The 115343-nt window shown below is 37.4% G+C and carries 95 protein-coding genes, 3 tRNA genes and 2 pseudogenes (1 of these 100 running past the window's edge); 29 read left to right on the plus strand and 71 right to left on the minus strand.

Translation table 11 applies throughout. The features are described 5' to 3' along the window. The 3 genes and pseudogenes from ACFINO_RS01240 to ACFINO_RS01250 all read right to left on the minus strand — a co-directional run. Positions 1-76: pseudogene (locus ACFINO_RS01240) on the minus strand (elongation factor Tu); the annotation flags it as partial. 182 nt (positions 77-258) lie between these two features. Further along, positions 259-332: transfer RNA gene (locus ACFINO_RS01245), tRNA-Gly, on the minus strand. 31 nt (positions 333-363) lie between these two features. Further along, positions 364-447, minus strand: a tRNA-Tyr gene (locus ACFINO_RS01250). Between the two features lie 205 nt (positions 448-652). Between ACFINO_RS01250 and ACFINO_RS01255 the strand changes: the two genes are divergently transcribed. Continuing rightward, on the plus strand, positions 653-1483 hold the full coding sequence (locus tag ACFINO_RS01255; protein WP_375654881.1) for a TrmH family RNA methyltransferase: 831 nt from the start codon (positions 653-655) through the stop codon (positions 1481-1483). On the opposite strand, the gene ACFINO_RS01260 is transcribed toward ACFINO_RS01255, so the two are convergent. From ACFINO_RS01260 to ACFINO_RS01285, 6 genes are all read right to left on the minus strand, one after another. After that, entirely contained in the window at positions 1480-2211 is a 732-nt protein-coding gene (locus ACFINO_RS01260) for a rhomboid family intramembrane serine protease (protein ID WP_375654883.1), read from the minus strand. The two genes, ACFINO_RS01255 and ACFINO_RS01260, sit on opposite strands and share 4 nt — an antisense overlap. Positions 2212-3094: 883 nt before the next feature. Continuing rightward, on the minus strand, positions 3095-3520 hold the full coding sequence (locus tag ACFINO_RS01265) for a DUF2155 domain-containing protein (protein WP_375633117.1): 426 nt from the start codon (positions 3518-3520) through the stop codon (positions 3095-3097). Between the two features lie 89 nt (positions 3521-3609). Next, positions 3610-4008, minus strand: coding sequence for an NADH:ubiquinone oxidoreductase subunit NDUFA12 (locus tag ACFINO_RS01270; RefSeq protein WP_375633064.1), 399 nt, complete (start codon positions 4006-4008; stop codon positions 3610-3612). 181 nt (positions 4009-4189) lie between these two features. Next, entirely contained in the window at positions 4190-5689 is a 1500-nt protein-coding gene (gatB, locus tag ACFINO_RS01275; protein WP_375633066.1) for an Asp-tRNA(Asn)/Glu-tRNA(Gln) amidotransferase subunit GatB, read from the minus strand. Between the two features lie 130 nt (positions 5690-5819). Then, complete coding sequence (gene tig / locus ACFINO_RS01280; RefSeq protein ID WP_375636304.1) at positions 5820-7247, minus strand: trigger factor; 1428 nt, start codon at positions 7245-7247, stop codon at positions 5820-5822. A gap of 135 nt (positions 7248-7382) precedes the next feature. Next, positions 7383-7465 (minus strand) — tRNA-Leu (locus ACFINO_RS01285). Between the two features lie 135 nt (positions 7466-7600). On the opposite strand from ACFINO_RS01285, the gene trmFO reads away from it, so the two are divergent. Continuing rightward, positions 7601-9013: a methylenetetrahydrofolate--tRNA-(uracil(54)-C(5))-methyltransferase (FADH(2)-oxidizing) TrmFO gene (gene trmFO, locus ACFINO_RS01290; protein ID WP_375654885.1), complete on the plus strand. Its 1413-nt coding sequence runs from the start codon at positions 7601-7603 to the stop codon at positions 9011-9013. Between the two features lie 1057 nt (positions 9014-10070). Here trmFO and ACFINO_RS01295 read toward each other — a convergent pair. From ACFINO_RS01295 to ACFINO_RS01330, 8 genes are all read right to left on the minus strand, one after another. Then, complete coding sequence (locus tag ACFINO_RS01295) at positions 10071-10349, minus strand: HU family DNA-binding protein (RefSeq protein WP_375617702.1); 279 nt, start codon at positions 10347-10349, stop codon at positions 10071-10073. 229 nt (positions 10350-10578) lie between these two features. Beyond that, on the minus strand, positions 10579-13005 hold the full coding sequence (lon, locus tag ACFINO_RS01300) for an endopeptidase La (protein ID WP_375654887.1): 2427 nt from the start codon (positions 13003-13005) through the stop codon (positions 10579-10581). Positions 13006-13188: 183 nt separating this feature from the next. Then, positions 13189-14463, minus strand: a complete 1275-nt coding sequence (gene clpX / locus ACFINO_RS01305; RefSeq protein ID WP_375654889.1) for an ATP-dependent Clp protease ATP-binding subunit ClpX — start codon at positions 14461-14463, stop codon at positions 13189-13191. A 183-nt stretch (positions 14464-14646) separates the two neighbouring features. Continuing rightward, positions 14647-15279 carry an ATP-dependent Clp endopeptidase proteolytic subunit ClpP gene (clpP, locus tag ACFINO_RS01310; RefSeq protein ID WP_375611281.1) on the minus strand — a complete coding sequence of 211 codons (633 nt, stop codon included), beginning with the start codon at positions 15277-15279 and terminating at the stop codon, positions 14647-14649. A 147-nt stretch (positions 15280-15426) separates the two neighbouring features. Next, on the minus strand, positions 15427-16236 hold the full coding sequence (locus tag ACFINO_RS01315) for a hypothetical protein (RefSeq protein WP_375654891.1): 810 nt from the start codon (positions 16234-16236) through the stop codon (positions 15427-15429). Positions 16237-16246: 10 nt separating this feature from the next. Then, the gene (trkA, locus tag ACFINO_RS01320) at positions 16247-17623 is read right to left on the minus strand and encodes a Trk system potassium transporter TrkA (RefSeq protein ID WP_375611279.1); all 1377 of its coding nucleotides are present in this window, start codon (positions 17621-17623) and stop codon (positions 16247-16249) included. Between the two features lie 4 nt (positions 17624-17627). Further along, positions 17628-18986 carry a sigma-54-dependent transcriptional regulator gene (locus ACFINO_RS01325; RefSeq protein WP_375654893.1) on the minus strand — a complete coding sequence of 453 codons (1359 nt, stop codon included), beginning with the start codon at positions 18984-18986 and terminating at the stop codon, positions 17628-17630. A gap of 1 nt (position 18987) precedes the next feature. Then, positions 18988-21255: an ATP-binding protein gene (locus ACFINO_RS01330; RefSeq protein WP_375631782.1), complete on the minus strand. Its 2268-nt coding sequence runs from the start codon at positions 21253-21255 to the stop codon at positions 18988-18990. A gap of 173 nt (positions 21256-21428) precedes the next feature. Between ACFINO_RS01330 and rirA the strand changes: the two genes are divergently transcribed. The 3 genes from rirA to ACFINO_RS01345 are packed head-to-tail and all read left to right on the plus strand — an operon-like array spanning position 21429 to position 23570. Beyond that, on the plus strand, positions 21429-21872 hold the full coding sequence (rirA, locus tag ACFINO_RS01335) for an iron-responsive transcriptional regulator RirA (protein ID WP_375654895.1): 444 nt from the start codon (positions 21429-21431) through the stop codon (positions 21870-21872). Further along, positions 21853-23085: a bifunctional 2-C-methyl-D-erythritol 4-phosphate cytidylyltransferase/2-C-methyl-D-erythritol 2,4-cyclodiphosphate synthase gene (locus ACFINO_RS01340; RefSeq protein ID WP_375654897.1), complete on the plus strand. Its 1233-nt coding sequence runs from the start codon at positions 21853-21855 to the stop codon at positions 23083-23085. The genes rirA and ACFINO_RS01340 overlap by 20 nt, the downstream gene beginning before the upstream one ends. Beyond that, positions 23082-23570, plus strand: coding sequence for a CinA family protein (locus ACFINO_RS01345; RefSeq protein WP_375654899.1), 489 nt, complete (start codon positions 23082-23084; stop codon positions 23568-23570). Before ACFINO_RS01340 ends, ACFINO_RS01345 begins: the two co-directional genes overlap by 4 nt. A gap of 600 nt (positions 23571-24170) precedes the next feature. On the opposite strand, the gene ACFINO_RS01350 is transcribed toward ACFINO_RS01345, so the two are convergent. The 13 genes from ACFINO_RS01350 to tpiA all read right to left on the minus strand — a co-directional run bounded on the left by ACFINO_RS01350 (position 24171) and on the right by tpiA (position 38098). Continuing rightward, on the minus strand, positions 24171-24632 hold the full coding sequence (locus ACFINO_RS01350; protein ID WP_273791149.1) for a type II toxin-antitoxin system RatA family toxin: 462 nt from the start codon (positions 24630-24632) through the stop codon (positions 24171-24173). A 2-nt stretch (positions 24633-24634) separates the two neighbouring features. Beyond that, a complete protein-coding gene (gene lipA, locus ACFINO_RS01355) occupies positions 24635-25597 on the minus strand; it encodes a lipoyl synthase (RefSeq protein ID WP_375611273.1) in 963 nt (320 codons plus the stop codon). Between the two features lie 67 nt (positions 25598-25664). After that, positions 25665-27125: a dihydrolipoyl dehydrogenase gene (gene lpdA, locus ACFINO_RS01360; protein ID WP_375654901.1), complete on the minus strand. Its 1461-nt coding sequence runs from the start codon at positions 27123-27125 to the stop codon at positions 25665-25667. A 221-nt stretch (positions 27126-27346) separates the two neighbouring features. Beyond that, positions 27347-28690, minus strand: a complete 1344-nt coding sequence (locus ACFINO_RS01365) for a pyruvate dehydrogenase complex dihydrolipoamide acetyltransferase (RefSeq protein ID WP_375654903.1) — start codon at positions 28688-28690, stop codon at positions 27347-27349. Positions 28691-28704: 14 nt separating this feature from the next. Further along, entirely contained in the window at positions 28705-30072 is a 1368-nt protein-coding gene (locus ACFINO_RS01370; protein WP_375654905.1) for a pyruvate dehydrogenase complex E1 component subunit beta, read from the minus strand. 16 nt (positions 30073-30088) lie between these two features. After that, positions 30089-31129: a pyruvate dehydrogenase (acetyl-transferring) E1 component subunit alpha gene (gene pdhA / locus ACFINO_RS01375; RefSeq protein WP_375654907.1), complete on the minus strand. Its 1041-nt coding sequence runs from the start codon at positions 31127-31129 to the stop codon at positions 30089-30091. Positions 31130-31264: 135 nt separating this feature from the next. Next, positions 31265-31576 carry a septum formation initiator family protein gene (locus ACFINO_RS01380; RefSeq protein ID WP_375617692.1) on the minus strand — a complete coding sequence of 104 codons (312 nt, stop codon included), beginning with the start codon at positions 31574-31576 and terminating at the stop codon, positions 31265-31267. 726 nt (positions 31577-32302) lie between these two features. Then, a complete protein-coding gene (locus tag ACFINO_RS01385) occupies positions 32303-32710 on the minus strand; it encodes a TM2 domain-containing protein (protein ID WP_375617690.1) in 408 nt (135 codons plus the stop codon). A 112-nt stretch (positions 32711-32822) separates the two neighbouring features. Next, complete coding sequence (eno, locus tag ACFINO_RS01390; RefSeq protein ID WP_375654909.1) at positions 32823-34094, minus strand: phosphopyruvate hydratase; 1272 nt, start codon at positions 34092-34094, stop codon at positions 32823-32825. A 71-nt stretch (positions 34095-34165) separates the two neighbouring features. Then, positions 34166-35002, minus strand: a complete 837-nt coding sequence (gene kdsA / locus ACFINO_RS01395; RefSeq protein ID WP_375633087.1) for a 3-deoxy-8-phosphooctulonate synthase — start codon at positions 35000-35002, stop codon at positions 34166-34168. Between the two features lie 36 nt (positions 35003-35038). Next, on the minus strand, positions 35039-36667 hold the full coding sequence (locus ACFINO_RS01400; RefSeq protein ID WP_375633089.1) for a CTP synthase: 1629 nt from the start codon (positions 36665-36667) through the stop codon (positions 35039-35041). A 130-nt stretch (positions 36668-36797) separates the two neighbouring features. After that, entirely contained in the window at positions 36798-37250 is a 453-nt protein-coding gene (secG, locus tag ACFINO_RS01405) for a preprotein translocase subunit SecG (RefSeq protein ID WP_375611263.1), read from the minus strand. 83 nt (positions 37251-37333) lie between these two features. Beyond that, positions 37334-38098 (minus strand): triose-phosphate isomerase, encoded by a 765-nt coding sequence (gene tpiA / locus ACFINO_RS01410; protein WP_375620758.1) that lies wholly within the window; start codon positions 38096-38098, stop codon positions 37334-37336. Between the two features lie 154 nt (positions 38099-38252). On the opposite strand from tpiA, the gene ACFINO_RS01415 reads away from it, so the two are divergent. Further along, entirely contained in the window at positions 38253-40142 is a 1890-nt protein-coding gene (locus tag ACFINO_RS01415; protein WP_375654911.1) for a peptidyl-prolyl cis-trans isomerase, read from the plus strand. A gap of 829 nt (positions 40143-40971) precedes the next feature. On the opposite strand, the gene ACFINO_RS01420 is transcribed toward ACFINO_RS01415, so the two are convergent. The 9 genes from ACFINO_RS01420 to tatA form a co-directional block, all read right to left on the minus strand. Beyond that, positions 40972-41832, minus strand: a complete 861-nt coding sequence (locus ACFINO_RS01420; RefSeq protein ID WP_375654913.1) for a phytoene/squalene synthase family protein — start codon at positions 41830-41832, stop codon at positions 40972-40974. Between the two features lie 877 nt (positions 41833-42709). Then, positions 42710-43096 (minus strand): Mth938-like domain-containing protein, encoded by a 387-nt coding sequence (locus ACFINO_RS01425; protein WP_375617683.1) that lies wholly within the window; start codon positions 43094-43096, stop codon positions 42710-42712. 461 nt (positions 43097-43557) lie between these two features. Further along, the gene (yajC, locus tag ACFINO_RS01430; protein ID WP_375633099.1) at positions 43558-44010 is read right to left on the minus strand and encodes a preprotein translocase subunit YajC; all 453 of its coding nucleotides are present in this window, start codon (positions 44008-44010) and stop codon (positions 43558-43560) included. Positions 44011-44693: 683 nt separating this feature from the next. Continuing rightward, positions 44694-45875 carry a peptidoglycan DD-metalloendopeptidase family protein gene (locus ACFINO_RS01435; protein ID WP_375654915.1) on the minus strand — a complete coding sequence of 394 codons (1182 nt, stop codon included), beginning with the start codon at positions 45873-45875 and terminating at the stop codon, positions 44694-44696. Positions 45876-46030: 155 nt separating this feature from the next. Continuing rightward, complete coding sequence (locus ACFINO_RS01440; protein ID WP_375654981.1) at positions 46031-46690, minus strand: protein-L-isoaspartate(D-aspartate) O-methyltransferase; 660 nt, start codon at positions 46688-46690, stop codon at positions 46031-46033. A gap of 133 nt (positions 46691-46823) precedes the next feature. Then, positions 46824-48101 carry a serine--tRNA ligase gene (serS, locus tag ACFINO_RS01445; RefSeq protein WP_375633105.1) on the minus strand — a complete coding sequence of 426 codons (1278 nt, stop codon included), beginning with the start codon at positions 48099-48101 and terminating at the stop codon, positions 46824-46826. 61 nt (positions 48102-48162) lie between these two features. After that, complete coding sequence (tatC, locus tag ACFINO_RS01450; protein WP_375634095.1) at positions 48163-48945, minus strand: twin-arginine translocase subunit TatC; 783 nt, start codon at positions 48943-48945, stop codon at positions 48163-48165. After that, complete coding sequence (locus ACFINO_RS01455; protein WP_375633109.1) at positions 48926-49381, minus strand: twin-arginine translocase subunit TatB; 456 nt, start codon at positions 49379-49381, stop codon at positions 48926-48928. The genes tatC and ACFINO_RS01455 overlap by 20 nt, the downstream gene beginning before the upstream one ends. Before the next feature lie 55 nt (positions 49382-49436). Continuing rightward, positions 49437-49739 carry a twin-arginine translocase TatA/TatE family subunit gene (tatA, locus tag ACFINO_RS01460; protein WP_375612915.1) on the minus strand — a complete coding sequence of 101 codons (303 nt, stop codon included), beginning with the start codon at positions 49737-49739 and terminating at the stop codon, positions 49437-49439. Between the two features lie 1642 nt (positions 49740-51381). Between tatA and ACFINO_RS01465 the strand changes: the two genes are divergently transcribed. The 3 genes from ACFINO_RS01465 to pgsA all read left to right on the plus strand — a co-directional run bounded on the left by ACFINO_RS01465 (position 51382) and on the right by pgsA (position 55264). After that, positions 51382-52245, plus strand: a complete 864-nt coding sequence (locus tag ACFINO_RS01465) for a 23S rRNA (adenine(2030)-N(6))-methyltransferase RlmJ (protein ID WP_375654917.1) — start codon at positions 51382-51384, stop codon at positions 52243-52245. A gap of 385 nt (positions 52246-52630) precedes the next feature. After that, a complete protein-coding gene (gene uvrC, locus ACFINO_RS01470) occupies positions 52631-54610 on the plus strand; it encodes an excinuclease ABC subunit UvrC (protein WP_375654919.1) in 1980 nt (659 codons plus the stop codon). A 72-nt stretch (positions 54611-54682) separates the two neighbouring features. Beyond that, on the plus strand, positions 54683-55264 hold the full coding sequence (gene pgsA, locus ACFINO_RS01475) for a CDP-diacylglycerol--glycerol-3-phosphate 3-phosphatidyltransferase (protein WP_273723320.1): 582 nt from the start codon (positions 54683-54685) through the stop codon (positions 55262-55264). A gap of 335 nt (positions 55265-55599) precedes the next feature. Here pgsA and ndk read toward each other — a convergent pair whose 3' ends face one another. From ndk to bafA (ACFINO_RS01500), 5 genes and pseudogenes are all read right to left on the minus strand, one after another. Beyond that, a complete protein-coding gene (gene ndk / locus ACFINO_RS01480) occupies positions 55600-56022 on the minus strand; it encodes a nucleoside-diphosphate kinase (protein ID WP_375633115.1) in 423 nt (140 codons plus the stop codon). Between the two features lie 268 nt (positions 56023-56290). Continuing rightward, complete coding sequence (gene bafA / locus ACFINO_RS01485) at positions 56291-58852, minus strand: BafA family autotransporter (protein WP_375654921.1); 2562 nt, start codon at positions 58850-58852, stop codon at positions 56291-56293. A gap of 269 nt (positions 58853-59121) precedes the next feature. Then, positions 59122-59372: pseudogene (locus ACFINO_RS01490) on the minus strand (integrase arm-type DNA-binding domain-containing protein); the annotation flags it as partial. Positions 59373-59686: 314 nt separating this feature from the next. Then, positions 59687-62251: a BafA family autotransporter gene (gene bafA / locus ACFINO_RS01495; RefSeq protein WP_375634103.1), complete on the minus strand. Its 2565-nt coding sequence runs from the start codon at positions 62249-62251 to the stop codon at positions 59687-59689. 360 nt (positions 62252-62611) lie between these two features. Beyond that, a complete protein-coding gene (bafA, locus tag ACFINO_RS01500; protein WP_375654923.1) occupies positions 62612-68092 on the minus strand; it encodes a BafA family autotransporter in 5481 nt (1826 codons plus the stop codon). Positions 68093-68665: 573 nt separating this feature from the next. On the opposite strand from bafA (ACFINO_RS01500), the gene ACFINO_RS01505 reads away from it, so the two are divergent. Then, the gene (locus ACFINO_RS01505) at positions 68666-69955 is read left to right on the plus strand and encodes an MFS transporter (RefSeq protein WP_375617669.1); all 1290 of its coding nucleotides are present in this window, start codon (positions 68666-68668) and stop codon (positions 69953-69955) included. Here ACFINO_RS01505 and ACFINO_RS01510 read toward each other — a convergent pair. Genes ACFINO_RS01510 through ACFINO_RS01520 form a run of 3 tightly spaced genes read right to left on the minus strand, consistent with a single transcriptional unit; the run spans position 69952 to position 70830 of the window. Continuing rightward, positions 69952-70215: a hypothetical protein gene (locus ACFINO_RS01510; RefSeq protein WP_375617714.1), complete on the minus strand. Its 264-nt coding sequence runs from the start codon at positions 70213-70215 to the stop codon at positions 69952-69954. The genes ACFINO_RS01505 and ACFINO_RS01510 overlap by 4 nt on opposite strands. Next, positions 70205-70384 (minus strand): hypothetical protein, encoded by a 180-nt coding sequence (locus tag ACFINO_RS01515; RefSeq protein WP_375617668.1) that lies wholly within the window; start codon positions 70382-70384, stop codon positions 70205-70207. The genes ACFINO_RS01510 and ACFINO_RS01515 overlap by 11 nt, the downstream gene beginning before the upstream one ends. Beyond that, a complete protein-coding gene (locus tag ACFINO_RS01520; RefSeq protein WP_375617667.1) occupies positions 70384-70830 on the minus strand; it encodes a DNA polymerase III subunit chi in 447 nt (148 codons plus the stop codon). The genes ACFINO_RS01515 and ACFINO_RS01520 overlap by 1 nt, the downstream gene beginning before the upstream one ends. A 405-nt stretch (positions 70831-71235) precedes the next feature. On the opposite strand from ACFINO_RS01520, the gene lptF reads away from it, so the two are divergent. From lptF to rsmA, 6 genes are all read left to right on the plus strand, one after another. Beyond that, on the plus strand, positions 71236-72426 hold the full coding sequence (lptF, locus tag ACFINO_RS01525) for an LPS export ABC transporter permease LptF (RefSeq protein WP_375654925.1): 1191 nt from the start codon (positions 71236-71238) through the stop codon (positions 72424-72426). Further along, a complete protein-coding gene (lptG, locus tag ACFINO_RS01530) occupies positions 72423-73514 on the plus strand; it encodes an LPS export ABC transporter permease LptG (RefSeq protein ID WP_375654927.1) in 1092 nt (363 codons plus the stop codon). The genes lptF and lptG overlap by 4 nt, the downstream gene beginning before the upstream one ends. After that, entirely contained in the window at positions 73515-75875 is a 2361-nt protein-coding gene (locus ACFINO_RS01535) for an LPS-assembly protein LptD (RefSeq protein ID WP_375654929.1), read from the plus strand. Between the two features lie 109 nt (positions 75876-75984). Further along, positions 75985-76941, plus strand: coding sequence for a SurA N-terminal domain-containing protein (locus ACFINO_RS01540; protein ID WP_375654931.1), 957 nt, complete (start codon positions 75985-75987; stop codon positions 76939-76941). Further along, positions 76941-77954: a 4-hydroxythreonine-4-phosphate dehydrogenase PdxA gene (gene pdxA / locus ACFINO_RS01545; RefSeq protein ID WP_375654934.1), complete on the plus strand. Its 1014-nt coding sequence runs from the start codon at positions 76941-76943 to the stop codon at positions 77952-77954. Before ACFINO_RS01540 ends, pdxA begins: the two co-directional genes overlap by 1 nt. Continuing rightward, positions 77945-78775 (plus strand): 16S rRNA (adenine(1518)-N(6)/adenine(1519)-N(6))-dimethyltransferase RsmA, encoded by an 831-nt coding sequence (rsmA, locus tag ACFINO_RS01550; protein WP_375634121.1) that lies wholly within the window; start codon positions 77945-77947, stop codon positions 78773-78775. The genes pdxA and rsmA overlap by 10 nt, the downstream gene beginning before the upstream one ends. 29 nt (positions 78776-78804) lie before the next feature. On the opposite strand, the gene gmk is transcribed toward rsmA, so the two are convergent. The 7 genes from gmk to ACFINO_RS01585 all read right to left on the minus strand — a co-directional run bounded on the left by gmk (position 78805) and on the right by ACFINO_RS01585 (position 85221). Then, positions 78805-79482 (minus strand): guanylate kinase, encoded by a 678-nt coding sequence (gene gmk / locus ACFINO_RS01555; RefSeq protein WP_375634333.1) that lies wholly within the window; start codon positions 79480-79482, stop codon positions 78805-78807. Between the two features lie 306 nt (positions 79483-79788). Further along, entirely contained in the window at positions 79789-80898 is a 1110-nt protein-coding gene (gene mltG, locus ACFINO_RS01560) for an endolytic transglycosylase MltG (protein ID WP_375654936.1), read from the minus strand. Positions 80899-80994: 96 nt separating this feature from the next. Then, entirely contained in the window at positions 80995-82257 is a 1263-nt protein-coding gene (gene fabF, locus ACFINO_RS01565; protein WP_375654938.1) for a beta-ketoacyl-ACP synthase II, read from the minus strand. Positions 82258-82358: 101 nt separating this feature from the next. Beyond that, positions 82359-82595 carry an acyl carrier protein gene (locus tag ACFINO_RS01570; protein WP_004860281.1) on the minus strand — a complete coding sequence of 79 codons (237 nt, stop codon included), beginning with the start codon at positions 82593-82595 and terminating at the stop codon, positions 82359-82361. A 260-nt stretch (positions 82596-82855) separates the two neighbouring features. Further along, entirely contained in the window at positions 82856-83593 is a 738-nt protein-coding gene (gene fabG / locus ACFINO_RS01575; RefSeq protein WP_375617657.1) for a 3-oxoacyl-[acyl-carrier-protein] reductase, read from the minus strand. Between the two features lie 18 nt (positions 83594-83611). Then, positions 83612-84556, minus strand: a complete 945-nt coding sequence (gene fabD, locus ACFINO_RS01580; RefSeq protein ID WP_375612933.1) for an ACP S-malonyltransferase — start codon at positions 84554-84556, stop codon at positions 83612-83614. 77 nt (positions 84557-84633) lie between these two features. Continuing rightward, on the minus strand, positions 84634-85221 hold the full coding sequence (locus ACFINO_RS01585; protein ID WP_375634327.1) for an undecaprenyl-diphosphatase: 588 nt from the start codon (positions 85219-85221) through the stop codon (positions 84634-84636). Between the two features lie 334 nt (positions 85222-85555). Here ACFINO_RS01585 and rpsF point away from each other — a divergent pair, with 334 nt between their 5' ends. The 9 genes from rpsF (at position 85556) to ACFINO_RS01630 (ending at position 94477) form a co-directional block, all read left to right on the plus strand. Next, entirely contained in the window at positions 85556-85963 is a 408-nt protein-coding gene (gene rpsF, locus ACFINO_RS01590; RefSeq protein WP_375612935.1) for a 30S ribosomal protein S6, read from the plus strand. Beyond that, positions 85963-86211, plus strand: coding sequence for a 30S ribosomal protein S18 (rpsR, locus tag ACFINO_RS01595; RefSeq protein WP_012754957.1), 249 nt, complete (start codon positions 85963-85965; stop codon positions 86209-86211). The genes rpsF and rpsR overlap by 1 nt, the downstream gene beginning before the upstream one ends. A 149-nt stretch (positions 86212-86360) precedes the next feature. Then, positions 86361-87341 (plus strand): hypothetical protein, encoded by a 981-nt coding sequence (locus tag ACFINO_RS01600; protein WP_375636275.1) that lies wholly within the window; start codon positions 86361-86363, stop codon positions 87339-87341. 25 nt (positions 87342-87366) lie between these two features. Continuing rightward, positions 87367-87963 carry a 50S ribosomal protein L9 gene (gene rplI / locus ACFINO_RS01605; RefSeq protein ID WP_375636273.1) on the plus strand — a complete coding sequence of 199 codons (597 nt, stop codon included), beginning with the start codon at positions 87367-87369 and terminating at the stop codon, positions 87961-87963. A 594-nt stretch (positions 87964-88557) separates the two neighbouring features. Further along, on the plus strand, positions 88558-90048 hold the full coding sequence (locus tag ACFINO_RS01610; protein WP_375617652.1) for a replicative DNA helicase: 1491 nt from the start codon (positions 88558-88560) through the stop codon (positions 90046-90048). A gap of 6 nt (positions 90049-90054) precedes the next feature. After that, the gene (radA, locus tag ACFINO_RS01615) at positions 90055-91431 is read left to right on the plus strand and encodes a DNA repair protein RadA (protein ID WP_375654940.1); all 1377 of its coding nucleotides are present in this window, start codon (positions 90055-90057) and stop codon (positions 91429-91431) included. A 142-nt stretch (positions 91432-91573) separates the two neighbouring features. After that, entirely contained in the window at positions 91574-92149 is a 576-nt protein-coding gene (locus ACFINO_RS01620) for a CvpA family protein (RefSeq protein ID WP_375634135.1), read from the plus strand. Between the two features lie 82 nt (positions 92150-92231). Next, positions 92232-93725 (plus strand): amidophosphoribosyltransferase, encoded by a 1494-nt coding sequence (gene purF, locus ACFINO_RS01625; RefSeq protein ID WP_375654941.1) that lies wholly within the window; start codon positions 92232-92234, stop codon positions 93723-93725. Between the two features lie 2 nt (positions 93726-93727). Further along, on the plus strand, positions 93728-94477 hold the full coding sequence (locus ACFINO_RS01630) for an SDR family NAD(P)-dependent oxidoreductase (protein ID WP_375620812.1): 750 nt from the start codon (positions 93728-93730) through the stop codon (positions 94475-94477). Between the two features lie 70 nt (positions 94478-94547). Here ACFINO_RS01630 and pssA read toward each other — a convergent pair whose 3' ends face one another. From pssA to cysS, 5 genes are all read right to left on the minus strand, one after another. After that, complete coding sequence (gene pssA, locus ACFINO_RS01635; RefSeq protein WP_375634140.1) at positions 94548-95387, minus strand: CDP-diacylglycerol--serine O-phosphatidyltransferase; 840 nt, start codon at positions 95385-95387, stop codon at positions 94548-94550. A gap of 8 nt (positions 95388-95395) precedes the next feature. Continuing rightward, positions 95396-96094, minus strand: coding sequence for a phosphatidylserine decarboxylase (locus ACFINO_RS01640; RefSeq protein WP_375634142.1), 699 nt, complete (start codon positions 96092-96094; stop codon positions 95396-95398). A 117-nt stretch (positions 96095-96211) separates the two neighbouring features. After that, the gene (locus ACFINO_RS01645) at positions 96212-98095 is read right to left on the minus strand and encodes an ABCB family ABC transporter ATP-binding protein/permease (RefSeq protein ID WP_375634144.1); all 1884 of its coding nucleotides are present in this window, start codon (positions 98093-98095) and stop codon (positions 96212-96214) included. A gap of 117 nt (positions 98096-98212) precedes the next feature. Then, positions 98213-98884, minus strand: coding sequence for a DUF421 domain-containing protein (locus tag ACFINO_RS01650; RefSeq protein WP_375634302.1), 672 nt, complete (start codon positions 98882-98884; stop codon positions 98213-98215). A 39-nt stretch (positions 98885-98923) separates the two neighbouring features. Further along, positions 98924-100432, minus strand: coding sequence for a cysteine--tRNA ligase (gene cysS, locus ACFINO_RS01655; protein ID WP_375654942.1), 1509 nt, complete (start codon positions 100430-100432; stop codon positions 98924-98926). 499 nt (positions 100433-100931) lie between these two features. On the opposite strand from cysS, the gene ACFINO_RS01660 reads away from it, so the two are divergent. Further along, on the plus strand, positions 100932-101300 hold the full coding sequence (locus tag ACFINO_RS01660) for a TIGR02301 family protein (protein ID WP_375612942.1): 369 nt from the start codon (positions 100932-100934) through the stop codon (positions 101298-101300). 416 nt (positions 101301-101716) lie between these two features. Here the strand turns inward: ACFINO_RS01660 and ACFINO_RS01665 are convergent, their stop codons facing one another. Next, complete coding sequence (locus ACFINO_RS01665; protein ID WP_375654943.1) at positions 101717-103045, minus strand: dihydroorotase; 1329 nt, start codon at positions 103043-103045, stop codon at positions 101717-101719. A 64-nt stretch (positions 103046-103109) separates the two neighbouring features. On the opposite strand from ACFINO_RS01665, the gene ACFINO_RS01670 reads away from it, so the two are divergent. Beyond that, positions 103110-103982, plus strand: a complete 873-nt coding sequence (locus ACFINO_RS01670) for a YgfZ/GcvT domain-containing protein (protein WP_375634152.1) — start codon at positions 103110-103112, stop codon at positions 103980-103982. Next, entirely contained in the window at positions 103975-104592 is a 618-nt protein-coding gene (locus tag ACFINO_RS01675; protein ID WP_375654944.1) for a YfbR-like 5'-deoxynucleotidase, read from the plus strand. Before ACFINO_RS01670 ends, ACFINO_RS01675 begins: the two co-directional genes overlap by 8 nt. Before the next feature lie 593 nt (positions 104593-105185). Here ACFINO_RS01675 and panB read toward each other — a convergent pair. The 11 genes from panB to rpoZ form a co-directional block, all read right to left on the minus strand. Continuing rightward, a complete protein-coding gene (panB, locus tag ACFINO_RS01680; protein ID WP_375634156.1) occupies positions 105186-106001 on the minus strand; it encodes a 3-methyl-2-oxobutanoate hydroxymethyltransferase in 816 nt (271 codons plus the stop codon). After that, positions 105998-106858 (minus strand): pantoate--beta-alanine ligase, encoded by an 861-nt coding sequence (gene panC / locus ACFINO_RS01685; RefSeq protein ID WP_375654945.1) that lies wholly within the window; start codon positions 106856-106858, stop codon positions 105998-106000. Before panC ends, panB begins: the two co-directional genes overlap by 4 nt. A 23-nt stretch (positions 106859-106881) precedes the next feature. Beyond that, entirely contained in the window at positions 106882-107628 is a 747-nt protein-coding gene (gene recO / locus ACFINO_RS01690; protein WP_375617640.1) for a DNA repair protein RecO, read from the minus strand. A 25-nt stretch (positions 107629-107653) separates the two neighbouring features. After that, positions 107654-108559, minus strand: coding sequence for a GTPase Era (era, locus tag ACFINO_RS01695; protein WP_012754937.1), 906 nt, complete (start codon positions 108557-108559; stop codon positions 107654-107656). Next, entirely contained in the window at positions 108552-109259 is a 708-nt protein-coding gene (gene rnc / locus ACFINO_RS01700; RefSeq protein WP_375634160.1) for a ribonuclease III, read from the minus strand. Before rnc ends, era begins: the two co-directional genes overlap by 8 nt. After that, positions 109240-110052: a signal peptidase I gene (lepB, locus tag ACFINO_RS01705; RefSeq protein ID WP_375640607.1), complete on the minus strand. Its 813-nt coding sequence runs from the start codon at positions 110050-110052 to the stop codon at positions 109240-109242. The genes rnc and lepB overlap by 20 nt, the downstream gene beginning before the upstream one ends. 79 nt (positions 110053-110131) lie before the next feature. Then, a complete protein-coding gene (gene acpS, locus ACFINO_RS01710; RefSeq protein ID WP_375654946.1) occupies positions 110132-110533 on the minus strand; it encodes a holo-ACP synthase in 402 nt (133 codons plus the stop codon). A gap of 37 nt (positions 110534-110570) precedes the next feature. Further along, positions 110571-111143: a DUF2062 domain-containing protein gene (locus ACFINO_RS01715; protein ID WP_375617637.1), complete on the minus strand. Its 573-nt coding sequence runs from the start codon at positions 111141-111143 to the stop codon at positions 110571-110573. Between the two features lie 92 nt (positions 111144-111235). Beyond that, a complete protein-coding gene (pyrE, locus tag ACFINO_RS01720; protein WP_375654982.1) occupies positions 111236-111814 on the minus strand; it encodes an orotate phosphoribosyltransferase in 579 nt (192 codons plus the stop codon). 16 nt (positions 111815-111830) lie between these two features. Next, complete coding sequence (locus ACFINO_RS01725; RefSeq protein ID WP_375654947.1) at positions 111831-114056, minus strand: RelA/SpoT family protein; 2226 nt, start codon at positions 114054-114056, stop codon at positions 111831-111833. Between the two features lie 128 nt (positions 114057-114184). Continuing rightward, a complete protein-coding gene (rpoZ, locus tag ACFINO_RS01730) occupies positions 114185-114583 on the minus strand; it encodes a DNA-directed RNA polymerase subunit omega (protein ID WP_375617635.1) in 399 nt (132 codons plus the stop codon). Between the two features lie 564 nt (positions 114584-115147). Here rpoZ and ACFINO_RS01735 point away from each other — a divergent pair. Then, positions 115148-115343: the 5' portion of a uracil-DNA glycosylase gene (locus ACFINO_RS01735; protein ID WP_375654983.1), read on the plus strand. The gene runs 473 nt beyond the window's last position; only the first 196 of its 669 coding nucleotides appear in the window; it begins with the start codon at positions 115148-115150; its stop codon lies beyond the right edge, outside the window.

The following is a 115343-nucleotide window of genomic DNA, read 5'->3' on the forward strand; positions in this document are numbered from 1 at the left end:
TCTTCCCATGATCAACGTGACCAATCGTACCAATATTAACATGCGGTTTTGTTCGTTCAAACTTGCTCTTCGCCATTGCTATTAATCTCTTGTTTTATTCCCTAATTTTTATTAGCACCTAGGGACAGTTCTGCAAAACTTAAGTCTGACCAGACTGTAAACAGCCCAATCACCACAACTCTTAGACGGAAAACCCCACCAAATCTATAAATGGAATATCCTCCATCATACCTATTTGCCCAATCATCAACAACCATTTGGAGCGGGTAGCGGGAATCGAACCCGCATATTCAGCTTGGAAGGCTGCTGCTCTACCATTGAGCTATACCCGCATGACCCACGTACTAACTCTCCTTCGATGAATGGTGGAGGGGGTTGGATTCGAACCAACGTAGCATACGCAACGGATTTACAGTCCGCCCCCTTTAACCACTCGGGCACCCCTCCATTACACCGATAAAGTCGCGCAATGAGACATCACGACAACCATCTTGAATACCCATTCAATTCAATCTGATTGCGAAGTGGTTATGACGATTACTATTGTATCTGTCAACAGAATAAATACAATTCTGTACAAATTTCCTGCTCATAATTTTAAATTATAGATTTTTTCTCTCTATTTTTCTTATTAACACGTTATAAAGAAGCTATGAAAGAAAAAACATCACAAAATTCTCATTATGCTCGTTTGCGTCGCCGATATCGCGATACAAAAGGCTCTCCTTCTCGATCTTTTACACACCCAAAGAAGAAAGCTGCTTCTTTACAGCAAGAGATCATCCATCTTTATGGCATTCATTCTGTTCAGGCTGCTTTAGAAAACCCAAAAAGAATTTTAAAATGTCTTTACGTTACACAAAATGCCTTAAAACGATTAAATATATCCGAATCAGATTATCCTTGCTCTGTTACATTATGCACCCCCAAATATCTTGATTCGCTTGTTGGAAATGAGGCTGTTCATCAAGGTATTGTTTTGGAAACTCTCCCCCTCAAACCATGCAAACTGTCGGAACTAACCAATACTGATCTGGTCATTGTCATGGATCAAATTACCGATCCACATAATGTTGGTGCTATTATGCGCTCTGCAGTTGCATTGAAAGCTAAAGCACTTATTACAACTTGCCGTCACTCTCCCAACGAAAGCGGTGTTCTTGCGAAAGCGGCATCTGGAGCTCTGGAAATGATTCATTATATTACCGTACGAAACCTTGCTGAAGCTCTTCAAGAACTTCATCAAACAGGTTTTACAAGCTTTGGTCTCGATTCAGAAGGTGACCAACCTCTAGAAACAGCATTAACAGGGAATAAAATTGCTCTTGTTTTAGGAGCAGAAGGTAAAGGTTTACGTAAAAAAACACGCGAAACCGTTTGCGCTTTAACACGCCTTGACATGCCTGGAAATATTAAATCATTAAATGTTTCAAATGCAGCAACAATAGCTCTTTATGTGGCACATCAATATCTTAGATTCTAGTTTTTAATTTTTTGTGAAAAATCAAAAAAACCAACCAACAAAAAACCCGCAAAAAACCCGCCAATATGAGCTTCCCATGCTATTGAGATGCCATTTTCTTCAAACAAAATAGAAGAAATACCTATGATCAAATCAGTCGTCAGCCATACACTCATATAAACAAGAACCCCCTTAGAACACAGAGCTTTTTTGACAGATAATAAAGATCCCAAAAGTTTTTCGTTCTGCACATTGACAGCTAGATTACCACGAGGAAAACCGTAACGTGCAATAGCCCCCATCATTCCAGATACGGCACCTGACGCCCCAATAAGTGATATGGTACTTTCTTGATGAAATGTAAAATAAGTCAAAACAGAAATAACTGCCGTTAACACCCAAAAAATTAAAAAACGTAAAACACCAAAATGCCTTGCTAAAGGAGAGCCGAAAACCAAAAGCCAAACCATATTAAGAGCAACATGTTTAAAACTACTATGCATAAATGAATAACTCACCATGGTATAACAAAATGCTACAGGATCCCTCTTAAACAATGCTGGTATAAATGAAAAAAACTCAAGGCTTTCAACATAAACCTGATGAGAAAAAAAATACTGAGAAATGCAATAAAGACAAAAACAAAATGCTATCAAAACAACTATAATAAATGGAACATTCAATAAGGGTTCTTTAGGTTGTTTCGGCAATCGGGAAACATCATTATGTTGGTGACTAGAAACTTTCATTGTATGAAATCTCGTATTTTTTAGAAAATGGGTTATTCTTTATACAAAATAAATATACCATTCCCAGTGATGCAGAATCTTCTCAACGCCTCTTCGAAGCCCTTTTTTAAATTTTCAATAGCTCTACATGAAAACACGTGTATTTTATACAAAAGATTTTAAAAAGCATGGATATCAAGAATATGATTTACAAACTTAGTGGTATCCTGCTTACTTAAATGTGAAGTTACCATGCAATATACAAGAACTTACGAATAGACAAACTCACTTATGAGGTGGTGTATAATAAAAATATATAAACATTATTTTCTTACTAGAAATATATTGATTATTGCATTTTTTAACCAAGCTATACTTCGATTGATAAACTTTAAAGAATCTTAAATCTCAATTTTTCCATTAATATGTCCTGCATTGCTTCTACGCTTTGAACGAAAAACGACATCTCTATGAGAAAAAATACCAATACAGCGTTCTCTAGATATACTAATTGGTGTTTCATGATGAATTACTTACTTGATAGTCTGTTTCCTTCATACATGCAAAAGCGTCAGTTCATCTCTTTAACAAATATAAACAAGCCTTTCATTTCAACCTTTAACAGATATAATTCAAGAACTGTCTCTTATGAAACACTGAAAAAATATGTTGATTCTAATGATGCATCTTTGAATTTAAACAGTTCATGACAGAATTTTTTATTCCTTTCTTAGACAGTCTTATTGATACATTCGCCACTTGTAACGTGCAAGAGAATAGTCCGGATTAATTCAATATAAAAAATTTAAATGAGGCAATCATAGGAATTTGAACCTTCCTATTAAGTTGCAAAATGATAAAGGACCATTATAAACCAATGAATTATAAATAGATAACACACTAATTATTGAAGAGGACGATCTTGAGAATTCTGTTTGCAATCCTTTAACCACACATCATAAATAGGATGCTCAACAGCGTTCAAACCAGGACTATCTGCAAACATCCATCCTGTAAAAATACGCCGTATTTTTTTATCTAATGTTACTTCATTGACTTCAATAAAACCAGTTGTACGCGTGGGTTCATCTTTAGAGCTCGTATAACACGCACGTGGTGTTACCTGTAATGCGCCGTACTGATAAATTTTACCAAGAGTAACTTCAAAACGTGTGGTCCGTCCCGTGATTTTGTCAAGACCTGCAAAAACAGCAATTCCATTGCTAATACGCTCAGCCCGCACCCCATTATTTAAGGATAAAAACACTAAAATTCCCATAAAAAAAATATATATAAAATGCCTCACCCCTAACAATAAAAAAAATCTCATCATATCAAAATCAATCGCACCTTAAAAAATAATTCTTTTCATAACATAGAGTCAAATAAGACAAAAATACACACGCACATTAAAACATGTTATTTTTTAGGTGACCACGCATCATAATCTTCATGCACACAAGAACGCTCTCCATTGGAGGTGATAGCCCCCTTTGGTCGATAGCTCTCACTTGTTCCTGTCATATTTGCAACATGAGGCTTTTCCCATTCATAAGGATGATAATCCTCTTGTGTTGGTGGACACTCACAGCGATGATGAATCCAGCCGTGCCAACCTGGTGGAATAGTAGAGGCCTCAGAATAGTCTTTATAGATAACCCAACGGTGCGGATAACCATCCTTATGAAGTCCTCCTTCATAATATATATTTCCAAATTGATCTTCCCCTATCCGCTTACCTTTGCGCCATGTGAAAAAACGCGTACCAATGGTATTGCCATTCCACCATGTGAAGATTTGCTTAAAAAAACGAGCCATCTGCTATTCCATTCATTTAGTGCGTTCATGAAATTAATCGTTGGAATAAAATTATTAACGATTGAAATTAGCGAAAAAGTTACTAGTAAATTCAACTACAATTCCAATTGATAGGTTAATGTGCTATCCTTTAATTTCAAGAAGATATCATATGTATGGCTTCTTCTCCACCCCATAAAATTTAATCTATGCCAAGTTTCATCTTAACCAATTCATTAACAGCTTGGGGATTTGCCTTACCACCTGTTGCTTTCATTACCTGTCCAACAAACCAACCAGCTAAAGCAGGTTTGTGCTTTGCTTGCGCAACTTTATCAGAATTATTGGCAACGATCTCATCAACAGCTCTTTCAATAGCCTTTGTATCCGTTACCTGCTTCATATTTCGTTCTTCTACAATTTGGCGTGCATCTCCCCCCTCATTCCAAATAATCTCAAAAAGATCTTTGGCAATTTTTCCAGAAATAACTCCTTCTTTTATAAGATCAATAATGCTTCCCAATTGATTTGGCGATACTGGTGACTCTTCAATCTCACGATTATCTTTATTTAAAGCCCCTAAAAGGTCGTTAATCACCCAATTGGCAACTATTTTTCCATCACGCCCACGCGCTACTTCTTCAAAATAATCAGCAATAGCCTTTTCTGTCACAAGAATGGAAGCATCATACACTGTCAATCCCATTTCCTTAACAAAACGTGCTTTTATAGCGTCAGGCAACTCTGGTAAGTCTGCTGCCAAAGCATCCACAAATGCTTGATCAAATTCTAACGGTAAAAGATCAGGATCAGGAAAATAACGATAGTCATGCGCTTCTTCCTTTGAGCGCATAGAGCGCGTTTCACCTTTAGCGGCATCAAAAAGCCGAGTCTCTTGATCTATGACGCCTCCATCTTCTAAAATTGCAATCTGACGACGCGCTTCATATTCAATTGCTTGACCAATAAAGCGAATAGAATTAACGTTTTTAATTTCACAGCGCGTTCCAAAATCTTCACCAGGACGACGAACAGATACATTGACATCTGCACGCATAGAACCTTCATCCATATTGCCATCGCAAGTGCCCAAATAACGAACAATCGTACGCAATTTTGTCATATAGGCTTTGGCTTCATCTGATGAGCGCATATCAGGCTTGGAAACAATTTCCATAAGAGCAACACCAGAACGATTCAGATCTACAAAAGACATTGTTGGATGTTGATCGTGCATCGATTTTCCAGCATCCTGTTCAAGATGCAACCTCTCAATTCCCACTTCAATATCCTCAAATTGTCCATTCGAATCTGGACCAACAGATATAATAATCTTTCCCTCTCCTACAATGGGATAGCGAAATTGAGAAATCTGATACCCCTGCGGTAAATCTGGATAAAAATAGTTTTTGCGATCAAAAACAGATTTTAAATTAATATGCGCCTTTAATCCTAACCCCATTCGAACCGCTTGACGAACACATTCTTGATTAAGAACAGGCAACATACCTGGCATGGCTGCATCAATAAGTGATACATGATTGTTCGGCTCTGCACCAAATTTGGTTGATGCTCCTGAAAAAAGTTTCGAATTTGATATGATTTGCGCATGAACTTCCATGCCAATGATGACTTCCCAATCACCTGTAACTCCAGAAATAAAACGCTTAGAATCAGGAGTACGCGTATCAATGATGCTCATTGCCAATCCACTACCAATTTTTTAAAATTCACTCATGGCTTATCTAAAACCATTCTCTCAGTGCAATCCTAGGATATAAATCTTACAACACAAGCCCGATTTTATCGGGCTTGTGTTGTTTGCATAAACATTAAGCTTTTTTAGGAGCCTTTTTCTTAGCTGTTTTTTTCTCTGTAGACGTTTCTTTCACTGCAGACTTTTTCTTTGCCGGCTTTTCTTCAAGGACATCTGATTCGTCATATTCTTTCATCAACTCTTCAACCGTCACTTCTTTATCTGTGACTTTTATCTGTGCTAATAAATGATCAATAACCTTTTCTTCAAAAATCGGAGCACGTAGATTTTCAACAGCTTCCGGAGTCTTACGGAAAAAATCCATAATCTCTTTCTCTTGTCCAGGATACTGTCGAACCTGATCAAAAACGGCTGCTTTTAGCTCATCTTCACTAACTTTAACACCAACCTTCATTCCAATTTCAGAAAGCACCAAACCAAGACGAACACGACGCTGCGCAAGGACACGATATTCCTCCCGTGCCTTTTCTTCTGTAATACCTTCATCTTCAAAACTGCGCCCAGCCTTTTTCAAATCATCATTAACCTGAGCCCATATATTGTTAAACTCAACCTCTAAAAGTTCTTCAGGAATCTCAAAATTATAATCAGCATCTAAAGCATCAAGAATTTGACGCTTAACTTTTTGACGTGTCACTGAACCATATTGGCTTTCAATCTGCCCACGAACGACCTCACGTAAGCGATCTAGAGACTCTAAACCAACTTTTTGCGCTGCTTCATCATCAATTTTTAATTCATCTGGTTTAAAGACAGCTTTGACAGTAATGTCAAACTCTGCTTCCCGTCCCGCCAAATGTGCCGCACTGTAATTATCAGGAAATTTAACAAAAATCGTTTTTACATCCCCAGCTTTCACACCAACCAATTGCTCTTCAAAACCAGGAATAAATTGTTTTGACCCAAGAATCAGTTGTGCATCACTATCTGCCCCGCCTTCAAATGGAATGCCTTCAAGCTTACCTTGATAATCTATAGTAATACGATCACCTTCTTCAGAATTCCCCTCTTTTAGGGAATAATTACGCGTAGAAGAAAGGACGCGATTGACTTGATCATCAATATCCTGTTCAGGAATAGTTGCAATTTCACGGATAACCTTAATATGTTCAAAATCTTTAATGTCAATTTTTGGTAAAACTTCATACTTTAAACTAAAAGTAAAATCAGCCTTGCCATCTAGAATTTTTTCATCTTCATCTATATCTATTTTTGGCTGCATCGCTGTACGTTCATTGCGGTCTGCTAAAATAGAACGGGGTGCATCACTGAGTATCTCATTGAGAATCTCAGCCATAAAGGATTTACCATACATTTTTCGCAAATGCCCACTAGGCACTTTACCGGGACGAAAACCATTAAGCTTGATTTTTCCCTTGGTATCATCCAATCGTTCATTCAACTTTTCTTCTAAATCTTTCGCTGGAACCACGATCTTAATTTCGCGCTTCAGTCCTTCATTAAGCGTCTCGGTAACCTGCATTAAACACCTTCATTTTTCTAAGGAGAGGGATCAACCCACTCTAATAATCATTACATTCTAACACTTCGAGTGTTACATTTACCATGAAGCGGAATTTCAGACACGTAGAAATCCGTAGCACTTAAGGGATTGCTTTGGTGCGGATGGAGGGACTCGAACCCCCACGGTCTCCCGCCAGAACCTAAATCTGGTGCGTCTACCAATTTCGCCACATCCGCTCAAACTTACAAGCTAATAACCTTATACAAGCGGCGTTTCTATACCATTAATTACAGAAAAAAAGCAAACAAATATATTAAAAAAAAACAAAATCTATGCTTTTCATACATAACTGCTTACGCTAAAAGTCAATTATGTTAAAGACATTTGATATCCCAATTCATATCATCGGTGGCGGTCTTGCGGGGTGTGAAGCAAGCTGGCAAATCGCTCAGTCAGGAATTTCTGTTGTTTTGCATGAAATGCGACCCGAAAAAAAATCAGATGCCCATAAAACCGATAAATTGGCAGAACTGGTTTGTTCAAATTCGTTTCGTTGCGATGATTCATTAACCAATGCCGTAGGGCTTTTACATGCTGAAATGCGATTAGCAAAATCGTTAATTATGAAAGCTGCTGATGCCAACAAAGTTCCCGCAGGTAGTGCTCTTGCTGTTGACCGTGATGGATTTTCAAAAACCGTTACGACAGCACTTGAAAATCACCCTCTTATAACAATCAAACGTGAAGAAGTTCAAGAAATTCCTAAAGCTTGGAAACATGTTGTCATTGCAACAGGCCCCCTTACATCGCCTGCACTTGCTCAAAAATTACAAGCAATAACCGGTATAAAAGCTCTTTCTTTTTTTGATGCAATTGCGCCTATTATCCATACCGACAGTATTGATATCAACATTTGTTGGTATCAGTCTCGCTATGATAAAATTGGTCCTGAGGGAACAGGAAAAGATTATCTTAATTGTCCCCTCAACAAAGAACAATATGAAACATTCGTTGAAGCGTTAAAAAATGCTGAAAAAACAGAGTTTCGTGACTTTGAAAAAACACCCTATTTTGATGGATGCCTCCCCATTGAAATTATGGCTGAGCGCGGACTTGAAACGTTAAGACATGGTCCTATGAAACCTATGGGCTTAACTAATGCCCATAACCCTACAGTTAAACCCTATGCTGTCGTTCAATTACGCCAAGATAATAAACTTGGAACGCTTTATAATATGGTCGGCTTTCAGACAAAATTAAAATATGGTGAACAAATTCGCATTTTTAGAATGATTCCCGGTCTTGAAAAAGCAGAGTTTGCGCGTCTTGGTGGTCTTCACCGCAATACCTACCTCAACTCGCCAATTATTCTTGATCAAACCCTTCGTTTAAAACAAAAAAAACAACTACGCTTTGCAGGGCAAATTACCGGATGTGAAGGTTATGTAGAATCAGCGGCAATAGGGCTTCTTGCTGGACGTTTTGCTGCTGCCGAATATCATCATATTTCCCCTTGCCTACCCCCACAAACTACAGCATTCGGAGCCCTTTTGAATCATATTACAGGGGGGCACATCATAGATGAAAAAGCAGAAACACAATCTTTTCAGCCAATGAATATCAATTTCGGACTCTTTCCGCCTATTGCTTCTATTAAACATTCAGAAAAACGCTTACCAAGTAAAGAAAAAAAATTAGTAAAAAAACAAGCCATAACAGCGAGAGCTCTCAATGATTGTACTCAGTGGTTAGCAAATAAAGAATCAAAGAGCTCCTATTTATAAAAAACACACGATTCGCCTCTCTCCTACTGAATAGATCTTTATGACTCTCGTGAAAAAATCATTCTAAAGCCTTTTAAAGACTGTCTCCCCCAATCAATAAATACTACCCTACGTTTCATCATTTATTCAATTATGTAGATGCTATAAAATAACTTTTGGCTATAAAAAACTTTACCGCTATCAACAATTTAATATGATTTAATGACTAAAAACAAAATAATTATATAAATATATTATGAATAATCAAAATAAATAAATGGAAAATACACAAGTAATACTGTACTATCTTTATTAATAGTTTTTATATTACGTAATGTATATTATTTTATAAGAGTAATTTTTCTGTTTTTAACTTCCTCCCTAAAAATTTGTGATGTTCTCTCATTTTAACTCTTGTATGATGAAGGAAAAATACTTGCTTGCATATCACAAGTGAAATAAAGATATGGAAAAAATATTTGTAGGATAGAGCTGGAGCTATCTCTCCCCTCTCAAATGCCAAGAAAAATCCCAATATTAAAAACCAAATCTGAATATCATAAGATTCTTTCATTTCAGACTCTCTAATAAATCAATAAAAATTATCCTCTTGGTGCGTCACAAGAAAGGTTGGCGTATAAGAGTAAAAGAATAAAACTATCCCTTATGCACTCGTCTCAGATATCTGGGGCTAGTCGCAACATTATAGGAACTGAGAAAAATAGATAGCACGGTGGCACGAACATGCGCTTTTATTAAGCGTAAATGGTGATATATAATAACTTTTATAGACTTTACAGAGTTTTCCGCCTCATATTATTTACGGATCTTGTTTTGAAATAAATACCGTAACACTTCAGCGTAACAAAAGTTAATATTACATTTTATAAGTCATACCCGCGCTCAATTAATACAGTGCAATATTTTATTGAAAAGACTAAAAACAATATATTTCCAGCAATACATGAAAATAAAAAGCATCGCAAGGATCTCAAAGTTTTATGTGAAAAACAAGCATAACACATGTGTTAAAAAAACCCGTTTATAAATAAATCGGGTTTTTTTAATGTAGCTTAAATTATTTTTTATTAACTGCTTCTTTAAGGCTTTTTCCTGCAGAAAATTTGGGTACAGAACGTGCTGGAATATCGATTTCAGCACCAGTTGAAGGATTACGCCCCTTTGTTGCAGCACGATGAGAAACTTCAAAAGTGCCAAAACCTGGAAGACGAACATCTCCCCCTGAAGCCAAAGCTTCTGTTACAGAAGCCATAAAAGCATCAACAACAACACCAGCTTGCGCTTTCGAAACACCTGCCTTTTCAGCAACGGAGCTAACGAATTCACTTTTATTCATAAAATATTTCCTTTCCCTATATTACCTGAACATGACTTAATCATGTTATTGGTCAGTTTATTGAAAAGTACAGCAAACAGAAGTCTTATTTTTATCCAAAACATTGTTTTTTTAGCAATAATCACAGTTATTCACGGAATTTTTCACTTTTTCCAACAAAAAACAGAATAATAACCTCAACAACACCTTCTACCACCTAAAAAATGCCGTTATAAATGAGATAAGTGAATCAGTGCGCAATCTGTATTCCTTCACTATCACTGCTCTCTGACCGGATTGGCACAGCTCCTGTAGAGGGTTCTTTCCATTCAATAGTGTCTGGAAAACTAACCAAAGCGTGTTTCAAAACTTCACTCACATGATTTACTGGAATAATTTCCATATTATTTTTGACATCATCAGGAATATCAACCAAATCTTTTGCATTTTCTTCAGGAATAAGTACTTTTTTTATCCCTCCTCGAAGAGCTGCTAAGAGTTTTTCTTTTAATCCACCAATGGGTAAAACGCGTCCACGTAAAGTAATTTCACCAGTCATTGCAATATCTTTATGCACAGCTACTCCTGTAAGGACCGAAACAATTGCTGTCACCATTGCAATCCCAGCCGATGGGCCATCTTTTGGTGTCGCACCCTCTGGAACATGAACATGGATATCGCGTTTTTCAAAAAGTGGAGGTTCAATACCAAAATCAACAGCACGAGAACGTACATAAGATGCTGCCGCTGAAATGGACTCTTTCATAATATCACGTAAATTTCCAGTTACAGTCATCTTCCCTTTGCCGGGCATCATAACTCCTTCAATGGTCAATAACTCTCCACCGACTTCTGTCCACGCAAGACCTGTTACAACACCAATTTGATTTTCTCCTTCAATCTGATTGTAATGATAACGTTTAACACCCAAGAAATCATGAATATTACTTTCTGTAACTTTTACAGATTTTTGATGTGTTTTGAGAATTTTTGTAACGGATTTGCGGGAAATTTTCATGAGTTCACGTTCAAGGTTACGAACGCCTGCCTCACGTGTATAAAACTGAATAATTGACCTTAGTGCTCCATCAGAAATACTGAGTTCTTTTTTAGATAAACAGTGATCTTTTAGTGCCTTTGGTAAAAGATGCTGTTTAACAATTTCCATTTTCTCACATTCAGTATAACCAGCGATACGAATAATTTCCATACGATCCATTAACGGACCTGGAATATTAAGTGTATTGGCAGTTGTGATAAACATGACATCAGAAAGATCATATTCAACTTCCAAATAGTGATCAATGAATGTACCATTTTGTTCAGGATCAAGAACTTCTAATAAAGCGGATGAAGGATCGCCACGAAAATCTTGTCCCATTTTATCAATTTCATCAAGCAAGAAAAGCGGATTAGATTTTTTTGCTTTTTTCATAGACTGGATAATTTTTCCAGGCATCGAGCCAATATATGTTCGACGATGTCCACGAATTTCTGCTTCATCTCGGACACCTCCCAATGAGATACGAACATACTCACGTCCCGTTGCCTTTGCAATAGAGCGCGCTAATGATGTTTTCCCTACACCTGGAGGACCTAACAAACAAATAATGGGACCTTTTATCTTTGACGCGCGACTTTGTACGGCCAAATATTCAATAATTCGCTCCTTAACTTTTTCAAGACCAAAATGTTCATTATTCATGACCTTTTCAGCAAAATCTAAATTGTTTTTAATCTTAGATTTTTTACCCCAAGGCATTGCTAATAACCAATCAAGATAGTTACGTACAACTGTCGCTTCTGCAGACATAGGAGACATATTCCGTAATTTTCTCAATTCTGCTCCAGCTTTCTCCTGTGCTTCCTTGGATAGTTTTGTATTCTTGATACGTTCTTCTAATTCAGAGAGTTCATCTCGGCTATCATCACCTGCTCCTAACTCTTTTTGAATAGCCTTCATCTGCTCATTGAGATAATATTCTCGTTGGTTTTTTTCCATTTGCCGTTTAACATGCGAACGAATACGTTTTTCAACCTGCAAAACAGAAATTTCTCCTTCCATGAAGGACAAAACACGTTCAAGACGGGACCGCACAGGTAAGAGCTCTAATATTTCCTGTTTTTCTGCAAGTTTAATCATCAAATGAGAAGCAATCGTATCGGCAAGCTTAGAAGGATTATCAAGCTGGCCAATCGCATTCACAACTTCAGGAGAGATTTTTTTATTAAGCTTTACATAGTTTTCAAAATAAGCAATCACTGATCTTGAAAGAGCTTCAATCTCAACATCACTCTCTCTAGGTTCTTCTGTAACAGTTGCAAAAGCCTGATGATAACCTTCACTTAAAGCAAATTGACTAATTTTTGCACGTGCAGTTCCTTCGACCAAAACCTTTACAGTACCATCAGGAAGCTTTAAAAGTTGAAGAATATTAGCAAATGTACCAATATGATAAATATCCTCTGATTTTGGATCGTCATCAGAAGCATTTTTTTGTGTCACCAATAGTATTTGCTTATCAACCGCCATCGTTTCTTCAAGAGCACGAATTGATTTTTCGCGGCCCACAAAAAGTGGAACAATCATATGGGGGAAGACAACAATATCACGAAGAGGTAAAACAGCATAAACCCCATCTCTTACTTCATCTGTCTTTTCATCAATATATTGCATAACTCTCCTTTCTGGAGCCTATGAGCTATCTACAACAATTAGCCCACCTTTAGAAAATCTCAGCTCTTCACTGTACATGAAGTGGTAATTACTCATACATAAATCAAGCATTATAATGATATTATTAGAAACACCTATCAAATACCGTTCATTACCACCTTTTATATTGTGCATCGCACAATGTCATGCTGATACATTTTCTTTATCTTCTGCACGTTCTGAGTAAATATAAAGAGGACGCGCTTTACCATCAACGACATCACTCGAAATAACCACTTTTTGAACGCCTTCAAGAGCCGGTAGCTCAAACATCGTCTCAAGAAGGATCTTCTCCATAATAGAACGTAAACCACGAGCACCAGTTTTACGTTCAATTGCTTTCTTTGCAATAACACGTAAAGCATCTTCATGAAATGCTAACTCGACATTCTCCATTTCAAAAAGACGCTGATATTGCTTTACTAACGCATTTTTAGGTTGGGATAAAATTTGCATGAGGGCGTTAACATCTAAATCCTCTAAGGTAGCGACTATAGGAAGGCGCCCAATAAATTCTGGTATTAAACCAAATTTAATAAGATCTTCAGGCTCTAAATCACGAAAAATTTCACCGACACAACGCTCATCCGGAGCCTTAACAATCGCAGAAAAACCAATAGAAGTTTTTTCACCACGCCCTGAAATAATCCGTTCTAAACCTGCAAAAGCTCCCCCACAAATGAATAAGATGTTTGTAGTGTCAACCTGAAGAAACTCTTGTTGCGGATGCTTACGTCCACCTTGAGGAGGAACAGAAGCAACCGTTCCTTCCATAATTTTTAATAACGCTTGCTGAACTCCTTCCCCCGAAACATCTCTTGTAATAGAAGGATTGTCTGCTTTACGGGAAATCTTATCAACCTCATCAATATAAACAATACCACGCTGCGCACGTTCAACATTATAATCTGCTGCTTGAAGAAGCTTCAAAATAATATTTTCAACATCTTCTCCCACATAACCCGCTTCAGTCAAAGTGGTCGCATCCGCCATCGTAAAAGGCACATCAATAATACGTGCTAATGTTTGTGCAAGATAAGTTTTACCACAACCCGTTGGACCAACAAGAAGAATATTTGATTTAGCCAACTCAATATCATTGCTTTTAGACTGATGCGCCAACCGTTTATAATGATTATGAACAGCAACAGAAAGAACACGCTTTGCATGCTGCTGACCAATAACATAGTCATCAAGAACTGTTATAATTTCCTGTGGCGTAGGAACACCATCACGCACCTTAACCCCAGAAGACTTATTTTCTTCCCGAATAATATCCATGCAAAGCTCTACACATTCATCACAGATAAATACAGTAGGCCCCGCAATGAGCTTACGCACCTCATGCTGACTCTTGCCGCAGAACGAGCAATAGAGAGTATTTTTTGATTCGTTCCCGCTATTGCTAATTTTGCTCATTTTTCTTTCCTTTCACCACAATATATGAACACTTTGCCTTTTCAAAGGAAGCCTTTCATCATGAAAACTAAAAGACATATAGAAAACCATGCATGTCTCAATACTTTTAGGTGTTTCTCTTATTTTGCGATATTTTTTATAAAACTCTTTGATTTAAAGTAGCTGTTTTTTCTATAAAAATTCTTAATCTTTTTCTTCTTTTTCAGTTTCTGCACGGTATTGTATAACATCATCAACTAAGCCAAACGCTTTGGCTTCTTCTGCTGTCATAAAATGATCGCGATCGAGAGTTCTCTCTATAACCTCATAATCTTGACTCGTATGTTGAACATAAATTTCATTTAAACGCCGTTTCATCTTTATAATATCTTGCGCATGTCGCTCAATATCTGAAGCTTGACCTTGAAAACCACCAGATGGTTGATGCACCATAATACGTGCGTTTGGCAATGTAAAACGATGACCTTTTGCTCCAGCCGTTAATAATAAAGACCCCATAGATGCCGCTTGCCCCATGCAAAGCGTAGAAACAGGAGGGCGAATAAACTGCATAGTATCATAAATAGCCATACCAGATGTTACGACACCACCTGGAGAATTAATATAAAGACTAATTTCTTTTTTAGGATTTTCCGCTTCCAAGAAAAGCAATTGTGCACAAACAAGCATTGCCATACCATCTTCAACAGGACCATTAATAAAAATAATCCGCTCCTTTAAAAGACGGGAAAAAATATCATAGGCCCGCTCACCACGATTGGTTTGTTCAATAACCATAGGAACAAGGCTTAATGCTGTTTTCATTGGATCACTCATATTTTTACTTTCCGTTCATATAACAACCGCTCTTTACACATTCAATGTTTTTATCCATATGTTAACATTACTCTCTTGTGCAAGCTACAATCAAGAGATTGTATAAGATAGATTAAAATCTCAATAGTTAAAATAGCAATAATAACTCTACCTAAACAAATGATGAACATCCAGAATGCGAGATACCGCCCAATGGTAAAAACTTCCTTCCTGAGGTCTTTTCGTAGTCTTTGTCTTTCTGTGAATATGAAAGCCTATCAAGCGTGAATCTGTAAGCGGCTTTACACCAAAAGCTGGTTCAAAAATACGTTCAGTTTTTCGCCCAGTCCAATAATAAAAAGTTTCCTTTTCCTTTGCTTCATGAAAAAAACCATATCGTTTTGCTAATCGTGAAATACCATCATTGCCAAATATTGTAACGCCAAGATTTCCCGGTAAAATCGGCATTTTTTTCCTCTTTAACCAGAACGGTCTCCAAACACGACGCTTAAACCCAAGCCAATGAGGAATAATTTCTGTGCCAGCCCAATAATCCTCAAATATTTTTATAATAGGGTTATTGGGCGGAAAATAAAGTGCAGAAACGCCTACTCTTGTATTATTTTCTCTTGCCAACCAAACCTTATCCGCATCTGGATGAAATTGTTTAACAAGGTAAACATCTGTATCTAACCAAACACCTTGTTGATATTTCATCAGCATAACACGAAAAAAATCCGAGAACTGAACAATTGTACACCCTAGTTTATCATCAGAAAAATCGGGATCAAGGCGATAAATTGCTGAGCGTGGTAAAATTGATTCGGCTTCATGCAGCTCAACACCAGCAGGGAGATTATCTATTTTTTTATCATAACTAAAAAGCTTAACGCGCTGTCCAGTTTTAACCATTGAGGACAAACAAAGCCTATCCACCAATCTTAATTGTCCACTATACCAAAAAGTACAAATATCCATAGATAATATATCAAAAATATTCTAAACTTACGCGAAAGAGTTGTTCAACATCACGAACCCTATCAGCAAGAGCAAAAATCACTATTCTATCACCAGACAAAATGCGCGTATCTGCCGAAAGCTGTATTATTGTCTTATTGCGATAAATTGCACCAATTCTCAAACCATCTGATAAATTGAGCTCTGATAATGACTTACCAACCAATGAAGATGTTTGCATCACTTCAGCTTCAATAATTTCTGCTCGGCCATTAAAAACTGAATGAACAGAACGAATACGCCCACGGCGCATTTGTTGCAAAATTCTCGATATTGTAACACTATGGGGATTAAGATATGCATCCACACCAACAGCACGACTAAATTCTTGATAGGCAACATTATTAATCAATACCATATTGGCTTTGCAGCCCAATCTTTTAGCAATAATAGCGCTTAAGAGATTAACCTGATCTTGATTGGTCAATGTAATCATTAAATCGGACTGATCAATTCCCGCATCTTGAAGAATCACTGGATCTAACACGTTACCGTATAAAACTGTTGTTTTTTCAAGCTGATCAGCAATTGTGAGGGCTCTTTCTCTATGCGCTTCTATAATCTTCAATTTTAATTTATGGAAACGCTTTTCAATAGCCTGTGCAACATAAAGGCCAATGTGACCACCCCCTGCAATAATCATGCGGTGGGCATCTTGTTCTTTATGACCAAAAAGCCCAACAGCACGACGCATCTGTTCACGAGAAACAACAAGATAGGTTATATCACCAACGCGTAATTGCGTTTCTGAATGTGCAACCAATAATTCCGCGCCACGTTTAATAGCAGTAACCGTCGTATGAAGATCTGGAAAAAGCTCTGTTAATTGACGCAAAGGTGTATTAATAACTGGACAATCTTCCATGCATTCCAAAGCTAGTGCCACAATATCATCATTACAAAAATAAAGAACATCTATTGCACCAGGTAAAGCAATACGGCGCAAAACCATTTCCCCAACTTCAACTTCTGGCGAAATAACCACATCAATGGGAATATTCTCTCTGGAAAAAAGCGTCTTATAACGTGGTTCTAAATAAGATTGTGAGCGAATACGAGCAATTTTTGTGGGCACATTAAATAATGAATGTGCTACTTGGCAAGCTACCATATTAACTTCATCAAACAAAGTGACAGCAATCAACATATCAGCTTTGTCTGCATCTGCAGCCAAAAGAACTTCAGGCCGTGAACCGTGACCAACAAAACCTCTCACATCCAATGTATCGCGAATCTTTTCAATTAATCTCGTTTCAATATCAATAACAGTAACATCGTGATTTTCAGCAGCAAGACGCTCTGCTATCCCATAACCAACCTGTCCTGCTCCACAAATAATAATACGCATCGCTTTAAGAAACTCCAAGCGCTTTAAGTTTACGGTGCAAAGCTGAACGCTCCATGCCTATAAATTCAGCAGTACGTGATATATTTCCACCCAAACGCCCAATCTGCGCCACTAAATATCTCTTTTCAAATAATTCTCGAGCTTCACGTAACGGCAAATCCATTATACTTTCATCTGAATCCATTTGAAGACGTGGCAAAGAATCACTTACTTCACTGGGAAGAAAGTCCGCTGTTATAGGACCATCACCATCCCGCACAAGAATAAGAAGACGCTCAATATTATTACGTAATTGCCGCACATTACCCGGCCAAGCGTGCGTTTGCAAAATAGCAATCACATCATCACTGATTGCACGCGGTTTAATCCCAACCTGCTGTGATATTGTTTTTACAAAATGATGTACAAGTTCTGGAATATCTTCACGACGCGCTGAAAGGGGCGGAACAACAATAGGAACAACGGAAAGACGGTGAAAAAGATCCTCCCTAAAGCGCCCATCAGAAATGAGGTTTTCAAGATTTTGCGCTGTCGAAGAAATGATACGGACATCCACCTTAACACGTTTTGTGCCGCCAATTCTCTCAAATGTTTGTCCCGTTAAAACTCGAAGAATCTTTCCTTGAGTCTCACGCGGCATGTCAGCAATTTCATCAAGATATAAGATACCGCCATGAGCTTCCTCTAAGGCACCGATTTTACGCTCTCTTCCCTCCATTTCGCTGCCAAACAGCTCTATTTCCATTCTTTCTGGAGTAATCGTTGCAGCATTTATTGTAACAAATGGCCCATTCGAACGCGTTGAGAGCGCATGAATAGTTCGTGCAACAGTCTCTTTTCCTGCCCCTGAAGGACCTGTTATCATGATGCGACTATTGGTTGGTGCTACTTTTTCTATGATTTGACGCAAATTTTTTATAACTGTCGATTTTCCGAGCAACTCTAATGTCTCGTTCGAACGCTTTCGCAATTCTAAAAGCTCACGTTTTAAATTTGAATTTTCAAGTGTTCTCTCTGCAACCAATACAAGTCTATCAGCTTTAAAAGGTTTTTCAATGAAATCATATGCCCCTCGCTTTATAGCGGAAACAGCCGTCTCAATATTACCATGACCAGAGATCATAACGACCGGAAGAGTCGGATATTGTGTTTTAATTTCATCAAGCAGTGCTAAACCATCGAGACGACTACCCTGTAGCCAAATATCCAAAAAAATGAGCTTTGGAATACGCTCACTAATTTGAGCCAATGCTTCATCAGAGTTACAAGCAACACGCGTTTCATAACCTTCATCATCTAAAATACCAGCAACAAGCTCACGAATATCTGCTTCATCATCAACAATCAAGATATCTGATACCATACTATTCCCCTATCTTATGATTTATGGCTTGTATAATATTACCCTGCTTACCCCCATCCGCTGGAAATATCAAACGGATCATCGCACCACGACCTTCATAAAAACTCTCCGGTGCATCATGAAGCTCCATGAAACCACCGTGATCTTCAATAACTTTGCGCACAATAGCTAACCCCAGCCCTGTTCCTTTTTCCCGCGTTGTTATATAGGGTTCTAATAACTTTTGTCTTTGCTCTTTAGGAAGTCCTTTCCCGTTATCAACAACATCCACAACCACCCATTCTTCCTGACGATAAGAACGGATAAGAATATGACCGTGAATATTTTCCTCTCGCATAACTGAATCTATGGATTCGCTCGCGTTTTTGATAACATTGCAAAAAGCCTGTACAATGAGACGGTTATCAAATGCACCCATAAGTGGTAGAGTTCCTAAATCTTGCTCAAAATGAATATCATGTCGCGTCACTTCTATCAAGAAACATGCTTCGCGCAACAATTCTCGTATATCTAAAATATGCATTTTGGGTTTGGGCATACGTGCAAAAGAGGAAAACTCATCAACCATACGCCCAATATCTCCAACCTGCCGAATAATTGTGTCAATACACCGCTCAAAGACCTCTCTATCTTGTGTAATAGCTTTGTTATAACGTTTACGAATGCGTTCAGCGGATAATTGAATAGGTGTAAGAGGATTTTTAATTTCGTGTGCAATACGCCGCGCAATATCCGCCCACGCCGCTGTACGTTGCGCTGCAACAAGGTCTGTAATATCATCAATTGTTAGAACCCAAGATTGTCCCTGTCCATCATCCTCCTCCATCGTAACTTGGACATTACAGACACGCTCTTTTCCTGCAACATTTAAAGTGACCTGCTCACGATGGTTTTTACGATCCAATGAACGCACAAACTGAAAAACCTGCCAAATTTCAGCGCTTAAAGATAAAAGACTTTTTCCAACAACGTGCTCAGAGCGAATATCAAACATCGCTTCAATAGACCGATTGATAATGGTGATATCACCATTATCATCTATACCTGCTACTCCCGCTGTTACACCCGATAATACAGCTTCAGAAAAACGCCGTCTTTCATCAATTTGATCACGCACTGCAATCAATTCATTACGCCGACTTTTCAATTCACTGACCATGTAATTAAAAGTTTTGGATAATTGCCCAATATCTCCATCTTTTGCTCGTACTGGCACGAAAATTTCCATATTTCCAGAAGCAACATCATCGGCAGCACTAATGAGAAGACGAATAGGACGTACTAAGCGATCAGCAACAGCAATAGCAGCCCAAATGGCTGATAAGAATAAACTAAAAAAAAGACACAAATAAAGCATACCAAATGCAATCTGTGTCAGCAGGCGATTTTCATTTAAATCACGATAACGATCTGTATTAACTTCTGTCAAACGCAAAGCAGATAAAACACCTTTATCAACGTCACGCACCAAATATAAAAATGTGTTTGGAATATTGGTAAATTTTAAAATAATACCAAAATAATCATGAACGCCTGGTTGAAAAGAAAAAGGTCTCGCACTGGTTGCACGTTCAATAAGATGAGAAGGAGGAATTGGCAGTTTATCTTCATCACCAAGAGCACTCGATACAAAAATAGCTCCACTAGAACTTAACAAAAATGCACCACGCAAATTGCGTCCTAGAGCATGACGCGTCAATTGCATCCTATATTCAGCTGGATTACGTTCTAAGAGTTTTTTGTTATCAAGTGCAAATGCCATCGCGTAGGATAAATTTTTTAAATTTTGAAGCATTTCATCTGCATAAGCATTTGCTAAATCAATAGAAGAGCCCACAATTTGCCGCGTTGTTGTATCAAACCATCGATCAAGTCCCAAATTTAGTGCTGGACCCGATACAAGAGCTACAGCAACAGCTGGCATTGTCGCAACAAGTGCAAACAATGAAATAAGGCGCACATGAAGACGCGATCCTGCACGCCTTGAACGCCAAGCACGAATGATCGGTATCATCTCATAAAAAACGATGACAATAAGCCCTAAAACCCAAAAACTATTAATTCCTATAAGAATAAGGGTTACTGTTCTACTGGGAACAACAGGAGTTAATCCAATAAGAATAATAAATGAAACAGAGGCCGTAAGTAAAGCCAATACAATAATTGTAATCCCTAAAAAAATATATACCTTACTTAAACGATACAACTCATCGTTATAAGTATTTTTATCTATGTCTTGAAGATTCGTCACAGATGTTATATTCGTCATGAGCTTACATACCCTTATCCCATTATTCTCATATAACCTTTTGTAGCAAAAATTGACAATACTAATACTACATTTAAAATAGGGCAAATATAGTCAACGAGAAAAAACTTCTACATTTTGCAAAATATCTTTAAAATAGACTGTGTTCGACGATACTTTACGAAGGAAATGAGATGCGATTAACAAAACAAACAAATTATGCTCTTCGAATGCTCATGTATTGTGCAGATAATCAGGGAACTCTCAGTCGTGTTCCAGAAATTGCTAAAGCATATGCCGTTTCAGAGCTTTTTTTATTTAAAATCCTTCAGCTGCTTGTTCAAGCAGGTTTTATACAAACAGTGCGTGGACGCAATGGTGGAGTTAGATTGGCTAAACCCGCAGCAGAGATTTCAGTCGCGGATGTTGTGAAAGTAACAGAAGACAACTTTTCCCTCACAGAATGTTTCGATACTGCAGAACCAACTTGCCCCTTGTTTGATTTTTGTGGTTTAAATACCGCACTTCAAAAAGCATTAAATGCTTTTTTTGAGGTGTTATCCGTGATATCCCTTGCTGATCTACAACAACCATCCTTTCAAAATCATTTTAAAATTAATGACAAAAAAGCAAACTAAGATTATAACAAGGAGATTAAGTATTTCTATTGCAGCAATGATATTAGCCGCTGGACGGGGTGAAAGAGCAGGATCTCCCCATAAAATTCCAAAACAATATCGGCTTCTAGGACAAAAGCCAATTATTTATCATACCGTGCATTGTTTTTTGCAGCATCCAGCTATCACAACAATTATTCTTGTTATTCATCCAGAAGATCGTCAAATCTGTGAACAAGCTATTGACGATTTTAAAGAGCGCCTTATTATCGTTGAAGGAGGCAATACACGTCAAATCTCTACCTTATATGGACTTCAGGCACTCAAAAAATTTGACCCCCAATATGTGCATATTCATGATGGTGCACGCCCTTTTATCGAAAACAAGCTTCTTAATAACATTCACAACACTATCACGCCTCAAGAAGGTGTTCTTCCTGTTCTGCCCATCTCTGATACCCTTAAACGTATAAATAATCAGCATGTTTTAGAAACAATTCCCCGTACCCATCTTTATAGTGCACAAACTCCACAGTGTTTTCCCTTTGAACATATCTTAGTGGCCCATAAAAAAGCAAAACAAGCTTGCAAACAAGAATTCACTGACGATTCTGCAATTGCCGAATGGTTTGGAATTCCTATGCGTACCGTTCCTGGAGATCCTAACAACATAAAAATTACATGGCATGAAGATTTTAATACTGCACATTTATATCTCCAAAAGAAAATGCAAATATTTCCTGATATTCGCACCGGCAATGGTTATGATGTTCACTCTTTTGAGGATGGTGATTTTCTTATATTATGTGGTATAAAAATCCCTTTTCATAAAAAATTAAATGGACACTCCGATGCGGATGTTGCTCTTCATGCATTAACAGATGCCCTTCTTGCAACTCAAGGTGCTGGAGATATCGGTACACATTTTCCTCCCTCTGATCCTCAATGGAAAAATGTATCATCAGAAATTTTTCTCCGTCATGCTCTTGATATTATAAAACAAGCAGGTGGTCGTATCGCCAATGTTGATATCACAATTATCGCTGAAAATCCTAAAATTGGTCCCTATCGTCATGCCATGACAGAAAACCTTATGACAATACTTGCAATGACACCTGATCGAATCTCTATCAAAGCAACAACAAATGAACGGCTTGGATTTATTGGTCGTGGTGAGGGAATTGCTGCTCTTGCAACAGCGAGCGTCCTTTATTCAGGAGAAATTCCCCAATGACATATCTTTGTGAAAAACAAGCACATGAAGTCCTTAATACCTTTCGCCAAAAAGGTTTGCTGTTAACAACTGTAGAGTCTTGTACAGGAGGACTCATTGCTGCAAGCCTCACAAATATTGCAGGATCGTCAGATGTTCTCGATTGTGGATTTGTTGTTTATTCAAATGAATCTAAAACACGCCTTGTTGGCGTTTGTGCTGAACTTATAAAAACCTATGGTGCCGTTTCAAAAGAAGTTTCTCTTGCAATGGCTGAGGGTGGATTAAAACATTCACAAGCTGACATTGCAGTTTCTGTAACAGGAATTGCTGGTCCAGGAGGTGCAAGTCTTGATAAACCTGTAGGACTTGTGCATTGCGCAGTAGCTTATAAAAACCACTCCCCCCTGCACAAAGAAATGCACTTTGCTCATCTTAATCGCAATGCTATCCGCCATGCAACTGTTGAAAATGCTTTTAAAATGATTCTGGAATTGCTTCACTGAATTCCCCATACTAATTTTAAAATTCTTTATTCCCCATCGAGTCTATAATCGTCAACATCTTGAAAAATTTTTATTGTATCACAACTTGAAAATGAACGATCTGAATAGCGTAAAGTTATCTCACTTCAGTCCTGTGTAGGTTGAATTAATCAAATTTATTCACTTACACGCCACAAGAGAAAAAACTGTATAAATAAAATGATTAAAGAAAGAGACACTTGTACTTCTCTCAAGTGCTAAGAGCTGGCGCGCAACATCTTGAGAGATGGCAAATAAATGATGCAGGAGGACTTCTTCATAAGTGTACAGATGTAGATTTTATATACTTTTACGAGAATATATACTATTTATTATGAGCACTATTATGAAATGGGTATGACGCAAGCATGTTCTATTTGGGCGCTCTGTTTAACGGATGTGAATCTATTAAAAAAGAGTGAAACAAAAGCATGAAGCTGTGCATCATCTTCATCATTTAAAATGATGTTCCTTCAATATGCTTTTGAAAGCTGAATTTAAAACAAATAGTAAAGATGGAAACCGGTTTTCACCTTCACGCTGTTATAAGCAATACGTATTGTTAAAAAATAACAGAATAGACTATGTTACCGTAGAGCCATAAATCTGATGCGCACGCTTCTCAAAAGCCTCGGTAAATTTACGAAACGCAATATCAAACATTGAGCCCATCACTAATCCAAGCGTTTTACTTTTAAATTCATAATCAATAAAAAACTCTACATTACATGCATTGGTATTTTCAATATCATGAAAGGCCCAACGATTTTCAAGATATTTGAATGGACCATCAATATATTTAACTTCTATAAGACTTTTTTCCGGCTGAAGAAATACTTGAGTCGTAAAAGTTTCACGAATAATCTTATAGCCAACGGTCATATCCGCAAGAAGCAATATTTTTTTTCCATATTCTTTTCGAGAACGTATTATTAAAGACTCACACATTGGTAAAAATTCAGGATAACGCTCAATATCTGAAACCAGATCAAACATTTCACTGGCACTATGGGTGATCTGCCGATGTATTGTAAAAATCGGCATAATTATCTCTGTAAGGAAAATTTTTCATCACGCGCTTTTTGCAAAATGGCAAAATCATCTCCAGCATGATGAGATGAACGCGTTAGAGGATTGGAGGCCATATGTAAAAATCCTTTTACTTTACCAATCTTGGCAAAAGACTCAAATTCTTCAGGAGGCACAAAACGAACAACTGGATGATGTTTTCGTGTAGGCTGCAAATATTGTCCAATTGTCATAAAGTCAACATCAGCAGCGCGCAAATCATCCATCAATTGCAAAACTTCATTTCGCTCCTCCCCAAGGCCAACCATAATTCCCGATTTTGTAAAAATTGTTGGATCAAGTTCTTTAACACGTTGTAATAAACGAATTGAATGAAAATAACGTGCCCCTGGACGGACCTTCAAATATTTAGAAGGAACTGTTTCTAAGTTATGATTAAAAACATCAGGCTTAGCAGCAACAACAACTTCTAAAGCGCCATCCTTATGACGAAAATCAGGTGTAAGAACTTCAATTGTTGTTTTAGGAGTTTTTTGACGAATCGCATAAATAACTTTTGCAAAATGCTCAGCACCACCATCAGCAAGATCATCACGATCAACAGATGTAATGACAACATGTTTTAATTCCATCCGTGCAACAGCATCAGCGACACGTTCTGGCTCATTATCATCAACGGCAAGTGGAATACCTGTTGCAACGTTACAAAAAGCACAAGCACGCGTACATATTTCACCTAAAATCATAAAGCTAGCATGCCTCTGGCTCCAACATTCGCCAATATTAGGACAACCAGCTTCTTCACATACAGTCACTAACTTATGCGTACGTACAATACCATGTGTTTCCTTATAAATTGGTGATGTTGGCGCTTTTACACGAATCCAATCTGGCTTTTTTTGAACGCTTGTATCAGGACGATGTGCCTTTTCAGGATGACGCAATCGTCTATTTGCAACTCTATCAACAACCGTAACCATTTAAGCCTTTGCCTTATAAATACGAAGTAACAATCAAAAATATAAAATTTTTCATACAATCCAGTCATCAAGCGTTTAAAACTTGACCATAAGCATCTAATACACTTTCTTTCATCATTTCCGATAAGGTCGGATGTGGAAAGATAGTATGCATTAATTCTTCTTCTGTTGTTTCAAGATTCATAGCAATAACAAAACCCTGTATCAATTCTGTTACCTCAGCCCCTACCATATGGGCCCCGAGAAGCTGTCCTGTTTTTTTATCAAAAATCGTTTTTACTAACCCCTGATCTTCACCCAAAGCAATCGCCTTACCATTCGCAGCAAAAGAATAACGACCAATACGTATATCATAACCTGCTTCTTTTGCTGCCGCTTCTGAAAGCCCTACAGAGGCAACCTGTGGTGTACAATATGTACACCCTGGAATTTTTCTTTTATCAAGTGGATGAGCGCTTTTCAAACCTGCAAGATGCTCAATACATATCACACCTTCTTCTTCTGCTTTATGGGCCAACATAGGAGGGCCTGCTACATCACCAATAGCATAAATACCTTCCACCCCCGTCCAACTCCATTCATCAGTTACAATGCAGCCGCGATCGGTTTTTATTCCCAAAGCTTCTAAACCAAGATTCTCAATATTACCTTGCACCCCAACAGCGGAAATCAACCGGTCAACAGTCATTGACTCTATTTTACCTTGAACATCAATATGTACACTTACAGAATCGGAAGATTTTTCAACCTTTGTTACTTTTGCTTGACGAAGAATGCGTAAACCTTTTTTCTCTAACTGTTTACGAGCAAACGTTGAAATTTCAATATCTTCAGCAGGCATGATATGGGGCATCATTTCAACAACAGTTACTGTCGCCCCCATATCATGATAAAAAGAAGCAAATTCAATGCCAATAGCCCCAGACCCTATAACCAAAAGCGATTTTGGCATTGCTGGCGGTATCATAGCTTCAAAATAAGTCCAAATGAGTTTTCCATCTGGCTCAATACCAGGAAGGACACGAGGACGTGCGCCCGTTGCAATAATGATATGCTTTGCTTGATAAGTTCCCTCCCCTAACGTCCCTTTAGGGACTGGATTTTGCGGTTGCATAATCGGTTTGGAGGATGAAGAAACCATAATTTCCGCAGGAAGGCTTCCCTTTGCTTCTTTAGTAAGCTTTGCTTCACCCCAGATAATATCAATTTTGTTTTTTTTCATTAAAAAACCAACACCAGCATTTAAACGTGCTGAAACACCGCGTGAACGTGCCACAACATCTTTGATGTTTGCCTCAATTGAACCATTAATTTTTAGTCCATAATTTTTCGCATGTTCAGCAAAATGTTTCATTTCCGCTGAACGTAGAAGGGACTTTGTGGGAATACATCCCCAATTTAAACAGATTCCTCCCAAATGTTCACGTTCAACAATCGCAGTCTTAAAGCCACATTGTGCTGCACGAATTGCGGTTACATATCCGCCTGGACCTGATCCAATCACAATTACATCATAAAGATTTGCCACAGTAATTCCTCCATGGATATATATAAAATGGATATGCATTTTTTGAACTTAAGACTGAAAATGAACATAACAGAATTATCTTATGTCTTTTGCTTTAAACTTCACGCAAATGCTTTATCCAAACCAGAAATAGCAATAACATTGCTCTTTAAACTCTTTAAATTTGTTTCTATTCTCTTAACACGCTTTCTCACAATTTACGTGAAGAACTGTTAAACAGTTCAAACCAACATTGCTAATGGATTTTCAATCATCTTCTTAAAAGTCCGCGCAAGCTCTGCTGCTAAAGCACCATCGACAGCACGATGATCCGCAGAAAGCGTAACTGATATAACTGTCGCAACAACTAATGCACCATTTTTAACAACGGCGCGTTGCTCCCCTGCACCAATCGCAAAAATCGTCGCATGCGGTGGATTAAGAATAGCCGAAAAACTTTTTATACCATACATCCCCATATTTGATACAGCTGTTGTTCCACCCTGATATTCTTCCATTTTTAACTTGCCCTCGCGCGCACGCTTTGCAAAATCCTTCATCTCTTTGGAAATAAGTGATAACGGCTTTTCCTCTGCATGGCGAATAATCGGTGTAATTAATCCATTGGGAATAGAAACAGCAACCCCAACATCACAATGTTTATGATGAAGCATCCCGCCTTCAAGCCAAGAAACATTCGCATCAGGAACCGCTTTCAAAGAAAGTGCGACAGCTTTGATCACCATATCATTAACAGAAAGCTTATAAGTAGGCTGAGTTTCTTCCTGCCCCTTAACCATTGGAGCAGCAGCATTTAGTTGTGTACGCAGTGCTAATAGCGCATCAAGTTCACAATCTACCGTTACATAGAAATGTGGGACTCTCTGTTTTGATTCTACCAAACGTGTCGCGATTGTTTTACGCATATTATTATGGGGAGCGAAGCTATATTCATCCTCTTTGAAGAGTTTCAATATCTGTTTGTCCGAAGCACCTGTAGCTATTAGCTCCCCTATCGGTGAGGAATAAGACACTTTAGACATATCGCTGCTCACAGCTTTTTCTACATCGCGCTTAATAATACGCCCATGCGGACCACTTCCAGAAATAAGGGATAAATCAAGACCTGCCTGAGATGCTAATCGCCGCGCTAAGGGAGAGGCAAAAAGACGAGCTTCCTTTTTATCTTGCTGTATTAATTGCCCAGTTGATGATTCATGAGACATTTTTATTCCCTTTGAGTCCGTCTGTTTCAGAGAATCTGTCTGTTTGATGCCCTCTGGTTTTTGTCTTGTAGAAGAAGAGATTTCTTCTGTAACTTTTGCAGCTTCAGCTAAATCTTCACCTTCTTCTGCTAAAACAACAATTAAAGCATTTACTTTAACGCCTTGTGTTCCAGCAGGAACAACAATTTTAGCAACCCTACCTTCATCAACGGCTTCGACTTCCATTGTCGCTTTATCCGTCTCAATCTCAGCAATAACATCACCAGAGGAAACCTTATCTCCCTCCTTAATATTCCATTTTGTTAAATTTCCCTCTTCCATCGTAGGGGAAAGCGCTGGCATTGTAATTTTAATGGGCATTATGCTTTCCTCCGTTATGCTCTGTATGTCACAGCCTTAACGGCCTCAATAATTTCAGCAGTATTAGGCAAAGCCAACTTCTCAAGATTAGCGGCATAAGGCATCGGAACATCTTTGCCAGAAATCGTAGCAATTGGCGCATCAAGATAGTCAAAAGCCTGCTGCATAACACGCGTTGCTATTTCAGTTCCCACAGATGACTGAGGAAATCCCTCTTCAATTGTAACCAAACGACCTGTTTTTTTAACTGACGAAAGAATTGTTGGAAGATCCATCGGGCGAATGGTCCGTAAATCAATTAATTCAACATCGATACCAAGTTTTTCAATTTCAGATAAAGCTTCAACCGCGTAATGCATTCCAATCCCACATGCAACAATCGTCACATCTTGTCCAGACTTATGAATACGTGCCTTACCAATAGGCAAAAGAAAATCATCCAGTTGAGGAACATCAAATTGATGCCCATACAAAATCTCATTTTCAAGGAAAATAACAGGATTATCATCACGAATAGCAGCTTTCAGCAAACCTTTTGCATCTGCAGCACTATAAGGCATGACAACTTTCAGACCTGGTACATGACTATACCATGCAGCATAACATTGAGAATGTTGAGCACCAACACGGGCAGCCGCGCCATTGGGACCTCGGAAAACCATAGGAGCGGTCATTTGTCCACCAGACATATAACGTGTTTTGGCTGCTGAGTTAATAATTTGGTCCATCGCCTGCATCGCAAAATTAAATGTCATAAACTCAACAATGGGACGTAACCCACCAAAAGCAGCCCCAACAGCCAGCCCAGCAAAGCCGTGCTCTGTAATTGGGGTATCAATAACTCGGCGTTCTCCGAATTCTTCCAACAAACCTTGACTAACCTTATAGGCACCTTGATATTGCGCGACCTCTTCCCCCATGAGAAAAACTTTTTCATCACGCCGCATTTCCTCAGCCAAAGCCTGATTAAGCGCTTCACGTACTGTCATCGTAACCATTTGGGTTCCCGCTGGAATATCAAAATCAGGAGATGTATCAAAAGTAGGAGCAGCCTGCGGAACTGACGAAGGTAGAGAAAGAGGAAATTCCTTAGGTTTTTGTGCTGTATCGGTAGGTTGCAAAATATCCTCAACACGCTCACCTTCTTCTAACAAAACCGCAATAACAGTGTTAACCTTTACACCTTCAGACCCTTCAGGAATAAAAATTTTACCAAGAGTACCTTCATCAACAGCCTCTACTTCCATTGTAGCCTTATCCGTCTCAATTTCAGCAATAACATCGCCAGAGCTAACCTTATCACCTTCTTTCTTGAGCCATTTAGACAGTTTACCTTCTTCCATAGTTGGTGAAAGCGCCGGCATCAAAATATCAATAGACATACTTGCTTCCCTCGCATCAAACTAAAATATCAGTATAGAGCTCAGAAGCATCTGGCTCTTGATCACTTTGTGCAAAATCTGCCGCATCAGCAACAATTGCACGGACCTCTTTCTCAATAGATTTTAAATCGTCCTCGCTCGCCCAATTTTTTTTAAGAATCCGACTTTTTACTTGATCAATCGGATCGTGCTCCTCTTTTATTTTTTGGACTTCTTCCTTTGAACGATATTTCGCTGGGTCAGACATGGAATGACCACGATAGCGATAGGTCTGCATATCAAGAATGATCGGTCCTTTACCTGAACGTGCCCAAGAAATTGCTTCATCAGCAGCTCCTTTTACGGATCGAACATCCATACCATCAACAACAATACCTGGAATTTCAAAAGAAAGACCACGTCGGGAAAAATCAGTTTCTGCAGATGCACGTGAAACTGACGTTCCCATAGCATACTGATTGTTTTCAATAATATAAACAACGGGAAGCTTCCAAAGTGAAGCCATATTAAAACTCTCGTAAACCTGCCCCTGATTTGCAGCACCATCACCAAAATAAACCAATGTCACATTATCTTTACCAAGGTACTGATTCGAAAATGCCAAACCTGAACCAATGGGAACCTGCGCACCAACAATACCATGTCCCCCATAAAAGTTCTTTTCTTTAGAGAACATATGCATCGAGCCACCTTTCCCTTTAGAAAAGCCCCCTTGACGTCCCGTTAATTCTGCCATAACACCACGCGGACTCATCCCAACCGCTAACATATGTCCATGATCACGGTAAGACGTAATAACCTGATCACCTTCTTTTGCCGCTTTCAATGTTCCTATAACAACGGCTTCCTGACCAATATAAAGGTGACAAAATCCCCCTATAAGCCCCATACCATAAAGTTGTCCTGCTTTTTCTTCAAAACGGCGAATTAAAAGCATTTCACGATAAGCATCAATTTCTTCTTCTTTTGTAAAATCTGCTATTGGTGCTTTCTTTGTGGTGCTTGATAATGCAGTGCGCGCCGCCGACGCAGAATTTTTTTTAAGTCGTTCTGCCATATTAAACTCCCTTTTATGATTATTTAGGAATAACCTTTACGAACAAAAGTTACAAGCCTTATCAATCGGCTTAAACAATATCATTGCTGATTGTTGTTTAAATTAAGCGATTTTTCATTTACCTTTAGTATCATTTCAAGGTATTAAGATTGTCAGTTCATTTGACTTAGAGAAGTTCAAGTTCTTTCGGACATACTCATCCAACATATCTTTTTCTATATGCCCGTTGCGTAAAAGAGAAATACGCTTTTCCATGAATATCCGCTCAGCTTCTATTTTATGAAGCTCCTTTTCTAATTCGCTAATATGCTGATTAACTTCACTGCGTGAATACAATCCATACTCACCATGATAAATGTGATAACTGAAATAGCTTAAGACTCCCACCGTCATAAGAGGTAGTACAAAGCGTACTTTGATTGATCGACGTTTCTGCTTTGTCCACATAAAATAGCACAGTCTTTACAGCACAAATTTCTTAATATTTTGCCCAACTATGCATGATTTTGATTAATACCTCATTACCAAATCTACACTAAATAATTTGTTATTTTCAATTTATCCCCCTTAATACAATCAAAGTAAGCTGAATGACCTACTTTTTATATTATAAATATTGGATATCCTCTAATTTGTAGCTTTTTCCTAAAATTTCCTATTAAAATAAAGATAAAATCAACGGTATCCCCTATGCTTGGTGGTTTTTTCCTAACCAATTCCAATCCTCAAATTGATAACGCTTATCATCACCTCCCAAAACGAGATAACCCCCTTGATTTTGAACCATAATTTCACCCTTCATCCTTACCCACGCTCCTTATGTGTTATTCATAAAGAGATTATTTTTAATTTGATAATATGCGGATTAACCTCACGGTGTAAATACAATTTATAGCAGCCGTAATAAACGTGAAATTAGGATAGTTTGGAGCCTCCAATAATCTAATGCTATCCACTGCCATAAGCAGAAAAACAATGCACGCCTTAATTAATTTGCGTCTTTGCTTTACCCGTATAAAATAGCATTGTCTTTTTCAATACTTTTACTTAGCTGTACATGTTTTTTAATATCTCATATTAAATAAATATAGTACAATAATTTTGCATGATGCAACTTAATTATTTATAAAAATAAAAAGCGAACTGAATTACTTTCTCTTTATTATAAAATTTTTAAAAATCTGTAATCTGATTCCCATCTTTATCCGTAAATCTTCCTCCAAGAATGACTATAAAATCAACAACTGCCCAAATTCCGGTAATTATCAATCCAAACAATGATAAAGATAGAACCAGCATTAAAGCACCAGTCCTAACTTTACCAACCATAAAACGATGGACACCAAAGATACCTGCACACCAACAAAGGAGTGCGAACATTATCTTTGAGTTCTCTGTACCTGGTCTCAACAATGGAAAAACAGAACTAACCACACCGCCTTCATAGACAAAATCAATAGTATCACCAATCCTTGGTGGTTTCTTTCCCAACCAATCCCAAGTCGCAAACTGATAACGCTTACCGTCATCACCCGAAACGAGATACATTCCTTGATCTTGAGTAATAATCACACCTCTCATCTTAATCCCTATAAATTTAAATACCTATAAAATTACTATGCATATGCCTTTGATAAGAAATCTCAATTTCATAATCTAAATGATCTTATACTTTCATATTTTTTGCTCACAACTATACACGATATAAATCACCAGCATAATGCGCTTGGGCTCCTAGCATTTCTTCAATACGGATAAGTTGATTGTATTTTGCTAATCTATCCGAACGTGCAAGAGAACCTGTTTTAATTTGTCCACAATTCGTTGCAACAGCAAGATCTGCAATGAAAGAATCCTCTGTCTCGCCGGAACGATGAGATATAATGGCACGATAACCTGCTTTATGTGCTACTTCTACAGCATCAAGTGTTTCACTCAATGTACCGATTTGATTAACTTTTATGAGAATAGAATTGCCTACCCCCATTTTGATACCATCACGCAAACGTGCTGAATTTGTTACAAACAAATCATCGCCAACAAGCTGACATTTTTCTCCAATTGTGTCAGTAAGTAGCTTCCAACCTTCCCAATCATCCTCTGCCATTCCATCTTCAATTGTAATAATAGGATAATTTTTCACAAGCTGCGCTAAATAATTTACCTGCTCTTGGGTGTCACGGCATTTCCCCTCACCTTTATAAAAATACGAACCATTTTTATAAAATTCGGTTGAAGCACAGTCTAAACCAATGGCAATTTGTTCACCTGGTTTATAGCCACATATCATGATAGATTCCATAATAAAATCAATTGCTTGATCAGCACTTTTAAATTGAGGTGCAAAACCACCTTCATCACCAACATTGGTATTATAACCCGCATCTTTTAAACGCTTTTTCAATGCATGGAAAATCTCAGCGCCATAACGGATCGCTTCTCTTATAGTAGGAGCTCCTATAGGAATAATCATAAACTCTTGAAAATCAATCAAATTATCAGCATGAACGCCACCATTAATAATATTCATCATGGGGGTTGGAAGAATATGCGCTTGTGTACCACCAATATAACGATACAAAGGTAAATTTAATGAATCCGCAGCTGCTTTTGCAACAGCTAATGAAACACCAAGAAGTGCATTGGCACCAAGACGGGCTTTGTTTGGCGTTCCATCCAAAGCAATCATTGCTTGATCAATAGCAATTTGATTTGTTGCATCCCGCCCACCAAGTTCTTCAAGAATTTCGCCATTAACTGCAGCAACCGCTTTTTCAACACCTTTCCCTTGATAGCGCAAACCACCATCACGAAGCTCTATAGCCTCGTATGCTCCTGTTGAAGCTCCCGAAGGAACCAGAGCGCGACCAAAAGCTCCATTCTCCAAATGAACATCAACTTCTACCGTTGGATTACCACGGCTATCAAGAACTTCACGCCCAATGATATCGACAATTATAGTCATATGTGTTTCCTTATCCAATAAAAGTCTCGATTCATTTATAATGCCCTATTAATGAAATATTTTTTCTCTTCTCAACTCAACTTTTTTGACAGATAATCAAATTCCATTAAAGTCTCAAGCAATCTTTGTAAATCATCAACTTTAACCATATTGGGTCCATCAGAAGGTGCATTATCTGGATCTTGATGTGTTTCTAAAAAAATACCAGCTACCCCAACAGAAACAGCTGCACGCGCTAAAATTTCAACAAATTGACGCTGTCCACCAGATGAAGCCCCCTGCCCCCCAGGTTCTTGAACAGAATGCGTTGCATCAAAAATAACAGGAGCTCCAAATGAACGTAAAATAGGCAACGAACGCATATCAGAAATAAGTCGGTTGTAACCAAATGACGTGCCTCGCTCACAAAGCATAACATTCGGATTACCACTGTAAACAACCTTTTTTAAAACATTCTCCATATCCCACGGCGCTAAAAACTGACCTTTTTTAATGTTAATAACACATTCTGTTTTGGCGGCTGCTACCAAAAGATCTGTTTGACGACATAAAAAAGCCGGTATTTGTAAAATATCAACTGTAGAAGAAACAATTGTACATTGCTCTTCTGTATGCACATCAGTTAATATGGGACAATCAAACTCTTTTTTTAAATCAGAAAAAATAGCCATTGCTTTTTCAAGACCAATGCCACGTGCCGCATTCAAAGAGGTTCTGTTGGCTTTATCGTAACTTGATTTATAAACAAACCTGATACCAAGCTGATCGGTAATTGTTTTAATACGACCAGCCATTTCAAAAGCATGATCACGACTTTCCATCTGACACGGCCCTGCAATTAATGAAAGAGGCATTTCATTTGAAAAAATCATATTTCCAACTTTCACACGGGCATTTGGTTTAGTCATTTTATCCCTCAAAAGCAAAGTAATCCAATTTACGCATTAAACTAATCGACTTTGTTCTACAGCGGCTTCAATAAAAGAAGAAAAAAGCGGATGTGGATCAAAAGGACGAGATTTTAATTCTGGATGATATTGAACACCAATAAACCATGGATGATCTACATATTCTATCGTTTCTGGTAAAATACCATCAGGAGACATCCCAGAAAAAATCAAACCACACTGTTCTAACTTATCCTTATAATCAATATTGACCTCATAACGATGACGATGTCGCTCGACAATCTTGGTCATCCCATAAATTTGAGCAATATGACTCGCTTCTTTTAATTCAGCAGCAAAAGCACCAAGGCGCATTGAACCGCCGAGAGCACCATTTCTTGTACGTTTTTCAAGAACGTCTCCTTTAAGCCATTCTGTCATTAAACCTACAATTGGATTGTCTGTTTCGCAAAACTCACTTGATGAAGCATTCTCAATCTGTGCAATATTGCGCGCAGCTTCTATACAAGCTAATTGCATCCCAAAACAAATCCCTAAAAATGGAACTTTACGCTCTCGCGCAAATTGAATTGCTCGAATCTTCCCTTCTGCCCCTCGTGCCCCAAAAGCACCTGGAACCAAAATTCCATGGGCTTTTTGTAAAGCTGAAACAGAATCTTCTTTTTCAAAAAGCTCCGAATCAATCCACTCAATATTAACCTTCACTCTATTCGCTAAACCACCATGTGCAATCGCTTCAATAAGAGATTTATAAGCATCCTTTAAGCCCGTATATTTTCCTACAACAGCAATCGTAACTTCTCCTTCAGGATGGTGAATACGATGCGTAATATCTTCCCAACGATCCATCTTGGGGGAAGGTGCCGAATCGATTCCAAAAGCGCAAAGAACTTCAGAGTCCAAACCCTCCTTATGGTATGCCATAGGAACATCATAAATTGTTGGCATATCTAATGCCTGAATGACTGCGTTGGAGCGAACATTGCAAAAAAGTGATAATTTGCACCGTTCTGTTTCTGGAATAGATCGATCTGCACGTACAAGCAAAATATCAGGAGAAATACCAACTGCTTGCAATTCTTTGACAGAATGTTGTGTTGGTTTCGTTTTTAATTCACCTGCTGAAGGAATATAAGGCATTAATGTGAGATGGACATAAACGACATTTTGTCTCGGTAGCTCATTGCGAAGCTGACGAATCGCTTCTAGAAAAGGCATTGCTTCAATATCACCAACCGTTCCACCTATCTCACACAAAACAAAATCAAATTCTTCATTTTCCATCGTAATGAATCTCTTAATTTCATCTGTAACATGAGGAATAACTTGGACTGTTGCCCCCAAATAATCACCACGCCGCTCTCGTTCAATGATATTGCGATAAATACGCCCTGTTGTAATATTATCTTGGCTATTTGCAGAACGCCCAGTAAAACGCTCATAATGACCAAGATCAAGATCCGTTTCTGCACCATCATCGGTCACAAATACTTCGCCATGTTGATAAGGTGACATCGTACCTGGATCAACATTTAAATAAGGATCAAGTTTGCGAAGACGTACGCGATAGCCACGAGCCTGTAATAACGCTGCTAACGCCGCCGCTGCGATGCCTTTTCCAAGGGAAGAAACCACACCACCAGTAATAAAAACATAACGTGCCATGGGCTTATGGTGATAAGCAATTTATAATGATTTTTCCAGCAAAAAATGCAAAAAGAAACAATTTTTCTTCTAAAATAAAAAAGGCGAAAAAAATCACCTTTTTTTAAAAAGTCTATGTTTTCTTAAAAAACTATTTTGTACTGTTATCGGGAACTGTATTTTCAAGAACCTGAGGAACTGGACTTTCTGCTTCAGGATTTGTGGACTGTTTCTGTTCCTGCGAAGAATTCGAAGTGCCTCCTAGCTGTTCAAGAATAGAAGGGGAAGACTCACCATCTGACGATGGGACTGATCCTGAGTCTTTATTGGTAGAATTCTGCTCTGAATTAACCGGTATACGCTTTAAAATATCAGAACTAGAATTTGATATATTACTCACCACGGTAAGTCCAATAGACACAACAAAAAAACAACAGGCTAAAATAGCAGTCAAACGTGTTAAAGGGTTTCGAGATCCACGAGTTTTCATCAACCCTGAGCTATTACTCACACCTAACCCACCACCTTCTGAAGGTTGAATTAATATAATACCAACCAAAGTAATCACAATCAAAAAATGAATAACTATAAGTACTGTTTGCATAAACCCTGCTCTTTAAATAACTCTTTAAATAGCTATTTACACATAAATAACGCACAATCCAAGGGGAAACTCAAATTTCTCTGCTATAGTTTACGACAAACATCGCAAATAGTTAAAAAATCAATCGCTTTTAAGCTTGCTCCACCTATCAAAGCACCATTAACATGAGCAATGCTTAAAAGCTCAAATGCATTGGATGGTTTTACGGATCCACCATAAAGCAAACGTATCTTATTGCCTTCATCACCAAAACGAGAGCGCACCCTATCACGAATGAAATGATGTACTTTTGCAATATCTTCTGGAGTCGCTGTGTTGCCGGTGCCTATCGCCCAAACTGGTTCATAAGCGATAATGGTATTCTCTGCTGTTGCATCATCTGGGAGAGATTCTTCAAGCTGCTGCGTGAGAATATCCAGTACTTTATTATTATTACGCTCCTCCAATGTTTCACCAATACATACAAGAGCCACAAGACCTGCTCGCCACGCAGCTTGCACTTTGGCACAGACAATCGCATCATTTTCCTGGTACACTGTACGACGTTCTGAATGCCCAATAATAACATGACTTGCTCCCGCTTCTTTAAGCATAAAAGCTGAAATATCTCCAGTATAAGGACCATGATCATCAAAGTGACAATTTTGTCCTCCCAAAAGGAGATTTTCACCATTCAGCGTATTAGAAGCACGCGATAAAAGCGTTGCTGGAACACAAATTAGGGCTTCAAATAGATGACCTAGATCAGAGCTAACGCCTGTAGCAATAGCACGTAACTCTCCAAGCGATTCACTCGTTCCATTCATTTTCCAATTTCCAGCAAGAAAAGGCCGAATATTTGGAGACATATTTTCACCTCAAGAGCTTTTACAATACATTGTTTATCTGTAGTTACCAAATTATAAAATGAAAGCAAGTCTTTAAAGCTTGCATCTTTCATCTCTTTATTGCAAATTCCATTACAGCTTTGATAATAACTCACATTAAAAATGGACTTGAACAATGCTTGACATCATAAGAAATGCTACAAATTCTTGGATTTTTAGAATTTTCCTTGCTATTTTACTCTTATGCTTCATTCTTTTATGGGGGGTACCGCAGTTACACAAAAAAAGTGAAAGAGATCTTATTACTTCTGGAAAGTCCACAGTAACTGTCGATGATTATCGTCTTGCACTCGCCGATCAAAGCGCACGTTTAGCATATGCTGCTCATCTTGGACGAATGTTTACAACAAATGAAATGCAGCAATACCAAATTCCTGCTTTTGTATTTAATCAATTACAACAAAATGTACTGCTTGATGAACAAGCACGTAAAATGAAAATAAGTCTTTCAAAAGATACAATAGCTCATACGATTGGTTCTGATAAGATGTTCCAGGTAAATGGCACTTTTGATAAAAACTTGTTTTATAACTATCTTCAGCATTTACGTATTAGTGAAAGTGCTTTTCTTAATTATTACACCAAACAAGAAAAGCGTAATCAGCTGATTGCTGCTTTACTTTCTGATATGAAGGCACCAAATCTCTTTTATAAAGCACTTGCTCTTTATCAAGGAGAAATGCGTATTGCTGATTATCTCGTTATTGATCTAAAAGAAAAGAAAACAATTGCTGATCCTGATTACGAAACATTACAAAAATGGTTTGAAACACATCAAAGTCAATTTCGTGCTCCAGAATACCGTACTGTCTCTTTGCTATCTATGGAACTTAATGATTTTGTAAAACCTAAAGATATCTCAACAGATGAGGCGAAAGCCTATTATACACAAAATGCTTCACGTTTTGTAACGCCTGAAAAGCGTACATTCGAAGAACTGCGATTCCTCTCACGCGAAGAAGCCGATAATGCAGCAAAAAAAATAGCTGACGGATTGAGTTTTGATGAACTGGTAAAAGCTGAAAAAAAGACTCTTAATGACATAAAAAAAGGTCCTCTTGCAGAAAATGAACTTCCTAATCATCTGACATCTGAAATTTTTGAACTTCAACAAGGACAAGTCAGTCCTGTGATAAATGACTTACAGGGACCTGTTCTCATTCGCGTTACGCATATTGAACCTTCAAGCTCTCTTCCTTTTGAAAGTGTAGAAGAAAATATTCGCCAAATACTTGCCAAAAATCGTGCTACTGATGATATCCGTAACAATTATGTAGCCATTGAAAATGCTCGTTTTGAGGGTGCTTCTCTCAAAGAGTTAGCTGACCAATACAAGTTATCTTTGCGCACAATTACTATTGATAAAACGGGAAAAACGCTTGAAGGTGCAATACTCACGGATTTACCTCAAAAAGATATTTTACTGAATGCCATCTATCAATCAAACGAAGGAGTCGATCTTGATCCTCTCTCTTTTCAAAATGGTGGATATCTCTGGTACAAGGTCGATAAAATTATTCCTGCCCGCGATAAGACACTTGAAGAGGCTAAGCTAGATGTTCTTTCTCAATGGAAAAATGAAGAAATCCAACGTCTTCTTGATGAAAAAGCCCAAAATACTCTCAAACAACTCACGGAAGGAAAAAGTCTTGTTGCTCTTGCTCATACCCTTGGTGTTACAAAACAAACAACACCCGCCCTCCGGCGTCAAGACTCATCTGAAATCCTTGGCGTTGAAGGGATTAAAGCATTATTTGCTGCTCCCAAAGGTCATTATGGCATCATAAAAGGTCCGGTTGCAACAAACCGTATCATTTATCAAATAAAGACTGTAACCATGCCTAAAGATATCACGTCTCATACTCTTTCAACTGAGGTCCGCGCCAATATAGATATGATGATAAGAGAAGATCTCAAGCTAGAAATGCTACAAGTTGCCAATAAAGAACATCCTTTGGAAATTAATAGCACAAATTATAATCAGATCTTTAACGCTCTCCAATAAAAAGATTGTGCATAATTTTAAGAACTTATTGATAAAGTTTTCATCAGCTCTTCGTCTATAGTTGAAGAGGTAAGACGGGTTTCTTGTCTGCATATCTTAGGATCAGCGTTTGTATAATGATTCATTTTCTCGCAAAACAGTGCATGTATGGATTTGCGAGAAAATAGTCAATGGAATGTAGAATCGTTTTTGCAATGCATTAAAAAACATTATCCATCCAAAGGTTGTAAAGGTTGCCGCCCATTAAGCTATAAATATCATCCCTATCGTCATTCATTCATAGCTCATCATATTGCTACTCTTAATATTCATTCATAGGGAGCGTATTGCTTCTTCCTTAAATGATTTCATTTACACACCCAACTTATAATAGATAAAAAAACTATTTTTAAAATTCATTATAAAAATGGAGAAATCTTTTTCTATTCAAGACTCTCATTCAATATGAGAAAAAACGAATTATCATTATAAATCAATATATTCATCAATCATAACAGTCATCAATTATGATGTTATAATTTCTCAAAAATAAGAGTTTTTTATAGACTTATAGACTGCTAAGATAACTTCTCTCATAAAATAGAAATTTTATCTCATGTTTTTCTTTCTCTGCATCTCACCCATCCAATACACTGAATAAAACATATTACTGATGAAGAAATATACCGTATTTTCAAGATCACAAAATTTCTTATTCTTTTGCGTTCATAACAACCAAAACATCAACATTTTTTATAACAAAAAAATGGTTTGGAATCACAATAGCTCCTTTATCTTCCTATGAGAAAATCAGTCTACATGTTACGCATTCCAACATAGTAATATTCTTTTACAATATCTTTGGAAAGTTGCCGCTTATTGCTGCCCTTGTTATCAACCAATAGCGATACATCAATGGCAAAGTTGCACTCTCTTGAAAAATTGCTGCCCCCAGCTGTATAGCTTTTTGAAGAGAAGCTGGTACAATGACCAATGGAAGAAAAGCTGGCTTAAGAACTCTAGGTAAAGTACAAGAATACTCGTAAAATTGGGTATAATGATCGCGCGATAATGCTACCATAGCTTCAACAATACAACCCTTTTGTTGATCGCTGAGACGATGAGATTCCAAATCTTCCCTATTCACTCCTACAGCCTTTAATATATCAGTGGGTAAATAATATTGATATCGTGATTGCATGAATGATAAAAGACGCAATGCACCACTTAATCCTTGAGAAATCCCTCCATGTTCATAGATATCTGTAAACTCTTGTGCAGTTTCAGGATCTAATATCTGACAAGAAAGCTGTAAAATTATGCCTGCTGTCTCACCACAATAATGCTCTAGATCATGAAGTGTTTCTATTGGATTGTGATAAAGATCTAAAATTTGCGCATCACAATAACGTAAAAAAGCTGTCTTAGGTAAATTAAAAAGAGTCATTGCTTTTAATAAATCATTCAAAATCGGATTGTTTCCACTCGTTTGCATTTCACCATGAGCAATAGCATCATACCACCAACGTAACCGTATTTCTCCTATGAGTGGATCATGTACACTTTCGCGGATACGAGAAACTTCAGCATTAAATACATAAAGAGCAGCCAATGCTTGGCGCTTTTTTTTAGGTGCAAATAAAACCGATATATAGCGATCACGATCTATGGTACGTAAAATATCAAGACAATAAGGAAGAGAGCCTATCATTCTATGAACCTATTAACGTCCCTTTTTTAGCAATTAAATTAATACCCTCTTTTTATTCATATTAAAAAATGAAGGATAAGCAAATACAGTTCAGAAAATAAGATTTTTAAATGTGTCTCTTAACTGTATTATGAATTAAAATTTCTTTTCTAGTCCCTTTTCGTTTTAGAAAGAAAAAAATTAAATAAATAATTTTTCTGATAAAACTTATCTTATCGGACTTCAAGTTTTCATTTGCAATAAAAAAGCTAAAAAACCAATCGTAACATGCATAGTAAAACTTGAACAACAAACAACGCAAAACACTTTTTCAGTGGATAGATGACAATGTTATTTTATAAAAAATGCACTGATCACAAAAACTTCATCAATCATTGACCTCCTCCCCATCCTAAAAGACAAAGGTTCTTACCAACACCAATTTGTAAAAAATCCAATTGCTCTCGGTGCATTTCTGTTACTATAAACGCATTGATTTATAATGATAATTTTGTGTTTTGTATGTTAAATTAGAATCCAAAATATCGTAGATATGCTTTCATTTCAAACCAATTCCATGTTACATCAATAAAAACTATTCCCTTGCACGTCACAAGCGGAACTGGCTTGTAGGTAAAAACTGTATAAGAAAGAATTAAAATGCCTCTTATGAACTGTCTTAAGTGCCAAGAGCTGATCACTCATGTGATTCATTAGGAACTATGAGCAAACTTTGTCCTGAATACTTGCTGCTGTATTTAAAAACACTTAATGTGTTAAGTTATGTATATTCTATACCCTTATATCACCGCCTTAAACGACAGTATTTTACAGTGCAGAAAATAATCACACAAGTCTTTCATGCTAGACCAGAGCCTTTGTTTTATTAAACAATACTCTAGTCTACCGCAAATAATAACGCCGCAACAGCGCGATCTTCAGCCAATAAAACATTAAATGTACGCACCGCCGCTCCCGTACTCATTGTATCTGATGAAATACGTTTTTCCCATAAAAGCACCCGTAACTCTTCAGGTAATCGTAATAATTCAATTCCAGTACCTATTAATAAAACTTCGATTTCAGAAGCTTCTTCTAAAATACGAGATATATCCCCTTGAGTGGGAACAGGCCCTGCCATCTCAATGCCATAAATACCTGATGGTACACAAATAATAGAACCTCTATGAGACATATCAGCAAAACGAAACCCACCATTTCCATAAGCATCAATAGGTGCGCGACTTGGAAAATGTGCTTCACGAATTTGAATTGCATCGAACATGAATATGCACCTTTTATTTTTGAATAATCCAATTGTCTTTGCTACTTCTCACCATAAAAATTAAAGTAAGGCTGATATAAACATTGATATGTTAAACATAGCCTAGTATTGAAGTGAAAATTTTTATATAATGCCCTAATCTTCTCATACAACAAATATATGAAAATTTTGGAATAAACCGCAGTAAAATGCTATACCTGCTTAAATAAATCTATCTTTTAAAAAGTTTCCTCAGCTTATTTACTCACAAATTGCTTTTTATAAAAACAATGATCTTGTTTAAAAAACAGAAAAAATTGCGTAATATTCCATAAATAAAATAACTATTTTAATCATCTAAAGAAAACAAAAACTCCATTTTCTGTAGCCACTATAAAAGCCCCTTTTTCAATGAAATTGTCTTGATCTTGCCAAGCTTTTTATAAAAATGCTTAAAAAATGTAATAAACTGCCATTACACCTTAAGATGCATTTTCCTTTGATATAGCTTTTTTCTCTTTAGAGATACTCATATCTTCTTTCGTTGTCGTTTTAGATTTAGACTTTTGTGGTCTTTTTGCTTTAGCATTAAGTTTTGATTTTTTTTCTGCAATCGGCTCACCTTTAACGCGCACATCAGCTAATGTTGAGCGAATAACACGAATATTCATACTCTCACCAATTTCAACCTCTAATTCACCACTCTCGTCGTGAACCTTCGTAACCTTGCCGATAATACCACCACCCGTTATAACTGTATCACCACGACGTACTGCATTAAGCATTTCTTGGCGTTTTTTCATTTGGGCACGCTGTGGACGAATGATAAAAAAATACATAATTGCAAAAATTAAAATGAATGGGACAGCGCTAGCAAATGAAATTCCACCGGAAACATCGCCTGCAACTTGAGCATAAGCGTTCGTAATAAACATTTTTATCTCCTATAGTTAAACCTCAGGTATTTCCCACTCTATTAAAATGAAATTCCGATACAGAAAAAATTCCTAAAGAATTTATCATAAAAAGCAATAACTACATAATCTAATCACAGCTTTACAAAAATACAATAAATCCTTAAGAGGCAGAATACCAAAATACAATGAGAAAAATCTTAAAAAATAGATTCACTTTCCCCTATTGTATATCCTACAATACAAATCTTTTCACTAACTCAATAAATTATACAAGATAATTTTTCTAATGAACAAACTTAATTTATATAGATAATTTATCGTTTTTGATATCAAATGACAGATCTAAATACAATAAAACGCTCTCATTTCAAACCCTGAATTAATCAAAACGATTTTCTTGCACGTCACACATATGAAATGAGCCTGTAGATAAAAACTTTTTAAGAAAGGGGTGAAATATCTTTTTTCATGCTTCTCTCAAATGCAAGAGCAATTGAAACACTCAAAGCTGACAAATAGTATGATACTATTGTCTTACACTTTCATAAATACAAAAATGGTAATATCTACCGACCCCAACGAACTACTTTCCTAAAACCAATGATTTTTTGCTGCAATGTCATTGATTTAAGAAAATCAATTATTTTTCATGAATTTTCTATAAACTGTAAGACTATTCAAATGTAAAAGTCATCAATAAATTAGTTTTCTAAATATTTAAGGGGATCAACAGGTAATGAATTCTTACGCATCTCAAAATAGACACGTGGCGTTTTAACATTTCCTGAAACACCAGATTTAGCAATCTCATCACCGCGCCTTATCCTTTGTCCTTTGTTAACAACAAGCTTACTATTACATCCATAAATAGTGATAATATCATTTTCATGTCGAATCATCACAACATTACCAAGCTCTTTTAGTCCATCTCCCGCATAAATAACCACACCATTTTCTGCCGCCTTTACCGAAGACCCTTCAGGCACTGCAATATCTATTCCTCGATTCATTACTGTTCCCTTTTTTTGACCGAACTGGCTTAATAAACGCCCTCGTACTGGCCAACGCATCTTAGAAATTCCTGTGGCTTGCGGAGTCGTCATATTATCTGTATTCGTAACATTACTTGACAAACCAGTCTCATGTTTCAATTGCGTCATCTGTTTAGAAAAATTTTTCTCAGAGCTTGATTTGTTCATCTTTGCAGAGGGTGGCGTTATTACAGGAGCTTTATATATAGGAGAGGACTTCTTGTTTTTTATAGAGGACATCAATTGAGATTGGGATGCAGATTCTGTTGTTGACACTGCCCAATCGTTATTATTGTGTGCATTTGAAGCTGCTAATGTACGCCTGCTTGGAACAACAAGGACCTGACCGATATAAATGGAATTGCTGTTTATACCATTTGCTAATTTTAATGCCTCAACACTAACCCCTACTTGTCGTGCAATACTGAGCAGTGTATCTCCACTCTGGACAATATAAGAACTCCGCCGAAAAATAGGAGATTTATCCATTTGTGAACGAGAAAGTATTCCAAGATTACGTGGAGGGGCGCCCATAACGCGACCATCAGAAGAAGTTATCCTACCTTGATGTGGAAAATTATAGGAGGAATTATCATCTCCCCACGAATCATCGCTTGATTCCACAGGTGGCAATTCAGTGCTTTGTATCATACCACTACCGTATGATAGCATTCGCGGATCTGTATACATAGTGCTTGATATATTTGATTGAGATGATACCGCACGATGAGAGAACGTATTGGAAAAACGCTGTGTACCAGAACTACAACCAGCAACAATAGTTACCACCGCTAAAAAAGTTATTCTCTGAAAATTATGCTGGAAAATATTATCCAAAGCTTTTAGACGCATCGTTTTGCTCACTCATCAATAATCAACTCACTCCATTAAAGCTTTTTTAAATTACCGAAGAGTTAAAATGAGATGTTTTATTCATAAATATCTTTATATAAGATCAAAATGAATTTAACGTAGACAATTTGCAGAAATTTCTTAGCTTTTAAAAATTAAAGTATCTCTGCAATGCCTTTAATAAAAGGTTGGTAACGCACTTGGAACAGTTCTAAACACTCAAATCGACTACCAATTTTTGTATAGCGCATCACCGTTTGTACCCCTTCGTCAGGTCCTATCGCCTGAATGAGAATTCCATTTTCAGCTAAAAGTTCTAAAAATTCCTTTGGTTCATCAAAACGTGATGGCCAAATAAGAATGCGATCAAATGATCCTAAGCCTGTCACACTATGACTTCCATCAATCTGCCGTATAACAATATTTTCAATTCCTAAAGTTTGAAATTTTTGGCGTGCTAAATCAACAAGCGTTTTATAACGATCAATCGTTGTCACACGGTCACTCAGACATGCCATAAGAGCAGTACAAAAACCAGATCCTGTACCAATTTCTAAGACACGATGCCTTTTTTTCAAAGATAATGCCGAAAGAATTAAGAGTTGTTCTTCCAAACGTTCCATATATTCACCACACTCAAGGGGAATAACTTTATTATCATAAGCACTATTGAACCAAGGAGCAGCAACAAACTGTTGACGCGGAATTTTCTCTAATGCCGAAAAAAATCGCACGTCATCAATGCCTTTGCTACGCATTTTCAGTACAAGAGCGGCTAACTCCTCACGAAATTGTAAAATACCCTTTTGCCCCATAGTATCATTCAATCTCCAATGGAGGTGCACTTTTATCATACTGATAAACTGCTTCTTTTAAAATGGCAAAAACTTGCGTCTGTGTATCATCACCTCTTGGCAATAAACGCATATTGTCTCTCCTTTCGTAAAATTAAGCAGTAATACAGCGCATGCCTCCCATATAAGGTTGTAAAACATCTGGAATAATAATTGATCCATCAGCCTGTTGATAATTTTCAAGTACGGCAATAAGACAACGTCCAACAGCCGTACCAGAACCATTAAGGCTATGAACAAAATGCAATTTTTTATCGCCGTCTTTACGATAGCGCGCATTCATACGACGACCTTGAAAATCTCCACAAACTGAACAGCTAGAAATTTCACGATAACATTCTTGACCAGGAAGCCAAACCTCGATGTCATAGGTTTTACGCGCTGCAAACCCCATATCACCCGTAGAAAGAACCACTGTGCGAAAAGGCAAACCAAGCCGTTTTAATATATCTTCTGCACATTCTGTCATACGTTCCAATTCAATTAAAGACTGCTCTTCACTGGTAATCGAGACCATTTCAACTTTCCAAAATTGATGCTGACGCAACATACCGCGCGTATCACGACCGGCTGCTCCCGCCTCTGAACGAAAACAGGGAGATAAAGAAGAAAATCGCAGTGGTAAATCTGATATTTCAAGAATTTCATCGTTGACCAAATTGGTTAATGGCACTTCTGCTGTGGAAATAAGCCATCGACCATCTGTTGTACGAAAAAGGTCTTCAGCAAATTTCGGTAATTGTGCTGCTCCGTAAACAATCTCATCACGAACAAGAAGAGGTGTTGAGACTTCTGTGTAACCATTCTCATTGACATGCACATCAAGCATAAATTGGCCTAATGCTCGTTCTAGCCGTGCTAACGCCCCTGAAAGTACTGTAAAACGTGTTCCAGACAAACGACTAGCTCGTTCAAAATTCATCTGTTTGAGATCTTGACCAAGATCAAAATGTTCCTTTGGTGTAAAATTAAATGTTGGAGGTGTACCAAAATGTCGAATGACGACATTATCACTTTCATCTTTACCTTCTGGAACATCATCTAATGGAATATTTGGAAGTGCTGAAAGAAGTTTCTCAAGACTCTCCGTCAGTTGTTTTTCTTCCACTGTTGCAGAGGAAAGAAAAGCTTTAATCTCTTCAACTTCAGCTCTAAGACGTTCAGCCATTTGCTGATCAGATACAGCCAAAGCCTGTCCTATTTCCTTTGAAACAGCATTGCGACGTTCCTGCGCCAATTGCACCTTAGCAATATGCGACCGACGTGCAAGATCAAGTTGTATTAACCTTTCAGCTTGTGGCTCAAGACCTCTACTTACGAGTGCTTTATCTAATTTCTCAGGATTGTCACGAATCCACTTAATATCAAGCATAAAAATTCCTCATTTATATTGTTTTTATTCATTCCTTATCGCATAAGATTATACACTTTTCTTAAGCGGATTTTCTTCTCTTTTCTATACTGTAAGCAATTAAAATTGAAATCTCGTAAAGTGCTATCGTTGGTAAAGCCACTGCAAACATCGTAAAAAAATCCGACGGCGTTATGATTGCCGCAATGATAAAAGAGAGCAAAATAGCCCATTTTCGTTTAGAAACCAAATCATGAGACGTTAAAAATCCAATTTTTGTTAAAAGACTGATGACAAGAGGTAATTGAAAAATCAAACCAAAAATTAGGATAAATGATGTCATAAAGCCCAAATAATCAGAAATACGCACTATAAACTCTATTTTTAAATGAACATCTGGAAGAAATTGTTGAGAAAGGCTAAACCATAGTATTATTGGCGCTAATAGACCATAAACAAACGCTCCCCCAATACAAAATAAAATAGGCCCCCCAATGAGAAATGGTAAAAAAGCCATCCGCTCATTTTTATAAAGCCCTGGTGCAATAAAACTATAAAACTGAAAAGCCGTATAGGGAAAAGATAAAATAATTCCCCCAAAAGCAGAAAGTTTCATCTTCGTTAAAAAAGTTTCCCATACTTGCGTTGATTGCAAACGAATACCCTCAGGGTTACCCCCTGCTATTTTCATTGCCCACTGATATGGCCATAGTAAAAAATTTAAGATATAATCTTTAACAAGAAAACACATCATAAAAGCGATCATAAATGCAACCAAAGCAGAAATAATTCGCTGACGAAGTTCAATTAAATGTTCTAAAAGTGGAGTCATATTAGCATCAACTTCATCTTTTTTTACATTCATGACACATCTTCTTTTTTTTATCTTTAGGAGAAACAAAAATGTTTTCAGAATGATGAGAAGCTATAGAAACTGTCATATCTTTCTTGATTACCTTTTGATCACATTCCAAAATTTCTTTATCTTTTTTAAATTTATGATGTGTTTCCTTAACATCCCAATTATCGTGGATATCCTCTAATATATTTTGAGTGGGATCAAAAGTTTCTGCCAACTTCTTGCTTGAATCGCTAATATCCGAACATACTTTTTGCAAATCATCGCGCTCGATTTGTCTTATTGCATCATCAAACTGATGACGAAGTTCATTTGCTGTTGAATACACATACGCTCTTATCTTTGCTACTGTCTTTAATATTTTAGGTAAATCTTTTGGTCCAACGACAATGATGAGAACAAGTAAGATTACGATAAACTCTGGTCCGTCAATCCCAAACATCTCTTAATTCGACTTTCTCATCAAAAAATATTGCACAATGATGATTGCGTTTTTGTTACTGTTTTTTAGCAACAGATGTTTTGCTTTTTTTAGAAGCAGAAGAAACCTTTCTGCGCGCTGTTGCATGTTTTACCGATAACGGCTGAGATTGTTGAGATTCTACATCAATCATTTGGGAAGTAGGAGCCATTTCAACTTTATCCTCAATGCTATCATCTTCTTCCTTCATATTTTTTTTGAAGGCTTTAATTCCTTTAGCAACATCGCCCATTAATTCAGAAATTTTACCGCGACCGAAAAGCACAAAGATAATCAATAAAATTATAATTAAATGCGTTGGTGAAAAAATATTACCCATTATTCTCTCTAACTTTATGCTTTTAAATTTGATTTCATTTATTCATGCTTCCTCTGAAGAATGTATCAAATATAATATCTTACTTATATATTTTCTTCTTAACTTAAAAGCAATTACACGCTTTTATTGCAAAAAGAACTTTTTATCCTCTCATCCTTTTTTAGCGTATTATAACACAAACCATTCAAAAATGATAAACCACTTCATACAAAGTTCAAAACACTTAAAAACTTTTCTAAAATAACTTCATCTGATCTCTTAGGTTACTCATCTTCCTGTAAATACTATAGCCAATGTCTTTCCTTTTAAACAATGTTGTACGTATCATTACAAACATTTCCGCCAAATTATCCTTTACTGATAAAAATCATAACATGCTGTAAAACATTTTACGTATTCAATTAAAAAAATCAGAAAGAAAAATCTCTAAAAAACTTTCTTAACACATCATCGGTCTCTTCAAAAACGATCATCTTACGCACAACATTTATTCTTTGCGTTGGGGTGGGAATTTTATCATCCATTATTCCATATACAATACGAAATATGAGCCATCATCGTATTCAATTAACTATCTGTCGTGTAAATAAAAACTATTAGCGGAAAGAGTAAAAATGTACTTTATGAACCAACTCAAGTGCCAAGAGGTATGGCAATACTGCTAAAAAATAAAAAAGGTACCAGCTTGTGCCTTTATTCAGTAAAATACCTCCATATAACCAACTCTCTAAGCCACGGCATGCTCTAACTATTACAAGTCTCCGGATTCTGGGCATGCGTTCTCATAATATCATGTGTTTAACCTATCTCAGTATTGAAACCAGAATGGGCATTAATAGAAAATTATATTCAATCAAAAGCATGGCATCGAAGCATAATTCATGTAAAAGAATTTCTTATCCTCGCCTTTTTTATAAGATTTCCTTATAAAGCCGCTCGATAATACAGTGTTAGAGATAAATAAACCTATTTACTTTAGTTTAAAATTCTCATTTTATTGAAATAGCTTGCAGAGTGCATATCAATTTTCAAAAGTTTTATTTTAGCGTCATACACAATAACCTAGCCATTTAGCGTGTATAATGTAAAGCTTTGGCTCCGCTTAAAGCAATGAGATTCATCCATACTTTTACAAAAATCTATCACTATAACACCAGCACTTTATTGCTCTCTCCATAATTTTACGCTCGCTAAAAAACTGATCAATGTAACAATGTTTTTATCAAGCATTTGAAATTCTTTAATCTTTAAACAAGCAAATTTATGAATGAATTTGAAAGATACCCTTCAATTTTTCAACAAACTTCACTAATATTCTCGTTAATTGAGTGTTTTTTATAGTTTTCCTAAAAGAGTCCGCGATCATAAAAAATTCTCTTACAACATAAATATCTCTATTGAAATGTTTGATCTCTTCTTGTCTATCTTTCATATAAAAAAATTAAAATTTTAACGATTAATCTCATTATATAAAAATAGCTCTGTGAATAAATGCTCCCATAACATTAATATTTTTTCTGTAGTGTATAATTGGGGGGTGAGGGCATTGTTTGATTTCTACAAGAGTATTTTTATGGATATCAATTCTATTATTCTATGCTAATAATCCGGTACAGTTATACATAATGATAGAGTTTACTCCATGAATTATCGGCATATTTATCATGCTGGCAATTTTGCTGATGTTTTTAAACACATTATTGTCACTCGCATTGTAGAATATCTCAAACGCAAAGAAAAAGCTTTTCGCGTTATAGATACGCATGCTGGAATCGGTATTTATGACCTTTCTTCTTTAGAAGCACATAAAACAGGAGAGTGGCGCGAAGGTGTCCAACGACTTTTTTCAACTCCTATCCCAGAAGATTTAAAAACACTCCTTTGTCCATGGTGTGACATCATTGATGCCCTCAATAAAGGGGAAAAAGAAATTGTATTTTATCCTGGATCTCCTGTTCTTATTCGTCAATTATTACGGAAACAAGATCGCCTCACCGCAATAGAATTGCACAATGAAGATTATCATATTTTAGCAAAAAACTTTGCAGGAGATTATCAGACAAAAGTTCTGCATTTAGATGGTTGGCTTTCCTTAAATGCTCATGTACCACCAAAAGAAAAACGTGGGTTTATCCTTGTTGACCCTCCCTTTGAAAAAGCTGGTGAGTTTTCCCGCCTTATTGAGGGATTAACGAAAGCCTATCGTCGCTTTTCTGGAGGGATCTACGCTTTATGGTATCCTGTTAAATATGACAAAGAAATTGAAAGTTTTCTTCACGCGCTTTATCAAACCGGAATTTCTAAGATTCTACAGCTTGAAATGCGTATCCGAAAAAGTTCAAGTCCACCGACAATGAATGGAAGTGGTATGATTATTATTAACCCTCCCTACCTTTTGGAAGAAGAAATGAAAAAACTCAGCCCCTTTCTTATCAACCGTCTTGGACAAGATGAAAATGCCAAAATAACTCATAAGTGGCTTCAAAAAGAACATCTATTATTTTAGATCTTTCTCTGATATTTTTCCTAAATCAAATATCATGTTGTAAGATATAAAGACTTTGAATGATAAAGTTCTTTGAATAATACCAACATATTATAGTAGTAAGCTAATAACGATCAGCGTGAATTATTTTTTTAGAAAGCCTATCCTCTTAATCATTATGGATTTCTTATTTCAATCATTTTAATGGATAAATTAGGCAAATTCATAAAGCTGTTTTAGAATAACAACTCTCATATTTTTTTATGAAAGATCGGCTCTCTAAAATCATACTCTTATATTATAAGATATTATTTATAGAAAAAAATTATAAAGACATGAATAATCATTATTTAATAAAAAAGAATATTTCATATATTAAACAAACAACATATTCGTAATAAACGGAATGGTCCTGAAAAATAATACAAATTATCCGCAAAATGAACGGGAAAATCTTTCTTTTCTCTCTAATATTACATGGCATAATGCCAATCAAAGCAATGAGAAAAATCAATTCCAGGGTATCAAGTTCATACAAGAGTTTGTTAGACACCTTCCGCATAAGCCTGGGGTTTACCGGATGATTGGTGAAAATGGTGATATTCTTTATGTTGGCAAAGCCCGTAATCTCAAAAAACGTGTTTCAAACTATACACGTGAACAAGGACACAATAATCGTATTACCCGCATGATTCGTGCAACATATCATATGGAATTTATCGTCACCCATACAGAAACAGAAGCACTCCTTTTAGAAGCCAATCTCATCAAAAGATTGCATCCACATTTTAATGTACTCCTGCGTGATGATAAAAGTTTCCCTTATATTATGATTACAGATGATCATCGAGTGCCTGCACTTTACAAACATCGTGGTGCTCGAACACGAAAAGCTCACTATTTTGGTCCTTTTGCTTCTGCTGGTGCAGTGACACAAACAGTTCATGTTTTACAACGCGCCTTTTTATTACGAACCTGTACTGATTCAGTTTTTGAAAACCGTACACGCCCCTGTTTGCTTTATCAAATTAAGCGATGTTCTGCACCTTGTACTCATGAAATTAGTGACAGTGATTATAAAGAACTGGTGAAAGGAGCAAAAGCGTTCCTTTCGGGAAAAGATCAATCTATTAAAAGCGATATGGTTCAAGCTATGCATAAAGCCGCAGAAAATCTTGATTTTGAACAAGCAGCTTCCTATCGTGACCGCTTATCAGCCCTTTCTCACATACAAAGCCATCAAGGTATTAATCCTCAAACGATAAAAGAAGCGGATGTATTTGCAATTGCGCAAAAAGAAGGAATGACTTGTATTCAAGTGTTCTTTTTTCGCATGGGGCAAAATTGGGGAAACCGTGCCTATTTTCCTAAAGCAGATCCCTCTTTTTCCCGCACTGAAATCTTAGCGAGTTTTCTTGCCCAATTTTACGATAATAAACCACTTCCCAAAAGTATCCTTTTATCTGAAGAAATTGAAGAAAAAGCACTTCTTACAGAAGCATTTAGTCTCAAAGCAAACCACAAAGTATCCCTCTCTTTACCCAAACAAGGTGAACGGAAAACTCTTGTTAATCGTGCCTATCTCAATGCTCATGAAGCACTTGAACATAAGCTTTCTGAAACAGCCACCCATACAAAATTGCTTCAAGGTCTTGCTAAAACATTCCAACTACCTTTTCCTCCACGCCGGATAGAAGTCTATGACAATTCTCATATCATGGGAACAAATGCTGTAGGGGCTATGATTGTTGCTGGTCAAATGGGATTTATTAAAAATCAATATCGAAAATTCAACATTCGCTCAACAGATATCACGCCTGGCGATGATTTTGGCATGATGAAAGAAGTGATTAAACGAAGATTTTCACGCCTTATCAAAGAGTATGATCTGCCAAATAGAAGTCATGACATAAAAGATGATGATCTTTTTCCCATTTGGCCTGACCTTATCTTAATCGATGGTGGTGAAGGACAAATCAACAGCGTACATGAAATACTTGCTGAGTTACAATTAAATGATCTCTTCACAGTTGTTGGAATCGCCAAAGGTGTTGACCGTCATGCGGGACGTGAAAGATTTTTTATAAAAGGTATTTCCCCCTTTACACTTCCTCCACGTGATCCTATCCTCTATTTTTTGCAACGTCTGCGTGATGAAGCACACCGTTTTGCGATTGGAACTCATAGGATAAAACGAAAAAAAGCAACATTCAAAAACCCACTTGATGAAATCGAAAATATCGGTCCGACAAGAAAGCGTGCGTTGCTTCATCATTTTGGAAGTGCCAAAGCTGTTGCTAGTGCCTCATTTGAAGATTTAAAAAAAGTTACGGGAATCTCTATGACAATTGCACAAAAAATTCATAACCATTTTCATGAAAAATAGGCTTGTTTCATAACCTTCGCCTTGTTACGTTTAGGAAATATATTCTCTTTCACAAGAATTAAAAATGGCTCCATGAAAAATCATACTTTTTCTTTTCCAAATATTTTAACTTATGCACGAATTGTTGCAGTCCCAATGGTTGTTGCATGCTTTTTTTTAGAAGGGCGACTACAATCAAGTGATATCACTCGCTGGATTGCTGTTTCCATTTTTATCGTTGCATCCATTACTGACTTTCTTGACGGTTACCTTGCTCGTATTTGGGAACAAACATCCAATATTGGTCGCATGTTAGATCCAATCGCCGATAAACTTCTCGTCTCTGCTTGTCTGCTCTTGCTTGCCGCAGACAGTACCATCGCTGGGTGGACACTATGGGCAGCTATTATCATTCTTTGCAGAGAAATTCTTGTATCAGGATTACGTGAATATTTGGCTGAGTTAAAAGTTAGTGTTCCTGTCTCTCGTCTTGCAAAATGGAAAACTTTTGTACAGATGATCGCTATTGTATTTCTTTTAGCTGGACCAGCCGGTAATAAAATTTTCCCTTACACAGTAGAGTTTGGCATTACTATGCTGTGGATTTCTGCCCTCCTTACATTGTGGACAGGGTGGGATTATTTTCGTGCAGGTTTAAAACACGTTATCCTATGAATAGTATGGAATTTTATAATGATGATTTATCTTTTTGTACTTAAATAAGAGATGAGAATAGCATAAGATTGATTTATTTTAAATCTATTAATGATAAATCAATAAAACACTTTTTTGCACATTACAAGTAAGGGTAGCGTGTAGATAAAAACTCTTCAGAAAACAATAAATAGGCTTTATATTTTCGTAAAAGCAGCTGCAATATTAAAAGCTAAAAAAAACGATTAATGCTCCATATGCTTTCAAAAAAATCTATAATCTCATAAGCAAAAAACCGAAATATAGTGTTTCGGATTTTTGCTTCTTATATACGCTTTATTATTATAAACGCTTTATTAACCAACAATTTCTACCTCAGAAAACCAAAAGGCGATTTCTGTTTTTGCCGTTTCAGCACTATCGGATCCATGGACAGAATTTTCGCCAATCGATAAAGCATGAACCTTACGAATTGTCCCTTCTTCTGCATCACTAGGATTCGTAGCCCCCATTACTTCACGGTTTTTAGCTATTGCATTTTCACCTTCCAAAACTTGTACAACGGTTGGACCAGAAGACATGAATTCAACCAATTCACTAAAAAAAGGACGTTCTTTATGAACAGCATAAAATTTTTCAGCCTCACGTCTGCTCATCCAGACACGTTTAGACGCAATAACACGTAGCTCCGCATCCTCAAGCATTTTAGTAATTGCGCCAGTCAAATTACGACGGGTTGCGTCTGGTTTAATCATCGAAAAAGTACGCTCTAAAGCCATTTAACCACCTTTATTTCATTTATAATATTCTCTAGCCATTTCTATAGCGAGCAAGGAGCCCTTTGCCAAGTGACTCTGCAAAAATCTACACAAATTCTCAAAAACATAGAATAAATTATAAAGAAAACTTTAATACAAATACCTGCAATTGCTTATCCCATCATAAAGATGCGCTACCGAATCTCAATAAATATTGAATCTTCTTTCATAATCTTAAATGCTTCCTATCAAAATTATCATTGAAATCAATCAAAAAATAACCATATAATTAGAAACTATAGCGTACACCTAAAATACCCTGAAGGGACTGTTTTGTTTTACGCCCTTTAATATAATGTGCCTCACCATATAACTTTAACTTCTCACTCACTAAACTGCTTAAACCTATTCCTAATTTACCTGCATTCCCCGATAAGTCAGTGGTAAATGGATGGCGTTGATTAATCAAGGTATGATTGTCATCTTTATTCTCACGCAACCATGCTGCTGTAATATACGCAAGCGATGAGGAATCTATGCGAGAACCAAATTCATATCCTAAAGATAAGCCAACCTCACTGCGTAATGAAGTGAATGGACGCATGTCACCTGTCATGCCATTCGATAACTTGATTTCTTTACCCTCAACTTGTAACCATGTAAATTGTCCATAAGGCTGTAACCAACTGTTCTTTGACGTCTTAAGTCGATAACCAGCTTCAAAGGAAGTTCCCAATGCCCTTTGAGTATATGTTCCTTCAATCTCTAAACCATTCGTTGAAACGGCTTTTAGAGTATTTTGATAATGATTGTATTTTAAAATACCATCGAGATACCATCCACTATGATCCAAATAAGTGACATAAGCGCCAATACCATAAGTATTGATTCCACTGTTACCCCCCCGTGCATGCGCAACACGGGCACGATCATAACTGCCAAAACCACCTATATAAAACTCTCCATTTTCCCACTCGCTTAAACCATTGATCCCCAAAACGATACCGGTCTGATCCAGTTTAAAATCTATATGCTCTGTAACAACACTCTCTTTAGATTTAATCGCATAGCTCCATAAAGCCGTATTCTTTTTACTTTTATCTAGAATTCCTCTTCCCGCACGTACGGTTTGCATTTCATTGTGAAAAACCATCGCTGGCACCACAGACATAGACAATACCGCATCTGTAGAGGGAGTGGTCAAAAAGTGAGAAACTGAAAGATTCTCACTCAATTGTGGAAAAGGGTGTTCTTTATGAACTGGACGCACAATCATTTGATCGGCTAAAGATTGAGAAGAGGTTGAAACAGCAGTTTGTTGTTTTTCATCAGAAAGAGGATGAAGACCTGATGGAGGTAACGCTACAAGAGTCTGATTTTCTTGAGAGGGAGATACAGAAACACTAGAGACATTCTGTGCCCCTCTTAAATGACGTGGAGGTCGTGGTTTAGCTGGTTGCTTTATAGTAGGTTTACGAGAGCCTGTATTTTTTCCTCTAGAAGAAGCACCTTGATCAGATAATGCAAGAGGAATCTTCGTTTTCTTGTTTACACACTGTGTTTCAGTATTCGAACGTGTCGTACCTTCAGAGGCTGAACTTAAATACCAAATTGTAGAATAACCACTAGCATCAGCACATCTTTCTCTCTTTCGTAAAACATACTGATAGGCTCCACCATCAACAGCTGTAATGTCCTTACCCGAAAGATCTTCCAGAGTAAAATTAGCGCCTCCAACTTTATCAGTAACTAAATTAATCCCTGTGACCAAACTATTCTGTTGTGAGAGAGGACCTGTAATTTCACGACCAGAATCTGCAACGCTTATTTTGTGATTACCTGAACCTTCATCAATCGACAAGTAATCACTTGAATTCCCCGTAGCATTAATATTGAATCGAAAATGTAAATCCCCTGAAAGTTTCTTAACATGAAGTGAAATATGTCGTGGATCATACGGTATAGAAGTAAAAATAACAGTCCCTCCGTGCCCCCCTAAATCTTCAATTTCAATCTGAGGTTTTTCTCCCATATTCCGTTCACCAACCTCAAATATTATTTCATCCACTCTGTCCTTCATAGGAATTTTTTTCTTAGTCGTATGATTTGTCCTATCACCAGCGAATAAATAAAGTTCTCCGTGATCATTGATCCTTACTTCTCCAAGGACATCTTGTATACCAACATGGAACCACGATTTAGCAAAGTTGTTAATAGTCAGACCATCCACAAACCCTTCAGGATATACAACTTGAATAGCATGATCTTTCAAATTAGTAGCATAAGATTCTCCTAACGCTAAAACGTGTTGTCTCCCATTCCCAGAAACCTGAGCATACATTGATTTCCCTCCCTCTTTTCTTTGTCCTGCATAAAGATTTTGTTCTCCGTTATCTCCCACTTTCGTATACCAAACCCACGCTCCATCATACACATTCTGCTGTCCAACTGTTCCACCATCCCCAGTAACTGTGGAATTATATGCACTACTTTTTCTCTCCACGCTTGTAAGATCAATATATGGCTCTTCATGAATAAACTGCTGACCTCCCAAAATTTTGGCGTTCATTGCAATTCCTGCTCGTGTAACTATTTGTATCCCTCCTTTTTTAATAGTAGAACCTACAGAAGTTTCTCCATTTTCAACAAGCTCTATATCACCATATTCAATCGTAATATTATTTTTGAAAAAACTAGCAATCTGTTCTAATTTTTTTTCTTCCTCTTCTCTATTTACCACATGTGTTGCTCTTGTTAGCACTCTATTCCTACTCTCAACTACACTTGCAGATTGCACAAGACAACTACTGATCATCAATACTGAAAAACTTAATTTGTATTTATACCGCATTATCCACACTCCACTCTCAATTATTTAGAAAAATACCCCGCGGCTACATAGGTAGCTCGTTTTAGATTGTATCATAATGTGTTTTATTTATGTCTAAATACAATTTTTTAGTGTATTTTTTTAATTTAAACAACTTTAAGTTGTTTGTCTGTAAACCACTAAAAAGCTCTAACTTAAGGCAGAAAAATTGAATAAAATTCAAAGTGTTTACTTAAATTCAAGGAATAATTTGCATATCTGGAATTATAGATGAAAAAAATTCTCGTGCCCTTTAATGGCGCCCCCCCTTCACGTAAAACAAAACGCCATTGGGTTGTACATTCACGCACTTGTTTTAAAGAGACATCTTTCAATGCACTCAAGCCCATTTCGCGACGTCATCCATGAATAATGGTATACCGGTAAAGCCATTGCCCCCCCAATCTTTACGCTTATGAAGAAGTAGGCCGGTATCATCATACACTTTGCCATCCCAATGTTGTGACAGCCCTTGACACTAGAGACAATTCATCAGAGACATTTTTACTTCTTTTTTGTATAGTTTTTATACACACCTTCATCCCGCTTGCGATGTGCCAAGCGAATAATTTTGATTGATTCAACATAAACAGATTTGGAATGAGAGAATCCTATGATTTTCGCGACTCTCATTCAACATGCATAGAAATGAATTATTATTATAAATTCAGTATGTTGCCTTTAAAAGAGAGAGTATAAAGACATTTCTACTATTTGAGAAAGTCCTTACACTCTCGAGAAGACATAGCCGAACGTTATCTGTTTAAGTTTGCAAAACAATTACATTTGTAAAGTTAATCAGCCATGCACATATATTTAGAAACTATAGCGTAATCCTAAAATACCTTGAAGAGCATTCTTAATCTTATGTCCTTTTAGATAATGTGCTTCCGCATAAAGTGTTAGTTTATCATTGACCGAACCGTTTAAACCAATTCCCAATTTACCCGCACTGCCTGACAAATCTGTAATAAATTTATACTGGTTATTAATTGTCGTATAATTATTATTTATATTCTCACGCAACCAAGCTGCCATAATGTAAGCTGTTAATGAAGTTTCTGAACTCACAAAAAATTCATGTCCTGCAGTCAATCCAACTTCACTGCGGAATGAAGTTAATGGGCTTAGATCACCTATCATTCCATTGGAAAGTTTTATTCTTTTACCTTCAACCTGCAAACCTGTTAGCTTGATATAAGGCTGCATCCAAGTATTCTGTGCCGGTTCAAAATAACAACCAATCTCAAATGATCCACCTATCGCCCACTGATTGTAATGACTTTGAATGGCTAAACCATTCGTTGATATGGCTTTCAAATTATTTCGGTAATAATTATATTTCAAAACACCATCCATATACCATCCGCGATGATCAAAATAAGTTGCGTAAGTTCCAATGCTATAAGAGCTCAGATCACTATTACCACCTCGTGCATGAGAAATACGTGCTTGATCATAACTACCGAAACCACCAACATACAACTCTCCATGCCTTAATTCACTCAACTGATCAGCACCAAAGACTAAACCTGTCTGCCCAAGCTTAAAGTGTGTATGGCCTGTCGCAACACGTTCTCTGCTCTTAATCCCATAAGTCCATAGTTCGATATCTTTCTTATTTCTGTCCCAAATTTTTCTACCATTCCGTATAATTTGCAACTCATTATTAAAAATAAGTCCAGGAACTACGGACAACGTTAATACTGCATCTGTAGAGGGTGTCGTTGTTGTTTCACCAGGAACAAAAGGATTTTCCGGATCTGGAATAGAGGTTTCTGGTCCACTGAGGCGATCTGCAGATAAAAACCAAACTTTTCCATTTTCATCCTTTCTTTCTTTCAAATCATACATATAAGTTCCACCATCAATGGCGTTAATTTTGTCACCCTTAAGATCTGTCAGTGTAAAATGTGCTCCACCACTTTGATCCATAATTAAATCACGCTTATTTGAAAAAGGATCCGTGATTTCAACTCCAGAATCAGCAACACTTATCGTATGATTCCCAGCACCTTTCTCAACCAAGAGATAATCACCACGGTTATGGGCAATCGTAGTATTGAACGCGAAATGTAAATTTCCTGAAAGATTATTCACATGAAGCTGAGAATAATATGGATCAGAACCTGTAAACGAAAAAATAACACTCCCTTCACCACTTAATTTTTGTATCAAAGAACTTTTTCCATCAAACTCATCAGTAATAGAGTACAGTTTTGTATCTTTTCCATTTAAAATAATATCTTCTACTATGGTATGATGTTGATCATTCCCAGCATAAAGATGGATCTGCCCAGAATGATTTAACTGTGTCTTTCCTTCTAATGTTGCCCCAGCATGCACCCATGATTTTGTTTGATCATTCATTGTTAGATTTTTTACAGATCCATCAGTATATATTTCCTGAATAGCACTCTCATTTAAAATAACTCCAATAGCCTGACCGCCTTTTAAGATACGTTGTTTACCACCGCCAAAAACTTCTGTGTCAAATGCAAAACCACCATTTTTTGCACTTTGAGACTTTTGTCCAACCTCTTGGACACCCCCTTGCATAACTTTCGTATTCCAAACTTTTCCGCCATCATATACTTTTTGTTGGCCTAGTGTTTCATCTTGACCATAAATGATAGTATGAGAAGCACTACTCCCTTTAACCTCTCCTCCAACATCCCCCTCCCCGAAAACAAGTTGCTCACCACCATAAATTTTAGTCCCCTCTACTTTTCCTCCATTTCCAACACTTTGTTGTCCACCTTCTTTAACGACTGCATTTTTCGAAAAGCCTTGTTTTCCCTTTAAAGCCTCAACATTTTCAATTCCGCCATGTTCAATTTTACTATCCTCACTGAGTCCTCCTGCATACACATAAAGCTCTGCACCATTCCTTACTGTGTTATTAATGGATCGCCCTGGGCTATCAATCTCACCATCATTTGAAATGTATGCTTTACCTTCATTATCAAGGATATAATTTTCTAACAGTGCCCCATCTTTAATGGAAATAAGTTCAGGTTTTTTAAGAATTTTAGTATTGTGTTCTTGTACATTATTTTCAACATTTTCACGATGACTGCTGTCAAGCTCCTGTTGACTCACAAACACTCTAGCGCCCTTATCCTCAGTAAAATCGCTAGGCTTTTTTAAAAAGTCTAATTCATTACGCGCCCTTATAATAACATCATTAGATGCTCCAAGTATGCATCTTCCCGTTTTCATATCCTCATTGTATTGATCCTGAAATATTTTGCCATTTTCATAACTTGAAGATTGACAAAAAAGCGGTATCCCCCTCTCATTTGCAGCAGCAGCCTGCACAAAACAGCTGCTCAACATGAGTATCCAACAATGTCGTTTCCATTTATATTGTAGAGCCATATCCTCCCCCCTTTCACGCCTGCATAGACACTGAACGTAATTAGCTTTACAAAACATATTTTCAACCTTAGATTGCAATAATCCTTCTTAAAAATCCCCCTTATCTCATAAAAAACCGTTCTTTATAGTTTTTAAATACTTTTTTGATCAAGAATATAAGGGCGTTTTTATAGTGCTTCTTTAGCATTTCCTTAGAATTTTCTTATCAAAAAAAAGTAATGCATAATCAAGTATATAAGGGAATACAGTTTATCATGAACAACGAAGCTGCGTGCTCTGAAAAATTGTTCTCTGATGCTGCATTAAAAACTTAAAAAAACTAATCATACATTTAAAGATAACTAAAAAATAACCATATAATTAGAAACTATAGCGTACACCTAAAATACCCTGAAGGGACTGTTTTGTTTTACGCCCTTTAATATAATGTGCCTCACCATATAACTTTAACTTCTCACTCACTAAACTGCTTAAACCTATTCCTAATTTACCTGCATTCCCCGATAAGTCAGTGGTAAATGGATGGCGTTGATTAATCAAGGTATGATTGTCATCTTTATTCTCACGCAACCATGCTGCTGTAATATACGCAAGCGATGAGGAATCTATGCGAGAACCAAATTCATATCCTAAAGATAAGCCAACCTCACTGCGTAATGAAGTGAATGGACGCATGTCACCTGTCATGCCATTCGATAACTTGATTTCTTTACCCTCAACTTGTAACCATGTAAATTGTCCATAAGGCTGTAACCAACTGTTCTTTGACGTCTTAAGTCGATAACCAGCTTCAAAGGAAGTTCCCAATGCCCTTTGAGTATATGTTCCTTCAATCTCTAAACCATTCGTTGAAACGGCTTTTAGAGTATTTTGATAATGATTGTATTTTAAAATACCATCGAGATACCATCCACTATGATCCAAATAAGTGACATAAGCGCCAATACCATAAGTATTGATTCCACTGTTACCCCCCCGTGCATGCGCAACACGGGCACGATCATAACTGCCAAAACCACCTATATAAAACTCTCCATTTTCCCACTCGCTTAAACCATTGATCCCCAAAACGATACCGGTCTGATCCAGTTTAAAATCTATATGCTCTGTAACAACACTCTCTTTAGATTTAATCGCATAGCTCCATAAAGCCGTATTCTTTTTACTTTTATCTAGAATTCCTCTTCCCGCACGTACGGTTTGCATTTCATTGTGAAAAACCATCGCTGGCACCACAGACATAGACAATACCGCATCTGTAGAGGGAGTGGTCAAAAAGTGAGAAACTGAAAGATTCTCACTCAATTGTGGAAAAGGGTGTTCTTTATGAACTGGACGCACAATCATTTGATCGGCTAAAGATTGAGAAGAGGTTGAAACAGCAGTTTGTTGTTTTTCATCAGAAAGAGGATGAGAACTTCCTGAACCTAAGACTTCAGTAACGTGACTTCTAAGAGAGGAAATAGTTGGAGATACAGAAGCCTGAGATTTTTGCCTTAAGTTTTGGCGGTTTTTTCTTCGACGTGGGAATTTAATAGCATGCTCTTGTGGTGCTGTAATCGTTGAAAGAGAAGAAACTGATTGATTTTGATTTAAATGCCGCATAGATCTGCTTCTGCGTGGCGCACTATCCATGTAAACTGCAGTCAAATACCAAATTTTTCCCTCTTCATTCTCAATATTTTTGTGTTTTAAGCCATAAGTATAAGTTCCTCCATCAACCATTACAGTTTTTGCGCCAGAAAAACTTTGTAGAGTAAAAGATGCGCTACCACTTTGATCAAAAATTAAATCAAGTCCTGCTGAAGAAGGATCAACAACTTCAATACCAGAATCTACGGCACTTATTGTGTGAAAACCACTCCCATTCTCAATAAAGAGGTAATCACCTTTTCCTTCTGCAAGGCTGACATTAAAATCGAAGTGTAGACTCCCTGCTAGATTATTAATATAAAGCTGAGAGTAATATAAATCATCTTCAGAAGAGGTGAAAATGACTTTTCCTACACCGCTTAACTGCTGAATGCGTGTACTTTTGTCGTCAACCCCACGAGCAACGGAGTATAATTGAGCGTCTTCTCCATTTAATTCAATGTTTTCTACTATAGTTTGTTGACCATCACCTCCAGCATCAAGATAGATCCCACCAAAATCTTGAACTTTTATTTCTCCTCCTAATATTGCACTAGGAGAAATCCATGAATTGGCATTACCTTCAATCGTTAGATTCTTCACAATTCCACCCGCATAGACTTCTTGAACACCACCAGTGCGTAAAATTACTCTATTCGCTTCACCCCCTGCTAATACCCGCTGTACACCACCCGCGAAAACCTCAGTATTCACAGCTAAACCACCACTCTTTTGTATAAAATCATCATCATCTGCGAACCACTTAGCAAGAGTTTGTATTCCTCCACTCATCACTTTTGTTCCCACAGCCATCCCATCATCATATACATTCTGCTGTCCTGGCGTATCACCTTGATCATAAAGTGTCGTGTTATAAGCGCTGCTCCCCACAATTCCACCATTTACATAACCATCTCCGAAAACAAGCTGCTCCCCACCATAAATTTCAGCTCTCAATGCGGTTCCTCCTCCCTCCACTCTTTGTTTTCCACCCTCGTAAATAATCGTAAATTCTGAAATCCCTTGTTCCCCTACAATCTCAACACCACCATTTTCAATTGTCGTATTCTTACTGAAACCACCAGTCTCAACATAAAGTCTTCCTGATCCCTGAATTGTATTGTTAATGGACTTCTTAAGAACACCTCGCTCTCCATCATCAGAGATATAAACTACGTTATCATCACCGAGCAAAGAGCTTTGTAGAATTCCTCCTCCTTCGCCAATACTGTAATCAATTACATCAGAGATACTAAAATCTTTTGACGATGTCATATTTTCTTCTTTTTCAGGAAGCTTATCTATAGGTGACTCCGCATAAGGTGAAGAGATTACAGGAGCAAAAGTTGTTTGTGACGTAGCCAAATACCAAGTCTTTGCCCCATTATCATCTTTTGTCTTTAAGCCATACATGTAGACTCCATTATCAATCGTACTCGTCTCTTCTCCAGAAAAATCTGTCAGAGTAAAATGCGCATTTCCGCTTTGATCATGAATTAAATCAAGTTCCAAAACTAAATTCTGATCTTGTAGAGGAGAATTGGTAATTTCAACACCAGAATCGATAACGCTTATGGTGTGATGACCTGCTCCTCTTTTTATGAGAAGATAATCACCGCGCTGTTCTACAAAATTAGTATTAAACCTAAAATGTAAATTACCTGAAAGATTACCGACCTCAAGTTTAGAATAATGTGGATTAAACACGGTAGAAGTAAAAATAACGCGCCCATTCCCGCTTAAATCCTCAATCAAAGAGCTTTCACCGTCCATCTTGGAAGCAATAGAGTATAATGTGGTATCTTTGTCATTTAAAACAATTTTTTCTACTTCAGTACGAGATCGCTCAGTACCAGCATAAAGATAAATCCGTCCAGAATCATGAATCATAGTGCTTCCTTCTAATGTTGCACCAAAATGTAACCACGATTGTGCTTGATCCTTAATTATTAAATCTTTTACATAGCCTCCTAAATCTATTGCTTGGAAAGCATTCCCTTGTAAGAGAACACCAATCGCGATTCCTCCCGCTAAAACGTGTTGCTCTCCACCAGAAAAGACCTTCGTATCAAATGCAAAACTGCTATAATGGTCTAGATCTTCTTCCACAAAAAGATTTTGTACCCCTCCTTCCATGATCTTTGTGCTAAAAACCTCTCCATCATCATACACATTCTGGTATCCTAACACTCCATTTTTACCAGAAACGATAGTGTCATAGGCACTGCTTCTTACCATCTCACCTTTGATATCAGACTTTCCTGAAACAAACTGCTCACCACCGTAAATTTTAACCCCTTCAGCTTTTCCCCCATCTTCAACCTTTTGTTTTCCCCCTTTCTTAACTGTACTATCCTGTGAAAGACCCTGTGTTCTAACAAGCTCAGTGCCGCCTCTTTGAATTGTTGTATACAAGCTAAAACCACCGTGATAAACGGAGATCTTTCCACTGTCTTTAACTGTATTACTAATCGAAGTTTCTCCAGTGCTTTCAACTTTCTCACTGTTACTATCAAAGCTAGGATCAGCAATCGTAACAATCATTCCCTTTTCAATTGTGCGTTCTGTGAGATCATTCGATAATGAAGCTATAGCAGATGGTTGCAAGCTAAAATCAGAAAATAAAGAGGTATTTGTCTCATCAAGAGCATAATTCGCATCTAAATACCAAATTTTACCATTGCTCTCATTTTTTCTCTGTTTCAAACTGTACATGTAAGTTCCGGCATCAATAGCTTTGATTTTTTCACCAAAAGTGTTTGTCAGAGTAAAATGAGCGTTTCCACTATGATCAGAAATTAATGTAAACCTTTTGTGGGAAGGGATTGTGATCTCACCCCCAGAATCAGTAATACTTACTGTATGATAACCTGAACCACTTTCTTTAATGACAAGATAATCACTAAGGTGCTTGGCAAAATTGACATTAAAATTGAAATGTAAAGAACCTGAAAGATCATCAATATTAAGCTGAGAATAATGCTTATTAGTCCCTAAAGACGTAAAAATAACTCTGCCACTTCCCGTTAAATTCTGGACATTAACCTGAGGTTTTTTGCTGTTATCTTCAGACGCAATAATGTATAGTTTGGTATCTTCTCCATTTAAATTAAGATTGTCTACTTCCGTAACAGCTTCACCATTTCCAGCATAAAGATAGAGGTTGCCAAAATTATTAACATTTGTATTTTCACCTAATATCGCACCAGCAAAAACCCATGATTTTGCTTGATGATTAATTGTTAGATTATCCACGTATCCAGAATCATATATCTTCTGAGTAGCTCTATCGTATAAAGTAACTTCGCTCGCATTCCCTCCTGCTAAGATATTCTGCGCACCATTTTTAAAAAGTTCTGTACTCAGTGCAAAAGCCCCTTCATTTATTGTAAAATCCTCACCCTCTATATCAGTATCTTCTGCAAAGCCGTTATTAGAATTCTCTTTACCATCAAGATTCTGGACACCTCCTTTCATAACCTTTGTGTCAACAGCCATCCCACCACTATAGACACTTTGTAGTCCTAGCATTCCATTTTCAGCATAAATTTCGGTGTTATAAGCACTACTTGCCTTATCTTTTCGCGATAAACCAGATCCAAGGCTTCCCTTACCAAAAATAATCTGCTCGCCACCATGGATTTGAGCCCCTTCTGCATTTGCACCACTCTCAACAATTTGTTTACCACCTTTTTTTACAGTGGCATATTCCGAACTGCTCAAGTTTTGTACAACCTCAATCCCACCACTCTCAATTATCGTATCCCTGCTAACACTTGCTGCATCAATGTAGAGTTTTCCACCTTCTTGAACCGTATTATTGATGGAATAGCCTGCATCTTCATATTTAAAGCTATTTATTTCAGAATTTTCAGAGTCACGATTAGTAATATAGATAGTAGCACCATCACTTATTATTGAATTTGTGAGTACTTCAAAGAATAGGTTTTCTAATCTCTTCCTTTCCTCTTCTGAAGGATTACTTCCTTCTACTATCTGTTTATTCTCTATCCTTTTTGATCCCTCATTTTTTTCTTTTAATCCCCTCACTTCCGATAACAATTTTTTTGTCTCTTCTAGGTGTTCACTGATACTTACTGGTGTTAATAACTTTTCTTTTGGTGCTGCTACTCCATCTGCACTCGCAATCTTGACAAAAAAACCACTGGTTATTAATGCACAAAAACTTAATTTCAATTTGCGTTGCATTATTCACACTCCATAATTTTAAATTTAAATTCTCCCATTTAGAAAAAAGTGCATAGACCAAAACAACTCAATGCAATTGCTCAACCTCATGTTTTTTTAAGATAACAAAGCATTCGATGGATTAAACTCTGACAGATCAAATATACATCATGTGTTTTAAAATGTATGCACAACTAAAAGATTTAATTTGTTTTAGATACACTTTAAAAGTGTTATAATTGCATCCATGAAAAATATTTTTAATATTTTAAGACACTAAACACCGATCTACGAAGAAGATTGATTCCTTAATAGATAAAAATAGCATTAAACTTTAAAAGAAACAGCAATGTGAATGAGAGCTGCGTTTATGGCCACCTATTGCCATCTTCTACAGCATTTAAAGCAGTGTCTTTATTTTATTCAATATGGATAATATGTAGACCACTTATTCATACTCATCAGTCCATAATCATTGTTCTAATATATAACGAAGTGTCATAATATTGACTCGACACTGATTTGAAATTTCTATAGTTATAGTCAGTTAACTCGTCATTTGATTTGTCATATACTGAAAGGGACATTCTATTCATGTCTATAAACTCAGAAATGAAAGCTACAAGCAACAGAAATTCCCCTCGTCGCATTTTGTTTGCAAGCCTTATTGGCCCAACAATTGAATTCTTTGATTTCTATGTCTTTGCCACTGCCGCAGCTCTCATATTTCCTCATGTGTTTTTTCCAACACAAAATGATCAGATTGCCATTTTACAATCTTTCCTGATCTTTGGAGCGGCCTTTTTTGCTCGGCCCTTTGGATCAATTGTTTTTGGACATTTTGGAGATAAAATTGGAAGAAAAGCAACACTTATTGCTTCTCTTCTCACAATGGGTCTTTCAACAGTCATTATTGGTTTTCTTCCTACTTATGAAACCGCTGGATGGTTTGCCCCTTTCCTCTTGACCTTGTGCCGTATTGGACAGGGAATGGGATTAGGAGGAGAATGGGGAGGAGCTGTTTTGCTCGCAACAGAAAATGCCCCTCCAGAAAAGCGCGGCTGGTACGCGATGTTCCCCCAATTGGGTGTTCCAATCGGTTTATTTTTATCTATTGCCGTTTATTTAGGTCTGTTGCATTTCCTTGATCATGAAGAACTTTTAGCTTGGGGATGGCGCATTCCTTTTATTGCTTCAGTTGTTTTTATGATTATAGGATTATGGGTCCGTCTTTCAATCAATGAAACTGTTCAATTCAAAAAAACTCTTGAAAGTAAAGAACGTGTCAAAGTTCCTATCATCGATGTCTTTTTAAAATGTCCACGAATCCTATTTCTTGGAATATTTTCTGGTATGGCAACATTTGTTTTGTTTTACTTGGTCACTGCATATTTGTTAAGCTACTCAACAAACCATCTGCAATTGCCATTTTATCAAGCTCTTCAAGTCGAAATTGTTGGTGCTATTTTCTGTGGAATTTTTACTGTCATCACTGGAAAACTCGCTGATCGTATTAGACGTCGAACTTTGATGATTTGGGTTACAATCATCACCGGTATCTATTCTTTTGCAATTCCTTATTTCTTAAATTCTGGAGTTATAGGAGTCCTTGCAATGTCTGTTATCGGTTTGTCTATCATGGGGATGATATACAGTCCTCTTGGTGCTGTTTTGGCTTCACCATACCCAACAGCAATTCGATATACTGGTTCTTCTATTACTTTCAACTTATCGGGTATCGTAGGAGCCTCTCTTGCGCCTTATATTGCAGAATATCTGGTACAACATTTTGATACATCTTATATCGGCTATTATTTGCTTCTTGCTTCTTTTATTTCACTGATTTGCTTCGTTGGATTTACAGATAATGAAATATCCAACTAAAATATAATAAAGAAGAATAAAATAAGTACTGGCAGCAAAAATGCTGCCAGTTTCATTTTTAAAGACAGGGGTTGAGGTATTTTCCACCACAATGTTCCCGCGAACAAGGCACTCAAAAAGAAAAATAAAAAATCTGCAATATTGCTTATATAAAAAACAGCAAACATTTCTGATAAGATATGCGTTGTCCCCAACCATGAAACGCAAAAGAAGGCCAACATCACAGCCCATAAAACAAGCAAAATTCGATCAATAATCATCATTATGGCGTTTCATTTTTTTAATTATAGTCCATATATTTAACATGCCTAAAAGAAAAATCACAATAAAAACCCAACGCCCTCCCCCTGAGCCTTCCGTAATAAAAAGTGCAGGATTTACTATTCCCAGTAATCCTATAAAAATCAGAACAATAGATACGAGACGCATTAAACCTGTTTTTCCCAGCGATGATCTTCAGTCTGTTGCCAATACGTTAAATTATGATTTTCCATTTTATATTTTTTCCACTGTGCACGAACGAGATTCAACTGCTCTTCACTTCTACCATCAAATATCACAACAAGCCGTTGATAAGCATCAATATCCGAACAAACAGCTCCCTCTATGAGAAAACGAATCTTTGAATCATTCGGATTTTCTTGTCCTGTCGTAAGAAATACAGGCTGAAAGTTTGGATATTGATCACACTCCGTTCCATGTCCAATAAATGATTCATCAGTATAAACCCATAAATGTATATCTATAGAATCGCGTTGTTCTTTACTCACACACTGTATTGTTACTGTACCAAAACGAGCCAATGCACGCTCCACAAGCGTCGGCAAAATATCCTTCAGCGTTGACTGCGTCAAATGATAGAATAAAATATCCAATCTCTTAAGCCTTCATCATTCTTTATAAAAAAGCTAACATCTTTTAAAAAAACTTCTATATCCCTAATACAAAGGAAACGGTTCAAGATATAAACCCTCTTTTTTGATTGAGATGCATCATCTTTTTGCACGTATCTTTAAAAGACAATAATTTTTATTTTCAACGTTAATAAAAAGTTTTTTAAATTATTTTCTAGATTCTTCTAGTTTCTTTGTAGACTATAGTTGAAAATAAAATATAATGTACGGAAAATTTAAAGAGGACCTCATAGGCAATTTTATATTATTTATTTGGTAAAAATATCCAATTCATGAAAGGATGTTTTTTCAAACTTTATTACATTTTAACCGAAAGCAGTAAGAATATTTGCTATCGAATTAAAAACTGAGGATTTTCCCCAATTTATGCGTATTATTGAGTTCTACATTCTGAAACGTGTCCTTGTTTTGTTTAGTTTTGTCATGATTGCAGCAGTGGGCGTTAGTTGGACTGTACAAATTCTTGCACGGATAAACTTTCTCACAACAAGTAAACAAACACTCCTCACAGTCTTACAATTTTCACTCTCATTGGTTCCTTCTGTTATTTTTCTTGTCATTCCATTTGCATTAGTGATCGCAGTTACAACCATCCTCTCAGCAATGCATCAAGACTCAGAATTTGCTGTCATCAATGCCTCTGGTTTTCCTAAAAGTACTGTTTGGAAACCTATCCTTCTTCTTGCTATTGTTACATCCTGTATCTCCTTTTCTATAGCTAATTTTGTTGTTCCTCAAGCGCGTCTTCATATGCGACAAATGCTAGCAAGCGCTCATTTTGATCTTATTAATCTATTCATTAGTGAAGGGAGCTTTCAAAAACTCGCCAATAACCTTTACATAGAAATTGGCGAACGAAATCCAAATGGAACACTTGAACGCCTTTTCATTGCCGACCAGCGTGATCCTAAAACTGATCTTTTTTATTATGCAACAGACGCATCCATTGTGAATAATAAAAACGGCAGTTTTCTGGTTCTCAATAACGGTGAAATAGAAAGAGTCAATCATCAAAATAACAGTGTTTCAATCGTGCAATTTAGCTCATATACTTTTAGCCTAGGAGAGTTTATCCCCAGTGATAAAACACCTACTCTTTATCCAAAAGATCGGTCTCTTTCTTATTTACAAAACCCTGACCCAAAAGATCCCTACTATCAACGAAAACCACTCCAATATAAAGCTGAATTTCACCGCAGATTAACACAATGGCTCTACCCTATTGTTTTTTCACTTATTGCATTAGCAGCGGCAGGGGATGTACGCTCCCATCGACAAGCTCGTCATTCCGCAAACCTCTGGGCAATTGCCCTTTCTTTTCTGGTATATTGGATAGGATATTTTTTCGCAGAAAAAGCAAAAAGCGATCTTGCATACGTTCCTCTCCTTTATATTATACCTATAGGAACAAGTGCATTTGTCTTTTTTATGCTTTTAACGAATCATAAAATTGGGCTTCCCACAAAAGTTAATGAGATACTTCAAATCGCTTTTCAAAAAATAATGAACAAATTTGAACATCGAAAATCTCAAGATTCCTCGGATAAAATATCATGATTGGGTGGACACTTGGACGATATTTTTTTATACGTTATCTTAAAATAACTTGTTATTTCTTGGGAAGCATTTTTGTTCTTGCTCTTTTAATCGATTTCACAGAGAATTCCGGTAGGCTATCTTCCCTTCCGCATTATACAGCAAAAGATGCATTTTTCCTCTCTGTTTTACGCATCCCTTTTATCATGCAACAACTTATCCCTTTCATTGCACTCTTTTCTGCAATAGCAACGCTTATCTCGCTCAACAAAAAACTTGAACTTGTGGTGACTCGTTCAATCGGTGTTTCTGCATGGCAATTTCTTATGCCAGCTTGTTTTGGAGCTTTTCTTTTAGGATTATTTTCAATTCTTCTCATTAATCCACTTGCTGCATGGGGATTTTCTCAAGCAGAAAAAAAGATGACTGAATGGCGCAATCACAATGTACTAACACCTCTTCACAATACAAGTATCCACTGGTTAACACAACGTACAAATTTAGGCAGAACAACCATTGGTGCTAAATCTATCACCGATCAAGGACTTTCTCTTCTCGATGCAACCTTTGTACAATACAATGACAATGCAACCGTTAAAAATTGGATTAACGTCCCAAAAGCAACCTTGACTAATGGATTTTGGCTATTAACAAATGGAACAATCTATAAAATAGGGCATCCTCCTGAAAAATTTACCGTGTTGCAAATAAAAACCAATCTAAAACCTGAATTTTTAACGGAACGTTTAGTGAATCCCGCAACTATTCCATTTTACCAATTGCCAAAAAAAATTATGATTGCACGTTCATTTGGCTATTCTGCTAATAATTTTGATATGTATTTCCAATCTCTGATTGCATTACCGGCATTGCTTGTGGCAATGACCCTCATTGCAGCAACTGTATCTTTAAATTTTACACGTTTTGGGCAATCTAGAATGTTGATTCTTGGTGGCGTAATAGCTGGGTTTATACTTTATGTTATTTCCGTACTTGTTCAAGCTTTTGGTAATGCTGGATATATTCCACCAATTATTGCAGCTTGGACACCCGTTGTTATTGCGTTATTCTTAGGAATCTCTTTTTTACTTCATAAAGAGGATGGCTAAGTGAAAGCATTAACACTTAAAAAAACTATTTTAACAAAATTAAGTGCTCTCGCTTTTAAAAGTATTGTGGGGGTTATTTTAGGAGGTGCTTTATCTTATTGTGCGCACGCTCAAAGCCTTCAATCTCCTTCTCAAAGTCGCATTCAAAATCCGGAACCTCCTCTTTTGCTCTCTGCGAATGAACTCATCTACAATCGTGATGAAAACACTGTTTCTGCACACGGTAATGTCCAAATCGAATATGATGGCAATAAAGTTGTCGCTCAAAAAATTATTTACAATCAAAAAACAGGACGGCTTATAGCACAAGGGAACGTTGAAATTACTCAAAAGGATGGTAATAAAATTTATTCCAACCAAATTGATATGACCCAAGATCTTGGCGAGGGTTTTGTAAACGCCTTACGTATTGATACAGCCAACAATGTTCACTTTTCAGCCCAAAATGCTACACGCAAACACAATCACATAACAGTCTTTGAAAATGCAACCTATACAGCCTGTGAACCTTGCTCTTATAAACCAGATCGAGACGTCCTATGGAAAATTAAAGCAAGAAAGATCATATGGAATAATAGCGTCAAAAAAATTCGGTTTGAAAATAGCAGTTTTGAAGTTTTTGGTGTACCGATTATAAAATTTCCAAATTTTGAGATCTATGATCCAACTGTCAGGCGTGCTAGCGGTCTGCTTACTCCTCATTTTTTTTATACTGATTATCTCGGTATGGGGATAAAGAATTCTTATTTCTGGAATCTCGCCCCCCATTATGATTTTACCCTTTATTCTACGGTTTATACCCAACAAGGGCTTTTAACCGAAGGGGAATGGCGTCAGCGTTTAAAAACGGGCCGTTATAACATTCGCTTTGCTCATATATATCAAATGAAACCGCATAGATTTGATAATGATACGATTGATGCCCAACATAAAAACCGTTATATGCTGGCGACAAAGGGGGATTTTCGTATTAACTCACACTGGACTTATGGATGGGATATTCTTGCACAATCGGATCGGCATTTTAGTCGTGCCTATAAACTTGAAAACTATAACAATCCTACACAACTTTCTCAGATCTATTTGAATGGTCTTGCAGGAAAAAATTATTTTGATATGCGTTTTTATCATTTTAAAGTTCAAGATTCAATACTGAATGATCCTCATTATGAACGTCACTCTCGACAAGCGTGGGTCTTACCACGCATCGATTATTTTTTCACACCAGATGAACCCATTTATAATGGAGAGCTTACCTTCCATAGTAATATACAATCAGTTTATCGTCGCCATGCTGACTTCAATTCACCCGACCAGAACGGAAACCCTCTCAATACAGTAAGACTTTCTGGTATGGCTGGAAATAGTTTGCGTTTAACAAACGAGCTTCAGTGGAAAAAGCGCTTCAACACGCACAATGGACTCATCTTAACCCCTCTTCTCTCTCTACGAGCTGATATCATTACAACCAATGCAAGCAAAAATCATACAGATTCTATAGAAAACAATGCCTTATCCGCAACTCATGGTTCAGCAATTCGTGGCATGGCAACAGCAGGGTTGGAACTACGCTATCCCTTCCTCATTACCGCTGATCATTCTACACATATTATAGAACCAACTGCACAAATTTTTATACGCAATAATGAACAATATATTGGACAAATTCCTAATGAAGATGCTCAAAGCTTTGTCTTTGATGCAACCACTCTCTTTCAACGAGACAAATTTTCTGGTTATGATCGTGTAGAAGGTGGTACAAGAGCCAATATAGGTATAAGATATTCTGGAAGCCTTAATGATAATTGGTCTCTTTATGGTCTCATTGGACAATCCTTTCATCTAGCAGGAAAGAATTCTTTTGCAGAAAAGGACTTTATCAATGTCGGTACTCATTCTAGCTTAGAGGCAAAACGTTCAGACTATGTTGCAATGTTTGGTACAACCCATAAAAGTGGTTTTTCCTTAGAAACGCGTGGACGCTTTGACAAAAAAACAGGAAAAATGCGCCGTAGTGAAATCGAAGCATCACAAAAATGGCAAAATTTTTGGGCGGCTCTACAATATGCCTATATCGCAAAGCAACCAGATTATGAATATTCTCAAGAGCGCCAAGAAATTTCTTTTCAAACAGGACTTAAATTGGCAGATTATTGGTCCATTAATAGCAACGCCGGTTATGATTTAGTATCTGGTACATTTATAAAGCGAGGAATTAGCTTGAGTTATATGGATGAATGTTTCGGGTTAACATTCGGTTATCAACAGGTAACGAATCCAGGCAGGAAAGCACCCTTGCAAAACTTTAATTTCTCTCTTTCATTGCGTACGATTGCAGATATCGGAAAAAAGATAGATTAATTTATAAAGGGAATGTATCAGTCATTTAACTTATCATTGTTTTTATGAAAGAAAGCGTGTATTTTAAGTTGTTGATGAGAATTAATAAACAATGCGAAAGCCTATTTACATGAATAAATTGAAAAAGCGTTTTCTTGCTTTATTTTATATTGCATCTTTGAGCGTAAGTAGCCTGCTAATAAATGGATTTTTGATTCCGACAGTCTTTGCGCAGACTTCTATTGTTGTTACAGTTAATGGCAACCCCATCACAAATTATGATATACAAAGACGCCTTGCTTTTCTCAGGTTACAACAAAAGCAAAGCAATTTGGTGGCACAGGCTAAAAAAGAGCTTATTGACGAAAAGCTAAAAAATATTGAAATAAAACGTCGTAATATTGAAGTAAGCAATGATGAAGTTGATAGAGCTTTTGAGAATTTTGCGACACAAAATAATATGACGATTGATCAGCTCAACCAGATTCTGATCCAAACTGAGATCACTGTGCAACACTTTAAAGATTACATCCGTGGACAAATAGGATGGGGGCGTCTTGTTAGTGCACGCTATCAAGCTGAAACTGGCATGATTAGCGAACAAGAAGCTGTACGCAGAATATTAAAAAATGGTGGTGTAAAACCTTCAACCAACGAATATACATTACAGCGAATTGTTTTTGTCATTCCTGCACATCGTCGTTCAGAAATCTTTGAAAGACGTCAAAGAGAAGCAAGTAATTTTCGCGCACATTTCCGTGGATGTGCCAATGCTCACAATCAAGCAAGAAGTATTTTAGACGTTACTATCCGCCACTTAGGAAAGTTTCTGGAGCCACAACTTCCTAATGCATGGGAACAAGCTATTCTTGAAACGCCTGCTGGAAAAATGACAAAATTACAAGAAACATCTGATGGAATCGAAGCAATTGCTGTCTGCAAAATAAAAAGAGTTTCTGATGATTATGTCGCTCGACTGATATTTTCTCTTCAAGATAGTAAAAAAAGAAGCCCGCAAAAACTTGAAGAATTAAGCGAAAAATATTTAGGAGAACTGCGGCGAGTGGCACGCATTCAAAATTCATAATGGCTGCTCTTATTGTTAGCGGTGGTGATCCTGCCGGAATTGGTCCTGAAATAGTACTAAAAGCGTGGAATTTGCGTGTTACGCGCCAAATTCCACGTTTTGTACTTCTTGCTGATCCAGATGTTATTCGTTCGCGCGCTCGTTTTTTACAGATTGATGTTGAGGTGCAATCTGTTTTAATCAATAATCCTGCAAAAAATTTTCAAAACGCTCTTCCTATCATACCGTTAAAAAACAAACAAAGTGATCAATTAGGTATACCTTCATCGAATAATGCCGCTGGAATTATTGAAGCAATTAAACGCTGTGTTCAATTGATTCAAAATGGCCATGCATGTGCACTTATCACTTGTCCTATTGCAAAAAAGAGTCTTTATGATGCCGGTTTTCAATTTCCAGGTCATACAGAATTTTTAGCCGATTTAGCCCATAAAGCTTTTCATAAATGTTATCATCCAGTTATGATGTTAGCAGGACCCCGATTAAAAACAGTACCAATAACTGTTCATATTCCATTTAAAAATGTTCCTTCACAGCTTACCCGTGATTTAATTATTCAAACGGTACTTATTACTGAATATGACTTAAAAACAAGGTTTAAAATAACGTCACCCCGACTAGCTGTTGCTGGTCTTAATCCTCATGCTGGAGAAGGAGGTGCAATGGGAAAAGAAGATATTGAAGTTATCACTCCTGCTATTGAATATCTTAAAAAGAAAGGACTCAATATTGCAGGCCCACTGCCTGCCGACACAATGTTCCATGAATGCGCAAGAAAAGCATATGACGTTGCCATTTGTATGTATCATGATCAAGCCCTTATCCCTGTTAAGACATTAGACTTTGATAGCACTGTTAATGTCACGTTAGGTCTACCTTTTATTCGCACGTCTCCAGATCACGGAACTGCTTTTGACATTGCTGATAAAGGGATAGCCTCTCCCGAAAGCTTTATTGCTGCTCTTAAACTTGCAAATCAACTTGCAAAAAATAGTTTAAACCCATGCCAATAGATAATCTCCCTCCTCTGCGTGAGGTCATTGATATATACGGATTACAAGCGCATAAATCTTTGGGGCAGAATTTTCTTTTTGATCTTAATTTAACATCTAAAATTGCTCATCAAGCAGGCAATATAGAAGGAAAACCTGTTCTTGAAATTGGTCCAGGTCCTGGAGGTCTCACACGTGCCTTGCTAGCAAAGGGTGCCATTGTAACAGCAATAGAACGCGATGAGCGCTGCATACCGGCTCTCTTAGAAATAGAAAAACACTATCCTAAAAAATTAAAAGTTATTTGTAATGATGCACTGAAGCAAGACTTCTCAAAACTCTTTGAAACAAGCCCAGTAAAACCTCGCATTATTGCAAATCTTCCCTATAATATTGGGACACAACTCTTATTAAATTGGCTTTTAACTGAACCATGGCCTCCTTTTTATGAATCAATGACATTGATGTTTCAACGTGAAGTTGCCAAACGGATTACAGCTAAACCTCAATCTACTCATTATGGACGTCTTAGTGTCTTAACTGGCTGGCGTACCATTGCTAAAATTGCTTTTGATGTCCCCCCTCAAGCCTTCATACCAATACCTAAAGTAACGTCTTCCGTTGTTCATATTATTCCGCGAACACAACCTCTTTCCTGCTCTGCACAAAAACTAAGCCTCGTCACAAAAACCGCCTTTGGGCAAAGACGAAAAATGCTTCGTCAAAATCTCAAAACACTTGGAGGTGAAGTGCTCTTAGAAAAAGCTGGAATTGATGGAACGCGCCGTGCTGAAACGCTCTCGGTTTCTGAATTTGTAATTTTAGCGCATCTAGTGCTCTAAAAAATGCACTTTGTGTTATAAAACCTTTTTTAATCACAACATTTATCGATTTTTTCAGCAATAAGCCCATCAACAAAAGAGCCAAGATAAGAACAACGCTCACGTTTTACGGTTTCAGCTAAATAAATTGATTTAATAAAAGATAAAGACTGATCTAAATCTTCGTTAATCACAACATAATCATAAGAACGCCAATGCTTTAACTCCGTTCGTGCATTTTCTAATCGCAAATTGATGATATCTTGACTATCTTCTGCTCGACGATGTAAACGCGAAACAAGCTCTTTCATTGATGGTGGAAGGATAAAAACAGATACAGTGTCTCCTAGCATCTTTTTTTGTAGCTGCTCGGTACCTTGATAATCAATATCAAATAACATATCATGGCCAGCATTCAATGCGTTTTCAACAGTTTCACGTAAAGTGCCGTAATAATTTCCGTGAACTTCTGCCCATTCAATAAATTCATTTCTATCACGCTTATATTCAAACTCTTCCTTTGAAATAAAGTTATAATGCAGCCCATCTACTTCACTAGGACGCCTTTTCCTTGTGGTCATACTTACGGAAAGCTCTAATTGTCCCTCTTTTAGAAGTAATCGAGAAATTGTTGATTTTCCAGCACCTGAAGGCGAAGAGAGAATAAATAAAAAACCGCGGCGTTTATTCATTTTTATAGTACTCAATTTACTTTCAAAGACTGTCATTACATCACTCTACTTTGTTCATAAATGTTTCTCCAAAATTTGAATTATACATTATCTCAACCTATCCCCTAATCAATGTGTTTTCTTAGAAATTCTCAATGTTATTCTGCTCTTTTTTGAGATAAGGTATTAGCAGTATATTCACTTCTTTCTTAAATATTTTTATCCATACGCTAATCCCACTTCCCACTTGTGACAGACAAGAAAATAATTTTTTATCATTCTCATAAAAAGTTTAAATAGAAAAATTTTACTATATTTGAGATTTTCATTTACGATGCAAAAAGATGTGTTATCACTATAAATTCAATGTCTTGCCTTTAATTCTCGCCACTTGCGAACATTCATATTATGTTCTTCTAAAGTTCGAGAAAAAACATGCCCTCCTGAACCATCAGCAACAAAATAAAGTGCATCACTGCTTGGTGGATGTGCCACCGCTTTCAAAGAATCTCGACCTGGATTTGCAATAGCCGTTGGGGGCAAACCATTAATTTTATAAGTATTATATGGTGTTTCCTTCTCAAGATCTGAACGATAAATCGCACGACCGGATGGTTTTCCTTTTCCTCCGAAGAGACCATAAATCACTGTTGGATCCGATTGAAGACGCATATGCTTTGTAAGGCGGTTATAAAATACCGCAGCAACCATTGGTCTTTCTGCTGCAATTCCCGTTTCTTTCTCAACAATTGAGGCTAATATAACAAATTCATCAATTGATTTAATAGGTAAATCAGGTGAACGCGTAGCCCATATATCATGAATTAATTTTGTCTGTCCTTCACGCAATCTATTTACAATCTCTTTACGCGTTGTCCCCCGAATAAAATGAACTGTATCCGTCATTAAACAGCCTTCTGGAGGCAAAATTTTTGGAAGGTCTCCAATCAAAATTTCATTCGCAGCTAATCGATCGAAAACTTGCTGAACCGTTAAACCTTCAGGTACTGTAAATGTATATTCTATAGATTTTCCTTTCACAAGAATATCCATAATATCCTGCATCGAAGCATGAGCTGGAATTAAATATTCACCAGCCTTCAGATGCGTTGTTTTTTGGTGATAACCAACCCCATAAACAAAAATATCTGATGATCGAATGAAACCACGTTTTTCTAGCAATGAAGCAATTTCACGAATTCCGGTACCAGGATGGATAAGAACAATTTGTTCTTCCTCAATTTTTCCCTTTTCTTCAAAAATACTTTTTCCAATATAAAGAGGAATACTTATGGCAAAAAGAATAATCACAATCAGCATAAGAAAAAAATGACCGAGAATGACCAACGGATTACGGACGATAGATGATTTCTTTCGTTTTTTATGTATTAACATGTCATAACTATCTGCTAAATGATTCGAAGAGGAATCACTTACGTCCTTTAATGATTTTCCATTTTTCACATCGGACATAACCCCTCAATAGCGATTAAGGATAATATTATAATTTCTCATTCACCTTATAATAAAGTAGAAAACTCAAAAGCAGAAATTAAATAAAAATACTTATTATCCCCTAAAACGTCGCATCACCAACGATGCATTTGTCCCACCAAATCCAAAAGAATTAGAAAGAATTGTATCAATCTTTCGTTCACGCGGTTTGTGTGGTACAAGATCGATTTTTGTTTCAATCGATGGATTGTCAAGATTAAGTGTCGCTGGGGCTATATTATCCCGTATAGCTAAAATAGAAAAAATAGCCTCAGCAGCACCGGCTGCACCAAGTAAATGCCCGATAGATGATTTCGTTGATGACATAGAAACTTGTGGTGCATAACTCCCTAAAACACGCTCAACAGCCGCTAGCTCTATGGAATCAGCCATCGTAGATGTACCATGAGCATTAATATAATCAAGTTCACTCACATTCACTTGTGCACGCTTAAGAGCAGCTATCATACTACGCTGAGCCCCTTCACCACTTTCTGAAGGTGCTGTAATGTGGTAAGCGTCACCAGATAAACCATAGCCAATAACCTCAGCATAAATACGTGCTCCTCGTTTTTTGGCATGTTCCAGCTCTTCTAAAACAACAACAGCTGCTCCTTCCCCCATCACAAAACCATCACGATCAGTATCATAAGGACGTGACGCCCGTTCAGGATCATCATTGCGACAAGTAGAAAGAGCTCTACAAGCTGCAAAACCTGCAAGAGATATCCGATTTATCGGAGATTCAGTCCCCCCTGCCACCATGACATCTGCATCACCAAACATAATCAAACGTGCCGCATCACCAATCGCATGCGCCCCTGTTGAACAAGCTGTTACAACAGAATGATTAGGCCCCCGTAAACCATATTGAATAGACACATAACCAGAAGCAAGATTAATCAAACGACCTGGAATAAAAAAGGGAGAAACACGACGTGGGCCCTTATCACGAAGCGTATAACCAGCTTCAACAATACCTTCAACTCCCCCAATTCCCGAACCAATTAACACACCTGTACAAATCTGATCTTCATCACTCTTAGGAAACCATTCGGCATCTGCAAGCGCTTGGTTAGCAGCAGCCATTGCATAAACAATAAATGCATCAACTTTACGTTGCTCCTTAGGTTCCATATACAAATCAGCATTATAGGTCCCCTCTGTTCCATCCCCTAAGGGGATACGCGCAGCAATCTGGCATGGCAAATCTGACACATCAAACTCAGTGATACGTCGGACACCACTTCTTCCTTCAAGAAGTCGTTTCCAACTACATTCAATATTACCAGCTAATGGAGATACCAATCCTAAACCAGTAACAACAACACGTCTCATAACTTCTAACCTTGAACTAAACTTCACCTCTCAAAGCTCTCTTTTCAAAAGAGCTCCGAAGAATATAGGCAAAAGCAATTTATGCCTTTGCCCTTTAGTAATCACGCAGAAGCTTTATCAATGAACTTGACTGCATCGCCAACTGTAAAAATCGTTTCAGCAGCTTCATCTGGAATTTCTACCCCAAACTCTTCTTCAAAAGCCATAACGAGTTCAACCGTATCAAGGCTATCAGCCCCTAGATCATCGATAAAGCTTGCATTTTCTACAACTTTATCAGCATTAACCCCAAGATGTTCCACGATAATTTTTTTAACGCGCTCTACTGTATCACTCATGTTGAAATCCTCGAATTTATATTTCCTATAATTTGGTTAACTATATCGGTTCATCTAATCAAGCAATAGATGCATTACTTTAAAAGATTTTAGTAATGATTTAAAACATCCTGTGGATATCCCCTACAAAATGAACCAATCTGACATTCCGACATCAATTGATTAACGACCATATTAAAGAAATAGATGCATCTATCCATTTCAATCGTTACTATCTAAAATAATACAACTCATAAATCAATGTGGAATAAAATAAATACTCATATCATTGCCATTCCACCATTGATATGGAGTGTTTGACCTGTCGTATAGGCTGCTTCATCGCTTGCTAAATAAACAGCAGCAGTAGCTATTTCTTGCCCACTTCCCATACGCTTCATTGGAATTGCAGCCATAATGGCTTCTTTTTGCTTTTCATTAAGCTTGTCTGTCATTGCAGATTTAATAAATCCTGGAGCAATACAATTGACAGTGATATTTCGCGAAGCAATTTCTTGTGCCAATGCTTTAGAAAAACCTATCAAGCCTGCTTTTGCAGCACAATAATTCGTTTGTCCAGGATTTCCCACTACACCAACAACAGATGTAATGTTAATAATTCTTCCATAACGGCGGCGCATCATAGAATGTATTAATTCACGCGTCAAAAGAGAAGCAGCTGTTAGGTTAACTTCTAAAACATCATCCCAGTCTTTATCTTGCATACGCACAAAAAGACCATCCCTAGTGATTCCTGCATTGTTAACCAAAATATCGACGCCATCCATTTTTCTCTCTGCAACTTCAGCCAATTGTTTAATCGATTGGCGTTCAGAAAGATTAGCGGGAAATACAAAAACATTCTGCCCTAATTCTGCCGCCACTTCTCTGAGCTTTTCTTCACGTGTTCCATGAAGTCCAACAATGGCTCCTTGTGCATGAAAGCAGCGTGCAATTGCCTCACCAATTCCTCCCGAAGCCCCCGTTACAAGAGCTTTACGTCCTGTTAATCTAAACATCTTTTAACTCCTTATAGATTAAACGCCAAGCATACCTAGCGCTGATTCTATTTCATCAACTGTTCCAATGGTTACCCCCTTTATATCTTTGTTAATACGACGCGTTAAACCTGTTAAAACTTTTCCAGAACCAACTTCAAAAAGCGTATCAACTCCATTAGCAGCGATCCATTCTATTGTTTCACGCCATCGCACCCTCCCAGTCACTTGTTGGACAAGAAGAGTAGTAATACGCTCTGGATTGCTCTCAGGTGCAACAGAAACATTGGCAATCAAAGGAACAATAGGGGACATTTTGTTAACAGTCAAAAGTGCTTTCTTCATGGCATCAGCAGCAGGTTGCATTAAAGATGAATGAAAAGGTGCAGAAACAGGAAGAAGAAGTGCACGTTTTGCACCTTTTGTTGATGCAATCTCTACCGCTGCCTCAACTGCTTTTGCTTTACCGGAAATAACAATTTGCCCACCACCATTATCATTAGCAATCTGACATAGTCCTTCTCCAGAAACAGTTTCACAAATTTCTTCCACAATGTGCTCTTCTAAACCAATTAATGCAGCCATAGAACCTTCACCAACCGCGACAGCAGCCTGCATAGCATTGCCACGAATACGCAAAAGTCTTGCTGTATCTGTGAGAGTAAATGTACCAGCAGCACAAAGAGCCGAATATTCGCCTAAAGAATGACCAGCAACAAACCTTACCTTTTCTTCTATACGAAGCCCTAATTGTTTCATCACACGAATGACAGCCATAGATACAGCCATTAATGCCGGTTGTGCATTTGCTGTTAACGTTAAAACATCTGCTGGTCCTTCAAAAATGATCTTTGATAATTTCTCACCCAAAGCATCATCAACTTCCTCGAAAACCATCCTTGCGACAATAAATTGCTCTGCAAGCGCTTTCCCCATACCAACAAGTTGACTCCCCTGCCCTGGAAAAATAAAAGCTGCACCCATTTATCAACTCCTAAAACTGTACAATTAAATTATTTTCTTTTGACCTTATTCATCCGCACAAATCAATATAAAGCCCTTTATTTAAAACGAATACCACACTTAAAATTATATTTTAAGGGCGGAATTTGATATAAAAACTTAGGAAAATAGGGTGCTATAAACTGAATAACACCCAAACTTATGAGACTTCCTAAAAGTGCACCTGCTAAAATATCAAAGGGATAATGTACACCCACAAAGATGCGCGCCCAACAGATCAAACACAAAAATACGGTGGCAAATTTAAAAGTAACTTTGTATCGGTAAAAATAAAAGTTAGCTGCATAAGATGCAATGGTCAAGGCATGATTACTAGGAAAAGAAGCTGTTGCACGATGTTGAATAAACGGTGTCGTCAGCCCTACCACGAATGGGCGAGGATGAAAATAAAAAAGAGAAATGAGATAACCTATGAAAAGAGATGCACAAATACTCATGCAAATGCTTAGCACAACACACCGTTCCCTCTCCCCACTACAAAACCACAACGCACAAAGATGGAGAGGAATAATATAAATTAAAAACTTTGCACAAAAAATACTAAACAAAACTATAATCGACCAAGCTTGATGATTGCCGACAAACATTTCAAAGAGTGTAACATCAATCTGGTTTAAAAAGTCCATTTTTCCCTCCTTTGCCTTTATATTACAGTATTATCTTTTTGTAGAAGAAGGAAATATATCAAGATTTAACAAATCAATTTTTTATGTGCATAAACTTGCTATTTTAAAAGATAACCTGTAGATATGAAATATTCGTTGCCGGCACTTTAGCTGGAGGTTGAACGGAGGGCTGTAAAATATCAGTAGGAAATACAATGTTTCCGGCCTCCCGTGTCTCCGCTCTGAGATGTCTCGAATTGTAAACGCGTCCTTTCTTCTTTGGATTTCCAAAAAAGACAAGTCGCAGAGGCTTTGCGCTAAAACCGGTGAAATTTAATTGAAGAAAGGCAAAACAATGGCTCTTTATGAACATATGTTCCTTGCCCGACAAGACATTGCTCCGCAGCAAGTTGATGAACTTTTGAGTCTCTACAAAGGTGTCATTGAAGCGCATGGTGGAAAAGTTGGGCGTATAGAAAATTGGGGACTTCGTCCTCTTGCTTACCGTATTCGTAAAAACCGTAAAGCTTATTATGTCTTAGTCAATATTGATGCACCAGCTTCAGCAATTGCTGAAGTGGAGCGTCAGATGCGCATCAATGAAGATATTTTGCGTTATATGACCATTCGCGTAGAAAAACACGAAAAAGAAAAATCTGCTATGCTCTCACACCTTGATCGCAATAGTCACATTGGACATGATGAAGAGCGTCCTCGTTTTCCACGTCGTCAACGTGAAAATACTATAGAAGGGGTAGAATGATGACTGATACTAATCAAAACTCTGCACGTCGCCCCTTTCATCGTCGTCGAAAAACATGTCCTTTTTCAGGGACCAATGCTCCCAAAATTGATTATAAAGACATCAAGTTGTTACAACGTTATATTTCCGAACGTGGGAAAATTGTTCCTTCACGGATTACTGCTGTTAGTCAGAAAAAACAGCGTGAATTAGCTAATGCTATCAAACGTGCTCGCTTTTTAGGCTTACTTCCGTACGTTATAAAGTAAGCGATCAATATGCTATGCAACTGGAGAGTTTCTCCAGTTGCTTTTCTTATATGGTTAAAAAATAGCTTGTTGTATCCTATGTTAAGCTATTAAATGTCAAAGTTGGGGTATTGACACGCCTCTAACTGCAGAAAGCAGGACAGCAATAAATGAAAAAAAATCGTACTTATGAGATATTAACCGGTATTTTAGCAGGATTATTTGCTGTTGTGATAGGACTGGCAATCATCAGTGTTGCAAATATCGTGCCCTTTTTTTCTCTTCTTCTTGGCTGCTTTCTTTCATTACCAATTTTTATTGTTGCGTTCGGTCAAGGAACATTAGCCAGTCTCATCGCCCTCATAAGTGCTACTGTTGTTCTTATCATAACCACTAATACCTATATTGCTCTTGGCTTTATGTTCTTATTTTTCCTTCCTGCTGTCTATGCTTCTTGGCTTCTTGGGCTTGCACGACCAGCGCAAAAAGAAAATGAACTGATATGGTATCCATTATCATCGGTTATTTTTCATTTAACTAATTTTATCGCTCTTATAGCAACTTTCATTGGGCTCTATGTTCAAACACGTCCTTCCACACCCATCGTTGCAAAAAAAATCACCGAAAACATAGCACAAACTCTGCAACAAACACAGTCAATAAAAGAAGCCTATATACGCGCTTTTAGTGAGCTTTTAATGACGCATACAGCAACTTTTACTGCTTTTTCTTTGACTATTTATAGTTTGGTTTTTCTCATTGGTAACCTTTACTTTTCCATTATAGCAGCACAACATATGAAATGGCTGAAAAGACCCCGTGATGATTGGAGCCAAACTCTCCGCCTTCCAATTTCTGGAATTATTATTTTCATTATTGTTTGCATAACATCGATGGTTGAGCTGAGCGCTTCTCTTAACTTGAGTACCCTTGTCTTTAGTACTGCATACATTGTCATCATATTAATTAGCGGTCTAGCATATCTTCACAATATTACAAAAGGGGTAAACGGTCGAATTATTATACTTTCTCTTGTTTATATTGCTATTTTTACAGTCGTTTTTGCTCCACCTATTGTTTTCATGGTACTTTTGATGGGAATTTGGGCTGCTATTCAATACAATTTTCAATCACGCAAAAAACTCCACTAAATTTATTTGTTCGAAAGGAAAAACTATGGATATTATTTTACTTGAGCGCATTCCTCGTCTTGGTCAGATGGGTGATATTGTCTCAGTTAAAGATGGTTATGCGCGTAATTTTCTCTTGCCTCAAGGTAAAGCTTTACGGGCAAATGAAGCTAATAAAAAACATTTTGAGGTACAACGTGCACAACTTGAAGCACGTAATCTTGAACGCAAAAGCGAAGCGCAAAAAATTGCTGAAAAACTTGATGGACAATCATTCATTGTTGTTCGTTCTGCTGGTGAAACGGGACAACTTTATGGTTCTGTGTCAACACGTGATATTGCTGAAATCATAACAGATGAAGGCTTTTCTATTGGAAGAAATCAAATCGAACTTAATCATCCAATAAAAATGATCGGTCTTCACACTATCACTCTTAGTTTACATCCAGAGGTTCAAATTTCTGTGATTATTAACGTTGCGCGTTCTACCAGTGAAGCACAACGCCAAGCAGAAGGTGAAACTCTCACTTCGGCTAAAGAAATATATAATATTCCAGAAGAATTATTAGAAGAAAGTCAGGAAGAATTATTGGCAGAAGAAATTAATGACAACGATATAAACAGTTCTCATCAAGAAGCTTAATTGCTATTTTTTCTTTCTGTTTTATATTTTTTATTCCATTATAAATATCGCTCATAAAATACTCACACTTTAAAAGTGAGTATTTTATGGCTATCGTACATAAAGAACCTAATTTTTATGAAAGAATTAGAAATATACTATTTAAAGGCATTACATGCCGAGAATGATAATATCACTAAGAGGAAATGTCTTTTGTTTTCCAGCATATAAAGCAAAAATAATTTAAAGTTCTACCCTTAAGGCTAAAGTTTGTATGAGCGTTAAGTTGATTATATCCTCACATGATCTGAAATAATTTCAGTTATAAAAAAATAATTCTACTTACACAGATATTGGAATTTTAAGGTTAAGTAACTTAAAAATACTTAAATTTAGAGTAGCAAAACTTCCACTTTAAAATCACATATTATAAAATAAAATAGATAGACGTTATATAAATAATACACAAATGATAAATGAGGAACGAAAAGAGAGTTTCAAAAAATTATATAATTTTAACTTAAAATGAAGATTTGTCGCTCTATTCTTTTAATTATACGATTTTCAATTTATCGCCTAAAGTAGCTAGACTTAGAATTTTAGTGGAAAAATATTATGGAAGAAACTAACGTTGTTAATGTCAGCTCTTCAAAGAAAGAGGATTCTCCTTCTTTTCGGCAACTTCCGCATAATATTGAAGCTGAACAGGCATTGCTTGGTGCCATCTTTATAAACAATGATTCTCTTGACCGCGTTTCAGATTTTCTAAAACCAGAACATTTTTTTGAACCATTGCATCAAAAAATTTATCATGTTTTATCTCATCTTATTAAAACAGGAAAACGTGTAGATCCAGTTACAATCAAGCCCTATATCCAAATGGAAGAAAAAATTGGAGATATTACTGTATACCAATATGTTGTTCGCTTAGCCACAGAGGCAGTCACTATTATTAACGCTGAAGATTATGGACGCGTCATTTACGATCTTTTTATCCGACGATCTTTGATTAACCTTGGAACTCAAGTTGTCAATACAGCCTTTGATGCTCCTGTAGAACTCACGCCTACCCAACAAATTGAAACTGTTGAAAATCAGTTATTTGAGCTAGCAGAAAAAGGGAAATATGGAGGTGGATTTGAAAATTTTAATGAGGCTATTAAAAAAGCTATCGATATGGCAAGTGCTGCGAAAAAGCGCTCTTCACAATTATCAGGGATAGCCACCCATATTAAAACACTTGATGAAAAAATGGGAGGATTACAAGCATCTGACTTAATTATCCTTGCGGGCCGCCCTGGTATGGGTAAAACTTCACTGGCTACCAATATTGCCTTTAATATTGCTAATGCTTATAATCGTAATGCCAATATCCAAGAAAATGAAGGCGGCATTGTAGGATTCTTCTCACTTGAGATGTCATCCGAACAGCTTGCAACCCGTATTATTTCTGAACAAACAGAAGTCTCTTCTTCTGATATTCGGCGTGGTAATATTTCAGATGAACAATTTTCAAAAATTATTCGTGCGGTGAACCAACTACAAAAGGCACCCCTTTATATTGATCAAACTGGTGGAATATCAATTACGCAATTAGCTGCTCGTGCGCGGCGTCTCAAGCGGCAACATGGTTTAGATATCTTGTTTATTGACTATATCCAACTCATGACAAGCAGTTCAAAGCGTTCATCAGAAAATCGTGTTCAAGAGATCACAGAAATTACCACAGGATTAAAAGCATTAGCGAAAGAATTGAATATTCCTATTATCGCTCTCTCTCAACTTTCACGTCAAGTAGAAAATAGAACAGATAAACGTCCACAGCTCTCAGATTTACGTGAATCTGGTTCAATTGAGCAAGATGCCGACATCGTTCTGTTTGTCTATCGCGAAGAATATTATCTCAAAAATGAAGAACCAAAACTAAACACTTTGGAACATCAAAAATGGCTAGAAATAATGGACAAAGCTTTTGGAAAAGCTGATGTTATTATTGCAAAACAGCGCCATGGGCCGACAGGAATCGTTCCCCTTGCCTTTCAATCTGACTTCACACGCTTTAGTGATCTGGCCGATAGTAATTATCTTCCAGAGCAAATTGGTTAAATCAAAATGGCACGCAACCGTATTCAATTTATCTGTCAAAATTGCGGAACCATCCATTCTCGTTGGGCAGGAAAATGTAGCGCTTGTGGGGAATGGAATTCCCTTATCGAAGAAACTATAAATAGCGGCATAGGAAGTGGTCCTAAGCAGAATGCTCGTAAAGGACGCATTGTCACACTCACATCTCTTTCTGGAAATATCGAAGATGCTCCACGTATTCATTCTGGTATTGCTGAACTTGATCGTGTTACCGGTGGGGGCTTTGTCCGTGGATCAGCACTCCTTGTTGGAGGTGATCCGGGTATTGGTAAATCAACATTGCTGACACAAACAGCCGCTGCTTTATCACGTAAAGGATATAATGTCATCTATGTTTCAGGTGAAGAGGCTATTGCGCAAATTTGTCTGCGCGCACAAAGGCTTGAAGTTAACAATACAGAAGTGAAACTTGCTGCTGAAACCAATGTTGAAGATATTCTGGCAACCTTAAGCGAACATAAAAACCTTGATATGGTGATTATCGATTCGATTCAAACCCTATGGTCAGATACAGCAGATTCAGCACCTGGCACTGTCACACAAGTACGTATCGGTGCTCAGGCAATGATCCGCTTTGCCAAGAAAACAGGAGCCGCCGTTGTTCTTGTTGGGCATGTTACAAAAGATGGACAAATTGCTGGTCCTCGAGTCGTTGAACATATGGTTGATGGCGTTCTCTATTTTGAGGGTGAAGGAGGACATCATTATCGCATTCTTAGAACTGTAAAAAATCGCTTCGGACCAACAGATGAAATTGGTGTCTTTGAAATGTCTGATAAAGGATTACGCGAAGTGATAAATCCATCTGAATTATTTTTAGGGGAACGTAATGAAAAAGCACCAGGCGCTGCTGTTTTTGCAGGAATGGAAGGGACTCGCCCGATACTCGTAGAAATTCAAGCGCTTGTTGCTCCTTCTTCCCTTGGGACACCAAGACGTGCGGTTGTCGGATGGGATGGAAATCGCCTTTCTATGATTCTTGCCGTTTTAGAAGCCCATTGTGGCATTCGTTTTGGACAGCATGATGTCTATCTGAACGTAGCAGGTGGATATCGCATATCAGAACCCGCTGCTGATTTAGCTGTAGCCGCTGCTTTGGTATCTTCTCTTGCCAATATCGCATTGCCAACGGATTATGTATATTTTGGTGAAGTTAGTCTTTCAGGAGCTACCCGCGCTGTTGCACATTCAGCACAGCGCATCAATGAAGCAAAAAAACTCGGCTTTCAAGGAGCCTTTCACCCCACAACAACAACCGAAATGATGAAGTCGCTCAACTTTCAACAAAAAACTTTCTCCGACCTTCCCGAACTCGTTGCTACTCTTACCGTAAGTAAAAAATGATCTGCACCACAGATATGATAATATAGAAAAAACTCTATAAAATACAAAAGATCCTTGCTATAAGAACAAAAAATGGCATAACAAAAAATATATTTGTACACAGACTTAAAAGAACACAACTTTATGTATAAGGAACAAACAAATGATCATAACAATCCTTGATGGAATTGTCGTAGTAATCATCCTGTTGTCCGCTTTTCTTGCTATGCTTCGAGGATTTTCACGTGAAGTGTTATCGTTGATTTCTTGGGCAGTTGCAGCTGTTACGACACTGTTTTTATTCAAACCTGTCTTACCTTTCTTTGAACAATATCTCTCTAATAAAATGATTGCATTGATCACAACATTGGTCACAATTTTTATTATTGTTCTCATTATTACTTCAATTATTACAATGAAGATCTCTGATTTTATTATCGATAGTCGAATTGGTATCCTTGACCGTACTATTGGTTTTATTTTTGGAGCACTTCGTGGTTTACTTATCATGGTCATCGGTATGTTACTGCTTAATGCACTGATTAAACCCGAGCTTCAAGCGAATTGGTTAAAAAATGCAAAAACAAGGCCTATTTTAGATTCATTGGGACAAAAAGTTTGGGAAATACTCCCAAAAGATATTGGATCTGTTCTCGAAAAGACGGAAAATTTGTTTAAAGACAGCAATAAACATACGTATGAGCAACACTCTCATGAAAAGATAATTTTCAAAAAATAGAGAATAGTTTTTCATGAGGAAAGAGAACTAAATGATGTAAAATGTGATATTAATGATTCCTCCATATCACAACTGAAAGAATATGATGATAAAAAGCGATGTTTTCTGTCAAGAATTTTCATTAGATGATGATACCCTTCATGAAGAATGTGGAGTTTTTGGTATTCTTGGGCATGAAGATGCCGCAACATTAACAGCTCTTGGACTCCACGCACTTCAGCATCGTGGGCAAGAAGCAGCTGGGATTGTTTCTTACCATAATAAAATATTTCATCAAGAAAAGCATTTAGGTCTTGTTGGAGATCACTATACAAACCCTGCAACACTTGCACGCTTACCAGGAAATCGTGCTATTGGACATACCCGTTATTCAACAACTGGAGAAGTGGCATTACGCAATGTTCAACCCCTTTTTGCTGAATTGAAAGTTGGAGGTATTGCTATTGCGCATAATGGTAATCTTACCAATGGTCTCACATTACGCCGTGAACTCATCGCTTCTGGTGCTATCTGTCAATCAACGTCGGATTCAGAAGTTTTTCTCCATCTTATTGCCCGCTCACGTTATGAATCGTCCTCTGATCGTTTTGTTGATGCGATTCGGCAAGTAGAAGGTGGGTATGCTATGTTAGCGCTCACACGTACAAAACTTATTGCGGCACGCGATCCAACAGGAATTAGACCTCTCGTGATGGGGGAACTTGATGGTAAGCCTATCTTTTGTTCTGAAACTTGTGCTCTTGATATTATTGGAGCAAAATATGTCCGTGATGTTAAAAATGGAGAAATCATCATATGTGAAATACAAAAAAATGGGGAAATTACGAAAAAAATTATAAAACCAGAAAATACAAAACCAGAAAAACTTTGCTTGTTTGAATATGTTTATTTTGCCCGCCCAGACTCAATCGTTGGAGGGCGTAGTGTTTATACAATACGCAAAAATATGGGAAGCCGTTTAGCACAGGAAGCCCCTTGTGAGGGTGATGTTGTGGTTCCTGTTCCTGATGGAGGAACGCCTGCTGCAATTGGCTATGCACAAAAAATTGGAATTCCCTTCGAGCTTGGTATTATTCGTAATCACTATGTTGGCCGCACTTTTATCGAACCAACACAACAAATTCGCGCTTTTGGCGTCAAGTTAAAACATTCGGCAAACCGTCCTGTGATTGAAGGAAAACGTGTTATTCTGGTTGATGACTCTATTGTACGTGGAACAACATCCCTTAAAATTGTACGAATGCTTCGCGATGCAGGAGCAAAAGAAGTTCATATGCGCATTTCTAGCCCTATGATTTTTTATCCTGACTTTTATGGTATTGATACACCTAAAGCTGAAAACCTTTTAGCAAATCAATATCCAGATTTAAAATCTATGTGTGATTTTATTGGAGCGGATTCATTAGAATTTCTTTCAACGGATGGATTATATCTTGCTGTAGCAGGGGAAAAACGGAATAACGCCGACCCACAATTTACTGACCATTATTTTACTGGATATTATCCTACGAATCTGGTTGATCAAGAAAATCTCTCCAAAATTCATCAATCATTTGTTCTTAAAACAAGAGATTAATGATGACAAAACGTGACTTTAGTCTCCATGGGCGTGTTGCACTTGTTACTGGCGCATCAAGAGGGATTGGCTATTATTTAGCACTCGAGCTTGCTGCACGCGGCGCTCATATTATTGCTCTTGCACGAACAGTCAGTGGACTTACTGAATTAGATAATCAAATCCGAGAAAAAGGGGCTCATGCAACCCTTGTTCCCCTTGACTTGCATCATATGGAAAACATCGATACCCTTGCTATCTCAATTGCCAAACGCTGGAAAAAACTTGATATTATCGTTGCAAACGCAGGAATTCTTGGAACACTCTCACCAATAGCGCATATAGAAAACACGGTATTTGAAGATGTTTTTCAAATAAATCTTTTCAGCCAATGGCGCTTAATGAAAGCCGTTGAGCCTTTATTACGTGAATCTGATGCTGGACGAGCCATCCTGTTATCCTCAAGCGTTGCGCATGCTGCGCGCCCTTTCTGGGGAGCTTATGCAGCCTCTAAAGCGGCTTTAGAGGTGATTGCCCGCTGTTGGGCAGAAGAACTCAAACAAACCCCTATTAAGATTAATTGTGTCAACCCTGGTGCCACACGCACTGCCATGCGCGCTGAAGCTATGCCCGGTGAAGATCCACAAACTCTCCCTTCACCACAAGAGGTTGCAAAAAAGATAGTCCATTTGTTATCACCTGATTTAAAGGAAACTGGAAAACTCTTTAATGTCCATAAAAATCGGTTTGTAGATTATCATGTACCTGATTGATCATCATATGAGAAGTAAATCGTTTGACTCTCTCTTTTTCCTGTGCTTTTCGACAGAAGAATGAAGCACTTTATAATTCTTGGATAGCTTTAGCATCAGCCTTTTTCTCTTCTAAAGTAGCACGTTTATTATAAGCGATAAAACTACAAGGGAGAAAAATCATATAGCTAACAGCTGTAATCAATAAAGTTTCCCATGTGTAAGTCGCAAGAAAACCGACATAAATAACAATGACCAACATGCACGGTATAACGATATCGCGCCTTAAATTTTGATCAATTGTTTTTGCATTCCATACCGGTAAACGACTAATCAAAAGAAAAGCAATAATTACAGTATAAAGACTAAAAAATAATGCCCACCCCCAATTGGGGACCAAACCAAGAGTGCCTAAATAGGTAGGCAATAAAAGTAATAATGCTCCTGCTGGTGCTGGAACACCAACAAAATAACTTTTCTGCCACTTAGGTATATTGGGATTATCTAACATCACATTAAAACGTGCTAATCGCAAACAACAAGCAACACAATAAACAAGGGCAGCAACCCAACCAATGTGATTTGCTTGATTCAAGATAAAAGAATAAACAATGAGTGCAGGGGTAACACCAAAATTTATAACATCAGCAAGAGAATCCATCTGTGCCCCAAAAGATGAACTACCATCTATTAAACGGGCAATGCGACCATCAGCACCATCTAAAACTGCGGCCAAAAGCACCATTAAAATAGCAGCTTCATAGCGATGTTCAAAAGCCAAACGAATGCTGCTCATCCCTGCACAAATTGCTAAAATAGTAATGATATTAGGAATGACATACCGCATTGATGTAGGTGAACGCCGCCGATTTGCAACATCATCATGCTGCCCCTCAGGATTGAATGAAGAAAATGGCGAAAAATTTTTCATTGTGAGTCCTAATCGTATCTGAAGTCCGTTGTGGCACTCTTATCATCAAAAGAACCCAAAACTGTTTCTCCAGCAATTGCTGTCTGTCCAACTGCAACACGCAATTTCATTTCAGTTGGTATATAAACATCAAGGCGAGAACCAAAACGAATCAATCCAAATCGCTCACCAGTCATAACGGCATCGTTTTCTTTTGACCAGCAAACAATCCGGCGCGCAACCATTCCCGCTATTTGTACGACACCAATTTTACCATGTTTGCTATCAATTACCACCCCATTACGCTCATTAAACTGACTAGCTTTATCAAAGTCAGCATTAGTAAATCGACCTGGCTGATAAACGATAGACTCTACTGTACCACTGATAGGAATACGATTAATATGGCATGAAAAAACATCCATAAAAATGGAAATACGGATCATTTCATCTTTCCCTAATCCTAATTCTTCAGGTGGAACACATGATTCCACAAATGAAATACGCCCATCTGCAGGCGACATAACCCAATTTGAATTCAAAGGGATCACACGATCTGGATCACGGAAAAAGTATACACACCACACCGTGAGAACGAGACCAAACCAAAACAACGGACTCCATATCCAACCAAGAATGAGCGAAATAACAAAAAACGCTACAATAAAAGGATAACCTTCTTTATGAACCGGTACAAAGCTATTATGGAAAGATTGCAGAATACTCATATAATTTCCTATTCATCGTAAACTTAAACAAGCAACAAAGCTTTTTGTTCCTCTTGTGTCTTTTTATGTATTTAATCAATCACTCCATATAAAGATATAGATTACATTTTGCTCTATTTATTTTTTACGATTAACAACACTCGTCTCATCTTCTTCACGCATTTTACGTAATTTTTCTTCCGCTTGCGATGCTTCAAGCTGCTTATTCCACATTGAAGCATAAAGACCTTTCTTGCGTAAAAGCTCTGTATGCGTCCCATTTTCAATAATACGACCACTTTTAAGAACTAAAATTTCATCCGCATTGATAACAGTAGAAAGACGGTGAGCAATAATCAATGTTGTACGTCCACGGCTTACAATATCCAATGCTTGTTGAATTTCCTGTTCCGTCGCCGTATCAAGAGCCGCCGTTGCTTCATCTAGAATAAGAAGTGGAGGAGCTTTTAAAAGTGTCCGAGCAATAGCCACGCGTTGTTTTTCACCACCTGATAATTTGAGACCTCGCTCTCCTACCATAGACTGAAAACCTTCCGGTAAAATTTCAATAAATTTTGATATTTGTGCCATTTCAGCAGCTTTGCGCATCTCTTCATCTGTAGCACTTGGACGCCCATAGCAAATATTATAGGCAATTGTATCATTAAATAACACCGTATCTTGTGGGACCATGCCAATCGCTTCACGCAAACTCTTTTGTGTTACGTCACGAATATCCTGCCCATCAATTGTGATAGAGCCTGCATCAACATCATAAAACCGAAAAAGCAACCGAGAAATAGTAGATTTACCGGCACCCGATGGACCGACAATAGCGACTGTTTTTCCTCCAGGAACTTCAAAATCAATATCTCTGAGAATCTGACGTCTCGAATCATAGGAAAACTTTACCTGATGAAAACAAATGGTCCCATCGCTTATCTCTAACGGTTTAGCATCCGATTTATCAACGATCTCTTTCTGAACATCTAAAAGATCAAACATTGCTTCAATATCCGTTAAACCTTGTCGAATATCACGATACATTGAACCAATAAAATTTAGTGGAATGGAAAGTTGCATTAAAAGCGCATTAATAAAAACAAAATCTCCTAAAGTTTGTGTCTTATAAAAAACTTCATAAGCTGACATCAGCATCATGATCGTCATTCCAATACCAAAGATAAGAGTCTGACCAAAATTAAGCCAGCTTAACGATGTCCAAATCTTTGTTGCGGCTTTTTCATAACCTACCATAGAAGCATCAAATCGATCGGCTTCTAGAGTTTCATTACCAAAATATTTGACCGTTTCAAAATTCAAAAGAGAATCAACAGCGCGAGTATTCGCCTCAGTATCCGCTGTATTCATTTTTTGCCGAATGCGAATACGCCAATCACTCGCCTTAATGGTAAACACGATATATAATCCAACTGTTGCAACAACGATGAGAAGATAATGCCACCCATAACTTATGTAAAATACCAGTGCCGTTAATATAAATTCTAAAACTGTTGGTACTGTACTAAGAATTGAAAATCTTACGATCGCTTCAATTCCTTTTGTTCCACGCTCAATCACACGAGAAAGCCCACCTGTTCGGCGTTCCAAATGAAATCGCAAAGATAACTCATGCATATGTACAAAGGTTTTATAAGCTAATTGACGAACAGCGTATTGACCAACAGTGGCAAACAGAGAATCGCGTAATTGATTTAATCCAGCCTGCATAATACGCGCGACATTGTATGCCAAAACGAGCATGATGGGAATAATCCAACTGGATGGGAACCATTTAGGTGGCTGAAAGCTTGAATCAAGCACATTCGTAGAATATTTAAAGAAATACGGTACAGATATGAGAACGAGCTTAGCCAAAACAAGATAAAATATTGCCCACAACACACGCATTTTTAGATCACGCCGACCTACTGGCCACATATAGGGCCATAAATTGTAAAGTGTGTGCAGAGTTCTCCCTGTATCTGATGATACAGTTTTTGTCATTTCATTGCGTTTCATAAAGTCCTTACTTCTCTATCATCCGCACAAACAGGCAAAATACCCTCTGTGGTTGTTTATAGATTCATCTCTTCATTACGGAGCTTCCAATAAGCTATACCTACCCGTTTTTTGAAGTTAGACTGTTTTTGAAAAAGGAACAAGAAATAATCCACTATACAATTTATTATTTTGATCTATATTTTCATACCACTCTGCTGCGAATAAACTTTCAACTTTTACATGTTTTTTTTTCAATTCTGCCTGAAGCCACTTTTTTGTTTTACCAATCTCTTTAAGTCCCTCATCAATAACTTCACCATTTTCTATTAAAATCGTCGATTTCTTTCCCTCTTCCTTTTTAATGACAGTGAAATCACCATTGGTTTCCAAACGAACAAAAGCAGCTTCATGTAAGTGACACCCTTTAAGACGTAACATCGTAATGAGATCATTAATATTGATCCCTAAGCTCTTAATCTTATCCATTTGGAAAACTCCATCTAAAACTAATGTGACATTCCGCCCTGCAATAAGACGACGAAAAAAAACTGAATAGCGTGCAATAAAATTAAAAGATGTAATCAAGGTTTGCCAGATGAATAAAACAAGCAATAATTGAATGCTACTAATATTCTGATTATAAATAACTCCTCCAATAATACCTCCCATGACAAAATTACTGACCAAATCAACTGGTGTCATCTGACTAAGACTCCCCCGCCCCGTCGTTCTTAAAATAAATAAGAAGGCAACAAGACCTACAGCCAGTTTAAGCGCGATATATCCATAATGATATAAAAATTCCATCATATTCTCCTTTTTTATGAAGCTGCTGGAATAGAGAAATTAAAATCGTTTTATTTCCCACACAGTTATGCGCTCACCACTCTGCGGATCCTTACTGTCTTTTAAAAGAACCCCCTCGGCTGCAAGCTCATCACGAATTGTATCCGCAGCTTCCCACTCTTTATTATGGATAAGTCTTAGTCTTTCGGCAATGCGCTGATCAATAAATTTTGTATCAAGGAAAGTTTTTCTCATAAATAATGGGCAATCTATTTCTTTAATCCATTCTTGTCTTAACAGTCCTAATAAATTCATCCCATTCAGAAGAGCCAAAGCATTTCCTTCTTTATAAAATTTTCGCAAAAGAGTCAGTGCTTTTGGAGTATTAAGATCATCACTAAGTGCATCTATCAAAGTATCATCAATTGCTTCATTGTTTTTCATCTCACTCTTTTTGCTGCGAAGCCATTCATACCAACGATACAGTTCGCTGCTCGATTGTATTAAACGCTGTGCTGTCCAATTTAATGGTTCACGATAATGCGTTTGCAACATCGAAAAACGCGTAGACAAACCAGCCCAATTTTGCTTCATTTCATCGGTTAAAATACCATTAAACTCCCCAAAATTATTCTCTAAAACAGAACGAATAGTTATGAAATTGCCAAAGCTTTTCGACATCTTTTTGCCTTCAACTTGTAAAAAACCATTATGCATCCAAAAATTAGCCATTCGCTCCGTCCCAAAAGCTGAACAACTTTGTGCAATCTCATTTTCATGATGAGGAAAAATTAAATCAATTCCACCACCATGGATATCAAAAACATTGGCGGTCGGATCATCACAGGTTAAACCACCGCCATAGGGCGCTAATAACTTTGCCATTGACATTGCAGAACATTCAATATGCCAACCTGGACGACCTAAAACAGGAATTCCGCCCGGTGATTCCCAACCTGGTTCTCCTTCCACAGAAGGCTTCCACAAAACAAAATCCATCTCTTCCCTTTTATAAGCAGCAACATCGATACGCGCCCCCGCCCTCATTTCATCTAAAGAACGATTTGCAAATGCCCCATAATGGGGAGGATTTTTTATGCTACTTACAGAAAATAATATATGATTTTCCGCTTCATAAGCGTGCCCCTTTTCAAGCAACCTTTCAATTAAAGAGCGCATCTCCTCTAAATGCTCAGTGGCGCGTGGCTGACTGGTTGGCAACAGACAACCAAGTGCTATGGTATCTTGTTGAAACTGAGAATATGTACGTTCTGTTAAGTGACGAATAGCCTCATTCAATGATACGTTTGGATATTCGCTAGCTGCTCGTGCATTAATTTTATCATCGACATCTGTAATATTACGCGCATATAGAACATGCTCATTGCCATAAACATGACGCAATAAGCGAAATAAAATATCAAAAACAATAACAGGACGTGCATTTCCTATATGCGCATAATCATAAATTGTCGGTCCACAAACATAAAGACGTACTCTTGTCGCATCTATTGGTGTAAATTTTTCTTTTTTACGTGTTAGCGTATTATAAAATCGCAACTTTTTCATTTATTGACTCCATGGACGATATTATGCACCGATCCTTTTAGATGTATCTTATCTCAAATCATTGTATTACGCGGTTTAAGCTAAAAACTTGTATCTTATACTAAATTCTTCTTACCATTTTCCCATTGTATTTACGGCTGTATTCATCGTTTATCATAAAAACAATCTATTTTATTTGATTGGACAAAAGCGTTCTATCATTAGAGATGCTTTCCCTCCTTAAAGAAAATGAGCTTAGAAAAAAATCTATAGGCAATACAATATAAATCTATGTGAAAAATAGATAGCTTGCAGGCAGAAAATCTTAAATTTTTAACCACACAAAGCTTCGTCAGTATTTTCAATATTCCACAATGGGTTCCTTACTGCCTCTTACGCCCTATATTTTATAATCAATAATTGAGAATAATGTAGCAATTAACTTTATTTTTTTACACCGTTCTCATGACAAAATTATTTTATCTTTACAGAGTTTTATTCAAAGAAAGCAATAAAAATAATGCGGTATAGATTGATGAACATCATTATTTTAATATTTCTTGTCATTTCAATGCCAACCTTTGCACAACAATCTCCACCTTATGAAAAAAAATTACTCCGACTAGCAGAAATTTTGGGATCATTGCATTCTCTCCAAAATCTTTGCGAGCCTCCAACAAACCAATGGTATGACTATATGAATGCACTGATTGAAGCAGAACGCCCCATTCCACAAAGACGTGCTTATTTTTATGAAGCGTTTAATGAAGCGTATCGTGCTTTCTCAGAAAATTATCATCATTGTACACAAGCAGCCATTGAAGCCAACCAAAGATACATTGAGGAAGGAAGAATTTTATCTGAAAACCTCCTCATGCATTATAAATAATTAATCTATACAAAAAGTAGCTCTCTCAATCTTAGCGATATCAATGATACTCCTTTCACAAATGCGGGGAGCAATAAACCAGCTCTGAAAATAGAGAGACGTTTAAAGAATAATGTCTTGATACGCTTTTATTCATATGCGCCTTTTTCCCCATACAAAACTGTTCTTTGGCTTCCTCCCCACACTTTAACGGACAAAGATTTTTAACTAAATTTGCTCTGTAAATAATCTAGGTTCTTGTTGAATAAGTTTCCTCTTGGCTTCCCACTCATGTAATTTGCTTCATAGTTTCTAAAAACAAGCCTAAAAATATTCACCACGCATAAAAAAACACTTATGTGCCAAAGAGGCTGACATACCCTATATCACCACTCTAAAAGATGGTATTTTACGGCATACTTATAATTTTAATTTTTTTACACCAAAGTTTCTATAAATTTAACAGGCTCTCCTTGTGAAGGTGTAACAATTTCACCTTCCCACATAACGCGCATACCACGGATAATAGTCCCAACAGGCCAACCTTTAACTTTTTGACCATCATAAGGTGTCCAACCGGTACGCGAACCAATTAAGCTATTCGTAATAATTTCTTCTCGCTTAAGATCAACAATGGTTAAATCAGCATCAAACCCAACAGCAATGCGCCCTTTACAACTTATACCAAAAATACGACTAGGGCCATGTGAAGTGAGATCAACAAAACGTTCAAGAGATATTTTTCCTGCATTCACATGTGTCAACATAATTGCTGCTGTTGTTTGCACGCCTGTCATACCTGAAGGTGAAGAGGGATAAGGTTGAAGTTTTTCTTCAAGAGTATGAGGCGCATGATCTGAACCTAAGACATCAATAATTCCTTGTTGAACACCGTACCAAAGAGCGTCACGGTGGCGCGGCTCACGAATAGGCGGATTCATCTGAATTAATGTACCAAACTTCTTATAATCATCAGCCGTGAGCGTCAAATGATGTTGTGTCACTTCAATTGTTGCAACATCCTTATGTTTTTTTAGAAAATCAATTTCTTCTTCTGTCGAAAGATGTAACACATGAATCCGAGCCTTCGTCTCATGAGCAATTTTTACCAAACGCTGCGTACATTTTAATGCCGCAACTTCATCACGCCAAATCGGATGTGACGATGCATCCCCTTCAATACGCAATATTTTACGCTCTTTGAGCCTCGCCTCATCTTCAGAATGAAAAGCCGCACGACGGCGTGTATTCTTCAAAATAAGGCGTACACTTTCATCATCATCAACCAAAAGATCACCGGTAGAGGACCCCATAAAGACTTTAATTCCAGCCGCACCAGGAAGTCTTTCTAATTCAGATAGTTCATGAGCATTTTCACGCGTTCCTCCAACCCAAAATGCAAAATCACAATGCATTCGATGAAATGCACGTTGAACCTTATCGCTTAATGTTTCTTCTGATGTTGTCAATGGATTGGTATTAGGCATTTCAAAAACTGCCGTAACACCCCCTAAAACAGCAGAATACGAGCCACTTTCCAAATCCTCCTTATATTCATTTCCTGGCTCACGAAAATGCACTTGGCTATCAATAATTCCTGGTAAAATATGAAGCCCCGTACAATCAATGACCTCACTAGCCGATGCACATGTAAGGTTACCTATTTCAGCAATACGACCATTTGTAACACCAATATCACGCTTGCTTCTTCCATCATGATTTACAAGTGTTGCACCTTTAAAAATTGTATCAAATGTTTTAAACATAACCACGCTCCTTACATATTGCTCACTTATCGATTATGTAACTTTGAGCAGAAAGGCAAGAACCATGATTGAAAAACAAAATGCCATTTGCTTAAAAAACCGCGGGCTTATTCAAATTACAGGTGAAGAAGCAACAGATTTTCTACAATCCCTGATCACGACAGATGTAAAAAAAATTAGTCCACAGGAACTTTTCCCTGGAGCCCTTTTATCCCCACAAGGAAAGGTTCTTGCTGATTTTCTTATCGGAAAAAAAGAAGATGGTTACTTGATTGATATCAGAATGCCTTTAGCTGATACGCTCCATAAGCGTCTGTTGCTCTATAAGCTGCGCAAAAAAGTAGAAATTACACAACCATTCCAAGAGCTTGTTACAGTTTCTTTGAATAATGAATCAGATGCTTTAAATTTTGATTCAAGTTTTGTTGATAAACGCTTCCCACAACAAGAAAAAATAATACGAATCTATGGCAAAAAACCTTTTTTGACTTCAGAATATCATGACACATGGAATCAATTGCGTATCCGTTATGCAATTGCGGAAAGTGATCAAGACTATGAAATTGGCAAAGTCTTTCCTCATGATATTAATTACGATCAAATCAATGGACTTGCATTCAATAAAGGATGTTATATTGGACAAGAAATTGTTTCACGAATGCACCACCGCCGTGCAGCACGTCGCCGTATTTTTATTGTAAAAGGCCAGTGTAAATTAACCCCTCAATCTAGCATTGAAGCAGGAACAAAAGTGCTTGGCTACTTGGGAACATGTGTAGAAAATGAGGCTCTTGCTTTAATGCGTATTGACCACGTCAAAGATGCTATGGATCATAACATCCCCTTTACTGTAAAAAACATTCCTGTCACTATAAGCATTGCTGAAAATATGAATTTTACCTTTCCTGAAAATACTATAGAAAACACTCATGGCTAAAGCTGAATTATTAAAAAATGGAGAAGCCCGCGCTTGGCAAAGAATGCTCTCTGGAAGGCGACTTGATCTTCTCGACCCTTCTCCTTTTGATGTTGAAATTGAAGATATTGCCCATGGACTTGCTCGCGTAGCACGTTGGAACGGTCAAACACGAGGAGAGCATGCCTATTCTGTTGCACAACATTCACTTTTGGTTGAACAAATATTTCAAAAACTTTTTCCACAATCGGGAAGCAATGAATGTCTTTATACCCTTCTTCATGATGCTCCAGAATATGTCATCGGCGATATGATTTCCCCTTTTAAAGCTGTCATAGGAAAACAATATGAACGCGTTGAAAAGCGCATCCAAGATGCTATCCACATGCGCTTTTCTCTTCCCGTTGATCTTTCTCAAAAACTTTTAAAAAAAATTAAACAAGCCGACCGTATTGCTGCCTATTATGAAGCGATTACGCTTGCTGGATTTAATACAGAAGAAGCCCTTCACTATTTTGGCTCTCCCAATAATATTCTACCCGATGATCTTAATTTATCCCCCTATTCTACACAACACATTGAAAACGCATTTTTAACGCGCTTTAATGACTTAGATGCCCAAAGATTATAGACTCTTCGCATTGTTGATTCCTTGTCATTACAGACTCATCACACTGACTTATAATAATAATTCATTGTTTTTTCATTTTGAATGAGAGCTCCTAATATCGTAAGCTTCACTCATTTCAAATCTGTTTATATTGAATCAATCAAAATCATTCTCTTGCACACCACAAGCGGGGCTGGCGTGTGGGTAAAATTTTTTAAAGAAAGAGTTAAAATGCTTCTTATGAACCATCTCAAGTGCTAAGCGCTGTCGCAGCATTGAAAATTGGCAAAGTGTGTGATGATGCCGGCTTGCTTTCTTATGAAGCGTAAAGACGGGAGTGCTCTATAAATTTTATACACTTCATAAGGGACTTACCACTATATTATTCACGAACGCCGTCGCGAAATAGGATTGGGTGCCTTAAGAAAGCTCTCTTTAAAAAAGCACGTGAATTAGCGACCCAATGGCGTTCTGTTTTGCATGAGAGGCGTGACTCCATTCAAGAAATGGAAAAAATCACAGCTCAAATTGTATACAAAATATATTAAATAATGCACATTTATTATCAAAACAACAAATGTTCTCTTGTCAAACCTTTCATCTTAAACTGAAGTTTATTTTAGTTTATAAACTTCATTATCCGCTGGGAAAGCACGAGATGTGACATCCTCTGCATAATTCTTTATTGCAGTTTCCATGGCTTGTTCAAGGTCTCCATAACGGCGTACAAATTTTGGCACATGAGAACCATAGCCCAACATATCTTCCATAACCAATACTTGTCCATCACATTGATTAGACGCCCCTATACCGATCGTAGGGATAGAAAGCTTATTTGTCAGTTTCACCGCTAAAGGTTCGACAATCCCTTCTAAAACAACAGCAAAAGCACCTGCCTCTTCAATCGCTGCTCCATCTGCTTCAATTCTTTGCCAATCATTCTCCTTGCGTCCTTGTGTTTTGAAGCCACCAAAACGATTCACCGCCTGGGGTGTAAGACCAATGTGCCCCATCACTGGAATGCCACGTTTACACAAAAAATCTATTGTTTCTGCTATATAAACACCCCCTTCAAGCTTAACTGCACCACACCCCGTTTGAGCAAGAATACGCGATGCATTAAAAAAAGCTTGTTCTGGACTTTCTTCATAAGAACCAAAAGGCATATCAATAACCACAAGAGCTTTTTGAGATCCACGCACCACGGCTTTCCCGTGTAAAATCATCATATCTAAATTAACAGGAAGCGTTGTCTCAAACCCATACACAACCATCCCAACGCTATCACCAACCAAAAGGATATCGCAATATGGATCAGCAATCCGCGCAGTATAAGCTTGATAAGCTGTTAAAGAAACAATTGGCTGTTGTCCCTTTCTTGCACGTATTTCGGAAGATGTTATACGCTTTACGGTTTTATGTACACTCATTTTCCACCCTTCTCTTGCAATATATATTGATCAATCAGCCTTACCTCACCAAAGCGGACAGTAAGAAGTAAAACTGCTGGTTTATTCAATGTTCCTCTAATCATGCATAAAGTTTCCATATCCCGTAAATCTATCGCTTCAATGATTGCACGCGTTTCTTGTTGTAAAATATCATGAACAGTTTTGCATAATTTATCAACCGACCGTTCACCTTCATGGTAAAGCTTTTCAGCAGCTTTTCCACTTTCAGGAAGAATTTTGGCAGCTTTACGATCTTCTAATGTTAAAAGCTGATTGCGTGAAGAACAAGCTACACCATCTGACTCCCGTAGAATAGGAACTCCAACGATTTCAATAGGAAAAGCCAAATCTTCAACCATACGCCGAATAATTAAAATTTGTTGAAAATCTTTTTCCCCAAAAAAAGCCTTATCTGGTTGGACAATGTTAAAAAGTTTAGCAACAACGCTTGTTACACCACAAAAGTGCCCTGGACGTAATTTTCCCATCAAAATACGTGATAATTTTTTCACTTGTACAATTGTGTCATTTCCTGGTGGCCACATTTCATCTACAGAAGGAGCAAAAACACATTCAACACCTGCTTCTTTTAACAAAGCACAATCGCCCTTCAAATCTCTTGGATATTGAGAAAAATCTTCATGAGGTCCAAATTGCTTTGGATTGACAAAAATAGAAACTACTACGCGATCACACATTGCTCTTGCATACTGTACTAATGCAAGATGACCATCATGCAATGCCCCCATTGTTGGAACAAAACCAATCGAAAAACTTAAACGTCGTTCCTCTGAAGTATATTGGCGAACTTCAGCAATTGTCTTTAAAATTCTCATTTTCCCATTCAATTATCATCAGATCAACAAATTAATGCCTGTACACCAAATTGGCGCTCAAACAATTGTATCAAATTCATGCGCACTGACGGCTGCTTTATATCTCGTGGCTCCCAGACATGACGCATAAGAAAAAAACCCGTCAGTATAAAACCATTTATTATATCACTAAAATCAGCAGGACGAGTCATTCTTTGTACAAGAAACTGTGGTAGAATAAGAAGTTTTTTTTTCCAAGGTTCTCCTGCTTCTTCACAGACAGCCCGACCAGATTTTGGTGATACGTAATGAAGCCTTTCCTGACGACCTGTTGCAGCACAACAAGATAAATCAAGACCAAAACCAAGTTCTTCAAGAAGCCGCATTTCAAAACGTACAAGCAATTCTGCATTTACAAATGGTTCATCAAAATTCTGCATAAAAAGGTGTAAAATATCATATAAAATGGGGTGCGGATCACGTTCGGGAAGAAGCCGCAAATGAAAAGCTATCAATTGCAAAGCATAAAGTGCTTCTGGTAGACAGATTAATCGTGCCGCATGTAAATCAAGAGCTTCAAGCCGAAAAAGTCCCAAATGTTCGTCTAAACGAGCCCACCATTCAGCCTCCACAAAATTTCCAGGTTGAAGAAGAGCTGCCATGCGACGCGAGCGCCCCCCTTTTACCACTCCCATATAACGACCATGTTCACGTGTCATAATCTCAAGAATAACACTTGTTTCACCATATTGGCGCGTACCAAGTATAACGGCTTGTTCTTTCCACTTCATTTTACTTTAATTATTTTTAAAAATCTTATTTTAAAAAATCCAATCCCATTTCACGATAACGTTCTGGATCGGTATCCCAATTATCGCGCACTTTCACAAAGAGAAAAAGATGAACCTTTTGATCCATAATTTCCATGAGTTCTTTACGTGCTGCTTGACCAATCGCTTTAATTGTATCGCCTTTTGCTCCTAAGACAATTTTTTTCTGACTCTCACGCTCGACATAAATAACTTGATTAATTTTAACGGAACCATCTGAACGCTCTTCCCAGTTTTCTGTTTCAACCGTTGAGGAATAAGGAAGTTCATCATGAAGACGAAGAAAAAGTTTTTCACGCGTAATTTCAGCAGCAAGATGACGCATAGGCATATCAGAAATTTGATCTTCCGGATAATACCATGGTCCTTCCTGCATCATGTTACTCAACGCATGAAGTAAATCCTTGCAACCAGAACCGTTTAGAGCAGAAATCATAAATGTTTGCGCAAACTTTACACGTTCATTTATTTTAGTGGTTAACGCTAGAAGAGATGATTTAACAACTGTATCAACCTTATTAAGAACAAGAACTTTTTCTTGTTTCATATTGTTTACAATATCTAACATCATATCAACTTCATCCGAAAGACCACTTTGAGCGTCAATTAAAACAAGCAGAACATCAGCGCTCTTAGCCCCTCCCCAAGCAGCAGAGACCATGGCTCGTTCTAAGCGCTTATGGGGACGAAAAACACCCGGTGTATCGACCAACACAATTTGCACATCATCATGAATGACAATACCGCGGATTAAAGTTCGTGTTGTTTGTACCTTATGTGTTACAATTGAAACCTTTGTTCCAACCAATTGATTAACCAATGTCGATTTACCGGCATTAGGCATCCCAATAAGCACAACAAACCCAGAACGCGTTTTCATAACGTCACTCATGATTATTTTTTCCCACTGTTTTCCATACACCCTCTCGTCGCAAAATTTTTTCAGCTGCCATTCTTTCAGCATATCTTTTGGAGCTTCCCTGCCCAATCTCTGAAGCAAACCCAGAAATACTGACCTCTACCATAAAAACAGGATCGTGATCTGGACCTGAACGTTTTATAACCTGATAATGTGGTTGTGCATTGCCTTGGATATGCGCCCATTCCTGTAATTCTGTCTTGGCATCACGTCGACCAGCATCCATTTTCTTTGCCCTACTTTGCCAATATTTTTGAATAAAAGGGCGAACACTTTCCAATCCTCCATCGAGATATATTACGGCAATCAAAGCTTCCACGACATCTGCATGCATATTGATAAGTCGACGCCCCTCAAAATTTTTCATCTCAAAACCAACACGGATCATATCAGGAAGTCTCATTTCACGCGCAATATCAGCACATGTCTGTGCATTGACCAGATGATTTAAACGGACTGATAATTCACCTTCACTTGCCTGAGGAAAAAGTTGATACAGCATCTCTGCAATCAAAAGCCCTAAAACCCGATCCCCTAGAAACTCTAGTCGTTCATAATTCCCCTGTTCCGAATCTTGTACACTCGAGTGTGTTAATGCCTTCTTTAACCTCTCTTCATCTTTAAAACGATGCCCCGTCAGCTTGAAAAGCTGATCAATCATGAGACGTTTCATCGTTGTTTCCTTGCTTGATAAGCGGCAAATCATGAACCGTATTTATGAAAGAAAACAAACGTTTCCAACGCACATCAAATGGCCAACGCCAAATCTGCCAAGCACTTGAACCATTACTGATAGAAAAGAAAATCACGCTCGCGCGACCAATAAGATTTTCTTCTGGAACATAGCCTACATCTAAACGACTATCATCTGAATTGTCGCGGTTATCCCCCATCATAAAGTAATGTCCCTGAGGAACTTCAAAGACTTCTGTATCATCAACTTTCGGGATGAAAGCTAAATCAAGTGTATCATAACTGACACCGTTAGGCATTGTCTCGCGATAAACCTCAACAGGATAGTTCACTTCCGTTATATCAGAATTATCAATCTCCCCCATAAAGTGACGTGAAACAGCCTCATCATTAATATAAAGGACACTTTGACGGACTTGTATACGATCACCTGGTAGCCCAACGACGCGTTTTATATAATCAATCTTCGGATTACTTGGTAAGCGAAAAACGACCACATCTCCACGTTGAGGTTGAGATGCCCAAATCCGTCCAGAAAAAAGAGGAGGAGAAAAGGGAATGGAAAAACGAGAATACCCATATGCATACTTAGAAACAAACAGATAATCTCCCACCAACAAAGTAGGACGCATTGAACCGGAAGGAATACTAAACGGCTGGAAAAAAAGTGTCCGAATAAACGCTGCTAAAAGCAAAGCCTGTATTAAAACAGAAATAAATTCAAGAAGCCCACCTTTTTTTTCTTTTTTATGCACTTTATCTTTTGGGATCATCACCAACTGCCTTCTCATCACAGATATAATTTTTTTCATCATAATATTCAAATAACAAAAGCACAATCTCTCACGCCATCTATCCACGTGGAAGTGCTTCGATAATAATAAATGCCTGTGCCCAAGGAAAATCATCTGTTATGCTAAGATGAATAACTGCATCATGATGAGGAGGTAATAACTTTTGAAGTTGCATTTGCGCACAATTTGTTAATTGCATTATTGGTTTACCAGATGGCAAATTAACTACCCCCATGTCTTTCCAATTGATACCACAAGCGATTCCCGTTCCTAAGGCTTTAGCACATGCTTCTTTCGCAGCAAATCTTTTTGCATAGGAAGAGGAGCTTTTTTTGAGATTTTCAGATCTATTTCTTTCAATATCCGTAAAAATCCGTTGGATAAAACGCTCACCATAACGAACCAACATTTTCTCAATACGTCGTATATCAACCAGATCATTTCCAAGACCAATAATCATAAGATATTACCCGATCTTTCTTACGATGAGCGCTTCTTTAAACGCCTTTTTTTATAATCTTTTGATATCGCTTTTGTTTAAAACGAACCGTTGCTCTGTAAACACCTATATAAGATAAACCACCAAAAACAATACCTAAAAGAGTTCCCCCTAAAATCATAGGACTCATAATTGTATCCCATGCGCCTTTAAAGAGGAGAGAGAGATTTGACAATGTCAAACCATTAAATAGAGCACGAATTTGCGAAAGAGAAATCTCTTTGACATCGCTAAAAAGTGATAAACAAAAATACCCTACTTTATAATCAGCCATGACAATCAATAAAAATGTGAGTGGATTAGAAAAAATTGTCCCAATGATTGCGGCAGCAAAGTTTGCACGCAAAAGCCAAGAAAAAAATATTGCCAAAATAATATGCAACCCAAAGAAAGGTGAACAAGCTAAAAAAACGCCAACAGCAACCCCTAATGCTACTTCATGCGGTGTTGCTGATATACGCAAAATACGTTTATGTATGTAGCAAAATGAGCGAGAAAATGAACGACGTGGCCATAACCAAAGTCGAATACGCGTTACAAAATCTATTGGTTTTCGACGACGAAAAAGCATATGACTCTCAATATACATCTTTTGATGATGAAATAATCTATATCATCCAAATTAATCTTTTTAAGCTTTTGCACAAAAAAATAGAACGACAATTAAATATTTCGACTGCCTGGTTTAATCGCGGGAAGAACAGAAAGCTCTGCAGGAAGTGCATCACTAGCATAAGAGGTTATCTCGTATTCAGCAAGCGCAATCAATGGAACTCCAACATTGACCTTACTACCAGAACGATCAAGGATACATGCACTGGCCAATACCTCTGCTCCTGCTGTAACAAGCGCTTCAACAGTCTCACGAATGGAAAGACCCGTTGTTACAATATCTTCAACAATAACAACCCGTGCACCCTTCTTGATTTCAAAACGACGCAATTCAAAGATGCCATTTACACGCTCTACCCAAAGAGAAGGAACACCAAGGTGACGTGAAGTTTCATAGGAAGGAATAAGACCCCCAATTGCGGGACCAACAACATAGTCAATTTTTCCCTCGATAGATTTTTTGATTTTTTCAGCCAATCCACGACATAACTTTTCCGTCAAGTCAGCATGCATGAATACTTTCGCTTTTTGCATATAAGTCGCACTATGGCGCCCCGATGTTAAAATAAAATGCCCTTTTAGAATAGCATCTGCTTGTTTAAAAATATCAATGACATCTTGTGTATTCATTGCAAAATCTTTCTTTTTATCCATGAACCCGCCGTACTGTACTTACTGAACCTGCCTTTTTTAACTGAGAAAAAATACGATTCAAATGTTTTAAATCCCACACTTCCAAATCAATCATAATTTCTGTAAAATCTGGTGCTGTACGGATAAAAGATAAATTTTGGATATTGGCATCGTTAGCAGAAATTATTTGTGTAATTTCAGCCAAAGAACCAGGACTATTTACAACTAAAATATTCATCCGTGCAGGAAAACGTTCATTCATTTGGGCATCAATATCCCAGCGGACATCAATCCATCGTTCTGGCTGATCATCATACGCCATCAAAGCTGAAGACTGTATTGGATAAATAACAATCCCAGCTCCTGGCTGCATAATACCAACAATCCGATCTCCAGGTACTGCTCCTTCCGGTGAAAAACGTACGGGTATATCTCCACGGGTTCCTCTAATAGGCAAGGCTTTAGATTGATGATTCTCGACCATTGCATTCTTTTCATTTTCTGGAACTTTAAAAATCATACCTTGAGCATTTTCAATATTAAACCAACCTTCTTCCCCAGGCTTAAAAGATGACTTTTGTACCACACGGTGATCTTGATAATCAGGATAAACCGCTTTAATCACATCAGCGGAAAACAGCTCTCCACGCCCAACAGCAGCCAATACATCCTCTACATCTTTACGTGCTAAACGTGGCAAAACTTTCTTCAAAAGGTCTTTTGAAAATTGCTTTCCCATATATTCAAATGAACGCTCTAGAATACGATATCCTAAACCCGAATATTGTTTACGTACCGCTGCACGACTTGCTCGTCGAATAGCTGAACGTGCTTTACCCGTGACAACAAGAAATTCCCATGCTGCTGGCGGAATTTGAGCGTGTGAGCGAATAATATCAACCTCATCACCATTTTTTAATTTGGTCATTAAAGGCATAATACGACCATTGATTTTTACACCAACACAAGAATCACCGATATCTGTATGGACGGCATAAGCAAAATCAATAGGCGTAGCTCCTTTAGGAAAAGCAATTAATCGACCTTTCGGCGTAAAACAAAAAACTTGGTCTTGAAAAAGCTCAAGTTTTGTATGTTCTAAAAACTCTTCTGGATTATCTCCATCAGACAAAGATTGTATCGTTTGACGCAACCATGCATAGGCATTCGTTTCACTTGATAACTTCACAGTCGAATAATTGGAACCGTGCTCTTTATATATGGAATGAGCAGCAACCCCATATTCAGCAACTTCATCCATAGCAGCCGTTCTAATTTGCAACTCAACACGTTGTCTTGAAGGACCAACAATTGTTGTATGAATAGAACGATAATCATTTTGCTTTGGTATAGAGATATAATCTTTAAAACGACCAGGAACCATTGGCCATGTCGTATGAATGACACCAAGAGCACGATAACAATCATTCACGGACTCAACAATCACACGAAATCCAAAAATATCCGATAATTGTTCAAAAGATAATGCTTTACTTTCCATTTTGCGAAAGACTGAATAAGATTTTTTCTGACGGCTTTTAACATCTGCTTTAATGCCATGCTCGAAAAAAAGTTTTGTCAATTCATTTTCAATTGTGGAAAGCAAATCACGGTTGTGTTTCAATAATTCAGAAAGTCGATTGGTAATCGTACGATAACCTTCTGGATTTAAATAAAAGAAAGAGAGATCCTCTAATTCCTCACGCATATCCTGCATACCCATACGACCTGCAAGTGGCGCATAGATATCCATCGTCTCCTCAGCAATTCGCCGACGTTTATCATCACGCATAACACCAAGGGTACGCATATTATGAAGACGATCAGCAAGTTTGACTAAAAGAACACGAACATCATCAGAAATAGCTATAAGAAGTTTACGAAGATTTTCTGCTTGTACGGCTTTCTTTGATACAAGATCAAGCTTATTAAGCTTTGTAAGCCCCTCAACCAACTTTCCAATTTCAGAACCAAAAAGCTGATCAATTTCTGCTCGTGTAGCGCTTGTATCTTCAATTGTATCATGCAAAAGAGCAACAGCAATCGTTGCCTCGTCCAACCGCATATCTGTCAAAATAGCAGCAACTTCTAAAGGATGAGAAAAATAAAGATCACCTGACGCACGCTTTTGATGTGCATGCTTTTTCATTGCATAATCATAGGCCCTGTTTAAAAGAGCCTCATCTACGTCAGACTTGTAACGTTGAACACGTCCAACAAGCTCACACTGACGCATCATACGAGCATATCCTTTATCTTTTCACACCCCTAATCTTTATTGAACACGTCCTATTAATAAAAGACACGAAAAATAATTGCTCCTCACATGACAAAGTATCTTTACCCCTCTAACATAAATTGCTGCAATTAATAATCGTCACTTTTTTCTGGAACAACCAAACCTTCAATACCCGCTAAAAGCTCTTCTTCTGACATATGATCAAATGAAGTACCTTCTTCTTGCGACGACGTATTAAAAACACTTTCAGCTTCACCTGAATGGGTAATAAATCCACTTGCCATTTCTGGCTCATCTACTTCCACATGCTTTTGCAGCGAATGAATAAGGTCTTCCTTTAAATCAGCAGGCGACAATGTTTCTTCTGCTATTTCACGCAAAGCAACAACTGGATTTTTATCATTATCACGATCAACCGTAATCTGCGCTCCTTGTGAAATCTGACGCGCCCGATGACCTGCTAAAAGTACCAATTCAAAGCGGTTGTCAACTTTATCAATACAATCTTCTACCGTTACGCGGGCCATTTATGCCTCTTTCTCAAATAAAAAAATAATAGCGGATAAAGGAGTATATACAATAATCAAAATAAAACACAAGAAAAACAACACAAACTTTTATATTTTTTGATTAAAGAACTTATTTAAAAAAAATCTTGGAAAATTTATAAAAATGTATAACCTATCCATGCTCGTTATCAAAATTTCTTTTAAAAGCATTCCAATAGATTGACTTCAAACAAAGGGAGGTCTTTCTTGACAAAATACTTGTCTGGAGTCCTTATCCTTTTAAAAGGAATACCTGCTGTTTAAACCCTTTGCAATAACAACAGCCTTATACATACTTTTTATGATAATATCTTCATCTAAAGAGAGAACTTTTTTCTTTGAACGTCATGTGTATCGCACTCTTATTCATCGAATAAATTACTGAAAAATGACCTCTCTTTACACAATAATGAGCAATAAGTTTATATTAAACTTTCTTCTAAAAAGTTTATTTATATTCATTATAGATTGTTTATCAAAACATAACCCGTCATATACGCTATAAAGACTCAAAAAATAGAAAAACGATTGATGCCTAACACCATGAATAGCCAATTAACATCACTGTGCCCAGAACCACCCAAAAATTGCAATTTATGTCCGAGGCTTCATCAATTTATCGCTGGCTGGCGTGCAAAAGAACCAAGTTGGTATAACGCACCGGTGCGCCCATTCTTTCCTTATAAAGGGCCAGATACAACACGCCTTCTTATTGTTGGGCTTGCTCCTGGATTACGCG

This window comes from Bartonella sp. AA83SXKL (assembly GCF_042196965.1).
Classification (GTDB): Bacteria; Pseudomonadota; Alphaproteobacteria; order Rhizobiales; family Rhizobiaceae; genus Bartonella.

Bases quoted from the DNA above. Each gene is read 5' to 3' on its own strand.
- ACFINO_RS01400 (WP_375633089.1), bottom strand. From the start codon at position 36,667: ATGGCACGTTATGTTTTTATTACTGGTGGTGTGGTTTCTTCCCTTGGA.
- rirA (WP_375654895.1), top strand. From the start codon at position 21,429: ATGCGATTAACAAAACAAACAAATTATGCTCTTCGAATGCTCATGTAT.
- ACFINO_RS01585 (WP_375634327.1), bottom strand. From the start codon at position 85,221: ATGGACTTTTTAAACCAGATTGATGTTACACTCTTTGAAATGTTTGTC.
- ACFINO_RS01385 (WP_375617690.1), bottom strand. From the start codon at position 32,710: ATGAGAGGTGTGATTATTACTCAAGATCAAGGAATGTATCTCGTTTCG.
- pdhA (WP_375654907.1), bottom strand. From the start codon at position 31,129: ATGGCAGAACGACTTAAAAAAAATTCTGCGTCGGCGGCGCGCACTGCA.
- ACFINO_RS01650 (WP_375634302.1), bottom strand. From the start codon at position 98,884: ATGGAATTTTTATATCATTATGGATATATCGCGCTTAAACTGGCTGTA.
- radA (WP_375654940.1), top strand. From the start codon at position 90,055: ATGGCACGCAACCGTATTCAATTTATCTGTCAAAATTGCGGAACCATC.
- rplI (WP_375636273.1), top strand. From the start codon at position 87,367: ATGGATATTATTTTACTTGAGCGCATTCCTCGTCTTGGTCAGATGGGT.
- panB (WP_375634156.1), bottom strand. From the start codon at position 106,001: ATGAGTGTACATAAAACCGTAAAGCGTATAACATCTTCCGAAATACGT.
- ACFINO_RS01600 (WP_375636275.1), top strand. From the start codon at position 86,361: ATGAAAAAAAATCGTACTTATGAGATATTAACCGGTATTTTAGCAGGA.
- ACFINO_RS01630 (WP_375620812.1), top strand. From the start codon at position 93,728: ATGACAAAACGTGACTTTAGTCTCCATGGGCGTGTTGCACTTGTTACT.
- ACFINO_RS01440 (WP_375654981.1), bottom strand. From the start codon at position 46,690: ATGGGGCAAAAGGGTATTTTACAATTTCGTGAGGAGTTAGCCGCTCTT.
- bafA (WP_375654923.1), bottom strand. From the start codon at position 68,092: ATGCAACGCAAATTGAAATTAAGTTTTTGTGCATTAATAACCAGTGGT.
- mltG (WP_375654936.1), bottom strand. From the start codon at position 80,898: ATGTCCGATGTGAAAAATGGAAAATCATTAAAGGACGTAAGTGATTCC.
- ACFINO_RS01505 (WP_375617669.1), top strand. From the start codon at position 68,666: ATGTCTATAAACTCAGAAATGAAAGCTACAAGCAACAGAAATTCCCCT.
- ACFINO_RS01345 (WP_375654899.1), top strand. From the start codon at position 23,082: ATGACATATCTTTGTGAAAAACAAGCACATGAAGTCCTTAATACCTTT.
- rpsF (WP_375612935.1), top strand. From the start codon at position 85,556: ATGGCTCTTTATGAACATATGTTCCTTGCCCGACAAGACATTGCTCCG.
- ACFINO_RS01325 (WP_375654893.1), bottom strand. From the start codon at position 18,986: ATGGTATCAGATATCTTGATTGTTGATGATGAAGCAGATATTCGTGAG.
- ACFINO_RS01315 (WP_375654891.1), bottom strand. From the start codon at position 16,236: ATGGATATTTGTACTTTTTGGTATAGTGGACAATTAAGATTGGTGGAT.
- ACFINO_RS01665 (WP_375654943.1), bottom strand. From the start codon at position 103,045: ATGTTTAAAACATTTGATACAATTTTTAAAGGTGCAACACTTGTAAAT.
- kdsA (WP_375633087.1), bottom strand. From the start codon at position 35,002: ATGACTAAACCAAATGCCCGTGTGAAAGTTGGAAATATGATTTTTTCA.
- ACFINO_RS01640 (WP_375634142.1), bottom strand. From the start codon at position 96,094: ATGAGTATTCTGCAATCTTTCCATAATAGCTTTGTACCGGTTCATAAA.
- lon (WP_375654887.1), bottom strand. From the start codon at position 13,005: ATGCAATATATTGATGAAAAGACAGATGAAGTAAGAGATGGGGTTTAT.
- eno (WP_375654909.1), bottom strand. From the start codon at position 34,094: ATGACTATAATTGTCGATATCATTGGGCGTGAAGTTCTTGATAGCCGT.
- ACFINO_RS01670 (WP_375634152.1), top strand. From the start codon at position 103,110: ATGATTGAAAAACAAAATGCCATTTGCTTAAAAAACCGCGGGCTTATT.
- pdxA (WP_375654934.1), top strand. From the start codon at position 76,941: ATGGCTGCTCTTATTGTTAGCGGTGGTGATCCTGCCGGAATTGGTCCT.
- purF (WP_375654941.1), top strand. From the start codon at position 92,232: ATGATGATAAAAAGCGATGTTTTCTGTCAAGAATTTTCATTAGATGAT.
- tpiA (WP_375620758.1), bottom strand. From the start codon at position 38,098: ATGTCTCCAAATATTCGGCCTTTTCTTGCTGGAAATTGGAAAATGAAT.
- ACFINO_RS01420 (WP_375654913.1), bottom strand. From the start codon at position 41,832: ATGATAGGCTCTCTTCCTTATTGTCTTGATATTTTACGTACCATAGAT.
- panC (WP_375654945.1), bottom strand. From the start codon at position 106,858: ATGAGAATTTTAAAGACAATTGCTGAAGTTCGCCAATATACTTCAGAG.
- lepB (WP_375640607.1), bottom strand. From the start codon at position 110,052: ATGATCCCAAAAGATAAAGTGCATAAAAAAGAAAAAAAAGGTGGGCTT.
- ACFINO_RS01425 (WP_375617683.1), bottom strand. From the start codon at position 43,096: ATGTTCGATGCAATTCAAATTCGTGAAGCACATTTTCCAAGTCGCGCA.
- ACFINO_RS01645 (WP_375634144.1), bottom strand. From the start codon at position 98,095: ATGAAACGCAATGAAATGACAAAAACTGTATCATCAGATACAGGGAGA.
- ACFINO_RS01435 (WP_375654915.1), bottom strand. From the start codon at position 45,875: ATGCGTCTAAAAGCTTTGGATAATATTTTCCAGCATAATTTTCAGAGA.
- uvrC (WP_375654919.1), top strand. From the start codon at position 52,631: ATGGTCCTGAAAAATAATACAAATTATCCGCAAAATGAACGGGAAAAT.
- ACFINO_RS01675 (WP_375654944.1), top strand. From the start codon at position 103,975: ATGGCTAAAGCTGAATTATTAAAAAATGGAGAAGCCCGCGCTTGGCAA.
- gatB (WP_375633066.1), bottom strand. From the start codon at position 5,689: ATGAGCATCATTGATACGCGTACTCCTGATTCTAAGCGTTTTATTTCT.
- fabF (WP_375654938.1), bottom strand. From the start codon at position 82,257: ATGAGACGTGTTGTTGTTACTGGTTTAGGATTGGTATCTCCATTAGCT.
- ACFINO_RS01540 (WP_375654931.1), top strand. From the start codon at position 75,985: ATGAATAAATTGAAAAAGCGTTTTCTTGCTTTATTTTATATTGCATCT.
- rsmA (WP_375634121.1), top strand. From the start codon at position 77,945: ATGCCAATAGATAATCTCCCTCCTCTGCGTGAGGTCATTGATATATAC.
- secG (WP_375611263.1), bottom strand. From the start codon at position 37,250: ATGCAAACAGTACTTATAGTTATTCATTTTTTGATTGTGATTACTTTG.
- lptF (WP_375654925.1), top strand. From the start codon at position 71,236: ATGCGTATTATTGAGTTCTACATTCTGAAACGTGTCCTTGTTTTGTTT.
- ACFINO_RS01255 (WP_375654881.1), top strand. From the start codon at position 653: ATGAAAGAAAAAACATCACAAAATTCTCATTATGCTCGTTTGCGTCGC.
- ACFINO_RS01515 (WP_375617668.1), bottom strand. From the start codon at position 70,384: ATGCGTCTCGTATCTATTGTTCTGATTTTTATAGGATTACTGGGAATA.
- ACFINO_RS01380 (WP_375617692.1), bottom strand. From the start codon at position 31,576: ATGTGGACAAAGCAGAAACGTCGATCAATCAAAGTACGCTTTGTACTA.
- ACFINO_RS01610 (WP_375617652.1), top strand. From the start codon at position 88,558: ATGGAAGAAACTAACGTTGTTAATGTCAGCTCTTCAAAGAAAGAGGAT.
- ACFINO_RS01340 (WP_375654897.1), top strand. From the start codon at position 21,853: ATGACAAAAAAGCAAACTAAGATTATAACAAGGAGATTAAGTATTTCT.
- tatA (WP_375612915.1), bottom strand. From the start codon at position 49,739: ATGGGTAATATTTTTTCACCAACGCATTTAATTATAATTTTATTGATT.
- yajC (WP_375633099.1), bottom strand. From the start codon at position 44,010: ATGTTTATTACGAACGCTTATGCTCAAGTTGCAGGCGATGTTTCCGGT.
- ACFINO_RS01260 (WP_375654883.1), bottom strand. From the start codon at position 2,211: ATGAAAGTTTCTAGTCACCAACATAATGATGTTTCCCGATTGCCGAAA.
- ACFINO_RS01620 (WP_375634135.1), top strand. From the start codon at position 91,574: ATGATCATAACAATCCTTGATGGAATTGTCGTAGTAATCATCCTGTTG.
- ACFINO_RS01465 (WP_375654917.1), top strand. From the start codon at position 51,382: ATGAATTATCGGCATATTTATCATGCTGGCAATTTTGCTGATGTTTTT.
- ACFINO_RS01455 (WP_375633109.1), bottom strand. From the start codon at position 49,381: ATGTTTGGGATTGACGGACCAGAGTTTATCGTAATCTTACTTGTTCTC.
- ACFINO_RS01715 (WP_375617637.1), bottom strand. From the start codon at position 111,143: ATGCTTTTTCGTCGTCGAAAACCAATAGATTTTGTAACGCGTATTCGA.
- pgsA (WP_273723320.1), top strand. From the start codon at position 54,683: ATGAAAAATCATACTTTTTCTTTTCCAAATATTTTAACTTATGCACGA.
- bafA (WP_375634103.1), bottom strand. From the start codon at position 62,251: ATGGCTCTACAATATAAATGGAAACGACATTGTTGGATACTCATGTTG.
- ACFINO_RS01660 (WP_375612942.1), top strand. From the start codon at position 100,932: ATGCGGTATAGATTGATGAACATCATTATTTTAATATTTCTTGTCATT.
- fabG (WP_375617657.1), bottom strand. From the start codon at position 83,593: ATGTTTAGATTAACAGGACGTAAAGCTCTTGTAACGGGGGCTTCGGGA.
- ACFINO_RS01265 (WP_375633117.1), bottom strand. From the start codon at position 3,520: ATGAGATTTTTTTTATTGTTAGGGGTGAGGCATTTTATATATATTTTT.
- pyrE (WP_375654982.1), bottom strand. From the start codon at position 111,814: ATGAATACACAAGATGTCATTGATATTTTTAAACAAGCAGATGCTATT.
- ACFINO_RS01295 (WP_375617702.1), bottom strand. From the start codon at position 10,349: ATGAATAAAAGTGAATTCGTTAGCTCCGTTGCTGAAAAGGCAGGTGTT.
- ACFINO_RS01510 (WP_375617714.1), bottom strand. From the start codon at position 70,215: ATGATTATTGATCGAATTTTGCTTGTTTTATGGGCTGTGATGTTGGCC.
- clpP (WP_375611281.1), bottom strand. From the start codon at position 15,279: ATGAGTGATCCAATGAAAACAGCATTAAGCCTTGTTCCTATGGTTATT.
- ACFINO_RS01725 (WP_375654947.1), bottom strand. From the start codon at position 114,056: ATGATGCGTCAGTGTGAGCTTGTTGGACGTGTTCAACGTTACAAGTCT.
- cysS (WP_375654942.1), bottom strand. From the start codon at position 100,432: ATGAAAAAGTTGCGATTTTATAATACGCTAACACGTAAAAAAGAAAAA.
- pssA (WP_375634140.1), bottom strand. From the start codon at position 95,387: ATGAAAAATTTTTCGCCATTTTCTTCATTCAATCCTGAGGGGCAGCAT.
- tatC (WP_375634095.1), bottom strand. From the start codon at position 48,945: ATGAATGTAAAAAAAGATGAAGTTGATGCTAATATGACTCCACTTTTA.
- tig (WP_375636304.1), bottom strand. From the start codon at position 7,247: ATGCAGGTTACCGAGACGCTTAATGAAGGACTGAAGCGCGAAATTAAG.
- trmFO (WP_375654885.1), top strand. From the start codon at position 7,601: ATGTTAAAGACATTTGATATCCCAATTCATATCATCGGTGGCGGTCTT.
- rpsR (WP_012754957.1), top strand. From the start codon at position 85,963: ATGACTGATACTAATCAAAACTCTGCACGTCGCCCCTTTCATCGTCGT.
- serS (WP_375633105.1), bottom strand. From the start codon at position 48,101: ATGCTTGATATTAAGTGGATTCGTGACAATCCTGAGAAATTAGATAAA.
- lptG (WP_375654927.1), top strand. From the start codon at position 72,423: ATGATTGGGTGGACACTTGGACGATATTTTTTTATACGTTATCTTAAA.
- trkA (WP_375611279.1), bottom strand. From the start codon at position 17,623: ATGCGTATTATTATTTGTGGAGCAGGACAGGTTGGTTATGGGATAGCA.
- ACFINO_RS01350 (WP_273791149.1), bottom strand. From the start codon at position 24,632: ATGCCGATTTTTACAATACATCGGCAGATCACCCATAGTGCCAGTGAA.
- era (WP_012754937.1), bottom strand. From the start codon at position 108,559: ATGAGTGACGTTATGAAAACGCGTTCTGGGTTTGTTGTGCTTATTGGG.
- rpoZ (WP_375617635.1), bottom strand. From the start codon at position 114,583: ATGGCCCGCGTAACGGTAGAAGATTGTATTGATAAAGTTGACAACCGC.
- ACFINO_RS01570 (WP_004860281.1), bottom strand. From the start codon at position 82,595: ATGAGTGATACAGTAGAGCGCGTTAAAAAAATTATCGTGGAACATCTT.
- ACFINO_RS01365 (WP_375654903.1), bottom strand. From the start codon at position 28,690: ATGCCCATTAAAATTACAATGCCAGCGCTTTCCCCTACGATGGAAGAG.
- fabD (WP_375612933.1), bottom strand. From the start codon at position 84,556: ATGGGTGCAGCTTTTATTTTTCCAGGGCAGGGGAGTCAACTTGTTGGT.
- bafA (WP_375654921.1), bottom strand. From the start codon at position 58,852: ATGCGGTATAAATACAAATTAAGTTTTTCAGTATTGATGATCAGTAGT.
- acpS (WP_375654946.1), bottom strand. From the start codon at position 110,533: ATGATTATTGGTCTTGGAAATGATCTGGTTGATATACGACGTATTGAG.
- recO (WP_375617640.1), bottom strand. From the start codon at position 107,628: ATGAAGTGGAAAGAACAAGCCGTTATACTTGGTACGCGCCAATATGGT.
- rnc (WP_375634160.1), bottom strand. From the start codon at position 109,259: ATGAAACGTCTCATGATTGATCAGCTTTTCAAGCTGACGGGGCATCGT.
- ndk (WP_375633115.1), bottom strand. From the start codon at position 56,022: ATGGCTTTAGAGCGTACTTTTTCGATGATTAAACCAGACGCAACCCGT.
- lipA (WP_375611273.1), bottom strand. From the start codon at position 25,597: ATGGTTACGGTTGTTGATAGAGTTGCAAATAGACGATTGCGTCATCCT.
- gmk (WP_375634333.1), bottom strand. From the start codon at position 79,482: ATGACAGTCTTTGAAAGTAAATTGAGTACTATAAAAATGAATAAACGC.
- clpX (WP_375654889.1), bottom strand. From the start codon at position 14,463: ATGAGCAAAATTAGCAATAGCGGGAACGAATCAAAAAATACTCTCTAT.
- ACFINO_RS01415 (WP_375654911.1), top strand. From the start codon at position 38,253: ATGCTTGACATCATAAGAAATGCTACAAATTCTTGGATTTTTAGAATT.
- ACFINO_RS01370 (WP_375654905.1), bottom strand. From the start codon at position 30,072: ATGTCTATTGATATTTTGATGCCGGCGCTTTCACCAACTATGGAAGAA.
- ACFINO_RS01330 (WP_375631782.1), bottom strand. From the start codon at position 21,255: ATGACGAATATAACATCTGTGACGAATCTTCAAGACATAGATAAAAAT.
- ACFINO_RS01270 (WP_375633064.1), bottom strand. From the start codon at position 4,008: ATGGCTCGTTTTTTTAAGCAAATCTTCACATGGTGGAATGGCAATACC.